This is a genomic window from Anaeromassilibacillus sp. An200, from assembly GCF_002160025.1.
Taxonomy (GTDB): domain Bacteria; phylum Bacillota; class Clostridia; order Oscillospirales; family Acutalibacteraceae; genus Caccousia; species Caccousia stercoris.
In genome coordinates this window covers 1-115,343 of record NZ_NFJU01000001.1, presented here as the reverse complement: position 1 = coordinate 115,343, position 115,343 = coordinate 1, and the positions used below count along the sequence as shown (strand labels likewise).

Below are 115,343 nucleotides of genomic sequence, written 5' to 3'. Positions count from 1 at the left end.
TTCCCTGCATGGGATGAATGAAAAAAGTGACATTTGTGTGATTACCCCGGAGTTTAATCCGAATGGGCAGATTATTTTCCGGGATAATATCCAGCCGATGGTTTGGGAGAAGAGAGTGCTGCTGCTGGTGGCTTCCGCTACCACAGGAAAGACCATAAACCGTTCTCTGGAATGCATTAAGTATTACGGCGGAAATGTTGTTGGAATTGCTGCGCTGTTCAGTGCTATCAGTGAAAAGCAAGGGATTCCGGTGGATGCCATCTTCACGCAGGACGATATTCCGAATTATCGTACCTACGCTTTTGAAGAATGTCCGGACTGCCGTGAAAAACGGAAGATTGACGCGATTGTCAACAGCTACGGTTATTCTAAAATTTAATGCAGCTTCCTGCAGCCTGCCGTCTTTCGACTGTTTTGAAGGGCGGCAGGTTTTATGTATTTTTATAAACTATTTTTAATGTTTTCTGCAAAACCTCTTGTCAAAGATGATGTTTGCATGTAAGATGAAAGAATAAAAGACGATCCGAAGATGACAGGGAGGAAAATAGCATGCAATATTTGGCTGGTATCGATTTGGGAACCTCTGGGGCAAAGCTTTCCCTTACATCGGTGGGTGGATCCGTTACATATGGAGCAACGGTTTCCTACCCGTTTTTCAGCCGCTTCCCTGGTTGGGCGGAGCAAGACCCGGAAGATTGGTGGAATGCAGTATGCAGAGGAATGCACCGTCTTCTGACAGAGCACAACGTATTGGCGACTGATGTGCGGGGTGTTGGCTTTTCAGGACAGATGCATGGGTTGGTTATTCTGGATGCGGAAAAAAATGTAATAGCTCCGGCTATCCTTCACTGTGATGCGAGGGCAGGCGAAGAGAAAAACGTAGTTTCCCGTGAAGAGCTAATCGAATGGGGAATTTTGAATCCAGCTTTTTCGGGTTTTCAGATGACCTCCCTGCTATGGCTCAAAAAACATAAGCCTCAGGAATTTAAACGTATCCGCTATGTTCTTTCTCCCAAGGATTATGTGCGCTATCGTTTGACAGGGGAGCTTGGAACAGAATGGACGGATGCTTCTGCAACGCTTTTATTTGATGTAGAGCATCGCTGCTGGTCGTCTCCTATGTTGGAACGGATTGGTTTGGATCCCGCCGTACTATCTCCGGTGTCGGGGCCATGTGATTTATGCGGAACTGTGACTGTCGCAGCCGCAAAGGAAATCGGTCTTGCCAAAGGGACGCCAGTTTCCTTTGGGGGAGCGGATCAGCCCATGCAGGCTCTGGGAAACGGTGTGTTGGTGCCGGAGGAGATGACTTGCACCGTTGGCAGCGGCGGCCAGCTTTTTTTAAACACCAGAAAACCTTGGATCAATCCCGCCTTGAATACGCATACTTTCTGCAATGTGGAACAGGATAGCTGGTACCAGTTGGGCGCAATGCTGACTGCCGGGACAGCGTTCCAATATTTGGCAGGTTTGTTTTATCCGGGAGAGTCTTGGGAGACGATCAATCACGAGGTGGAAGACGTGCTTGATGAAACGGTACAGCCAGTCTTTCTTCCTTATCTCAATGGGGAGCGTTCTCCGCATATGGACGAGTCCCTGAGAGGGCTTATGTTTGGAATGACGATTAGCTGCACCCGTGCACATTATATGCGGGCTGCTATGGAAGGCATATGCTTTGCCATGCGTGATATGATGGAGATATTGAACCGTCTGGGTGCACCTGAGGAACGGATGGTAGTCTCGGGAGGATATACCCGCAGCCCGGTGTGGATGCAAATGATGGCGACGGTTCTTGGACGCAGTCTTTGTTTGACAGAAAATCGTTCTTATCAGGCGAGTGTAGGAGCAGCGATAACAGCTGGAGTTGGCAGCGGGGTCTATACATCTCTTCGGGAAGGGGTGTCGTGCTGTGTTCACTTTTCCGATAAGAGTGTCAATCCAGATCCAGCGCGCAGTGCGTTTTATGAGGAACGGTACGCCACATTCCGAGCGGTGTTCAATCAGTGCTATGGAGAAAATCAAAGAACAGTTTAAGCGGGAATAGTTTTCCATGTGAAAATCCTCTTTTCATAAATGGCCTATTGTAGCGCCATTTGGAAAAGAGGATTTTTGCGTAAAATAGAAAAAGCGGTCTTTCCACTGAGAAGACCGCTTAAGAATATATTCTGTTATTCCCCCAATGCACGGGTTAACCAAGCGTCGGCAATGTCCATGGCAAGATACAGTCCATTCTTTTCACTCGATTTCACAATCTGTTTGCGGGAGCGGATGTTGGCGTCTGTATACATAAGTTGAATGGTGACACGGTCAGCGACCTCAAGATCCTGCACCTTTTTTTTGCTTTTGATCTCCAGTTTCACCACATATTTATCCTTCATGCTCCCATAGTAAATCACATCGCCGCAGCGAACGAGCGGTTTCCCTTTGTAGGTCGGGAATGGGGATTCCTGTTTCGCATTCATTCTGATTCTCCTCCTTCTTTTTCTCTCCGGCAGCGCAGAAGTTTTCCTGGAAGAAAAGGCGGCCGGCCAGTGGAGAAACTCCAGGGGCCGGCGCCGTACTGCGCGTACCAAGGGATCGGTTCAAATGGGGTTCCATTCGCTGTTGTGAGTTTTTGCAGGAATAGTTGGAACGATACCGCTGTTACAGGGTTCCTGCGGAAAACCGCGTGTTCGTCTTATGGGTTACCCAGATAAGATTTCAAGAGGACCTGAAGCAGCTCATCGCGATCAATTTTGCGGATCAGGCTGCGTGCGCTGTTGTGTGTCGTAATATAAGTGGGATCCTCGGAAAGAATATACCCAACCATCTGATTGATGGGATTATAGCCCTTTTCCCGTAATGCGTCATATACGACCGTAAGGATTTTTTTAATGTTATCCTCCCGATCGTCGCCCAGGGCAAAGGTCATGGTCTTATCAAGCATGGAAACACCTCCGAATACTGCCGCCAACGTCACAACGAAAGGATGGAATAATACTTTAGCTTACATGATACAACATCGATTGTTCAAATTCAAGGAGAAAATTGTGAACGAAGCGGAAAATCAAGCGGAGAGATCAGGAACGCAGGGCCGCTCCGGTCTTTTCCAGCTCTTTCATAATTTTCTTCATGGCGGCATTTGTCTGCTCGTCCGTCAGCGTATTTTCTCTGGAACGCAGCACGATATTGAACGCAACACTCTTTTTGCCTTTTTCAATCTGCTCGCCTTTGTATACGTCGAAGAGTTTGATGCTCTCAACAAGAGCCCCGCCTCCGGTGACGATCGCTTTTTCCAGTGTTCCTACCGAAATGGCATCATCGCAAATCAAAGCCAGATCGCGTGTAACGGCAGGGAATTTCGGCAGAGAAGTGTATGTCTTTTCTGGTTCAGCCAAAGAGAACAGCAGATCAACATCCAGCGTCAGGCAGAATACACGTTCGTTGATGCCGTAATTTTCCGCAGCCTTGGGATGCAGCTCACCAAGCACGCCAATACGGCTGCCATCAACGCTCAGAATAGCACAACGCCCCGGATGATAGCTGGATTCTTCCGAGGAAGCAGCAATATCCCAGTTTTTCACACAGAGGATTTCGAGAAGCTGTTCCGCCATGCCTTTTACTGTGAAGAAATCGCAGCCGCCGCCGTACATGCCAACAATCAGCGTGTTTTTCTCGATGGGCAGCTCGTTTTCTGTGGTTGGAATATATTCACGGCCAAGCTCAAACAGGCAGGCTTCCGCATTGCGATTGTTGTAATTGCGTGCCAATACCTCAAGCATGGACGGCAGAATGGTTGTGCGCATGATGCTGGTATCTTCACCCAGCGGGTTGGAAATCACAATGGACTTGCGCAGAGGGCTGTCCATAGGCATGAGAATTTTGTCATAATATTTGGGGCTGATGAAGGAATAGGTCATGATCTCACTGGCCCCAAGCGCCCGCATCGTCTGCATAATCGTACGATCGAACTTCTGCCGCGCGGTATATTTGCCCTGAGCGCTTCCGCGGATCGAGGTGGACTGAATCTTGTTATAGCCGTAAAAACGGGCAATTTCTTCGGCGATATCGGCCTTGTGCTCCAAATCAGGGCGGAAGGTTGGAACCAATACATCGCTGCCGTCAAAAGTGCAGTCCAGTTTGGCAAGGATAGCTTTCATTTCCTCTTCGGAAAGGGAGATGCCGAGGAAACGGTTAATCCAGTCATGCTCAAGGGGAATGCGGCGGCGATCCGAAGAGAAATGGGAGTCCATCAGCACACCGTCAAGAACATCGCCCGCGTCCAGTAGTTCGACAAGCTCGCAGGCGCGGTCGAGAGCAGGCAGGCAGCTGTTCGGATCCAGTCCCTTTTCATAGCGGGAAGAAGCTTCGGTACGCATACCCTGATCGCGGGCCGTTGTGCGGACGGAAGCGCCGTCAAAGCAGGCGGATTCAAACAGAATGGTGTTCGTATCGTCCATAATGCCGCTGAATTCACCGCCCATGACGCCCGCGATTGCAATCGGCTTTTTCGCGTCGGCAATGACCATCTGCTTTTCTGTCAGCGTGCGCTCCACACCATCCAGCGTGGTGATGGTTTCTCCGGCTTTGGCACGGCGCACGCGGATCTGCCCGCCTTCCACAAAGCGAAGGTCGAAGGCGTGCATTGGCTGTCCGTATTCCAGCATCACATAGTTGGTGATATCGACAATATTGTTGATTGGGCGGACTCCCATCGCGCGCAGACGCTCACGCAGCCAACGGGGAGAGGGTTTGACCCGTACATTTTTGACCACACGGGCCGAGTAGACGGAGCAGAGGTCCGTTGCTTCGATTTTAACGTCCAGCATCCCGTCCGACGAGCCGTGCCCGGCTTTGACAGTGGGAGTGTGCAGAGAGAGGGGCTTGTCAAAGGTCGCGGCGGCCTCACGTGCCAATCCGATAACAGAGAAGCAATCCGGGCGGTTGGAGGTGATCTCAAATTCCACCACGGTGTCGTTCAGGCCGATGGCCTCACAGATCGGCTTACCGAGCGTCAGATCGCATCCATCTTCCTCGGTCAGCACAAAAATGCCATCCTCCACCGCACTGGGAAAATCATGCGTCGTCAGCCCCAGCTCACCGAGCGAGCACAGCATACCATTGCTTTCCACACCGCGAAGCTTGCCCTTTTTGATTTTTTTGCCGCCGGGCAAAAGGGAATTGTGCAGAGCAGCGGGCACCACGTCTCCGGGTTTCAGGTTCTGCGCGCCGGTAACAATCTGGATCGGCTGTCCATCTCCTGTGTCCACCTGACAGATCCAGAGGTGATCGGAGTCGGGGTGGTGTTCCATGGAAACGACTTTCGCCACCACCACATTTTCGATCTCTGTGCCTTCCGTTTCCCAGCCCTCTACCTTTGAGCCGCTCATGGTCATTGCCTCAGTAAAGGTGCGCATGGGCATTTCGCCGGGCTGAGTGAATTCATTTAACCATCTCATGGAAAGGTTCATTTTTCAATACCACGCTTTCATCTCAATACTCAGTTATGTCCAGCTTTCCCGTTTTGCTTAAAACTGTTTGAGGAAGCGGACGTCGTTCTCATAGAAGAGACGCAGATCGTCGATGTTATAACGGCGCATTACCACGCGCTCAAGTCCCATGCCGAGAGCGAATCCGCTGTACTTTTCCGGATCAATGCCGCAGTTTTGCAATACCTTCGGGTGAACCATGCCGCAGCCAAGGATTTCGATCCAGCCTTCTCCCTTGCAGAGACGGCAGCCCTCGCCATGACAGTTGAAGCACTGTACATCGACCTCTGCGCTGGGCTCCGTGAAGGGGAAATGATGGGGACGGAACCGCACAACGCTGTCCTCGCCGTACAGACGCTTGACGAATGTTTCCAGCGTTCCCTTCAGATCGGCAAAGGTGATTCCCTCCGCCACCACAAGGCCCTCGATCTGATGGAACAGAGGGGAGTGCGTTGCGTCCACAGCGTCAGAGCGATATACACGGCCGGGGGAGATGATACGGATCGGCGGCTTCTGCTTTTCCATGACGCGGACCTGAACCGGGGAGGTCTGGGTTCTCAGAAGAATGTTTTCATTAATATAGAAGGTGTCCTGCGTATCGCGGGCAGGATGGTTCTTCGGAATGTTCAGAGCCTCGAAGTTGTAGTAATCCGTTTCCACCTCGGGGCCGTCCACGATGTCAAAGCCCATGCCAACAAAGATCTCTTTGATCTCGTCCAGCACGATGCTCAGCGGATGGCTGGCTCCCAAAGGACGCTGCCGTCCCGGAAGCGTGACGTCCAACGCTTCATTTTTCAGCCGCTCCTGAAGAATGGCCTCTTTGAGCTCTGCCGCGCGCTTTGTGATCTCATCCTCGATCATGGTGCGCACCTCATTGGCGAGCTGTCCGATCACGGGACGCTCCTCAGCGGACAGGCTTCCCATTTTTTTCAGGATTGCGGTGACCTCGCCCTTTTTTCCCAGATACTTTACGCGCAGCGTTTCCAGTTCCTGCTGTCCCTTTGCCGCCTCCAGCTCCGAAATAGCGCGTTGGCGGATGGCTTCAAGCTCCTGCTTCATGGAATCAATCCTTTCCAAATTTCTGCGGCGGTCTGCCAGGGAACAGGCGCGCCAAAATAAAAAAATCTCCGCCCCAAAGGGGCGAAGATACTTCTCCGCGGTACCACCCTGATTTACGCACGTCATCTTGAGAGACATACGCCTTTGCTGCCGGTAACGAGGCAACCCGTCGCGGACTACACAGGGCGATTCCCCTTCCCCCGCACCACTCCAAAGGGAACTTCTCTTTCCTTCGCCGCAGCGCGCTTCCAGCCAAGGCGCGCTTCTCTGTCCGGCAGTAGGGGAAAGGTACTTCCTTCTTCTCCGTGTTTGCATTGATTATATCATGCCTGCGGCGGACTTTTTATGCACACACTCTTCAGCCGACCGGCTGTATGTACTTTTGAGAAGCGTCCGCATGCGGCTTGTTATCGATTATTATACCATGGTCAGACAGTTTTTGCAAGGAGAGTGAGGAAAATATCCGGGTGGATAAGCTCAAGGAATCTCAGGATGTTTTTCTGTTTGTCCGGTATTGCAAAAAAACGGTTTGGGTATTATAATTGTAAAAAAGTATCCGCTCCTGTTGGAGAGCGGCGATTTGGAGGTTTCTGTCAATGGCTGCCATTACGAAAGATACACTGATCGGCGATATCCTTACACTGGACTCCACAACAGCTCCTTATTTCCTGGAGATGGGGATGCACTGCCTGGGGTGTCCGGCTTCCCGCGGGGAAACGCTGGAGCAGGCCTGCATGGTGCATGGCGTCAGTGTAGATGAATTGCTGCAAAAGCTGAACGACCATCTCGCAAAGAAATAAGAAGCGCGGATGGGAAAAGCGGTGTCTGAAACAGATGCCGAAGCGGGAAAGAGCCGTCCGGCAGCGCTGCCGGACGGCTCTTTCCCGCTTATCATTGCCCGGGAGGAAACGATTTGAGAGAGAAAACCTTATTTCAGCTCGGAAGCCGTTTGGGGCTTTGCGCCGCGATGGTGCGTCCCGGCTGCCGGCTGGCCGATATTGGGACCGATCACGGCTATCTTCCGGTTTGGCTGGCGAAAACCGGGGTCATCCGCTCTGCTGTCGCGGCGGATGTGCGGGAAGGTCCTCTGCAAAGCGCACGTCAAAATATTGAGCGGTACAGTGTGGAAGAACAGGTAACAGCCCGTCTCTCGGATGGGTTGGATCTGGTGTCCGCTCAGGAAGCGGATGATATTGTGATTGCAGGAATGGGTGGGGAGCTGATCGCCCGCTTGGTGGATCGCGCCGCTTGGCTGCGCGATCCGCAGAAGCATTTGATTCTTCAGCCCATGAGCTCCGCGGAAGATTTGCGGGCTTTCCTCTTGGAGAAAGGATTCGGTGTGTTCCGGGAGGATGCGGTGCAGGAAGATGGGCATGTATATAGCGTGATGCTGGTCTGGTACGATCCGGAACAGGCTGCCCGCTGCGGGAAGGATCCATCCTTTTTGCAGCGGGGATTGGTGAACGGTTCCACACAGGAGGGAAAAGCCTATCTGGCGGGTCGCGCCTCTTCTTTAAGAAAAAAGGCAAATGGGATGCGCCATACCGGAGCACTCACGCAGGCTGAAGCCTTGGAGATGATTTGCAGCTTTATGGAACAGGAAGCCGGGGAAGGAAGTGCAGCAACATGACAAAAGTAAAAAATATCTATGAATTCCTGGATGGATGGGCGCCGTTTTCCACCGCGATGAGCTTTGATAACGCAGGTCTTTTGGCCGGAAATGGAGAGGAAGAGGTACAAACGGTTCTCCTTGCGCTGGACATTACGCCGGATGTTGTGCGTGAGGCGGCATCCTGCGGTGCACAGCTGATTGTCAGCCACCATCCTGTGATTTTCGATCCCCTAAAACGTTTGACGCCGGATTCCGCTCCGTGGCTGCTGGCCCGTCACGCGATCGCGGCGATCTGTGCGCATACCAATCTGGATCTGGCGCCCGGCGGCGTCAATACCTGCTTGGCGGCACATCTTGGACTTGCCAATGTACGGCCGCTCAGCATCGATTTGCCTTCGGGTCTGCCGGAAGCTTTATACGGTGAGCTGCCTGCCGCGATGGAGCCGCGGGAATTTGCTCTCCATGTCAAGAATGCTCTTGGCTGTGAGCGGGTGGAGTTTACAAAAGGAAGCGCGCCTGTGCGCACCGTTGGATTGTGCAGCGGCGCGGGAGCCTTCTGCATGCCGGATCCTCAAACAAGCGGCGTTCAGGCCTTTGTGACCGGGGAAGCCAAGCACCATGAACTTCTGGCGGCGGTGGAATCCGGTCTTACGCTTGTAGTCGCGGGGCATTTCCATACGGAAGCAGTGGTACTGGAACCTCTGCGCCTGCAGTTGTCCCAGCAGTTTTCACAGGTGCATTTCCAGTTGGCAGAAGCCTCGCAATCGCCGTCATGCTATGTATAAGGGGCGTGGAATGGACAACATCTCAAAATTTTCTGGAAAAGCAGACTCCTATCAAGCCGCTCGTCCCGGTTATCCCCCAGAACTGGCCGCATATCTGGCAGATTTGGGGATAAAAGGCTCGCTGGTAGCAGATGTTGGTGCGGGCACCGGAATTTTTTCCCGCTTTCTGCTGGAAGAGCTTGATTGCACCGTTTGGGCAGTGGAACCGAACGAAGAGATGCGCCGCAAAGCGGAGGAGGAGCTGAGAGATATTCTGCATTTCTTTTCTGTGAAAGGAACTGCGGAGAAAACAGGGCTGGATTCTCAAAGCGTCTCCTTTGTGACGGCGGCTCAGGCTTTTCACTGGTTTTCTCCCAAAGCTTTCCGTCAGGAATGCTTGCGCATTCTGCGTCCAAATGGTATGGCGGTGCTAGTGTGGAATCACCGTGTGGAGGAGACTGAATTCGCAGAGCAAAACAAAGAGATTTTCCAGCGCTTTTGTCCTGCATTTCATGGATTCAGTGCTGGGGACGGGGAGAACAAGCAGACGGCCATGGAGGTCTTTTTTGGTGACCTCCCCACATGTATTTGTCTGCCTCATAACCTGTATTATACAAAGAAAAAATTTATCCAGCGCTGCCTTTCTTCATCCTATAGTCTTGGCCCGGAGGATGTGGAATTTGAGGCGTATCTTGCCGCCTTGGAACGATTGTTTGAACGATATGCACAGAATGAAATTCTTTGCGTCCCGAATGAAACGCGGGCATATTGGGGTAGGCTGGATTCCTGATTGATGAAACGGAGGGATTTCCCATGGCTCTTGACGGAGCGTTTCTGCGTCATATCCGCAGAGAACTGGAGGAAAACGCCCTGGAGGCCAGGGTCGAAAAAATCTATCAGCCAAACAAGGAGGAGATGGTTCTTCTCCTGCGTACCTATACCGATCATTTCAAGCTTTTGATTTCTGCTCGCGCCAACAGCGCACGCATCCACTTTACACGGTTTGTGCCGGAGAATCCGCCGCAGCCGCCGATGCTGTGTATGCTCATGCGCAAACGTTTGCAGGGCGCGCGTCTTACGGCGGTTGAGCAGCCGGGGCTGGAACGTGTTCTGCGTCTTGTGTTTGATGCTGTGAACGAACTGGGCGATCGGATTACGCTGTCTCTTTACGCGGAGATTATGGGACGCTACAGTAATATTGTGTTTGTGGACGAGAAAGGGAAAATCATTGACGCGCTCAAACGGGTGGACGCGGAAATGACCTCGGAGCGGCTTGTGCTTCCCGGCCTTTCCTACGAACTTCCTCCGCCGCAGGATAAACTCTGCGCGCTGGAGATGCCGGCGGAGGAGGCGATCGCACGGATCCGTTCCTCGGCGGAAGGCATGTCTCTCGACAAAGCGATTCTCAATTCTCTGCAAGGCGTTTCTCCCATTGTGGCTCGCGAAATTGCGTACCACACGGGACGCGGTGCGGAACTTCGAATTGGACAGATGGGGGAAGAACATGGGCTGCGTCTTTCGTTTTTCCTGGACCGCTTGTTTACCACTATTCGGGATGCGTCTGGTACGCCGCATATGGCAGTGAAACCGGATGGAAAACCGCTGGATTTTACCTATTTTCCCATTGAGCAGTACGGTATTGCAGCTGTGGTTCGGCGATATGAAAGCTGCTCTGAACTTCTGGATGCGTTTTATGATGAGCGGGACCGCATGGATCGGATGCGCGTTCGGTCACAGGATCTCCTGCGTCTTTTGGCCAATACCTCAGAGCGCTTGACCAATAAAATCAACAAGCAGAAGGCGGAGTTGGAACAGTGTGCCAAGCGGGAGGAGCTGCGTCTGTACGGCGAACTCATCAGTGCTAACCTGTATCGGCTGGAAAAGGGACAGGGTACCGCTGAACTTGAAAATTTCTACGAAGAAGGGATGCCGCTTGTTCGTATTACATTGGATCCACTTCTCACACCGAACCAAAACGCACAGAAATATTTTAAAGAATACCGCAAAGCGCGCACAGCAGAAGAAAAACTGACAGAGCAGATCTCTCAGGCGGAGGAGGAGCTTTTATATCTGGACTCTGTCCTTGAAGAGCTCAGCCACGCGGAGACAGAGCGCGATCTCAGTGAGATCCGGGAGGAGCTGATGGGACAGGGTTATGTTCGTGTTCCTCGTGGGAAAAAGCAAAAGGCTTCCGCGTCGGCGGCTCCCTGGAAATTCTGCTCCTCAGATGGTTTTACCATTCTGGTAGGCAGAAATAACCGCCAAAACGATAAACTCACGATGAAACAGGCGAATAACAACGATGTATGGTTTCACACCAAGAATATCCCTGGATCCCATACCATTCTTGTCACCGAAGGCAGGGAGCCAACTGAAACGGCAATCCGGGAAGCGGCTTGCCTTGCTGCCTGGCACAGCCGGGGGCGTGATTCGTCGCAGGTGCCGGTAGATTATACACAGGTGCGGCATGTGAGCAAGCCAAACGGAGCAAAGCCCGGTATGGTGATTTATGTGAATAACAATACGCTTTATGTGACGCCAAATCAGGAAACAGTGGAGCATTTGAAGGAATCATGATGCGATTTGTGAGGAATATAGGATAAAGCATCCTGTAAAGCTCATTACCTTTTCGGTCTGGTTGTGGTAATTTTATTTTTCTATGCCGGAGCAAGGGAATTTATATGTGACAAGGGAAAAAGCTTTATAAAGTAAAAATCCTTTTCAAAAGAATAAAAAAGAGGGAGAAAGCAGTGGCTTTGTCTGCTTTCTCCCTCTTTTTGAAAATTTACTTGTGATACTTCTCCACAATATCACGAACAGCATCGATCACATACTGCACCTGCTCATCGGTCATGGTCGGGTACAGCGGCAGGGAAATAATGCGGTTAAAATGCTTCTCCGCCATCGGGAAGTCGCCTTCCTTCCAGCCCAACTTTTGATATGCTGTCATAGTGTGCGTCGGAATGAAGTGCACGCTTGTGCCAACATTGCGTTCATTGAGCTCAACAATAAACTGGTCGCGGTCAATGGTGAGAAGCTCCGGAACGATACGGAGGACATAGAGATGCCAGCAATGCGTGGTGAACTCCGGAACAAATGGCGGCTCGACAGCGTCAATTTTTCCGAATTCTTCCTGATAACGGGCGGCAATCGCCAAACGGCGGGTCTGCATTTCTTCCATACGAGAAAGCTGTACAAGACCAAGAGCAGCTTGAATATCGAACATATTATATTTGTAGCCAGGTTCCACAATATCATATTTCCAGCTACCGCCCTTGGCGTAGCGGTTCCAGGCGTTGTGGCTCATCCCCTGGCCCACGAGGATGCGGGCGCGCTCCGCGATATCGTCGCGATCGGTGACGAGCATACCACCGTCGCCGGTGGCCAGATTCTTCGTGGCATAGAAGCTATAGGAGGCGGCGCCGCGCAGCTTGTTGCCGATCAGACGGCCTTTGTAGCGGCTCCACAGCGCGTGAGCGGCATCCTCCGATACATAGAGGTTGTGCTCGTCCGCCAGCTCATAAATACGGTCCAGATCACAGACCTGGCCGCTGTAATGCACAGGTACGATAGCCTTTGTGTGGGGAGTAATCTTTTTCGCGATCTCCTCCGGGTCGATGCAGCCGGTGCGGTAGTCAATATCGGCAAAGACAGGCTTTGCGCCGCAGTGCAGGATGGTGCTTGCCGTTGAGGCAAACGTCATGGGTGTGGTAATTACTTCATCACCGGGTCCAATGTTCTGCGTGAGCAGGGAGACATGCAGGGCGGCGGTGCAGGAATTCACAGCGATCGCATGCTTGGCTCCAAGATATTCGGCAAACTCCTTCTCAAATTTAAGCGTTCTGGGTCCCTTGGCAATCCAGCCAGAGCGCAGCGTGTCGACAACCTCATCGATTTCGGCCTGTGTAATATCGGGCAGATTATACGGAATAAAATTTTCTCTTTTGATAAACTGGCTCATTTCTATTCCTCGATTCTTTATCGATTTTTACAGTTCTCTTCGTTTCATGATACCGCGCGGGGGCAGCAATGTCAACAAGCGGAATCATGATTGTTTTAGAGCCACTGTGTTCAGACGATCTTCAATTTCTCTTATCCAAGTCATTTTTTTCATATTTTTTTGTGTCTCCGTCCGATTTCGCGCGGAATTATTGACTAGAGTTCCCCGTCGGGGTATAATATATCGGTATATGATTCCAGATCTTTTCCGCGAATAAGCGGAAAGGAAAAACCATTCCGAAAGGATTTGACCCGGAAGTGGAAGAGCAGAAAAGCTATTTTGTCCATCCGAGTGCTTGTGTCGACGATGGTGCGAGCATCGGGGCGGGAACGAAAATCTGGCACTTTTCTCACATCAGCGCCGGTGCGTCGATTGGGGAAGGCTGTAATCTGGGGCAGAACGTCTTTGTGGCTCCCGGTGTGACGATCGGCAGTCACTGTAAAATCCAGAACAATGTAAGTGTTTATGACGGCGTGCAGCTCGGTGATTATGTGTTCTGCGGACCCTCCATGGTATTCACCAATGTGCAGCGTCCGCGCTGCAAGTATCCGCAGGCGGGGCATGAGTTCTACAAGCCTACACCGGTGGGAGAGGGTGCGAGCATTGGAGCCAACGCAACGATCGTATGCGGTCACAGAATCGGACGGCATGCTTTTATTGCGGCGGGCAGCGTTGTGACAAAGGATGTCCCGGATCATGCAATCATGATGGGGAATCCGGCACGCCAGCGGGGCTGGGCGTGCGAATGCGGAGAAAGTCTGACACAGGAGCTGGTCTGCCCGAAATGTGGGCGCAGATATGAGCAGGGCCCGGATGGCCTTGTGGAAAAGGAGAAGGCGTGACATATGCAGTTTAATGATCTGGCAGCACAGTACCAACACCTGAAAAAAGAGATTGACGCAGGAATTGCGGCGGTTCTCGAAAGCACGCATTTCATCTCCGGCCCGCAGGTGGAAGAGCTGGAGAAGGAGCTGTGTGCATACACGGGAAGAAAATATTGTATCAGCACCAGCAACGGAACCGATGCGCTGCGCATGCCGCTTATGGCGATGGGCATTGGTCCTGGTGACGCTGTATTTGTTCCGGCGTTTACCTTTTATGCAACGGCAGAGGTCGTGAGCCTTTGCGGCGCGACGCCTGTTTTCGTTGATTCCGCTCCCCGTACCTTCAATATGTCTCCCGTGTCTCTGCGCGAGCAGCTTGACAAAGTGAAGGCGGAAGGGAAACTGACGCCCAAGGGAGTCATCGCGGTCGACCTGTTTGGTCTGCCCGCAGATTTTCCGGCTCTTTCCGCTATCTGCAAAAAGGAAGGGCTTTTCCTGATGGAAGATGCGGCACAGGGCTTTGGCGGTGCGATCGGAGAAGAGAAGGCGTGCTCGTTCGGAGATGTTTCTGCCACCAGCTTTTTCCCGGCGAAGGCTTTGGGATGCTACGGCGATGGCGGCGCTGTCTTTACAGATGATGAGGAAATGGCAAATATCCTGCAATCGCTCCGGGTTCATGGCAAGGGTTCTTTCAAATATGAAAATGTCCGTGTTGGGCTCAATGCCCGTCTGGACACCCTTCAGGCCGCAATCCTGCTGCCGAAGCTGCATGCTTTCGATGAGGAGAATGAGCATCGCCGCCGTGCGGCTGCGCGCTATGCACAGCGGCTGGCCGGCCGCTTTGTGACCCCGTGGGTTCCTGAGGGCTTTTCCTCCGGTTTTGGCTACTATACCATTCTAACCAAGGATGCACAGCATCGGGAGCACCTGCAGGCGGCATTGAAGGAAAAGGGAATTCCGACTATGATTTATTATCCATGCCCCCTGCATCTGCAAAAGGTGTATGCGCCTCTCGGCTATAAGCGCGGCGATCTGCCCGTATGCGAGCATCTGATTGACTGTGTTTTGAGTCTTCCAATGCATGGCTACATCACAGACGAGGAGATCGATCAGGTCTGCGATGCTCTACTTGAGGCATAATCGAAGGATAAGCGACGATACTGAATCTATGAAAGAAAATGAGGGAATCATGCTATGTCGAATGTGAAACAGGAGCTGCTTCGGAAAATCGCGGACAAGTCCGCTGTGGTTGGTATTGTAGGTCTGGGATATGTGGGACTGCCGCTCGCTGTTGAGATGGCGGAAGCCGGGTATAAAACGATCGGTTTCGATGTGCAGGCCAAAAAGGTGGAATTAGTGAACGCCGGCCATAATTATATCGGCGATATTGTAGGCGATAAGCTTAAGAATATGGTGGAAACAGGTTTCCTGCGTGCTACCTCCGATTTCGATTTTATCCGGGATGTTGACGCAGTGGCCATCTGCGTGCCGACACCTCTTGACAAGTACCAGCAGCCCGACATCAGTTATGTGAAGGGCTCCACGGAGAGCGTCGCTGAGCATGTCCATCCCGGTATGCTGGTCGTTCTTGAGTCCACAACCTATCCGGGCACAACTGAGGAACTGCTCAAGCCGATCCTTGAAAAGAGCGGTCTTGTCTGCGGTAAGGACTTTTATCTTGCTTTCTCGCCTGAGCGTGTCGATCCCGGCAATAAGCAGTATAAGACGAAGAATACCCCAAAGGTCGTCGGTGGTATCACAAAGGACTGCACAGAGATTGCAGCGGCTCTGTATCGCAATGTTCTGGAGGGCGGTGTGTATGAGGTTTCTTCACCTGCCGTCGCGGAGATGGAAAAGCTTTTGGAGAATACCTACCGCAACATCAACATTGGTCTTGCCAATGAAATGGCTATCATCTGCAACCGTATGGGGATCAATGTGTGGGAAGTGATTGAAGCCGCCAAAACGAAGCCGTACGGCTTCCAGGCATTCTATCCCGGCCCGGGTCTCGGTGGACACTGCATCCCGCTGGATCCCTTCTATCTGACCTGGAAGGCCCGCGAGTATGATTATCATACCCGTTTGATTGAGACCTCTGGTGAAATCAATACAGGGATGCCTGAGTATGTGGTCGACCGCGTAATGAAGGTGCTTAATAAGAACAAGACCGCCATGAACGGTGCGAAGGTACTGGTTCTCGGCGTGGCCTACAAAAATGATATTGATGACTATCGGGAGAGCCCTGCGCTCAATGTGATCGATCATTTGTTGGAGCAGGGAGCGGAAACCACGTATTACGATCCCTATATCCCGGAGTACAAACACAAGGGTAAGGTGCATACCGGTGCCAAGGAGCTGACGGATGATATGATCCGCGAGGCCGATATCGTGGTGATCTGTACCGCACATGAGTGCTTTGACTATGACCGCATCCAAAAGCTGGCAAAGGAAATCTTCGATACGCGCAATGCGATGAAGAATGTTCAGGATCGTTCGAACATCGAACTGCTGTAAAAAACAACAGGCGGGACCTCTCCCATGGGGAAGTTCCGCCCGTTTTCTGTTGAATTTTACATTTGCGTGCCTGTTGGCGTACCAGAACAGGCGGAAAGGCGGAATTGAAAGATGGAAAAGCTTTGTTTTATGCTGATCGGCTGCGGCCGGATTTCCAAGAATCACATCGCGGCGGCTGCCGCGAACCAGGATTCCTGTGAGTTGGTGGCTGTTTGTGACCCTGTGGTGGAGTTGGCAGAGAAAAAGGCGGATGATATGCAGGCTGCCGCGGGATATCGTCCGCGTGTGTATGCCGATTACCGCAAGGCCCTTGAGGAACTGTCGGTTGACTGCTGCGCCATTGCTACAGAGAGTGGCTATCATGCGGAGATTGCTCTGAATTGTATTGCTCACGGCAAGCATGTTCTGATCGAAAAACCGATGGCTCTCTCCACTGCCGATGCGGAAAAGATTCTTGCTGGGGCGGAGAAAAAGGGTGTTACCGTTGGCGTTTGCCATCAGAATCGTTTTAACGCTCCGATCCAGCAGCTTCATCGTGCTTTGGAGGATGGCCGCTTTGGCAAGCTTGTCAATGGAACGGCCCGCATCCTCTGGAACCGCACTATGCCTTATTATCAGCAGGCCCCGTGGCGCGGCACCTGGGCACAGGATGGCGGCACACTGATGAACCAGTGCATCCATGACATTGATTTGCTGCAATGGAGTCTGGGTGGTGAGCCGGATACCATTATGGCGATGACTGGCAATTATCTGCGCGACATTGAAGCCGAGGACTTCGGTTCCATCCTGATCCGTTTTAAGAATGGCGCGATCGGCATTGTAGAGGGTACCGCCTGCATTTACCCGAAGAATTTGGAAGAGACACTCTCCATTTCGGGCGAGACTGGCACAGCGGTGATCGGCGGACTGGCGGTTAACCGTGTGCAGACATGGAATTTTGCCGAACCTGCTGCACAGGACGCGGAGGTGGAGAAGCTGGCAGGCACAGATCCCAAGGACGTGTACGGCAGCGGTCACAATGCGCTGTATGCCGATTATATTGACGCTGTCCGCACAGGCCGCAAGCCTCTGGTTAGCGGTGAGGAAGGCATGAAGGGCATGAAGATCATCCTTGCGGCCTATAAGAGCCAAAAAACCGGCTTGCCTGTCAAATTTGACGGTCTGTCCTTCTCCACGCTGGACATGGATTCCAGCGATGTCAAGATTGGCTGAGAGGGGAGAACGCGCGTGAAAATTCTCACTATTGTGGGCGCACGTCCTCAGTTTGTCAAAGCGTCTGTCGTCAGCGCCGCGCTGAAGCCGTTGTGTGATGAGGTCATTGTTCACACCGGACAGCACTATGACAAAAACATGTCGGATGTTTTCTTTGAAGAACTTGGAATTCCGAAGCCTGTTTACAATCTTGGCGTTGGTTCCGGCTCCCACGGAAAACAAACGGGCGAGATGCTGATCCGCATTGAAGAAGTCATCGAAAAGGAAAAGCCGGATATCTTGATGGTATACGGCGACACAAACTCCACCCTTGCCGGAGCGTTAGCAGCGAGCAAGCTGCACATTCCTGTGGCGCATGTGGAAGCAGGCCTGCGTTCGTACAATATGCGGATGCCGGAGGAACAGAACCGTGTGCTGACGGATCACATCTCCACCTGGCTGCTCTGCCCGACACAGACGGCAGTGGAAAACCTCGGCAAAGAGGGGCTTGTGCGCGGGGTAACCATGACGGGAGATGTCATGCTGGATTCTGTCCTGCATTTCCTGTCTGTTGCCAGAGAGAATCCGGAAAAGATGAAAATTTACGATCAGCTTGGCCTTACGCCCAAGCAGTATCGTCTGGCGACGCTGCACCGTGCGGAGACGACAGATGGGGGCCTGGAGGCTGTGACAAGAATTTTCCGTGCGTTTGAGCAGCTTCCGCAGCGTGTTGTCATTCCAATTCATCCCCGCACACGCGCGCTTGCTGAGAAAGCGATCGCACAGGAAGGGTTCAGGAATATCCAGCTGATCGATCCGGTGGGATATCTGGAAATGCTGCTTTTGACCAGCGCAGCCTGCCAGGTTCTCACAGATTCCGGCGGATTGCAGAAGGAAGCCTATTTTATGGAGGTTCCCTGTGTGACGCTGCGCACAGAAACAGAGTGGGTGGAAACGCTTCACGGGAATTGGAACATTTTGTCCTCGCTGACAACGGAGGATATTTTGGACAAGGCGCTTCATACGGTGCCAGATTCCGCAGCGCGTGACAGCAAACCGTTTGGAGATGGGCACGCATCGGAACAAATAGCCCGCATCCTTTGTTCCCAAGCAGGATGATTCTCCTTCATGAAGAAATCAGGGGAGTGTTACAATGAATATTCTTTTGATTAACCACTACGCCGGAGGCGCAAAGCACGGTATGGAATTCCGTCCGTATTTCATGGCCAAGCGCTGGGTGGAAATGGGGCATCAGGTGACGATTGCAGCCAGCTCTTTTTCCCATCTGCGCACAAAGAACCCTTCTTTGGACGGAAAAAAGTTTCTGGAGGAGGATGTCGACGGAATCCGTTATTTTTGGATCTATGGCAATTCCTATGAAGGAAACGGCATGGGGCGCATCCGCAACATGCTTTCTTTCCTCAATGGCCTGTACACGCATTCCTCGCAGATTACCGCAACAGGCAGACCGGATGTTGTGATTGCCTCCTCCACCTATCCGCTTGATATTTATCCGGCTCATAAGCTGGCAAAAAAGCATGGTTCCATGCTGATTTATGAAGTGCATGATCTCTGGCCTCTCAGTCCGATTGAGCTGGGAGGAATGAGTCCGTCGCATCCGTATATCCGGGTGATGCAGAAGGCGGAAAATGATTGCTGCCAATACAGCGATTACATTGTTTCCCTGCTCCCATGTTCAAAGGAACATTTTATCGAGCATGGCATGGCCCCGGAAAAGTTTGTATGCATCCCGAATGGAATTGTCAAGGCAGACTGGGATGTACCATTCCATGAGCCCGCTGTTTACAGCGAAAAGCTGGGGGCATACCGCGCGGACGGTTGGTTTTTAATCGGCTATACCGGAGCGCATGGCATTGCCAATGCGCTGGATAGCTTTGTGGAAGCGGGCGAGCTGCTGCGCGGAAAGAAGATCAAGCTTATCGCGGTGGGCCAGGGGCCTGAGCGGGATCGTCTCATGAAAAAGGTGCAGGAGCTGCATGTGGAAGAAAATGTGGAGTTCCTTCCCGCCGTCAAGCGCGATGAGGTGCCGGAGCTGCTGAGCCAGTTTGATGCGCTCTATGTCGGTCTTCAGCGCCAGCCGCTGTTTCGTTTCGGCGTCAGTCCAAACAAGCTGATGGATTATATGATGGCGGGAAAGCCTGTCATCTTTGCGATCGATGCCGGAAATGATATGGTGGCAGAAGCGGGCTGCGGCGTATCTATCCCACCGGAGGACAGCGCTGCGATTGCGAAAGCGGCGGAGCAGCTTGCCGCCCTGCCGCAGGAAAAGCTCCAGGAGATGGGGGAAAAGGGACATCGGTTTATTTTGGAGAATTACGAGTACGATGTGCTTGCTCAGAAATTTATTGATGTTTTTGAATCCCCTTTTCAGGCGAAAAAATAAGACTCGATAAGACAGGAAAGCACGGAGATCTTAAAGGGATCGCCGTGCTCTTTTTTTATTCGCAGAAATTTTTTCGGATTTTGAACTTTTTCAAACAATGCGGGAGAACAGGACAGAAAGATCAGAAGGGGTTTGTGCCGCTCTACAAGACTTGGTGGAAGGGACAAACTCTTTTTGATAGTGCTCACTGATTTCTGCCGGGCTGACCCCTTCCTGCTTGGCCCGGATGGAAATGGGTGTTCCGTGGCAGTCACTGCCGGAGACATAGAACACATGATCTCCTTTTGCTCGGTAATAACGTGCCAGTACATCGCCGGGAAGAAGAGAAGCAATATGCCCGATATGAAGAGAACCATTTGCGTAAGGCCATGCACCGCCAATCACAATATTTTTCATTGTTATCCCTCATTTCATTTGGTTGTCACACGGATGTTGTTTCTGCAAAAGAAAAAGCGCTCTCACCCCCACAAAATAATAGTGTGAGGGACGAGAGCGCAGAACTCACGTGTTACCACCCTGCTTCACTTGCTTCTCACGACAGCAAGCCTTATCAAGTTCGGATAGGAAATGATCTATCGAAACTCTATCGCGGTAACGGGCGTACCCGGCGCAGCCTAACCTATAAAGGCTCGGAGCGCAGCTCAAAGACCATGTTCAGCCAAGTCTGCTTCACCCGCTCACAGCACGTCAAAGACGGCAGGATTCTCTGAAAAGCGTTCCAAACTTACTCTTTCTTATCATAGCTATTATCCCATACTATACCAAAAAAACAGGAGAAATCAAGGAAGCAAATTGAATAAATCCAGCGGGCGTTTTTGTTCTATGTCACGGACAGGGCTCGTCGGGAAAAGTTTCAGGTGCTACTAATCCAAGTTCTTCCATTTTTTCTCTCAATCGAACAAAATCCTCCAGAGCTCCGGGTTTGGCGGCAGGATTTCGTAGGAGTGCGGCGGGGTGGAGGGTTGCCATCATGAGCACACCGTTTTTCTCATAAAATATTCCGTGCTCCTTGGTGATTTTAAAATCGGAACGAATAATTTTCATAGCGGCAATTCGACCCAGACAAACAATGATTTTCGGTTTGATCAGAGCGGTTTGTGCCCTGAGCCAGTCAATACAGGCATCCTGCTCTTCTGGCAGCGGATCACGGTTGTGAGGCGGACGGCACTTGACGATATTCCCGATATACAAATCCTTCTCACGAGTCAGGCCCACAGAAGCCAGCATCTTATCAAGATATTGGCCGCTTCTGCCCACAAAAGGTTTTCCTTGCAAATCTTCCTGTTCTCCTGGTCCTTCTCCAATGAACAATACCTTGGCATTACGGTTTCCGACACCGAATACCACCTGTGTCCGGCCTTCCCGAAGCGGACATTTTTCACAGAGCAGACAGTCTCGCTCCAGTTCTTCCCATGTTTGATACATTTGGTACAATCTCCTTCCTGACAAGGGCGGTTTTCTGTATGAGGTATATCCGCCGTCTCCTTTTCATTATAGCTGATTTTGGCGTTTGAGTCGAGAAGGGTTGAAATTTTTTCTGTTCCGGAGTAAAATAAGAAAAAAGACAAGTTGTTTCCGTAACTTTGCAGATAGGAGATGTGGGTATTTTGAAAATCATGGTGGAAACCTCAGCACGTCATATTCATTTGACACAGGAGCATCTGGATACCCTGTTTGGAAAAGATTATCAGCTCACTCCCAAAAAGGACCTCTCTCAGCCTGGGCAGTTTGCCTGTGCGGAAAAGGTAGAAGTGGTGGGCCCGAAATCCTCTTTGAAGCTGTCCATTCTTGGGCCGGTTCGTCCTGAAACACAGATTGAACTTGCCAAAACAGATGCGCGTACGTTGGGCATTGATGCACCGATTCGGATGTCCGGGTGCCTGGAAGGAACGCCGGGTTGTAAACTGGTTGGCCCCAAGGGTGAAATCACAGTTGACAAAGGCGTAATCGTTGCGAAGCGTCATGCGCATTTTACGCCTGAGCAGGCTGTGGAGTATGGTGTAACAGATGGAGAAACCATCGGAATCAAGCTTGAGTATGGGGAGCGTGCTCTTGTGTTCGGTGATGTTGTGGCCCGTGTCAGCCGCACGGCTGGTCTTGCTGTTCACATCGATACCGACGAGGCCAATGCTGCCGGTCTGCCTGGTACGGTGGATGGTGAGGTTGTAAAACTCTGAACCTCAGATTTTATCAAAACGTTGGACGGATTTCTCATCCGTCCAACGTTTTTTGTTAGAGTGTTTTATTGATATTTTTTGTTTGGCTGGTTGGTAGACGCTTAACGAAACAAATGATTCGGTTTACTTCCGCAAAGCCTGTGGCCAAGTGGAAGCTGTTGCTTTCGGTATTCTCCCATTCACAGTCTGACGCAAACTCCAAACATCCCCGTTCTGCTGCCCACATTTCACAAGCAGCCAGCAGTTTTGCAGCGTGCCCATGATGACGAAAGTTTTCTTTCACAAAAATTCCTTCCAGATAGCCAACAGGGGTCGATGTGGTTCCTTCTACATAATCGTGGCGAAGCTGGCATTGCGCAAAGCCTGCGGCTTCCTCTCCTTCATAGAGCAGAAAAAACTGTGCGTCTTTTCTGGTAATCAGATTGGAAAATTCCATGATAAGCTCTTCGGCCGTATGATGTTCCCACAGCATTGTGGCCAGAAGAGATAATGTCGGAAGATCTTCCCGGTGAGCTTTGCGGACTGTAACGGTTTTCTTTTGAAAGGAGAGAGGGGGAGCAGGAAGTTTTTTAGGACGTCCAAGTTTCTCTAAAACATGATTGATTGCGGCAAGCTTTTCTTCGTCCATCCCCTCCCATTCCAGCATTTCACGCACACTGAAGCGGCATAGGCTGTTGACACAGGGGAGATTCTTTTTGAGAATCGCTTCTCCGACATCTTCTGGAAGGCGATCGGTCAGTGCTGTGATGGGGAGCAGGGAAGCAGGTTGTTTTGGAGGAAAAGAACGATCGAATTCCGATGCTTCTTCAGGGGTGATTTCATAAGCAGAGGATTCGTGAAAACTGCCGGAAATCCCGTCCAATGCTCCGGGAAACAATTCGAAAGCCATTAGGGCGTCAAAGGAAGAACCATCCGGGGTTGTGATACCAAAGTTATGGGCCGGTTGGAACCCGAATCGTGGATAATAGTCAGGATGACCGTAAATCAACACCGCGCGGAATCCCAGATCCGCTGCTTTTTGGAGGGAATAGCGCAGAAGATCACCTCCGATTCCATGCTTTTGCCAGGAGGGAAGGACGCTGAGAGGGCCGAAACCAAGGACTTCCGTTTCCCGTCCATCCGAAGAAAGAATTTTTCCCTTGGAATACAGGATATGAGCTACGATTTTTCCATCTATTTCGGCCACAAGATCAAGCTCCGGCACAAAATCCGGTGATTGCCGAAGCCGATGCACAATGAGCGGTTCTCCGTCGCATGTGGGATTGTCCATACATCCCCAAAATGCTTCCCGTGTCAACTCTTCCACCGTGCGAAAGTCTGCCGAGGTTTCTTGCCGAATGATCCATTGCATCATGATTCCTCCCATCTGCGTTTTCCGGAGCTTTTTTGCCGCCGGTTCCACTTTGCGATATTTTTATACCATTGCTGTTTTTCCCGAAGATACGCTTCTTTGTCATCGGAATATTTTGCTTCGCGCCGAAGAGACTGATAGCTTTCCCAACGCTCCTGGCTCAGTTCACCGTTTTCAATGGCTTCCCGGATAGAGCAGCCGGGTTCCGTATTGTGGGTACAGTCCCGAAAGCGGCAGCGTGTTTGAAGTGCTTCGATATCGGCAAACGATTCCCCCAGGCCGGAAGAAACGTCCCACATTCCCAGCTCTCGCATACCGGGAGTGTCGATGAGAATGGTACCATTAGGCAGCAGAAGCAGCTGGCGGTGTGTCGTGGTGTGGCGGCCTTTGCCGTCATCTTCGCGGATTTCTCCCACGTCCATCAAAGGTTCGCCCGCGAGCGCGTTGACAAGGCTGGATTTTCCCACACCGGAGGATCCGAGAAATACCGATGTCATCCCCGGACAAAGAGTTTTTTTCAGATCATCCAGTCCTTCTCCTGTTTTTGCGCTGACCGTGAGAATGGGGCAACCCAGTGCGATTGTTTGCGCCTGGAGCAGATAGGTGTTCGGATCTGAAGTGAGATCCGATTTTGTCAACACTACAACAGGGGAAGCACCGGACTGCCAGGCCAGCGTCAGATATCGTTCCAAACGCCGGATATTGAAATCCTGATTCAGCGATTGCAGCAGAATGACCAAGTCAAAGTTTGCCGCAATGATTTGCTCCCCGCGTCCGCGGTCGGGATCCCGGCGCGAGAAGAAGCTTTTGCGCGGCAGAGTGCGAATAATTTGGCTGTCCCCGCCGGGAACGGGATGGATCAGCACAAAGTCTCCGACCGTTGGATATTCCTCCCGTCCGGAATCGTATTCCGCTGATTTGAGCTTTCCATAGCCTTCCCCCGCCTCAGAGATCAGAGCAAAGCGTCCACGATGAACAGCTGTAATTCTGGCCGGGAGGCCCTGCGCGTTTTCCGGCAGAAGTTCCGGCGAAAAACCATATTGTGAAAGATTCAATTCTGTTTTCCTCCATTTGATTGATTTGAGTATGTATCTGTTTATTCTTTCTCATAAGACATCTCTCCTTTCCTGCGATCGGAAAAATGGGCGCAAAAAGCCGCGGAAAGCAACCCTTGACAGAGTTTGCTTTCCGCGGCTTTTCTATGCCGGGTCGCTGGGCAAAGATACTCGAAAGGTTACTCAAAACGGCACAGCAAAGCTGGAGCAGTCGCTCCAAAGCTTACCAGCGCCCATGATTCTGTTTTACAAACCGATCGCCTCATAGATAACAGTCATTCCAACAGATCCCCTTTCTGTATCCGTCTGTGCGGAATAATTTCGTTTATTTTATCACGAAATCCGCATCCATGCAATCCCATTCTTTGCTAAAAAGCTTACCCTAACACCTGTTTGGCAATGTCCGCACTTGCTTTTGCGTCCTTCGCGTAGAAATCCGCTCCGATTTCCATGGCATACTCTTCCGTCAAGACAGCGCCGCCCACCATAATTTTGCAGGACAAGCTTTCCGCGCGCAGGAGACGGATGGTTTCCGCCATCGAAGCGACTGTTGTGGTCATCAGGGCAGACAAACCGACCAGCGGCGCGCCGGATTCTTTTGCGGCCAGCACAACACGTTCCGGCGGCACATCCTTGCCGAGATCGATAATATCATAGCCATAGTTTTCGAGAATTACCTTGACGATATTCTTTCCAATATCATGAATATCGCCTTTGACCGTGGCCAGCACGATCGTGCCCTTTGAAACGGTATGCTCAGACTTTTGAGCTGCAAGACTCTTCTTGATCTCTTCAAACCCTGCCTGTGCCGCTGTTGCGGATTGGATCAGCTGGGGCAGGAACAGCTTTCCGCTTTCAAAATCGGCGCCCACGCGGTCCAAAGCAGGGATCAGTACGCTGTTCACAATTTCCATCGGATCGTGTCCTTCGGAGAGCAGACGGCGTGTTGCTTCTCCGGCATCCTCCTTTAAGCCGTTGAGAACACATTCCTCCAGTGGCAAACCGCCTGTTTTAACGGAGACGGGGGAAGAGGACACCGTTACTGCATGACGTTCCAGATATCGAGTGGAACCGGAATCGCGATTATACAGGACATTGAACGCGTCGATCGCGTCCATCATCGCTTTGGCGTTCGGATTCAGGATCGGCAGATCCAGCCCGTGTGCCATTGCCAGAGTCAGGAAGGAGACGTTGAGGATTTCACGCTCTGGCAGACCAAAAGAAATATTGGACACACCAAGTACCGTTTTGACACCCAGTTGTTTTTTGACAAGCTCTACCGCCCGCAGAGTCTCCCGTACCTCTGCTTGCTGCACAGAAGCAGTCAGCGTCAGGCAGTCAATATACACATCCTCACGCGAAATTCCGTATCGTTCTGCTGTCTGTACCATGCGTTCCGCGATGGCGAAGCGATCCTCGGCTTTTCCGGGAATCCCGTTCTCGTCGAGTGTCAGGCCAACCACGGCGGCCCCATACTTCTTAACCAGTGGAAAAATGCGTTCCATCACAGCCTGCTCGCCATTGACGGAATTTACAATCGGTTTGCCGTTATACAGCCGCAGACCACGTTCCAGAACAACAGGATTACTGCTGTCCAGCTGGAGCGGCACATCGACCACACCCTGCAATTCCCGCACAACCTCTTCCATAAGCGCTGCCTCATCGATCCCTGGCAGGCCGACGTTTACATCCAGGATTTCCGCGCCCGCGCGCACCTGCTCGATTCCCTGCCGCAGGATGTAGCCAATATCGCGCTTGCGCAAGGCTTCCTTGAACAGCTTTTTGCCGGTAGGATTGATGCGTTCCCCGATGACCCGCACACCGTCGATTTCCACAACACGGCTGGCGCTGCACAGGGCGGAGCGATGCGGAACGGTGCGGGCTGGAACAGGTTTTCCCTTCAGATGCTCAGAGAGCAGACGAATATAATCCGGCGTGGTACCGCAGCAGCCGCCGAGGTAAGAAACGCCGAGCGACGCATATTTCTCCATAATAGAGCAGAACTGTTCCGGAGAAATGTCGTATTGATTGGAATTGAGATTGGGAAGGCCAGCATTGGGCTTGATGAAAACCGGCAGACGGGTCCAACTGCACAGCTCTCGTGCAAAGGGAAGAATTTCTGCGGGGCCAAGCGAGCAGTTAATTCCCACCGCGTCCGCCCCCAATCCTTCCAGCGTGAGCGCCATGGCGGGAATGGAAACACCAGTGAAGGTGCGGCCGTTTGGCTCAAAGCTCATGGAACAGAATACAGGAAGGGAGGTGTTCTCTTTTGCTGCGAGGAGCGCGGCTTTGACCTCCAGAAGATCAGTCATGGTTTCAAACACCAGGAGATCAGCGCCTGCTTCCGCGCCCGCTGTGACGGATTCACAGAAAATATCATAGGCCTCTTCAAACCGCAGGTTCCCGTTTGGTTCCAGCAACGCGCCGATTGGGCCGCAGGAGAGAGCAACAAGCGCTCCAGTTTCCTTTGCCGCTTCCCGCGCGCAGGCGATACCCGCCTGAATGACTTCCCGCGGCGAAAGGCCGCTTCCTTCCAGTTTGCGGCGGTTTGCCCCAAAGGTATTGGCGTATAGAATTTGTGCTCCTGCCTGCGCATAGGCACGATGAATGGCGGTGATATCTGCCGGATGGGTCAGATTCAACGCTTCGGGGTATTTCCCCAAAGGAAGACCGGCGGCTTGAAGCATGGTGCCCATTGCACCGTCCAGAATCGTGATATGGTCGTGAGGTATCAACATGTTATTCCTCTCTTTCGGAAGGCGCATCGGCCTTGATTGGGACACCGGCTGCACTTGTCGGTTCGTTCTTCCTGTGTCACGGTGGGAAGAGGGGTGACACCCAGAATGGCGGTCACAGATTTTCCCGGCGTCATCAGAAGGCTGTCTGTAACCGTTAATCCAATCCGGCGGGAAGCGTCGCAAACGCGGATAAAGTCTCTCTGCACTGCCAGCGGAAGATCGCCGTAGCCGGGGCTGAACCGCCACGTCAGACCATGTCCTTCCTTTTGGCAAAGCTCCGTAATCTCCTGCTCCGCCAGATCGGCTGTCTGCTCAACGGCCTGGGTAGCGCAAGCGTCCAGGATGACGCCTTCTTCGGGATTGCTCACCATCCGGGTACGAATCAGGCGTTCCGCGGATAATCCAATGGTTGCGCACAGCAGAAATGTTTCCTCACATCCGCTCAGATGGGCAGCAATGTCTTTTCCGGCTAAAAGGAGGGAACTCGGTTCAAGAAGGAGCCCTTCTTCCGTTCGCCGGACAGAAAAGCGCCGGTATAACCACGTTGGCTTTGCAGCTTGGCACATCTCATGAATACAGCGCAGCACCATATCCTCCATATTGGCGGAGAGTTCGTTGCCTCTCCAGCCCAGATAGCGGAGAACCTCCGAACGATCAAGGCTGGACAGTGTCTGCATGATGGTTCTCCCCGGCGTTTTTGGCGGCAATGATATTTTCAATGTTGCGGCTGATGCGGGACGCAACTTCCACATTGTTCATCGTGTACAGATGGATGCCCTGTACGCCGTTTTCGAGCAGATCCATGATCTGTTCCGTTGCATAGAAAATTCCTGCGTCCATCAGGGCAGCAGGGTTGTCCGCATAGCGGCTGATGATGGTAGCCAGTTTGGAAGGTACGCTGGCGCCGCACATCGTCACGGTGCGCTCGATCTGGCTCTTTTTCACAATCGGCATGATACCAGCTTCCACCGGCACGGTAATTCCTTTCTGCCGTGCGAGATTCAGAAAATGATAAAAATTGCCGTTATCAAAGAACAGCTGGGTAATCAGGTGGGAAACGCCATTTTCGATTTTGATCTTTAAATGCTCAATATCCTCTTCCAGACTTTCACTTTCACAGTGCCCTTCCGGATAGCATGCTCCAATCAAATTGAAGGAAGGGTCGGTTTCACGGATGAAACGGACCAAATCGCTTGCATGAAGGAAATCAGTTTTCGGTTCCACACCAGGAGTTTTGTCGCCGCGCAAAGCAAGAATGTTACAGATGCCGTTTTCCTTAAGCTTTTGCAGGATAGAGCGGATCTCCTCGCGGTCAGAGTTTACGCAGGTCAGATGAGAAACCGGTTCGATATGGTAAGTGCTGCGGATCAGCGAAGCGATCTCACAGGTCTTTTCCCGCTGGGCGGGGCTTCCTCCTGCGCCATAGGTGACGCTGATGAAATCAGCGGGAAGGCCGCGCAGGCCCAGAAGGGTATTGTAAATCACATTCACAGAGGTGTCTTTTTTCGGAGGGAAAACCTCGAGGGAAAAAACGACCTTTTTGGCGTTGAAAAGGGTTGCGGTATTCATGGTGCAGTTCTCCTTTGTGCCTTGGGATTTTTTGTATTATAGCACAGTCAGGTGATTTTTGCAAAACAGGGGATGTAAAATTGCAAAAAGCGGGAGGAAGATAGAAGCCAGAAATCCTGCCATTGAAAATCATAGGCTGATGTGATACACTAAAATGACAAAAATCAACTTTTCAGCGGCTTTCTTTCCTGAGACACAGGGAAAAGAGCTGTTATGAATGCAAATGATATGTAGAAAGGGAGACGCTTCATTGAAAAAGAGATTGCTGCCGCTGCTTTTGACTGTTATTCTTTGCTTGACTTCTTGTTCTGGTTCTTCCTCGCAAATGACAGTGAAACCGAGTGAGTTTTCACAGGAAACACAGGAAGTTCTGCAAATCATTGATGATGAGATTGTCTTTTTTGATTATCAGGTTTCTGATCTGATCCGATCGATCTCGGTAGATATCTGGAAATTTGAAAATGGACAATGGGTGAACGCCGGAAAGAGTTACGGCAATCTTGCCGCGAAAGAGGGTCGTCTGGCGGTACGTCTGATTAACGGTTCCTGGGATATCTTTTTCATCAATGAAGATGGAAATTCCAAAGCCAGCTATAAGGGCGCGCCTGATTTGTCATCCGCAGCTGCTCAGGCCGGTTACCGTTTGACGCAGCCTACAGAAATTGAACCTGGCAAGGCGATCACACTCTGGTCGGAGCTTGGGTTTGATGAGAGTGCGGCGGTCAATCAGGCCACTTCGAATTTCCGCGATTCCAACTGTACGATGGGAACGGCGGCAACCGTGACGTTTTCCTCGGATGTGGTGGAGTAATATTCCGGCTGACACACGCAGATAATAAAAACGCAGGCATCCCTGAAAGGGATCTGCCTGCGTTTTTTCTTTACTTTTATTCTTGCGGCGAATCTTCAAGTACCTCTTGGTGTTCCCGATAATACTGTGCCTGTGCTTCCCACAATGCCGCATAGACGCCGTTTTTGTCCTGCAAAAGAGATTCATGCGTTCCCTGTTGGACAATCTGTCCATGATCAAAGACAGCGATTGCATCGCAGAAGCGGCAGGAGGAGAGACGGTGGCTGATATAGACAGCTGTTTTGTCTCCCACCAGATCGTTGAAATGGGTATAAACTTCATATTCCGCCACAGGATCGAGAGCCGCGGTCGGTTCGTCCAGAATGATAAAGGGAGCGTCACGGTACAGGGCACGGGCCAGCGCGATTTTCTGCGCTTCACCGCCGGAAACTGTTACACCCTTTTCGCTAAAATCGCGGGTGAGGAAGGTATCCAGACCGTCCGGCATGGAATCCAGCCGATCTCCAAATCCAGCGACACGCAGACAGTGCTCCGCCCGTTCCCGGTCCACAGTATAGGAAGCGGCCACGTTCTCTCCCAGCGGGAAAGGAAGAAGCTGAAAATCCTGAAATACCACAGAGAAAACCCGTAGATAATCTTGGTAATTGTACTTACGGATATCGATCCCGTTAAGCAGGATTTCTCCTTCGTCGGGATCGTACAGACGGCAAAGCAGCTTGATAAAAGTAGTTTTACCGGAGCCATTGCGCCCCACAATGGCCAAACGCTCTCCAATGCGAAATTTCATTGTCACATGACGCAGGGCATATTCATGCGTTCCGGGATAGCGGAAAGAAACGTCGCGGAACTCCACCTCATACTGGCGGTCAGAGCGTTTTTCCGTTGTCAAGGTTCCCTGATACATCCGATCCGGCAAATCCAGGAATGCGAAAACGGTTTCCATGGGTTTTGCATTGTTGTAAAGCTCGCCCAGCACACGCATCAGGAACGTAATGTTGCTGGAAAGTGCTGTGATAGCGCCCACATACTGCGTCACAGAGCCGACGCCGAACGCACCTGCCCATGCTTTGAGACAGACAAACAGATAGGAAAGACCGATGAACACAGCGGAGATTGCGGAAGCAGATGCCATGAGCAATCCCATCGGGCCAAGCGCGTACCGCACAATTTTAGAGCCGCGGCCAAACATCTCTTGTCCCTGTGTCATCAGGATTTCAGAGCAAATTTCCTGTTGATCGTACAGGCGCATATCAAGGGCACGATCCCGCCCATGAACGGTATAGCCAAAGAAAGAATAAAGGCGGTTCAAAAATTTCTGTTCTTCCGCAGTGGAGATCCAGTAGCTGTCTGATTTCGTGGCACAGATGGAAGAGAGAAAGGAGAAAAGAAGGAGGACAACAAGTGCGGCAACTGGGAAAAGAGGATGATTCAGGAAGGAAAGGGAAGAGGTTCCCGGAACCGGGAGAAGAAACAGTCCCACCGTCAAAGAGACCGCGCTTAAAATGCCGATGATGGCTTCCACCAATTCCTCAAAAATCATGGTGGCACGATACAATCCCCAGCCCATCCAATTGTCATTCTGTTTGATCTGGGAGTGAAGATCGTGTGTGTGGGAATCGTCAAGGACGCAAAAATCCATTCGCAGAAGCTTATCAACATAGATGCGGCCGGTATCTTGCTGGAACGTTCCCATCTTCTGATTTTTCCAGCGGGAAAATACTGCTTTGAACAGTGTCAAAATCATGGTGGAAGCCGCTGCGAGCAGCGCCCACATCCACAGTGATTGTGCACGGCGTTCTCCGGCAAGTTCATTAAGGAGCTGCGCGGAAAAATAGATTCCGACATAGGGGAGGACAGCTCCAACTGCAGAGTGGAAAAAAATGGATGGCAGAAGACCGGGACAATTTTTTTGCAAAATCTGAAACGCTCGGTAATGGAGGGAAAAAGCCTTGGAGAGGGGGATTCTTTTCTCAGTCTTCACAGAGATCCCTCCTTCCCGGGAAAGTGTCTTTATCTGAGACAGGTTTTTCCTTCCCGTAGTATCGGCTTTGGAGAGCATACAGCTCTGCATACCGGCCATTTTGCCGCATCAATTCTTCATGGGTGCCTTCCTCCGCAATCCCCTGGTCTGCCAGCAGCAAAATCCGATCGCAGAAGCGGGTGGAAGCAAGACGGTGTGAAATATAGACAGAGGTATGTCCCGCCGTCAGATCGCTGTATTTCAGGTACAGTTCATTTTCTGCGATGGGATCGAGAGCAGCAGTCGGTTCGTCAAGCACGATGATGGGGGAATTCCGATAGAGCGCGCGGGCCAGCATCAAACGCTGCATTTCGCCGCCGGAAAAATCCACACCGTCCTCAAAGACGGTTTTCCCGACATGAGTGGAAGGTCCATCGGGAAGCTCTCTGATTTTTTCCAGTAGTCCGGCCTGTTCCAAGCAGGCGTCTATACGTTTTGCGTCAAAGCGGGTGGATTGCGCAACGTTTTCCGCAACAGTTGTTTCCAGGACGGAAAACTGCTGGAATACTGCGGAAAACAGATGATAATATTCCCTGCGGTTCAGAGTGCGGACATCTGTCCCATTAAAAAGGACGCTGCCTTCGGTAGGATCGTACAGTCCGCAAATCAGCTTGACAAGCGTTGTTTTTCCCGCGCCGTTCAGGCCAACGATCGCCAGCTTTTCGCCGGGGTGGATCGTCAGATTGACCTTGTGCAGTATGTCTTTTTCCGTGCCGGGATACCGGAAGCTGACCTGATCCAGTTTGATTTCGCATGGTATCCCCTGCCGCATTGGAACCGGTGTACCATTTTCAAAGAGGAAGGGTTCGGGCAGATCGAGATATTCCCGAATGGAGCACAGATCCAGACTTTGTGTGCGCAGGGTGGAGAAGGTGGTGAGAATTCCTGTTACCCACTCCGCAAAGCCGCCCGCCGCGGAGAAATACAGAAGAAATTCTGCGGCGGACAAACCGCCGCCAAGAGCCATTCCGATCAGATATAGATAGGCGACTCCATTACGGAGAAAAGCAAGTGCAGCGTCGATCGCATCCGCCCAGAAATAGATCCGTTCACGCCGGGAAATAAAGCTGTGATAAGCTTTCTGCGCGCGCAGATACACCTCTTCCAGCCATGGGATCATGCCGAAGATGCGTACGTCCTTTCCCAAAACCCTAAGGGAAGATTTTTTCAGAACTTCATTCATCTGCTTCAGATAGGCAGATTCTTCATCCCGGTGTCGGAAACCCCATTCGTGGATTCGCTTGCCGGCAAAATAGGCAACACAGGCCGCCACAAGAGAGACAAGAGCCAGAATAGGCTCAAGAGAGGAGAGAAGCAGGAGATAGAAAAGGAATCCAAGCAGATTTTTCAGCAGATCCGTCAGAGTGTTCCAGATTGCCTCAGAAGCCTGACTGTTGCCTGAAGTGATTTCCTGTGCTTTCTCCAGTTTTTTTAAAACGTTGGGATCTTCCGTATTCGGAAAGGAGGTTACATCTGTTTTCCAGTTGACTTGGTTCAGTATTTTCACGCGCAGATCGACTTTTGGGTACAGAGCGTTTATGGGAAGATACATATTGAGAGCCGAAAATACGATGAGAAGAAGAGAAAACAGAGCGATCACAGTGAGAAGCTCAGGAAGAGGAGCGGATTTTTCCAGCTTTTCCAGAATCCCAGGGGCGATCAGCAGCTTGACCAGATTCAGGACCGTCCCACAGACAGCGGAAACAATACAAAGGAAAATAATACTTTTTCGTTCTTTCCAGGCCCAGTGGATCATCCATCCGACGTTTTGTCCCACATGATAAGGGGGCTTTTCTTTTTTTCGCAGAGATCGTACTTGCATCATGACTCACCTCTCCGTTATCCTACCGCAAAATGGAGGAGACGGATCAATCCGGGGATGAATTGTTGGTTTTGGGGGACGAACTGCACTCCTGCGGGAGAAGAATCTCTGTGGTAAAAGCCCCATCCTCACTGTTTCGGCTCAAATACCCGCCCAGCCGTTCCACCACACTGTCCATCCGCAGAAGGCCGAAGCCGTGCCCCTCGCCCTTGGTGGAGAAAAAACGTCCGCCGTGCTTTGCCAGTTTTTTCTCTGCTGTAAAGTTGGTGAAGGAAATATAAAGCTGTGTTCCCTTCATGTCCATATAGATGCGGATCAAACGTTTCTCCGGTGGCAGACGCAAACTGGCTTCGATAGCATTGTCAAACAGGTTTCCGATGACGACGCACAAGTCCAGTTCGGAGATCCGGAGCGCTACCGGAATCTGAGCATCCGCCCTTACCGGGATTCCGCGTGAGCGGGCTAACGAGATTTTACTGTTTAGAATCGCATCTGTCATCGCATTTCCTGTTTTTATGACGGTATCTACTGTGGTAAGATCCACGTCAAGCTGGTCCAGGTAGTCCCGAATGGCTTTCAGATTTCCTGCTGCCGCATACGCCTTCATAACCTGAATGTGGTTGCGGTAATCGTGCCGCCATCCACGGATTTGCCGGTACATATTTTCCACCTCGGCAAAATGTGTCTCGATCAGCTCGCGCTGGTAAGCAGCGAGCTGCCGGTCTGCCCGTTTGGAAAGCCACTTCATGGAAGGTTCCTCCTCATAGCTTTGAGATGAGAGCACGATTCAGCGGTTCGTACTGGCCGCGCGGCAGGGGAAGGGAAGAACCGTCCGTCAGTGTGACTTCGGATCGCGTTACCCGCCGCACAAAGGTTAGGTTTAAGATACAGGAACGACCCGCACGGAAAAAACGGTCATCGAGCAGCGGCTCAAATTCAGCCAGTGTTTTCTTTACGGTATACTCCTGTGCGGCGTGTATGGTCGTATAATTTTGGTGTACATCCAGATATCGAATCTCGTAAAGTGGAATCCGTATGGTTTCGCCGGGGAGGGAAAGAGTCAGAGTCCGTTCGCTTTTTTCAAGTTTCTGCACCGCTCGATCCAGTACGGCGAACAGCTGTTCCCTTTTTACCGGCTTCATGAGGTAATGAAGAGCGGAGACTTCATAGCCATCCGCAATATAGTCGGAAAATCCTGTCACAAAAACAATCTGTATCATTTCATTTTCGGCGCGGATCTGCTTTGCCAGTGAAACGCCATCCATTGTCCCCATCTCAATGTCCAGAAGAAGAATGTCATAATCTTTGTGTTCGATATAATCAAAGAGAAACGCCTCCGCGCTGGGAAAGGAATGTGCTTTGATGAGGTAATTCCTTTCTTTTCCCCATTCGCAGACGAGACGTTTCAAAGTGTCAATTTGTACTTCTTCGTCGTCGCAAACAGCGCATTTCAGCTCCATGGCGTTTCCCTCCCAGGACAAAATAAAAAATCCGAACCCTTTGCCATTCGGCAGAAGGTTCGGATTTGGTGGAGCATAGCGGGATCGAACCGCTGACCTCCACACTGCCAGTGTGGCGCTCTCCCAGCTGAGCTAATACCCCAAATTGCTGTTTAGAAGGAAGAAGTGGTGGAGCATAGCGGGATCGAACCGCTGACCTCCACACTGCCAGTGTGGCGCTCTCCCAGCTGAGCTAATACCCCGAATTGCTTCCTGTCGAAACAGCTTCATTATCATAGCACGCGGATGCAGGAAAATCAAGTCTTTTTTGAAAAAAATTTTGAATTTGAAAAAGAAAGGTGAGAAAAAGAGTTTGAGAAAAGCGCTCAAACGCCGGTTTTACCAGAAAAAAGCGTTTATGGGTCCATTTTTTCGGGCTGACGGCTTTGTCAGACCGTGGAACGCGTTCGGGCCACATCGTTCGAAATCGGAAGAACGTTGCATTGCTTCCTGTCTTTTGCTACAATAGAAAAGACAGTTCCGCGCAGAGAGCGGGGCTTCCGGACATGACTGGCGCATGTGGCGCACATGCCGAACAGGGAGCAATCCCGGGAAAGAAAAAGGAGTTTGATTTATGGGCGACCTATCGATCGTCGGCTATCTAATTGGTATTTTAATTTGCGTTGTGTTTTCCGGCTACTTTTCCGCTTCTGAAACCGCTTTTACCACTATCAACTGGATTCGATTGAAAACGTTGGCTGAGGATGGGGACGCAGGGGCCAAATTGGTACTCAAAGTGTCGGAGAATTACGACAAAATGCTGACGACCATCTTGATTGGAAATAACATCGTAAATATTGCTTCCGCTTCCATGGCAACTTTGATGTTTGCCGCTCTTTTGGCGGATCAGGATTTGGGCGCGTCTGTTTCCACCGCCGTTATGACTATAGTGGTTCTGATTTTCGGTGAGGTTTCGCCCAAATGCTTGGCAAAAGAAAATCCGGAAAGCTTTGCCCGCTTTTCGGCTCCTATTCTGAAATTTTTGATGTTTATTCTGACGCCCATCAATTTCGTCTTTATGCAGTGGCGTAAGCTCCTTAGTTTAGTCTTTAAGAAAAAGCCGGAGAATCGCATGACGCAGGAAGAATTGATCACCATCGTGGACGAAGCCCAAAGCGAGGGCGGGATCGATGAGGAAAACGGCGAATTGATTCGCTCTGCGATTGAATTTGACGATGTGGATGCGCGCGAAATCCTGACTCCCCGTGTGGATCTTGTCGGTGTGGACAAAGAAACGCCGTTTGAAGAAATTGCGAAAGTGTTTGAACAAAATCCATTTTCGCGTCTTCCGGTCTATGAGGAGTCCATTGACAATATTATTGGTGTGGTGCATGAGAAGGATTATTTCTGCGCCCTGCAGCAGGGAAACTGCTCTTTGGAATCGATTCAGACAAAACCGCTTTATATCAGCGGGACGGTTAAGGTATCCGATTTGCTTAGAATGCTGCAGCATTATAAGGTGCACATGGCTGTGGTTGTCGACGAATTCGGCGGCACAGAGGGCGTTGTGACCATGGAAGATATTATCGAGGAGCTTGTAGGCGATATCTGGGATGAACATGACGTTGTGGTGAATTATTTTCAGAAAATCAACGATACTACTTATAAAATCGACTGCCGTGCGGCGTTGGATGAAATGTTTGATTTTCTTGATGTTAAGGCGTCGGATGATGATTACGACTGTGTAACGGTAAATGGCTGGGTCATGGAAAAGCTGGAGAAGATTCCTGCTGTGGGAGACAGCTTTGATTTTGAGGATCTGCACATTACTGTTACAAAAGGAACAGCGCACCATGCAACGGAGCTGACGGTCAAACGTGCAGCGCCCAAAATGGAGAAGGCGTAAACACATAGCCCAGGGTTCTGCCGGAAAGGAGCAATAGAACGGCAATGGATTCGTGTACTCTTTCTGTACTCTTTCCAGTCAGAAATATCGAGCAGGAAATAGGGGCCATTCTGCGTCTGACGGCAGAGCAGACACAGGGTATCAATACAGAATTTATTGTGGCTGATATGGGATCAACGGATAAAACCGTGTGGGAAGCTTTACGGGCTATCAAGGAGCTTCGTTTGTCCGGATCGGTGCTTCAAAGTGGAGAGGGAACTGTTGCCCGTGCACTGAATACAGCGATGGTTCGGGCGGCCGGAGAATATGTTTCTTTTGTGTTTGCCCGCCGGTTGTACTCTGCATTCCTGGCTCCGTACTGTGAAATGGCTCATATGCTCCATTCAGATATTGTGTTTGGTACGGCAGGGGAACCCTTTGGAAAAGAAGGAACCATCATGCCGGGATCTGTTTGCCTGCAGGGACTGCTGGAGGAAAAGCTGCCAGTAGATATTGCTGCTGTTTTGCTGCGGCGCGCTTTTTTGGAAGAGCGGCGCCTAATCTTTGCGGAAAATTGTGAGTTTGGTTATTCTGAAGAATTCTTGTTGCGCTGCTTTTGTACAGCGGAAACAGCGGTGCGCAGTCCGGTAGCTTTGAGGAGAGACTCTGCTTACGAACTGCGTCGTGGGCCGCAGAAAACGGTGGGAGCAGCTTCGTTTCAGCGTGTAGAGGCTTTGCTGCGTGTAACGGAGTATGTGGAAAGCCGCTTGCCCGGCGACAAAAAGGTGAGCGCTTTGCTGTGGGAAAGAAGAATCCCGCAAGCAGTTATGTGGTGCGTGGATTTGCTTTTACGGGAAGGGAACGGATATGGCGCGGTGCAGGGAATGCTCAAGGTGGGGGGATACCGAAAATACCTTAAATGCGGATCTGCTACACCTTTCGAATTGAAGAAAAGAATCCGCCTTTGGAAAAGCTTGCCCTGGATGTACAAGCCGAGAAGACCTGTGCCTTAAAAACGGGGGAGAATTGCTGAAAACAAATCTTTTTTGAAAAAATATGTTTTTATACTTGCTTTTTTACAAACGGTATGATAAAATCCAAATGTTAAGTCGCAGTATATCGTGAAAGAGGTGACAACAATGAAGGAAAACATTCATCCCCAGTATGAGGAGACGACAATTACCTGCGCATGCGGGAATGTGATTAAGACCAGATCCACGAAGAAGGATATTCACGTGGAAATTTGCTCCAAATGCCATCCGTTTTTCACGGGTAAGCAGAAGCTCGTCGATACCAGCGGGCGCGTCGATATGTTTAAGAAGCGCTACGGCATGGATAAGTAATGTCTTCTCTTTCAGGATTTGCATAGGCGGCGCAGATTGCGCCGCCTATGTTTTTTAAGGGGGGACCCCGTATGCAAGAATATAAAACGATTTTGAAGCCTGTCAGTGTGGAATTTGTGGAACGCCGTTCTCGCTTCATCGGACACGTTTGCCCGATTGATTCAGAGGAAGCGGCGTTAGCTTTTCTGGCAGATCTGCGCACCCGTTACTGGGACGCAACGCATAATGTGTACGCATATTCTCTGCGGCAAAGCGGTATTCAGCGCTATTCCGATGATGGAGAGCCGCAGGGAACAGCAGGTATCCCAACGCTTGATGTTCTGCGTAAATCTGGTGTAACCGATGTGATTGCCGTTGTGACACGATATTTTGGGGGGGTTCTTCTCGGCGCGGGAGGATTGGTGCGCGCATATTCCCATGCGGTTTCTCTTGCGCTGGAGAAATCTGGGGTTATTGTGATGCGTATGTGCGCTTTGGCAGAACTGACATGTTCTTACAGCCAGTATGGACGTGTTGCGGCACTGATTCCTGAGTGCGGTGGTATTCTGGACGATTCACAGTTTGGAGAATCGGTAACCCTTTCTTTTCATATTGCTCCTGATTCTCTTCCCTCCTTTGAACGTGAACTTGCAGACGCAACGTGTGGCGAATGCCACGTTTCTGTGTCAGGAGAGCGCTTTTTTGCGTGTCCTTGACATTTTTTTGCGCAAAACATAGGAACAAAAAAGGAAAAAGAAAAAAATCTGCGTATAACTATAATGTAAACCTTTTTCATGCCGGTAAATGCCGGCCTTTCCCTGAAGGAGGGGATGGCTATGACGGTGATGGAACGTATTCAGGAGGCGGAAAAAAGAAATCTTTCTCCTTGTGCAGCCTTGTCCGCAAAAACAAGGGGAAGGGATTATCCCGAGGAGGAAAGCGAGCTTCGCACGCCTTATCAGAGAGATCGGGACAGAATAATTCATTGCAAATCCTTTCGCCGTCTGAAGCACAAAACGCAGGTTTTTCTTTCTCCGGAAGGAGACCACTATCGTACACGGCTGACACATACACTGGAGGTTGCCCAGATTGCAAGGACGATTGCCCGTGCGCTGATGCTGAATGAAGATTTAACTGAGGCGATCGCACTTGGTCATGATTTGGGTCATACTCCCTTTGGACATGCAGGGGAACGATCGCTCAATGAGTTATATCCGGGCGGTTTCCGCCATTTTGAACAAAGTGTCCGTGTGGTGGAGAGACTGGAGAAGGGAGGAAAAGGACTCAATCTTACTTGGGAAGTGAGAAATGGGATCCTTTGCCATACCAGAGGCATACAGGCGGAAACACTGGAAGGCCGCGTTGTGCGGTTGGCCGATCGGATTGCCTATCTCAATCATGATATTGAGGATGCGGAAAGGGCTGGAGTACTTCATGAGGGTGATATTCCTTCTGATGTGCTCCGCGTATTAGGATCGACTAAATCGAAACGGATAGATACACTGGTGCTTTCGGCGGTAAACCATAGTACGCAGCAGGAGATCCTTCTTGATCCGCAGGTGCAGCAGGCATTTGATTGTCTCAATGAGTTTATGTATGAATCAGTATATCTGAATCCCCGCGCAAAAAAGGAAGAAAAGAAGGTGCCGGGGCTGATAGAAATACTTTACCGGTATCTGTGCCAGCCGGATCACCTGCCGGAGGATATGCGGTTAATTGCAGCAGAAGAAGGATATGAGCGCGCAGCCTGCGATTATATCGCGGGTATGACGGATCACTTTGCTGTGCAGCTGTTCAGCACCATCTTCATTCCTAGGTCGTGGAACATGAATTATATGGTTTAAATTTTTTGCTGTCAGCAAAATGAAGGAAAGAAAAGGAGGGACCACATTGCCGTTTCCGGATTCCTTTATTCAGGAACTGAAATTCCGCAACAATATTGGGGATGTGGTGTCCTCCTATGTCAATTTGCGGCGCTCTGGCCGGAATATGGTGGGGCTTTGTCCCTTTCACGGAGAAAAAACTCCATCATTTCATGTCTATCCAGATAACGGTTCCTTTTATTGCTTTGGCTGTCATGCGGGCGGAGATGTTATCACTTTTGTGCGAAAAATTGAGCATCTGGATTATGTGGAAGCTGTTCGTTTTCTCGCTGACCGTGCAGGAATGCAGGTGCCGGAAAGGCAGGTGGACGACGGCATGGCCCGGCTTCGCATGCGGATTTTGGAAATCAATCGGGAAGCGGCACGTTTCTTCTACTCTGTCCTCAATTCGCAGGAGGGCCAGCCGGGAATGGATTATCTGCGGGGACGTGCGCTTACACAGAGAACGATTCGCCACTTCGGCTTGGGCTATGCGCCGCCGGATCGATTTGCACTGGTTAACCATCTTCGCCGGAAAGGTTTTTCCGGGGAGGAAGTGATTCAGGCCAATGTGGCGTTCCGAGGAAGAAATGGCGGCGCTGTGGATCGTTTTTCCAACCGTGTGATGTTCCCCATCATTGACTTGCGCGGCAATGTCATCGCGTTTGGCGGACGTGTGTTGGGGGATGCAAAGCCTAAGTATCTCAATACCTCTGATACACCAGCTTTCCACAAGAGCAGCGCTCTGTTTGCATTGAACTTCGCCAAGGATGCTGGGGGAGATCAGCTGATTCTTGCGGAAGGCTATATGGATGTGATTTCGCTCCATCAGGCAGGCTTTCCCACAGCCGTGGCTACTTTGGGAACGGCGCTGACAGCAGAACAAGCGCGCTTGATGGCTCGCTATGCGAAAGAAATTGTACTTTGTTATGATGCGGATACGGCCGGACAGAATGCAACAGCGCGGGCGATTCCTATGCTGCGGGAAGCGGGGCTTTTGGTAAAAGTTCTCACAGTCCCAAACGGAAAGGATCCGGATGAATATATTCGTTCCTATGGGGATCAGGGGTATGCCCGCTTTAAGAATCTCCTCGATACAACAGGGAATGATGTGGAGTACAGGCTGCAAAAGCTACAGCAAGCTAATCCGATTGAAGAGCCCGCAGGGCGTGTTGCATATCTGACAGGAGCAGCGGAGATTCTTGCGGGATTGACAAACCGTATTGAACAGGAAGTATATGCCGGGCGTCTGGCAGAGGAAATGAGCGTGGATCGGTCTGCAATTCTGCGTCAGGTGGATAGTCTGATGAAAAAAAGACGCCGTGAGGAAAAGAAAAAAGAGTTTCGAGAATATCAGCAGGAAACGGCGGGACTTCGCGATCGTGTGAACCCTGATAAAGCGTCCAATCTTCGTGCGGCAGCAGCGGAGGAGGCTTTGCTTTCCGCCATGCTGCGATATCCGGAAACAGCGGAAGGGATTGCGGGTGCACTTTCAGCGGATATTTTTATTACTGCCTTTAACCGGCGCGTTTATGCTGCTTTGAAGGCAAAGCTGGACGCGGGGACAGAACTTTCTCTTTCCGCCATATCCGGGGAGTTTTCCGAGGAAGAGATTTCCTCTATTGCGCGTATGATGGCCAGATATCATGATGTTCCGGTTTCGGAACGTGGTGTTCAGGAATATATTCAGGTACTGAAAACAGAAAAAGCGGCCCTCAGAGCCCGGCAGGCTGCGGAAGCAGAACAGCCGCAGGAGCTGCTGGGGTATCTTGAGGCGCTGCGGAAGCAGAAAAAATAGAAGCAGGGGGAATTTCGCTATGGGAGCGCCAGACAAAAAGACAGTGATTCGGGAATTGATTGAGCAGGGAAAAGCAAAAGGCCAGCTTTCCACCAACGAGATTCTGGATGCGATCGGTGAGCTCGATTTTGAACCGGAACAACTTGAAAAATTTTATGATACGCTGGAAGCGCAGGGCGTGGAGATTGTCGAGAACAGTTTGGACGACACGCCACTTGACGATATTGAGTTTCTGACACAGGATGAAGATGGAGAAGATCTCGAAAATGCCCTGAACACGGATGGAATTGCGATTGATGATCCTGTGAAGGTTTACCTGAAGGAAATCGGCCGCGTTCCCCTTCTGACTCCAGAAGAGGAAATCGATCTGGCTATCCGTATTTCCAGTGGGGATGAGGCGGCTAAAAAGCGGCTTTCAGAAGCAAATCTCCGTCTGGTGGTCAGCATTGCAAAACGATACCTGGGTCGCGGGATGCAGTTTCTGGACTTGATTCAGGAAGGAAATCTGGGTCTTATCAAAGCGGTGGAGAAGTTTGATTATACGAAAGGCTTCAAATTTTCCACTTATGCCACTTGGTGGATTCGGCAGGCCATCACCCGTGCTATTGCGGATCAGGCCAGAACTATCCGTATCCCGGTGCATATGGTGGAAACCATCAATAAGGTGAAAAAGGTTTCCAGCCAGCTTCTGCACACCAACGGCCATGAGCCGACGGCGGACGAGATTTCCGATGAACTGGACATGCCTGTCGATAAGGTGCGGGAGATCATGCGCGTTGCACAGGAGCCCGTTTCTCTGGAGACACCGATTGGTGAGGAAGAGGATAGCCATCTTGGAGACTTCATCCCGGATGACGATGCGCCTGCTCCGCAGGATGCGGCTTCACACACACTGCTTAAGGAGCAGCTTTCCGACGTGCTTGATACGCTGACCCCGCGAGAGGAAAAGGTCCTTCGCCTGCGGTTTGGTTTGGAAGACGGACGTTCCAGAACATTGGAAGAGGTGGGCAAGGAGTTCAATGTGACGCGGGAAAGAATCCGTCAGATTGAGGCCAAAGCCCTTCGAAAGCTTCGCCATCCCAGCAGAAGCAAAAAATTGAAAGATTTTCTTGATTAAGCTCCATGGGAAAGGGGGAGATGCTGTGCACATGACGCTGGAGGCCGACTACGCCGTGCGGATTGTCGGATGCTTGACGCAGGCGGCCAGGCGCTGTGACGCCGCATATCTGGCGGAACAGACGCAGGTGCCGCTTCGCTTTTCTCTCAAAATTCTTCGTAAACTGGTGCAGGATGGCGTGGTGGTTTCCTATAAAGGGGCCCGAGGGGGGTATTGTCTGGCACGTCCCGCGTCAGAAATTACTCTGAGGCAGGTTCTTGAGGCGGTGGAAGGACCGTATGTTCTCAGTCGCTGCCAGAGAGACGAAGGCTGCTGCCCACAGATGCATTCCTGCCGGTTTTCCGCAATTTACGCAGAGATTTCCGAGCTTGTCCGTGAGAAACTGGATGCACATACTTTTGCTGAGCTCTGTTCCTGCAGTGCAAATCAGCAGAAGTGTGACAGCACTACATAAATGAAGATTAAAAAAGGGAACCGTCTGTACGGTTCCCTTTTTCATGCCTGTGTTTTAATTTAAGAAACAACTCCCCGCTTGAAAAATTGTCAAAAACTTCAAAAGAGTGATGACAATTCAAGGGATTTCCTGTCAAAATTCAGAGGGAGATTTCCTTGACAAATTTGGAATATTGTTATACAATTATATACTGCATCATCATGGACAGATATACGCTAAATTCTCTTATCCATCATATCACAACTCCAGAGAAAAGGCAAGAGCTTCTGTAATCTGCTCGGAAAGCCATGAAGATGCGAGGGAAATTTTGTGCTTTTTTCATGCCGCAGCGGTAAATATATGAATGGAGTGATTGAGCCAATGGTGAATGTCAAACCGGTGCAGGTCGGCAGGAACACCCGCATGAGCTTTGCCAGAATTGACGAAGTCCTGGGAATGCCGAATCTGATCGAGGTGCAGAAGAATTCCTATGCCTGGTTTCTTGACAAGGGCCTCAAGGAAGTCTTCAAGGATGTCTCCGGTATCACAGACTACACAGGCAATCTCGTGCTCGATTTTGTCGACTATAAGCTTGATGTCGACAAGCCGAACTATAGTGTAGAGGAATGCAAGGAACGCGACGCCACCTATGCCGCCGCCCTTCGCGTGACAGCCAGACTGCTCAATAAGGAAAGCGGTGAGATCAAGGAATCTGAAGTGTTCATGGGCGATTTCCCGCTTATGACGGAAAGCGGTACCTTTGTGATCAACGGCGCGGAGCGCGTGATTGTTTCCCAGCTCGTTCGTTCCCCCGGCGTGTACTATAAAATGGATTACGACAAGACAGGCAAGGAGTTGTTCAGCTCCACCGTGATTCCGAACCGCGGCGCTTGGCTTGAATATGAAAACGATGCGAATGATGTCTTTTATGTTCGTATTGACAAGAACCGTAAAATCCCTGTAACGGTGTTTATCCGTGCTTTGGGGCTTGGCTCGGATTCCGAGATCTATGAGTATTTCGGAGAGGACGATCGTATTCGTGCCACTATTGAAAAGGATCCCTGCAAGACGACAGAGGAAGCTCTTTTTGAGGTGTACCGTAAGCTGCGTCCGAGTGAGCCCCCAACCATCGAGAGCGCACAGGCGCATATCAATGGTCTGTTCTTTGATGCCCGCCGGTACGATCTTTCCCGTGTGGGACGTTACAAGTACAACAAAAAGCTGAATCTGGCGGGCCGCATCGTCGGTCAGCGTCTTGCCCAGCCGATTGTCAACCCGCTGACCGGCGAGCTGATGGCGGAGGCGGGGGAGATGGTATCCCATGCGAAGGCCGAGGCCATTGATAACGCGGGTGTTACCGTTGCGTTTGTCACGGTGGGTGAGCGTGAGGTAAAGGTGATTTCCAACGGCATGGTGGAAATCAATAACTTCCTGTCCTTTGATGCGCACAAGGAGTGCGGCGTGAACGAGCGTGTGCGGTTCAGCGTCCTCGCGGAGATTTTGGAATCCTGCTCCAGCGACAGCGAGCTCAAGGAAGCCATTGTTTCCCGTATGGACGAGCTTGTTCCGAAGCATATTATCATTGACGATATTTTCTCTTCGATTAACTACATGAATTGCCTTGCGGTCGGTCTTGGCAATCTGGATGATATCGACCATCTGGGCAACCGCCGCATTCGTTCCGTGGGTGAGCTGCTGCAGAACCAGTTCCGCATCGGTTTCTCCCGTCTGGAGCGCGTGATCCGTGAGCGTATGACTCTCCAGGCGCAGGATCTGGACGTTTTGACTCCGCATTCTCTGATTAATATTCGTCCTGTTGTCGCGGCAATCAAGGAGTTTTTCGGTTCCTCTCCGCTGTCTCAGTTCATGGACCAGACCAACCCGCTTGCCGAGCTGACGCATAAGCGCCGTCTGTCCGCGCTGGGGCCCGGCGGTCTGTCCCGTGACCGTGCCGGATTTGAGGTGCGTGACGTTCATTACAGCCATTACGGCCGTATGTGCCCGATTGAAACCCCGGAAGGTCCGAACATCGGTCTGATTTCCTATCTGGCTACCTTCGCGCGCATCAACGAATATGGCTTTGTGGAGGCGCCATTCCGCCGTGTGGATCACGAGACGGGAATTGTGACCCGTGAGGTCGTTTATATGACGGCTGACATGGAGGACGAATACATCGTTGCACAGGCGAACGAACCGCTTGACGAGCAAGGCCGCTTTATGCATGCAAAGGTCAATGCCCGTCATCGTGACGGCTTCGTTGAGGTGGAGCGTGAAAAGGCCGATTTCATGGATGTTTCTCCGCGAATGGTCGTTTCCGTCGCAACGGCAATGATTCCCTTCCTTGAGAATGATGACGCCAACCGTGCGCTGATGGGTTCGAACATGCAGCGCCAGGCTGTGCCGCTCCTTCGCACGGAGTCCCCGATTGTCGGTACCGGTATGGAGTACAAAGCCGGTGTTGACTCCGGCGTCTGCGTTATCGCAAAGCATGCTGGTGTGGTTCGCAGTGTCAGCGCAGACGAGGTTCGTGTAACCCGCGAAAATGGCGAAACAGATGTGTACCACATTACAAAGTTTATGCGTTCCAACCAGGGAACCTGTATCAATCAGATCCCTGTTGTGGATGTAAACCAGAAAATTCAGGCCGGTGATGTGATCGCCGACGGTCCCGCCACGAAGGATGGCGAGATCAGCTTGGGTAAAAATGCTCTGATCGGCTTCATGACCTGGGAAGGCTACAACTACGAGGACGCCGTTCTTATCAGTGAGAAGATTGTCCGCGATGATGTGTATACCTCCATTCATATCGAGGAATATGAGCTCGAAGCCAGAGATACCAAGCTTGGGCCGGAGGAAATTACCCGCGATATCCCAAATGTCAACGAGGATCTGCTGCGCGATCTTGACGAAGAGGGTATCATCCGCGTTGGCGCGGAGGTTCGCACCGGTGATATTTTGGTCGGTAAGGTAACGCCGAAGGGAGAAACGGAGCTGACAGCGGAAGAGCGTCTGCTGCGTGCTATTTTCGGTGAGAAAGCCCGTGAAGTGCGCGATACTTCCCTCCGTGTTCCGCATGGTGAATATGGTATCGTCGTGGATGTTAAGGTGTTCACCCGCGAAAACAGCAACAATGAGCTGAGCCCTGGCGTAAACAAGGTGGTTCGCTGCTATATTGCCCAGAAGAGAAAGATCTCCGTGGGCGACAAGATGGCGGGCCGTCACGGCAACAAGGGTGTTGTGTCCCGTATTCTTCCTGTGGAGGATATGCCGTTCCTGCCAGATGGCACTCCTCTTGATATCGTGCTCAATCCTTTGGGCGTGCCGTCTCGTATGAACATTGGACAGGTGCTGGAGGTTCATCTTGGCATGGCGGCCAAGGCGCTTGGCTGGAAAGTTATGACGCCTGTTTTCGATGGTGCGCATGAGGAAGATATCCGAGAATGCTTCCGTATGGCGGGAATGTCCGAGGATGGCAAGATCACGCTGAAGGATGGCCGTACTGGCGAGTATTTTGATAATCCCGTTACGGTTGGCTACATGTATTACCTCAAACTTCACCATCTGGTTGACGATAAGATTCACGCTCGTTCCACTGGTCCTTACAGTCTTGTCACGCAGCAGCCGCTCGGTGGTAAAGCCCAGTTCGGCGGCCAGCGCTTCGGTGAGATGGAGGTTTGGGCTCTGGAGGCATATGGCGCGGCCTATACGCTCCAGGAAATTCTGACCGTCAAGTCGGACGATGTGGTTGGACGTGTTAAGACGTATGAGGCGATCGTCAAGGGTCAGAACATTCCGAAGCCTGGCGTGCCGGAGTCCTTCAAGGTTCTGATTAAGGAACTGCAGTCTCTTGGTCTCGATGTAAAGGTCTTGGACAAGAACAACGAAGAAATCGATCTCAAGCAGAATTTCGACGACGACGATGATATCGGATTTACTCCCTCCGATGATCTGTTCAATGAGCAGAACGTTGCGGACGATATGGATGGCTACACCGTCGACGAGGGCGAAGAGGATGACTATACCAGCGACAACGATGACGACATGTTCGGCGAGGGCGCTCTCGACGAAGAGGATCCCTTTGATTTGGGCGACGATGGCGACGAATTTTAAGAGGGAGGAACAAGGATGGAATTTAACGTTTTTGAATCGATCAAGATAGGGCTGGCTTCTCCGGAAAAGATCCGTGAATGGTCGCACGGTGAGGTGAAGAAGCCGGAAACCATCAATTACCGTACCCTCAAGCCGGAGCGCGACGGCCTGTTCTGTGAGCGTATTTTCGGGCCTCAGAAGGACTGGGAGTGCCATTGCGGCAAGTATAAGCGGATCCGCTATAAGGGGAAAATCTGTGACCGCTGCGGTGTTGAGGTAACCCGCGCGAAGGTTCGCCGTGAGCGTATGGGCCACATTGAGCTGGCTGCGCCGGTTTCCCACATCTGGTATTTTAAAGGAATTCCGTCTCGTATCGGCCTGATGCTGGACATTTCTCCCCGCATGCTGGAAAAGGTTCTGTATTTTGCGATGTATATCGTAACCGATCCCGGTACGACTCGTGAACTGCAGAAAAAGCAGATTCTCACGGAGAAAGAGTATCGCGATCTGCGCGAGAAATATGAGGACGATTTTGACGCCGCGATGGGCGCGGAGGCGATCAAGAAGCTTTTGGAGGAAATCGATCTGGAGCAGCTTTCCGCTGACTTGAAAGCGGAACTGCACAATTCTTCCGGTCAGAAGCGAGTTCGTATTCTTAAGCGCCTGGAAGTCGTCGAATCCTTCCGTCTTTCCGGCAACCGTCCGGAGTGGATGATTCTCGATGTAGTGCCGGTGATTCCGCCGGATATCCGTCCGATGGTACAGTTGGACGGCGGCCGTTTTGCTACCTCCGACCTCAACGATCTGTACCGCCGTGTGATCAACCGCAATAACCGTCTGAAAAGATTGCTGGAACTTGGCGCACCGGATATCATTGTGCGCAATGAGAAGCGCATGCTCCAAGAGGCGGTTGATGCTCTGATCGACAATGGCCGCCGCGGCCGTCCTGTCACGGGGCCAAACAACCGTCCGCTCAAATCTCTCTCTGATATGCTTAAAGGCAAGCAGGGACGTTTCCGCCAGAACCTGCTTGGAAAGCGCGTGGACTACTCGGGCCGTTCCGTTATCGTGGTTGGGCCTGAGCTCCAGATGTATCAGTGCGGTCTGCCGAAAGAAATGGCTCTTGAGCTGTTTAAGCCGTTTGTCATGAAGCGCTTGGTGGAAACCGGTGTGGCCGGCAACATCAAGGCCGCCAGAAAGGCTGTGGAGCGCACAAAGCCTGAGGTTTGGGACGCGCTGGAAATTGTGATCAAGAACCATCCTGTTCTGCTGAACCGTGCGCCGACGCTGCACCGCTTGGGTATTCAGGCATTCGAGCCTGTTCTGGTGGAGGGACGCGCTTTGAAGCTCCATCCGCTGGCTTGTACGGCGTATAACGCCGACTTTGACGGCGACCAGATGGCAGTTCATGTGCCGCTTTCCGCGGAGGCTCAGGCGGAAGCCCGCTTCCTGATGCTTGCGGCTGGAAACCTGCTCAAGCCCTCTGACGGACGCCCGGTGACGGTTCCGACGCAGGACATGGTGCTTGGTTCCTACTATCTGACGCTTGACAAGGACGGTGAGCCCGGTGAGGGCAAGGTGTTCCGCAACTTTGACGAGGCTATCATGGCATATGACGCCAAGGTGATTGGCCTGCATGCAAAGATCAAAGTGCGCCGCAAGGCGATTGTTGACGGTCAGGAGGTATATGGCCTGATCGATACCACTGTGGGCCGAATGATCTTTAACCGTCCGATTCCGCAGGATCTCGGTTTTGTGGATCGTTCTCTGCCGGAGAACCGTTTCAAGCTGGAAATTGATTTCCTGGTTGGAAAGAAGCAGCTTGGTAAGATCATTGATAAGTGCATCAAGATTCATGGAACGGCAGAAACGGCTGATGTTCTCGATGCTGTAAAGGCGCAGGGCTACAAGTATTCGACCCGAAGCGCCATTACGGTTGCGGTTTGCGACGCGACGATTCCGCAGGAGAAGAAGGAACTTATTGCGAAGGCGGAAAAGAAGATCGATCAGATTACCGATCTCTTTAAAAATGGTCTGCTTTCTGAGGGCGAGCGCAAGGATGCCGTGCTCAAGACGTGGGAAAAGACCACGAACGATGTAACTGACGCTTTGCAGAAGGGCCTCGATCGCTACAACCCGATCTTCATGATGGCGGATTCCGGCGCTCGTGGATCGATGAGCCAGATTCGTCAGCTCGCCGGTATGCGCGGTCTGATTGCTAACACCTCCGGTACGGTTATTGAAATTCCGATTCGTGCCAACTACCGTGAAGGCCTGAACATTTTGGAATACTTTATTTCCTCCCGTGGCGCCAGAAAGGGCTTGGCAGATACAGCTCTGCGTACCGCAGACTCCGGTTATCTGACCCGCCGTCTGGTAGACGTTTCTCAGGATGTTATCATTCGTGAGGATGACTGCGGTGCTGAGGACGGTCTGGAGATTTTCGATATCTGCGAGGGCAAGGAAGCCATCGAGACCATGCATGAGCGTTTGATTGGCCGTTATCTCGTGGAGGATTTCGTGGATGAAGCCACCGGAGAAATTCTGGTGTCCAAGGATAAGATGATGGACGACAACGACGCAGATATCATTGTTGGACGTGGTGTCAAACGCATCAAGATCCGTTCCATTCTGAATTGCCGTGCCCGTCATGGCGTCTGCAAGAAGTGCTACGGCGCGAACCTTGCGAACGGTCATCCGGTTACAGTCGGTGAAGCAGTTGGTATTATTGCTGCTCAGTCTATCGGTGAGCCTGGTACGCAGCTGACGATGAGAACTTTCCATACTGGTGGTGTTGCCAGTGCGGAGGATATCACGCAGGGTCTGCCCCGCGTGGAAGAGCTGTTTGAAGGCCGTAAGCCGAAGCATCTCGCCATTATCAGTGAGATTTCTGGTCGCGTGACCTTCGAGGAGATCAAGAAAAACCGCCATGTGGTGGTTACGGATGCCGAGACGGGGGACAGCCGTTCGTATCTGATCCCATTCGGTTCCCGTCTGATTGTTTCCGAGGGCGACGATATCAAAGCTGGTACCCGAATTACGGAAGGCTCTGTGAATCCGCACGATGTTTTGGCGATCAGCGGAACACAGGCGGTTCAGGATTATCTGATTCAGGAAGTGCAGAAGGTTTACCGGATGCAGGGCGTTGATATCAATGATAAGCATATCGAGGTCATCGTTCGCCAGATGATGAAGAAGGTACGTGTGGATGAAGGCGGCGACACGCCGCTGCTTCCGAGCAGTCTGGTGGAGAAGAGCGAGCTGGAAGCGGAGAATCAGAAGATTCGTGAGCGGATTGCGGCTGGCGAGATCGATCTGAAGGAAGCTACCTTTACGCCTGTCCTGTTGGGTATCACAAAAGCCTCTCTTGCTACGGACTCCTTCCTGTCGGCTGCTTCCTTCCAGGAGACAACCCGTGTGCTGACGGATGCAGCTATTAAGGGTAAGGTTGATCCGCTGCTGGGACTGAAAGAGAACGTCATTATTGGTAAACTTGTACCAGCCGGAACCGGAATGAAGTGCTATAGTGACGTAGATATAGAACCTACAGAGAAAGACTTGACAAACGAGGCTGTCTGACAGTATAATTAGAAACCGTGGTGCGCACACTGTCCTTATGTGGGGCAGTGTGTTGCGCTGTGTCAAAATGGTGTCATGCGCGTGAGCGCATCACATAAATTTTATTACTCGATGTGAGGAGGTGTCGTATGCCAACATTCAACCAGTTAGTCCATACTGGCCGTGAGGTCGTCGAGAAGAAGGCAAAGGCTCCCGCTCTGCTCAAGGGATGGAACTCCAAAAAGCGCGTTGCGATCGATCAGGATTCCCCCCAAAAGCGCGGCGTCTGCACCGCAGTGAAGACCGCTACCCCGAAGAAGCCGAACTCTGCTCTGAGAAAGATCGCAAGAGTCCGTCTGTCCAATGGGCAGGAGGTTACCGCTTATATTCCCGGCGTGGGCCACAACCTGCAGGAGCACAGTGTCGTCATGATTCGTGGCGGCCGTGTTAAGGACCTCCCTGGCGTTCGCTATCACATTATTCGTGGTACGCTGGATGCTCAGGGTGTTGCCAAGCGTATGCAGGCTCGTTCCAAGTATGGCGCGAAGCGCCCGAAGGCCGGTGCAGCCAAGAAGTAATTCTTGCACCAACCAGAATTTGACAGAAACCTACGGCTGAAACACAAATGTGTGGATCAGTGGCGTTTGATATAGAATCACGCCTCTGAGGCCAACGGGAGTTTGTCGCTTTCGAGTACCTGTGATATCATTCTTGTGAAGGAGGGAAGTAAAGTGCCAAGAAGAGGCAATGTTGCAAAACGTGATGTTTTGCCCGATCCGCTTTATAATTCCAAGCGCGTGACCCGTCTGATCAACAACATCATGTACGACGGCAAGAAGGGCGTCGCCCAGAAGATCGTATACGGTGCTTTTGATATTATCAGTGAAAAGACGGGAAAGAATCCCCTCGAGGTTTTTGAACAGGCGATGGAGAACGTCATGCCTTCTCTGGAGGTTAAGGCCCGCCGTGTTGGCGGCGCCACCTATCAGGTCCCGATGGAGGTTCGCCCGGAACGCCGGGAGACGCTGGGCCTGCGCTGGATCACCACGTATTCCAGAGTCCGTTCTGAAAAGACCATGAAGGAGAGACTTGCCGGTGAAATCCTGGATGCTGTAAACGGTGCCGGTGGAGCTGCCAAGAAGCGTGACGATACACACAAGATGGCAGAGGCCAACAAGGCTTTCGCACATTACCGCTGGTAATGTTCATCTAGAACCGTTTCAGACAGAAGGAGGAAACTATGCCAAGGCAGGTATCACTTGAAATGACCCGCAATATCGGCATCATGGCGCATATTGATGCCGGAAAGACTACGACCACAGAGCGTATTCTTTATTATACGGGCGTCAATCATAAGATCGGCGAGACGCACGATGGCGCTGCTACGATGGACTGGATGGCGCAGGAGCAGGAGAGAGGTATTACCATTACTTCCGCTGCTACGACCTGCTTCTGGAAAGAGCATCGTATCAACATCATTGACACTCCCGGCCACGTTGACTTTACGGTAGAGGTGGAGCGCTCCCTGCGTGTGCTCGACGGCTCCGTGACAGTTTTCTGCGCCAAGGGTGGCGTTGAGCCTCAGTCCGAGACCGTGTGGCGTCAGGCAGAGGAATATGGCGTACCGCGTATGGCGTACATCAACAAGATGGACATCATGGGCGCCGACTTCTACCACGTTGTGCAGATGATGAAGGATCGCCTGCACTGCAACGCTGTTCCGATTCAGCTCCCCATTGGAAGTGAGGATACTTTCCGTGGTATCATCGATCTGGTGGAAATGAACGCGGATGTCTACTATGACGACATGGGCAAGGACATGCGTGTGGAGGAGATCCCGGAGGACATGAAGGAGAAGGCGGAGGAATATCATACCGCACTTCTCGAGGCCGTTGCCGAGCAGGATGATGCTCTGATGGAGAAATACCTGGGCGGCGAAGAGATCACCAAGGAGGAGATTATCTCCACCATCCGTAAGGCAACCATCGGGAACAAGATGGTTCCGGTTGTCTGCGGCACCTCTTATCGCAATAAGGGCGTGCAGAAGCTTCTCGACGCTATCATTGCTTTCATGCCCGCTCCGACCGATATTCCCGCCATCAAGGGTACCAATCCCGAGACAGGGGAGGAAGAGGATCGCCATGCTTCCGATTCCGAGCCGTTCTCCGCTTTGGCATTCAAGATTGCGGCGGATCCCTTTGTCGGAAAGCTTTGCTATTTCCGTGTGTATTCCGGCACGCTGAGCGCCGGTGCTACGGTTTATAACTCCACGAAGGATACAAACGAACGTATTGGCCGCATTCTGCAGATGCATGCAAACCATCGCCAGGATCTGGAGATTGTGTATGCGGGCGATATTGCCGCTGCGATCGGTGTGAAGAACACCACCACCGGCGATACCTTCTGTGATGAAAAGCATCCAATCATTCTCGAGTCCATGGAGTTCCCGGAGCCTGTTATCCGTGTTGCTATCGAGCCGAAAACAAAGGCTGGCCAGGAGAAGATGGGTATTGCTCTTGCCAAACTGGCTGAGGAAGATCCGACCTTCAAGGCCTATACGGACCAGGAAACCGGACAGACTATTATCGCCGGTATGGGCGAGCTGCATCTGGAAATTATCGTCGACCGTTTGCTGCGTGAATTCAAGGTGGAGGCGAATGTCGGTAAGCCCCAGGTTGCTTACAAGGAAACCATCCGCAAGATGGCTGACGTCGACACCAAGTACGCCAGACAGTCCGGTGGTAAAGGCCAGTACGGTCACGTTAAGATTAAGATCGAGCCCAACCCCGAGAAGGGCTACGAGTTTGTTAACGCTGTTGTCGGCGGTGCGATCCCGAAGGAGTATATTCCTGCGGTTGATCAGGGTATTCAGGGAGCTATGCTCTCCGGTGTCCTGGCTGGCTACAACGTAGTGGACGTAAAGGTTACGCTGTACGACGGTTCCTATCATGAGGTTGACTCCTCTGAAATGGCGTTTAAGATTGCTGGTTCCATGGCCTTCAAGGAGGCTGCCCGCAAAGCGGATCCGGTTATCCTCGAGCCCATTATGAAGGTTGTCGTTACAGTTCCGGAGGAGTATATGGGCGACGTTATCGGCGACCTGAACTCCCGCCGCGGCCTTATCTCCGGTATGGAGGCTGTTTCCGGTGCTCAGCAGATCAATGCTATGGTTCCGCTGTCCGAGATGTTTGGTTATGCGACCGACATGCGTTCCAAAACGCAGGGCCGTGGCCAGTACACGATGGAGCCCGACCACTATGCTGAGGTTCCGAAGTTCGTGTCTGACAACATTATTTCCGAGCGCGGAAAGAAGAGCGAATAACTTCCAAAATAATGCGCAAAACTGCTTGATTTTTACGCATCTTTTTGCTAGAATGAAAAGACAGTTCAAGCTGCATTTCATTAAGGTTGTACCATAAAAAGGAGGAAAATCCAATGGCTAAGGAAAAGTTTGACAGATCCCTTCCCCACGTAAACATTGGTACCATTGGTCACGTTGACCATGGCAAGACCACTTTGACCGCTGCTATCACGAAGGTGCTGGCTCTGGAGGGCGAGGCCGAGTTCACGGACTATGCCAACATTGATAAGGCTCCTGAGGAGAGAGAGCGCGGCATTACCATCAACACCGCTCACGTTGAGTATCACACCAAGACCCGCCACTATGCCCACGTTGACTGCCCCGGCCACGCTGACTATGTTAAGAACATGATCACCGGTGCTGCTCAGATGGACGGCGCTATCCTGGTTGTTTCCGCAGCTGACGGCCCGATGCCCCAGACCCGTGAGCACATTCTGCTTGCCCGTCAGGTTGGCGTGCCGTACATTGTTGTGTTCATGAACAAGGTCGATCAGGTTGACGATCCCGAGCTGCTCGATCTCGTCGAGATGGAGATCCGTGACCTGCTGACCGAGTATGAGTTCCCGGGCGATGATACCCCGATCATTCGTGGTTCCGGCCTGAAGGTTCTGGAGTCCACCTCCACGGATCCGAATGCTCCCGAGTATGCTTGCATCCATGAGCTCATGGATGCTGTTGACAGCTATATTCCGACTCCGGAGCGCAAGTCTGACCTGCCCTTCCTGATGCCTGTTGAGGACGTCTTCACGATCACGGGCCGCGGCACGGTTGCTACCGGCCGTGTGGAGCGTGGTATGGCTAAGGTTGGTGAGGAAGTTGAGATCATTGGTCTCACCGACGAGCGCAAGAAGTCCGTTATCACTGGTCTGGAGATGTTCCGCAAGACGCTGGACTTCGCCGAGGCTGGCGACAACGTGGGTGTTCTGCTCCGTGGCGTTCAGAGAAACGAGATCGAGCGTGGTCAGGTTCTCTGCAAGCCCGGCACCATTCATCCGCACACCAAGTTCCGTGGCCAGGTTTACGTTCTGACCAAGGAAGAAGGCGGCCGTCATACGCCGTTTTTCAACAACTATCGTCCCCAGTTCTATTTCAGAACGACCGACGTGACCGGTGTTATCTCCCTGCCCGAGGGCACTGAGATGTGCATGCCTGGCGATAACGTCGAGATGGACGTCGAGCTGATTACCCCCATCGCTATCGAGGAAGGCCTGCGTTTCGCTATCCGTGAGGGCGGCCGTACTGTCGGTTCCGGTGTTGTTATCGGCATCAACGAGTAATTTCGTTTTTCTAGGCCTCGTCCGAAAGGGCGAGGCCTTTTCTTTTTTGCTTCTTGCTCCTAATTTTATGAACGCAATGGAGGCGTGCATATAATGAACAAGTTGATCAAGCGCACAAAACTTTTGCCTATTTTAGCTTTGACAGCTGGGACTCTTGCTGTTTACCCACGTCTTCTATGCCGTCGGTACCGCATTTTATCGAGACGAGTTCATACATCCTTTCGTTTAGCAGTTTTATCGGATTTGCATGCTTCTTGGTATGGTGCAGGGCAAACTGGATTGCTTCGTGAATTGATAAAAGAGCAACCGGATGCAATCCTATTGGTGGGTGATATGGGACCGGACTGGAAGCCTGCTGATAATTTACGGGAACTACTGGTATCCCTGTCGAACCGGTATCCTCTTTATTATGTCAGTGGAAATCATGAAATACGTTCTGGCCGTAGCCATCTTATCAAAAACTTGATGGCTGATTTTGGTGTTTCTGTCCTGAATGGTGATGTCAGAGTTTTGAGAAAAGGAACAGAACGGATTCAGATTTGCGGCATTGATGATCCTGAGGTGGATTTCTTTTTTTCTGATTCCTCTTGGTTGAGGCAGCTTTATAAATGTTCTGGTGATCGGGAAGAAGAGATTTTTAGTGTTTTGTTGAGTCACAGGCCGGAATTTTTATCATTTTATGCGGAGGAAAATTTTGATCTGGTCGTTTGTGGTCATGCACATGGAGGACAGGTTAGAATTCCTGGTTTAGTCAATGGTCTTTATGCACCGAATCAAGGTCTTTTCCCCAAATATGCAGGAGGATTGTATCGCAAAGGTAGCACGGTTATGATAGTGAGCAGAGGTTTGGCTAAAAACTGTCTGCCGCGTATCTGCAACCCGCCTGAGTTTGTTGTGATCGATATCCTTCCTGCTTCAGATGCCACTGTTTATAAATAAAAGATGGAAGAAAGAAGCGACAGCCTGCTGCAATGAAAAAATTCTTTTTCTTTACAGTAATCAGGAGAATAGAGAATTGACAATCTGGCGGTTGACAATGGGCGGGGAAAACTGTTATTATAAATAATAATGCTCATTGCAGGTTTACAATAAGAAACAACCTCCTTGAGCTGGGTCAAATTCAAAACGGAATTGAGAGGAACCCGCCCATGATACGCAGTATGACTGGCTTTGGAAGATGTGAAAAAGTGACCTCTTCTCATGCCATTATTGTAGAAATCAAATCCGTGAATCATCGGTACTTCGAGTTTACTTCGCGCGTACCGCGTGGATATGGCTTTCTGGAGGAAAAACTGAAGTCCTATCTGCAAACAAAGGTGTCACGCGGGAAGATGGATGTCTACGTTTCCTATGAGACTTTGGAAACCGGCGATGTACAGGTTCAGGTGAATCACGATTTGGCAGCAGGCTATGCGGCAGCCCTCCATGAACTTTCCCGACGTTATGGTGTGAAAGAGGATCTTTCAGCCACATCTTTATCCCGCTATCCAGATGTGCTGACTGTTCGCCGTTCACCTGAGGATGAAGGCAGAGTTTGGGAAGCAGTGCGCATTGTTTTGGATGAGGCGCTTGTCTCCTTTCTTGCGATGCGTGAAGCGGAAGGTGCTAGACTCAGGGAAGATGTCTTACAACGCGCACAAACAATCCTAAAACTGGTTTCAGATATTGAGCAGCGCTCCCCTCAAACGGTGGAGGAATACCGAAAGAAGCTTGAGGCTCGTCTGCGTGAAATGCTTGCTGATGTTAAGATTGACGAACAGAGAATTTTGACGGAAGCAGCGGTGTTTGCCGACAAGGTAGCAGTGGCGGAGGAGACTGTGCGCCTGCGCAGTCATTTTGCTCAGCTTTCTGCTATGCTGGACAGCGGCGAGGCGATTGGCAGAAAGTTGGATTTCCTTGTGCAGGAAATGAACCGTGAAGCCAATACGATTGGTTCTAAAGCTTCTGATTCTTCCATCGCTTATATGGTGGTAGATATCAAAGCGGAGATAGAAAAGATCCGGGAACAGATCCAAAATATCGAATGATCCGGGAAACCGGTTACGGAGATTTCCTGACAGGAAGAAAGGTATGAAGTGTAATGAAGCTGATCAACATCGGGTTTGGAAACATGGTTTCGGCAAACCGGCTGGTGGCGATTGTCAGCCCGGAATCTGCTCCAATTAAAAGAATTATTCAGGATGCTAAAGAGAGGGGAACGCTGATTGACGCAACCTATGGCCGGCGTACCCGAGCAGTAATTGTAACTGACAGCGATCATGTAATTTTATCTGCGGTTCAACCGGAAACTGTAGCAAACCGTTTGAATGATCGGGATGATGATTTGACCGAAGAGGAGTTGGAAGAAGATGAGCGCTGAGGGATTGCTGGTTGTATTTTCCGGTCCTTCGGGGGCAGGAAAAGATACTGTTTTAAAACGATTGATGGAGAAAGAGCCGGGGATTCGTCTTTCCGTTTCCGCTACCACTCGTTCCCCGCGAGAGGGAGAAAAAGATGGAACGGATTACCACTTTATTTCAAGGGAACGTTTTGATGCTTTGGTGGCAGAGGACAAAATGCTGGAGTATGCCGAATACTGTGGGAATTGTTATGGTACTCCCAGCGAGCCGATTGAAAAGTGGCAGGCTGAGGGCTGTGACGTGATCCTCGAAATTGAAGTGCAGGGAGGAGCACAGATCAAAAAGAAGTGTCCGGATTGTATTTCGATTTTTGTGCTGCCTCCATCCTTGGAGGTTTTGGAAAACCGTTTGCGCCGCAGAGGGACGGAAAGTGAAGATGTGATCTGCAAGCGTCTGGCTGCAGCTAAAGAGGAGATTGCACAGGCATTGCATTACGACTATATTTTGGTGAATGACGATTTGGAACCTGCTGTGGATCAGATGGCAGGGATCCTTCGTGCTGAGAAGCAAAGAGCTGTGAGAAATAAAGAATTTATTGAGAGGATGCTGTGAGACTATGCTGAAACCTTCTGCTGATTTGATTATCGATCCGAAGCAAAGCAGATATTCTTTGGTGGTTGGTGTTGCGAAACGCGCCCGCCAAATTGTAGAGGAATCAGAGAAAAACGGACAAATTTTGATTGAAAAACCGGTTGATCTGGCTGTCCATGATTTTATGGACGATAAGTATCGTCTTGTGGAATGTCCTATTGAAAATGACGATGAACCGGAAGAGGAAAATAATAACCCGGTAGAGGAAGCGGCAGAGGCAGAAGCTCAGGAGCTTCCGGTGGAAAACGAGCAGGGATAAAAGGGCGTTTATGAGAAAGGCCGCCAGAGTGGCCGTCGAAAAAACGGCCTACCATTTTGATCGGGAATTTGATTACTGCGTCCCCAATGGGCTGCTGGAAGCTGCGGTTCCCGGTTGCCGTGTCCTCGTTCCTTTTGGAAATGCAAATGCAAGACGTCTTGGGATCATTTTGGAACTGGTGGATGTAGAGGAAAACAAAGAGCTCAAAGCAATTGCAGCGGTGCTTGATCAGGCACCGCTGCTTTCAGATGAAGGAATCCGTCTCCTGTTTTGGCTCAAACAGCGCTATTTCTGTACACTTTTCGATGCAGTTCGTTTGCTTTTGCCGGCTGGTATGCATCTTCGCTTGCACACTGGTTACCGCTGTCATCCGCAGAAGGAGTTCTCCCCTGTTGAAGAGGAGGAGCAGGTGATGAAAATCCTTCGCAGCGCAGAGATGCCGCTTCGTCCGGAACAGCTTTCTCGAAAACTTCCTTGGCTTTCCAAAGCCCCTCACTTTTTGGAAGAAATGGAGCAAAAGGGTCTGATTGTACGCACAGAAATTCCGCTTCGCCAAATTGGGGATGCAACACAAAAAATGGTTCGTTTGACCGACCGTGAGCTTCCCCAAAAGCTGACACTGAAGCAACAGGCGGTGCTCAGTCTTTTGGAGGAGGGAAAACAGGTTTCTCTGAAAGAACTTTGCTATTTTACCGGAGTAACGCCTGCCGTTGTTCAAACATTGGTACGCAGAGGAGCCGTAGAGCTGTTTGATCAGGAAATATTCCGAAATCCCTATGCGGACGGCTGTTCTGCTCCAACCTCTGGTTGTTTTACTTTATCCGAAGATCAGGAGCATGCATTTCAGGAACTTTTGTCCAAATACCGACAGGGAAAGCCCTTTGCTTCTTTGCTTTACGGTGTGACCGGAAGCGGAAAAACGTCCGTTTTTCTGCGTCTCGCCGATGAAGTTCGACGGGATGGACGAGATGTGATTGTGATGGTTCCGGAAATCTCTCTAACTCCGCAGACAGTCGCTCATTTTCATAATCGGTATGGGAAGGATGTGGCCGTATTTCATAGTGGCCTGACGCTTGCGGAACGGATGGATGAATGGAAGCGGGTGAAAAATGGGGAAGCGCATATTGCGGTTGGGACACGCTCCGCAGTGTTTGCTCCACTTTCCCGTATTGGACTCATTATTCTGGACGAGGAACAGGAGTACACCTATAAATCTGAATCCTCCCCACGATATCATGCAAGAGACGTAGCGAAATTCCGGAGCGTACAGCACCAGGCTTTGCTGCTGTTGTGCTCTGCAACTCCATCAGTGGAGAGTTATTATGCAGCTGAAAAGGGGCAGTATTCGCTGGTAACTCTTCCGTCTCGCTATGGAACAGCTTCGCTTCCCGAAGTGCAGATTGTTGATATGAATCAGGAGATGGAAGAAGGAAACACCACTGTTCTCAGCCGTTCCCTGTGTGAAGCACTGCGGGAAAATTTAGAGCGAAAACAGCAAGCGATCCTTTTGCTGAATCGCCGTGGGTATCATACCTTTGTCAGCTGCCGTGCCTGTGGAGAACCGCTTTTGTGTCCCAATTGCAGTATCTCTCTGACGTATCATGCAGATAATGAGCGGTTGGTCTGTCACTATTGTGGGTATTCCTCTCCTATGCCACAGGAATGCCCACACTGCCATGAGCAGAGGTTATATAGCTCCGGCTCAGGAACACAGCGTGCGGAAGAACAGCTTTCCGCTCTGTTCCCGCAGGCAAGGGTGCTGCGTTTGGACGCAGACGCAGCAATGTCGCGTTTCTCGTATGAGGAAAAACTTTCCCGTTTCGCTGCGGGAGAGTATGATCTGATTGTTGGAACGCAAATGGTAGCCAAAGGGCTTGACTTTGAAAATGTTACATTAGCTGCTGTGCTTTCTGCAGATCAGACACTCTACAGCGATGATTTTCGCAGCTATGAACGTGCGTTCAGCCTTCTGACGCAGGTGGTTGGCCGTTCAGGGCGCGGCCGGTATACGGGAAAAGCCATGATTCAAACCTATACACCGGAAAATCCCATTTTTCAGATGGCAGCATCTCAGGATTACCTTTCTTTTTATAGAGAGGAAATTGCTTTGCGTCAGGCGATGCTTTATCCGCCGTTTGTGGATATTTGTATGGTGGGATTTTCCGGTCAGCAGCAAGAAAAGGTACACCAAGCAAGCCTCTTTTTTTTGCAGCTTTTGCAGAAACTGGCCGCACAGGAATATGCATCTTTGCCAATGCGTGTCCTTAAACCAACGCCTGCTGCGGTTGTGAAGGTCAATGGGAAATATCGATATAAAATTTTGATCAAATGCAGGAACAGCAAAATGTTTCGTGATTTTCTGTCACGACTTCTTATTTGCTTCCCAAAAGAGCGCCGTTTTGCCGGCGTTTCGGTTTTTGCGGATATCAATCCGGATTCTGTCCTATAATATAACATGAAAGAAAGCAGGGATTATGGATGGCAATACGAAACATTGTAAAAGATGGGGATGAAATTCTGACCAAGGTTTGCCGCCCCGTAGAAAAATTTGACGAAAAACTGGGGATTCTTCTCGATGATATGACAGAGACCATGCATGATGCAGACGGTGTCGGACTGGCTGCTCCTCAGGTTGGCATTTTGCGCCGTATCGCGGTGGTGGATGTGGGAGACGGTGTGATTGAATTTGTAAATCCTGTTTTTGTGGAACAAAGCGGAGAACAGGAGTGCATGGAGGGATGCCTTTCGTTCCCAGGAGAATACGGTGTGACAAAGCGACCGTATCATGTTGTAGTACGCGCACAAGATCGCAACGGAAAGTTTTTTGAGCTGGAGAGCGAAGGATTTCGTGCAGATGCCTGCTGTCATGAGATCGATCACCTGGATGGAATTAATTTCAAAACCCGTGCTGTCCGCATGCTGACAGAAGAAGAATTGGAGAAGTTGAAATAATGCGTATTGTATTTATGGGAACCCCTGACTTTGCTGTTCCCAGCCTTCAGGCGCTGTTGGAAGAGGGGAAGGATCAGGTCTGTGCTGTTTTTACACAGCCAGATAAACCGAAGGGTCGGGGATATGTGCTGACACCGCCCCCTGTAAAAGAGCTTGCTGTGCAGCATGATATTCCGGTGCTGCAGCCAAACACACTTCGCACCGAGGAAGCTTTTTCCTCCCTGAAAGCATATGAGCCGGATCTCATTGTAGTGGTAGCTTATGGAAAGCTGCTTCCTAAAAATGTGCTCGATCTGCCGAAGTATGGGTGCGTAAATGTGCATGGTTCATTACTTCCCCATTATCGGGGAGCAGCACCTATTCAATGGGCAGTTCTTAATGGTGATGCCGTTTCCGGTGTAACAACCATGTATATGGCAGAAGGACTGGACACCGGCGATATGATTTTTAAGGAAGAAACTCCGATAGGGCCGGAAGAGACAGCGGGAGAATTGTTTGATCGCTTGGCTGCGATGGGAGCAAAGCTTTTGATTCGAACCGTGGATGCGATCAAGGAAGGGAACGCTCCCCGTATTCCTCAGCCTGAGGATGGGGGACCATATGCGTCTCAGCTTTCCCGGGAAATGGCTCAGATTGATTGGGGACGTTCCGCAAAGGAAATACACAATCTGGTGCGGGGAATGAGCCCATGGCCAGTTGCGCAGACGGTATTTCGCGGCAAGCAAATGAAGGTGTTCCGGGTGTCTTGCCGCGAACGATCGGAAGGAGCGCCTGGAACCGCCCGTGTATGTCAGGGGGAATTTTTGGTATCTTGCGGGGCAGGATCTGTCTGCTTGGAAGAAATTCAATATCAGGGAGGAAAGCGCATGAAAGGATGCGATTTTCTTCGGGGGCACCCTTTGAGGGAAGGAGAACTTCTGGGGTAACAGGATATTTGAGATAGCTGGGAAAGGAAGTGTACGAAAATGGGTTTTTATTACTTTGATTATACCTATTTTATCTATATGCTGCCGGCTCTTTTGCTCTCCATGTTTGCACAGTATAAAGTGAAATCTACATTTCAAAAATATTCGCGTGTGATGCCTGCCCGGCCTTTGACCGGTCGGGACGCGGCGGAAGCTGTTCTGCGGTTCGGTTCTGTGCGCGGCGTCAGCGTCCGGGCAATCTCCGGCAGTTTAACGGATCATTTTGATCCACGCACACAGGTGATCAGCCTTTCCTCTCCTGTGTATGGTGTTTCATCGATTTCGGCAGTTGGCGTTGCAGCTCATGAAGCAGGCCATGCGATTCAGCATTCGGTGGGATATCTGCCGAATAAGATTCGAAGCTTTCTGGTTCCCATTACAAATTTGGGTTCCAGCTTGTCTATGCCCTTAATTTTTATTGGCTTGTTGCTCCCAGTACAGTATGATTTTGTTGTTTTGATCGGAATCGGTCTGTACAGTCTGATGGTGCTGTTTCAGCTGGTGACTCTTCCAGTGGAATTTAATGCCAGTGCCCGTGCGCTGCATGCATTGGATCAGGCAGGTGTCTTGTACCCGAATGAATTGCAGGGGGCGGAAAAGGTCTTGAAGGCTGCTGCGATGACATATGTAGCGGCCACCTTTACCTCACTGATGACATTGCTTCGTCTTTTGGCAATAGCAGGAAACCGCAGGGGGCGCGACTGATCATGGACCGTGCGAGAACTGCAGCACTGCAAGCTTTGCTTCAAGTAGATATCAATGCAGGATACTCCAACCTGGTGATGGATAAAACCATTCGAAAATATGAGTTAAAAGGGCGGGATGCAGCTTTTGCTTCCACACTTTTTTATGGGGTGCTGGAGCGGCGTATCACATTGGACTTTGCGATTGCCCGCTTTTCAAAGCTTCCGCTTGCTTCTCTGGCTCCCAAGGTGCTTGAAATCCTTCGTCTTGGGGCATATCAGATTCTGTTTTTGGATCGTGTTCCGGATTCCGCTGCAGTCAGTGAAAGTGTGGAACTTGCCAAGCAGCAAGGTGCAGGAAAAGCAGCCGGATTTGTGAATGGTGTTCTAAGAAGTCTGATCCGTGGCAAAGAAACCCTCTCCTGGCCGGATGACAGTATCCGTTATTCCTGCCCGGCTTGGCTGTTGGAGCTTTGGACCGTTTCTTATGGGAAAGAGGTCACATCCGCTCTTATGGAATGTCTGTCAAAATCCGTTCCAATTTTTATACGAGTCAATACAATCCGAACAAATCGGGAGGAATTGATTCACAGGTTGGCGGAAGAGGGAGTGATGGCGCACTGTGTTCCGCAATCTGCGGCGACACTGGTACTGGAAAAGCCGGGAGCTATCGCTTCTCTGGAAACGTTCCGTGAAGGCTTGTTTCATGTGCAGGATCTCTCCTCTCAGCTGGCAGCGTGTGCGCTGGGTGCTAAGCCAGGAGAACGTGTGATTGATGTCTGCTCCGCTCCTGGGGGAAAGGCTTTCACATTGGCAGAGGAAATGAATAATCAAGGAGAGCTGCTCGCTTTTGATAAATATAAGGGAAAAGTTCGCTTGATTTCTTCCGGTGCAGAGCGTTTGGGTCTTGCCATCATCCAGGCGTCGATGCGTGATGCAGAGGCTCCGAAAGAACCGTTGATACCTGCCGATCGAGTTCTTTGTGATGCTCCCTGCTCCGGACTTGGTATTCTGAGGAGGAAACCGGAAATCCGATACAAAGAGAAATCCACACTTGACAGCCTGCCGGATTTGCAGTACCGTATTCTTTGTGAAGCGGCCCGGTTGGTGAAACCCGGCGGAACTTTGCTGTATTCAACCTGCACGCTGAATCCGGCAGAAAACAATGGGGTGGCGGATCGCTTTTTGAAGGAACATCCGGAATTTTCTGCCCTTCCCATCCGTTTTTCGAAAGAGATACCGCGTGCCGTGCCGGAGCCTGAAAATCAGTTTACCCTTTTTCCTTCTGTGCATGGGACAGATGGATTCTTTGTTTCTTTGTTTACTCGGCTGGAGACAGTCTGAGTGCACTGTCTATGCGAGCTTCTCCAGAGTGCTTGTTCCAGTATGTGTGAAAAAGGAAGATGAATTTGCTCGAAGATATTAAGTCGAAAACCTATGAGGAACTGAAAGAAACCTTGAAGGAATGGGAGATTCCTTCCTTTCGCAGCGGTCAGATTTTTCGCTGGCTTCAACAGGGAGTTTCTTCCTTTGAGGAAATGACTAATTTGCCAAAAGATTTGCGTGAGCGCTTAGCCAAGTGCTTTTACATAGCAGGGGCAAGCGTTGCCAGAAAACAAGTCTCCAAAATAGATGGCACGGTGAAGTACCTGCTTCGTTTGAATGATGAGGAACATGTAGAATGTGTTCTGATGGAATATCATCATGGTTTGTCGATTTGTATTTCCACTCAGGTGGGATGCCGGATGGGATGTACCTTTTGTGCAACTGGGAAAAGCGGTTACGCACGTAATCTGACAGCTTCTGAAATTCTTTCAGAGATTCAAACGGTACAGAAGGATGCTGGGCGCAGGATTTCCAATATTGTATTAATGGGTATGGGAGAGCCGCTGGATAATTATGATAACGTTCTGCGGTTTCTTCAATTGGTCTCCTGTGAGGAGGGGCTGAATATTGGTATGCGCCATATTTCCCTCTCTACTTGCGGGCTTGTAGATCGGATTTACGATCTGGAAAAAGAGAATCTGCAGCTTACACTTTCCGTGTCGCTTCATGCACCGAACGATGAGATCCGCAATCAAACAATGCCAGTAAATCGTAAATGGAATGTAGAAGCTCTTCTGAAAGCCTGCCGTTCCTATGCGAAAACAACAGGGAGACGGATCTCTTTTGAATACGCGATGATCAGTGGTGTGAATGACAGTGACGCCTGTGCACGGGAATTGGCATCCCGTTTGGAAGGGATGCTGTGCCATGTGAACCTGATTCCTGTTAATGATGTGACGGGAAACCATTACAAGAAGAGCTCTGCCGAACGGCAAAAGCGGTTTATTTCCATTTTGGAAAAGAAGGGAATCCCCGCAACCGTACGGCGCACTCTTGGATCCGACATAGATGCATCCTGCGGTCAGCTTCGCCGTCGGATAGAGGAGGAGGAGTCTGCTCATGCAGCTTTACGGGAAAAGTGATGTCGGCTTGGTCCGCAAATCCAATCAGGATCGCTTCGCATACGGAGAATTGCCTGGGGAAAGTGCCTGGCTGGTGGTGTGCGACGGGATGGGCGGAGCCAACGGCGGCAATGTAGCCAGTAAAATTGCGGTCGATCGGATCTCCTGGCAATTCAAGTCAACGTATTGGAAGAATATTTCTTCGGAAGGTATCAAAAATATCATTATCACCGCCATTTATAACGCAAACAGGGCTATTTATCAGCAAGCTCAGTCGGATCCAACCCTTCGGGGAATGGGAACAACCGTGGTGACTGCCATTGTGCGCGATGGTCGGGCTTATCTGGCACATGCGGGTGACAGCCGGGCTTATCTGGCATCTGATTCCAAGCTGACTCGTATTACTACGGATCATTCCATTGTACAGGAACTGGTGAGCAATGGGGATATTACTGAGGAGGAAGCTCGCATTCATCCGCAAAAAAATATCATCACCCGAGTTCTTGGCGTAGAGCCTACAGTGGAAATTGATTATCAGGAACTGGAGCTTCTGGCCGGAGATCGGCTGCTCCTGTGTACGGACGGCCTGACAAACTATGTAGAGGAAAAGGATATTTTGAGGTTGTCTGTGCGAGAATTGGAAGAATGCTGTGATCTGCTGATTTCCATGGCAAAGGACAGCGGAGGCGGCGACAACATTACAGTGGCCGCCTTAAAATACTGACTTTTGATGGGAGTGACTGAGAATGGATAAATACACGGGAAAGCGGCTGGATGGCCGGTATGAGATTCACGAATTGATTGGCGTGGGAGGAATGGCTTATGTGTACCGCGCCTTTGATACCATTGACGATCGCACGGTTGCCATCAAAATTCTCAAGGATGAATTTTTGGGAAATGAAGAATTTATCCGCCGGTTTAAAAATGAATCCAAAGCAATTGCTGTTTTGTCACATCCGAACATTGTCAAGGTGTATGACGTCAGCTTTGGCGATCGCATTCAATATATTGTGGAAGAATATATTGATGGGATTACGCTCAAGGATTACCTCAGCCAGCAGCGTGAAATCAAGTGGAAGGAAGCTATTCATTTTACCATTCAGATTCTTCGTGCCCTTCAGCATGCGCACGAAAAAGGAATTGTCCATCGCGATATTAAACCACAGAATATCATGCTGCTGCAGGATGGAACCATTAAGGTTACAGATTTCGGCATTGCCCGTTTTTCGCGCAGTGAAACCCGTACTATGACGGGAAAAACCATCGGTTCTGTTCATTATATTGCGCCTGAGCAGGCGCGTGGTGATCTGACGGATGAGAAAGCGGATATCTATTCGGTTGGCGTGATGCTGTATGAAATGCTGACAGGACGCCTTCCGTTTGAAGCGGATAACGCTGTTTCTGTGGCAATTATGCAGCTTCAGGCGGATCCGAAGCCTCCGCGCGAAATCAATCCGGCCATCCCTGAGGGACTGGAAGAGATCACGATGAAAGCGATGCAGAAGGAACCCTCTCACCGGTATCAATCTGCTTCCGAAATGCTTCGGGATATTGAGGAATTTCGCCGTAATCCCAGCATTAAATTTGAATACAAATATTTTGTGGATGAGAAACCCACCAAATATATTGATGCCATCAATACAGTGAAAAGCTCAGAGCCTCCTGTATACAATGACAATTACGAATACGAAGAGGTTGTGGAAAGAGGTGGTAAGAAAAAGAGTGTTGCTCCGCTGATTGTAACGGGAATTTTGGCGGCTTTCCTGATTGTGGCTTTGGCGTTGGGAATCTCAACGGTGCTTCGCGGATGCGAGTCCGAGGAGGAGACAGAAATCTATCTGGAAGATTTCGTTGGGAAAATGTACAACGATGTGGTAAACGATGAGAAGTATACCGGTAAGATTATTTTTGAAAAGGAAGAGGTTCAGAGCGACGGCGATGAAGCTATTGGGCAGATCCTGGATCAGAAGCCTTCCGGTAACATGAATGTTCGTACAGGGACAACCGTAACACTTTATGTGAACGCAGGAGGAGAGATGGTTGAAGTCCCGGATGTCACGAATTATTCGCGCTCCGATGCAGAATCTACTCTCATTAGCCGCGAATTTGTCCCCGAGTTTGTGGATATTTCAGATGAAACAGTGGAAGAGGGAAAAGTTGTTCGGACAGAGCCGCCGGCAAAGTCATCCATTGCAAAGGGGGCCAGCGTAACGGTATATATCAGCAGCGGCCCTGCTGATACCTCTGTTTCTGTTCCTTCCAATTTGATTGGCCTTGATTTGGATACAGCCCGCCAGGTACTGTCGGAGGTTGGTCTGTCTGTTGGAAATACTACTCCGCGTGACGATACCGGGAAAGAAGAGGGCGTGATTGTGGATTGCTGGCCGCTTCCTGGAACCAAGGTGGAGAAAGGGAGCAGCGTGGATCTGACGTACAGTTCTGGTGAAACAAGTGAAAAACAGTTGGAGGTTTCGGTTGATCTGCCAGCTGATATTTCTTACGATCTTTCCCTGAAGGCGTATATTGATGGTACGCTGGTGAAAGAAGAGGTTGTCAATCCGACCTATGGCAGCGGCACATACACGCTGACATTCAGCGGTAAAGGACAGCAGGAGCTCACGATAGAGCTCAATGGCACCAAATATCGTGTGTATGCTCTCAACTTTGACGCAGGTGAAATCACATTACAGGAATCTTACCTGTATGTTGATGATACACCTTCACAACCAGAATCTTCTGCTCCGGTATCCGAGGATCCCTTTATCAGTGAGCCGGATCCGCTTCTGCCGATTACCCCCTCCGATGAGTAACCGTGAGAACAGGCTGACAGGCCTGATCCTGAAAGGGATTGGCGGTTTCTATTATGTCAAAGCCGATACGGAAACAGGTGATTCCACTCTTCCTGGTATGGTTTATGAGTGTAAAGCCAGAGGAGTGTTTCGTAAAAATTCTGTCACTCCTTTGGTGGGAGATCGTGTCAGGCTGTTGATAGAAGAAAACCAGTCTCCTGTAATAGAGGAGATTCTGCCGCGCAGAAATTCTTTGGTTCGGCCTCCCGTTGCCAATTTGGATCAGCTGGTTCTGGTAGCGGCTTCCTGTGATCCAGCTCCAAGCACGCTTGTGATTGACAAAATTATCGCAGCTGCTGAGGATAAAGGAATTGCTCCAGTACTGGTGATTTCCAAAGTGGATCTGGAACAGGCACAGTGGCTTCGGGAGATTTACGAGCCGATTGGTTTTCCCGTCATTCAGGTTTCGTCCTCCACCGGCGAAGGGGTGGCGGAGGTTCGGGAGCTGCTGCGAGGGAAAATCACAGCTTTCACCGGAAATTCCGGTGTGGGAAAATCAACTCTTCTCAACCAGATTGACAGCCGTTTTTGTCTGGAAACAGGGGAAATCAGTAAAAAGCTTGGACGTGGCCGCCACACAACCCGTCAAGTGGAATTGCTTGAGCTGGAGGGTGGGGGCTATGTGGCCGATACTCCTGGTTTTTCAGCCATTCAGATGGAGCGTTACGACGTTGTGAAAAAGGAACAGCTTCCTTATTGCTTCCGTGAGTTTGAACCATATCTTGGTGAATGTCGTTTTCCTTCCTGCTCCCATACCTGCGAAAAGGGATGTGCAGTGCTGGAAGCGGTTCGGGAAGGAAAAATCAGCCGTTCCCGCCATGAAAGCTACTGCGCTTTATATCAGGAGGTTAAAGATTGGAAGGAATGGAAGAAGTAAAAACGTGCCTCATTATCGGAGCGGCTCCCTTGCAAAATCCCCACAGCTTGCTTTCCGTTTATCATCTGAACGATTTTGTGATCTGTGCGGATGGAGGGCTTCAGGCGGCACAGGAATGCGGCATTTGTCCGGATTTGGCGGTAGGTGATTTTGATTCCTTCCAGGGAGTGGTGCCGAAGGAACTTCCAGTCATTCCACTGAATCCCCGCAAGGATGACACCGATATGCTTGCGGCTGTCAACGCCGGTCTGGAGCGTGGTTTCCGTCGGTTTGTGCTGGCAGGAAGTTTGGGTGGAAGGTTGGATCATTCCTATGGAAATCTTTGTGTGCTGCATCATTTACATGAACTTGGCTGTGATGCGGTATTGGTGGGGGAGAAAGAGGAAGCTTACCTGATCGGAGCAGGAGAGGTGAGACAGCTGGATTGTGCCGTTGGCACTACAGTTTCCGTTTTTCCCTATGCTTGTAACATATGCAATGTGAGTTATGCCGGGATGCGTTATCCGCTGGATCATCATGATTTGTTTTCCGATCTTCATCAGCTTCCTATGGGAGTCAGCAATGTGGTGGAAGAAAGCCCTTGTTCCATTGCAGTTCACAGTGGGATGGCTCTTGTTTTGATTGTCAAAGAGCTGTAACCTCTTACAGAAAGATAAAAAGACGTCCGGAGCGCGGCGCAATCCCGCTCCGGACGTCTTTTTATCAGAAAAGGGAGAAACAAGCTTTATAAAATAATACAGATTAGGCCGCTGCATCCCTCGTTGATGATTCGTTCGATGGTTTCCCGAAGTTTATCCCGGGCATCAGAGGGCATACGATACAGTTTGTTATGCAATCCTTCATTGACCAGCTCATGCAGGCTTTTCCCGAAAATATTGGATTCCCAGATTTTGGCTGGATTTTCCTCGAATTCCCGCAGAAGGTACTCCACAAGTTCCTGCGACTGCTGCTCCGAACCCACAATGGGAGTAACTTCTGTTGTGATTTGTGTCTTCATCATGTGAACGGAGGGAGCGGAGGCTTTCAGGCGAATTCCATATTTGCCTCCCTGTCGAATAATCTCCGGCTCTTCAAGGCTCAGCTCTTCCAGCCCCGGCATGACAATGCCATAGCCTGTGTTCTGCACCTCCTCGTATGCGTCTTTGATTTTATCGTATTGCTTTTTCATCTGGGCAAAGCCCATCATGCAGCTTAACAGCTCGCCCTCGTCGTTGATACTTAAGCCGGTGCGCTCTCCCAGGACACGGTAGAACAAATTGGGCTGAAGGGAAACATTCAGTTTTGTGCGTCCGCTGCCCAGCTCGATCTTTTCAATAGCAGCGTCTGTTACATACTCACATCTTTCAATCTGATTGATGGCGTCACTCAGCTCCCGGATGCGCTGGAGTTTTCCGGCGGCCTGCTGAATGGCGCTGTAAACGGAGGAACGAAGCCAATGATCCGTTTCCAGGCTGGAAATCCATTTGGGCATCTCGATGCTGATTTCCCGCACAGGAAATTCATATAGGATTTGTGACAGTATCTGCCGAATTTGACTTTCCTCGGCTTCCAGACAGTTAATGGGGAGCACGGGCACACCGTATTTCGCGGAAAGAGCGGCAGCAGCATTTTGAGAAGCCTCAGCGTCTGGTTCCACACAGTTATAAATGACGATAAAAGGCTTGTTGATTTCCTTAAGCTCATTGATCACACGTTCCTCGGCTTCCTCGTATTCTTCACGGGGAATATCGCTGATCGATCCGTCCGTTGTGATGACAAGGCCGATAGTGGAGTGTTCGGTAATGACTTTTTTTGTTCCGATCTCAGCTGCCATATTAAAGGGGATCGGCTCCTCATACCATGGAGTCATCACCATGCGGGGTTGATCATTTTCAATGTATCCAAGAGCGCTTGGTACAATGTACCCCACACAGTCGATCAGCCGAACAGAAAAAGCCGCACAGTCATCGATCCGCACGTTTACCGCCTGTTCCGGAATAAATTTGGGTTCTGTTGTCATGATGGTGCGTCCTGCGGCAGATTGCGGCATCTCATCTACCGCTCGCCCGCGCCGGTGCTCCTCCTCCATGTTTGGCAGGACGATGGTATCCATAAATTTTTTGATAAACGTGGATTTTCCGGTTCTGACAGGGCCTACTACGCCAATATAGATATCGCCGTTGGTACGTTCCGCAATATCACGGTAAATGCTGCGATCTTCCATTTTCCTTCCCCCCTCAATTTGCCTGCATGGGAATCAGAAGCATTCCCTTAGAATCCATCTTTTCACATTCCAGCCCATTTTCCCGCTGGATGGCCTCCATAGAGGTGCAGTACAGTCTGGCGATATCCCATAATGCTTCCCCAGCCTCCGCATAATACAAAATCAGTGCTGCGGAACGATCACGTTCCCTGGGCTTTGTTTCATCGGCATGTGCAGCTTCCACCATCCGGCAGGAGCGGCGGGAAAATACAGAACCAGACACAGAGATCTCCGCTTTGATTTCCAGCTCGTTCCCTGTGATACGGTAGCTTAGGCCTGCAATGGAAGCGTCCACATCACAGCGGAGTTCACCGTCTCCGGCGAAGGGACGTTTGTACTGAAAATCTGCGAGACGTTCAAAATAAAAGGGCTTTCCATCAGAGCAAAATGCCAACATGCAGATGCTGAATTTTCCCTCCAAAATCAAACCGTTTTCTTCTTTGGAGGGAGAAACGGAACACAGCTCGCTCCACACATCGATCACTTTGCTGACTTCCTGTTCCATGGGGAAGGAAACCTTTTTCATCATACTGTCTCCGAAAATTTCTGTGAGTTCTTCCGCGTTTTTCTGCTGATATTCCAATGCCATTTCATAGCTGCGGGAATAGGCATCAGATACAATGGTGGTCTGCTTGTTCTGATAGGCAGTGATGTCAGCGCATAAGCGGATCTGAGCGTCGAAAAATACTTTCCCACCGGAATAATCGTTTTTAATTTGTACATCGGTTCCGATCACAGACAGCCGAACGTCGCTCCGATCCTCCTCCGAGATTCCATCACAGTCAAGCATTTGGGTAAAGGGAATGGCGTACTCCATCGTTTCCAGAGAATATTCCTCTGAGGGGGAGGCATAGAGAAGATGGAGTGTGACATCTCCTTTGACCATAAGTTTGTTTTGAATGACCTTATAGTCCTGCATGTTAACGACTGCACTGCTGTGTAAAAGCGTTTCGGCTTCCGGCTTTGTTCCAGGCAGTTCCAGGACTTCCTCCACATGAAAGTTCTGCACACAGAAAGCAGACATGCGGCTGAAGGGGATCTCCAGCGTGCGCTGCTCAATATCGTCTCCCACAATCGAGCAGACGGCCTCACAGTCCGCGCTTCCATATACCTTGACACAGATGGAAAAGGAGCCGTGCACATCCAGCCTGCGGGAGCTGGCCGCACGGCAGTTGATGTATTCTACGCGGGCAAAGGCTTTGATTTTGCCGCGCTCAATATTTTTTTTCATGGGGATAACACAGGAAAATGGTGAACCGCTTTCACAGCAGCGGATTGTTCCATTTACAGCATCCAGATATAATATTTTGACGGTATAGGTTCCGCTGACTTCGATATGATCGCCCGCAAGAGTGCGATCAAGAATCCGGGGATAGACCTGACACTTCAAGATTTTCTGGATATCCGGGCAGTAATCGGGCAGTGAGATATCCAGGTCGACTGATTGCTCCTGGCATCCGTCATAGAGCAGTTCAATGATGCTCAGTGGGTTTCTTTGCGCCGTATAGTCCATAAAAGGCATCCTCCCTTTTCTGTTTCTACCCCAATTTATTCGCCGGATCCTGCAGATATGCAGAAAACGCCCCGCCGTTCCTGAAATTTGAACGGCGGGGCGCTTGCTCAAAACTCATTTCTGCGGATATGAAACATTTTGCGAAGGAAGAAACCAATGAATTTTGAGCTTCTAACGACGACAACCTTCATAATAAGTACCTGCCTTTCGCATAACTCGAGAGTTTAGGGTCTGTTTTAAACACGCCCTAACGGCGGATTAGGCAGAATCCTAACCAGATCAGGATAGCCGAGATCAGGAAAAACAGAAGGCCGCTGGGACAGAAGCAAGAAATCATCAGCCCAATCCCAAACGCAATGACACACGGAGCCTTGCAGCACCGTCTCCCTCTCATCCTTTCACCGCCTCTCTTTTTTCTGCTTTCATACTATACGGCAGGAGCGGGTTTGGTGACAAAAAGCAGAGAAGCCTTTATTTTGAAGGAAAAAGAAGATTGTCCTTCAATTATTTGAAAACATTCTGTTTTCAAGCCTGAAAAATCGTTGTATTTTACGGAAAAAAGGTTTTTTTCAGATAGATCTTGCAAAACAGATGGTTTCCCCGTATAATAAACAAGATGGTATCTATCAGAATACGATCGGGATAACGGGGGAATTGACAGATGTTTCAGATTGTTCAGAAAAAGCGTTTGAATGACAGTATGACGCAGATGCGCGTGCAGGCACCCTATGTTGCTAAAAAGGCACAGGCGGGTCAGTTTATTATTCTGCGTGTCAATGAATATGGAGAGCGGATTCCGCTGACGATTGCAGATTACGACAGAGAAGCCGGTACCGTGGATATCATTTTCCAGAAGGTGGGCAAAACCACACTTTTGCTGGATACCCTGGAAGAGGGAGATTCTATCCTTGACTTTATCGGCCCTCTTGGGAAAGCTTCCGAGCTGGAAGGCTACCACTATGCAGCTGTAATTGGAGGCGGGGCAGGCTGCGCGATTGCGTATCCCCAGGCCAAAGCGCTGCATGCTTTGGGAGCAAAGGTGGACATGATCGCCGGCTTCCGCAGCCAGGATATCATTATTCTTGAAGATGAGATGAAAGCGGCAAGCGATCAGCTTTATCTGATGACAGATGACGGTTCCAATGGTCATAAGGGCTTCGTTACAGACGCTTTGAAGCAGAATATAGAAGCCGGAGCCAAATATGATCTTGTTGTGGCGATTGGGCCGCTGCCGATGATGAAGGCAGTTTGCAATCTGACGAAAGAGTACGGGATCAAGACCATCATCAGTATGAACAGTATTATGATCGATGGTACGGGAATGTGCGGCGGCTGCCGTGTAACGGTTGGCGGAGAGACCAAGTTTGCTTGTGTGGACGGCCCCGATTTCGATGGGCATTTGGTTGATTTTGATGAAGTGATGAAACGCGCCAAAACCTATGCGGAGCTGGAACGGGAATCTACCCGTGAATTCAACTGCCGACTGATGCAGCAGGCAGAGCAGTAAGCGGAGGGAACAGAAATGCCGAATATGACGATGACAAAGACGCCGATGCCGGAGCAGAAGCCGGACGTGCGCAATCATAATTTCGAAGAAGTGGCTCTTGGTTACACAGAGGAAATGGCAGTGGGAGAGGCTCAGCGCTGTCTGAATTGCAAAAATAAACCTTGTGTAACTGGGTGTCCTGTCATGGTTCCGATCCCGGAGTTTATTGCTCATGTTGCAAATCGTGAGTTTGAAGAAGCTTATCAGGTTCTGACGAAGGCAACTTCTCTGCCGGCTGTGTGCGGCCGCGTTTGCCCGCAGGAAACACAGTGCGAGAGCAAATGTGTGCGCGGAATCAAAGGGGAGCCGGTGGGAATTGGCCGGTTGGAGCGCTTTGTTGCGGACTGGCATATGGCCAACAGCAAGGAAGCCCCCAAAAAGCCTCAGCAGAATGGCCACAAGGTGGCTGTGATTGGAGCAGGACCGGCCAGCTTGACCTGCGCGGGCGATCTCGCCAATATGGGATATGAGGTCACGGTTTACGAAGCGCTTCACACAGCAGGCGGCGTTCTGATGTATGGAATTCCGCAGTTTCGTCTGCCGAAAGAAATTGTACAAAAAGAAATTGACGGCCTGCGCGCCAAGGGTGTTACCATTCTGACCGACATGGTGATCGGCAAGGTGCTTACCCTTGACGAACTGTTTGCCGATGGTTTTGAAGCGATCTTTATTGGAAGCGGCGCGGGTTTGCCGAATTTCATGCATATTCCCGGAGAAGGATTGGTGGGGACCTATTCCGCCAATGAGTTCCTGACGCGTGTGAACCTGATGAAGGCGTATCGCCCGGAATACGATACCCCGATTCTGCGCCCGAAGAATGCTGCGATTGTCGGCGGCGGCAACGTTGCCATGGACGCGGCCCGTACGGCGAAGCGTCTCGGTTCGGAACATGTTTACATTGTCTACCGCCGCAGTGAAGCGGAAATGCCTGCCCGTGCGGAGGAGATTCATCATGCCAAGGAGGAGGGAATCGAGTTCCGTCTGCTGACGAACCCGGTCGCCATCCATGGAGACGAATCCGGCAAGGTATGCTCGATTGAATGTGTGGAAATGGAGCTGGGAGAGCCGGACGCTTCGGGCCGCCGCCGTCCGATCGAGAAGCAGGGATCCAATTTTGAGCTTCCCGTGGATTGTGCGATCATCGCCATCGGCAACAGCCCGAATCCGCTGATTCCCGCCAACACCTCCGGCCTTGAGGTGAACCGCCGCGGCTGCATTGTGGCTGATGAAGAAACTATGGCCACCAGCCTGCCGGGCGTTTATGCGGCCGGAGATGCCGTGAGCGGTGCTGCGACAGTTATTCTCGCGATGGGCGGCGGCAAAAAGGCAGCCAAGTCCATTGATGAATACATCAAGTCCAAGAACGCGTAATTTCAGTTTTTCAAAGAAAAGACAGGTACGGTTTTCCGTGCCTGTCTTTTTTCGTTTCAACAAGACTTTTTTCCGTTTTTCCGCATATCCATATGACAGGGCATGAAAAAACAATGCTTTGAAAATACAGGATGGAGGGAATCACATGGTTCAAGAGATGCAGCACGAACAGGAAATGGAGTGGGATGAAAAATATCACGAAATGCGGCGGATTCCAAAGAAAAAGCGCCCACCTCATCAAACAGGTTCGCTTCTTTTGCTGGTGCAGCTTACCGCCTGCGGGATTGTTTTGGCGGCTGTATTGATTTTGCGTTTGGTGGGAGGGCAAGTGCTGGATACGGTCAAAAGCTGGTATTGGGAGCATCTGAACAGCAGCATTGTGGCACAGGAGGATTGGGAAGAGGTGGAAACACGTTTTTTGGATTTACTTCCCGAAAAACAAGAAAGCGTCGGAAACGTTTCTTCTGATGCACCTGCCTCATCCTCTCAAGCAGAATGAGATTTTCTCTTTTTGGACGCCATGTTACAGTAGATTTTCTATTTACCGCATTGCTGGCGTTTTTACTGTTTTGCGATGAAAAAGGGGCTGCTTTTGCTGGACTTGCGGCTGCATTCTGTCATGAGATGGGGCATCTCGTATCCATGCATTTCCTGGGGATTCCTGTGAAGGAATTCCGTTTTACTCCATTTGGTGTTGCAATGGTTCGAAAGGAGAACAGACAGGTCGGTTATATGCAGGATGCGCTGGTTTCTGTATCTGGACCTCTGACTAACCTGTTTCTTTGCGTACTGTGTTGGATGGGCGGTGCAGGACATACTCTCTTTTTTCAGGGAAATCTTTTGTTAGCGTTGATGAATCTGCTTCCAGTAGAATCTTTTGACGGAGGTCAGCTGTTGTTTTCTCTTCTTAGTTCTCGCTTTGGTGTGGAGCGTGCGGGACGCTTTGTGCAATGGGTTTCTTTTTTTATCTTGATTCCTTTGGCGGCATGTTCGTTTTTGATCCTGTTTCGCTCCCGCTACAATATCTCTCTGCTGCTTGTTACCTTCTATTTGGCAGGGCTGTTGCTGAAACAGGGACGTTTTTTCTGACTGCTTTTCGCAAGTTTAACAAAGAAAGGGGATTGTCTGATGGACGACATATGGAACCAACTGAAACAAGTGGCGGAACAGGGAGGGCGCAAAGCGGCGTGTCAGGTGAAAAAATGGGGAGATCAGGCATCCGCGCAGGGAAGGCTGTGGCAAATCCGTCGTGAGATTCGCGAACTATATGTGAAAATAGGGCGGTGCTGCTGGGAAAAATACCGTCGGGAGTCAGAGCCGCTCTTTTCCGAATTGTTTTCCCGGATTCGTCTTCTGGAGCAGGAGCAGCAGTCTTTGGAAATGCGGATACATCAGCGGAAAGACAGCAAAGAGCAGTGAAACGCATTGCAATCCAGGTGAGATTCCGTTATAATAAAAAGCATCGCAAATTTTGCGGCTTAGATCCGCTCGAATGAACGAAGATTTCTGTAGAATAGGAGAAATGGAATGGTTCCCGGTCTTGAAAAAATACTTTTAAAAGTTCAAAAACCAGGACGATATGTAGGTGGAGAGCTTAACAGCGTTATCAAGGACAAAGATGCAGTTGACATTCGTTTTGCGTTTTGTTTTCCCGATATTTATGAAGTCGGTATGTCGCACCTTGGCATGAAGATCCTGTATAGCTGTCTGAACCGGATGGAGGGCGTGTGGTGTGAGCGTGTCTTTGCGCCCTGGACGGATATGGAAGCACTGATGCGTGAAAGAGATATTCCTCTTTATGCACTGGAAAGCGGTGATCCTGTCAAGGATTTCGATATCATTGGATTTACGCTGCAATATGAGTTAAGCTATTCCAATGTATTGAATATGTTGGATTTAGCTGGGGTGCCTCTTCTTGCCTCGGAACGGCGCGGATTGTCCCAACTGGTGGTTGCAGGCGGGCCATGTGCCTGCAACCCGGAACCGCTTGCGGATTTTGTCGACCTCTTCTTTCTTGGAGAGGGTGAAGAGATGGACTGCGAACTGGTGGAGCTGTACCGTGCGCATAAAAAGAAGGGCTCCTCTCGCGAAGAGTTTCTGCGGGAGGCAGCACATATCCCCGGCGTGTATGTTCCTTCTCTGTATGAGGTCAAGTATGGTGAGGATGGGACAATCGCATCTGTCACACCGCACAGTGGAGCACCGAAGAAAGTGACTAAGCGTTTGATGCTTCAGATGGATCAGTCTTTTTTCCCGAAAAGCTTTGTGGTTCCCTATCTTGAAATCGTACACGATCGCGCGGTAGCGGAAGTGTTTCGCGGCTGCATTCGCGGCTGCCGTTTTTGTCAGGCAGGTTTCCTGTACCGCCCCTTGCGCGAGAAATCGGTGGAAACTGTCAACCGGCAATGCCGTTCACTCTGTGAGACAACGGGGTATGATGAGATTTCTCTTTCCTCGCTCAGCACCAGCGATTATTCTAAACTCAATTCACTGCTGGACGAGCTTCTGACCTGGACAAAAGAAGAAAAAACAGGTATTTCTCTTCCTTCTCTGCGTGTAGATAATTTTTCCACAGAGGTGATGGACAAGATCAGTTCTGTGCGGCGCAGCGGTCTGACCTTCGCACCGGAGGCCGGTACACAGCGCTTGCGTGATGTGATTAATAAAAACGTCACAGAGGAAGAGCTGATGAAAACCGTAACCACTGCTTTTTCCGGTGGATGGAGCTCGGTTAAGCTGTATTTTATGATCGGGCTTCCGACTGAGACATTGGATGATGTGGCGGGGATTGCCGCTCTGGGACAGAAAGTGGTTGACGCTTTCTATGCAAATCCCAACAAAAAGAAGGGGAAGGGTGTTTCTGTGACATTGAGCGCGTCCGGTTTTGTGCCCAAAGCGTTCACACCCTTCCAATGGGAGCCACAAGATACTATTGAAATGCTTCATGAAAAACAGCGGCATCTGGTAAGCTCTGTGACAACACGCAAAATCATCTGCAATTATCACGATGCAGACACCAGCTTTATGGAGGCTGTGTTTGCCAGAGGAGATCGCAGGCTTGGTCCCGTGTTGCTGGAAGCGCACCGGTTGGGCTGTAAGTTTGACGGGTGGAACGATTATTTTTCACTTGCTCGCTGGCGGCAGGCTTTTGAGGCTTGCGGAGTGTCTCCTGAATTCTATGCAAACCGGCGCCGCAGCTTTGATGAAATTCTGCCATGGGACCACCTGGATTATGGTGTTTCCAAAGAATTTTTCCGCAGGGAATGTGAAAAAGCGTATGCGGCGTCTACTACACCGAATTGCCGGGAAAAATGCTCCGCCTGTGGGGCAGCCTGCTTCCAGGGAGGGATTTGCTATGAAAACCGTTAGAGTCTGGTTTCGTAAGACGGGGGCGGCTTGCTACATTTCCCATTTGGATTTGACGCATTGCATGGCCCGTGCACTGCATCGTTCCCGAATTCCCCTGTGGTATACACAGGGATTCAATCCCCGGGCGCATATGGTGTTTGCCCTTCCGCTTCCGCTTGGCATGGAGGGCGCGAGGGAATCGGTCGATATTAAAATTGAGGAAGAACAGATTACCATGGAAGAGGTGCAGGAGCGCTTGATCCGCTCTTTGCCCGCAACTTTGCCTGTGATTGCGGTCACAGAGCCGAAAATGAAACCAGGGAAAATCGCCTGGGCTTCCTATCGTCTGCGTTTGGAACCGGAGCAGGGGAGTGTGGAGGAGCTTGCGGAAAAGCTGAATGCTTTATTGGCACAACCGGAAATCCCTGTGGACAAGCATACCAAAAGCGGAATGGCTCATTTTGATCTCAAACCGTATCTGGAAGAGTTGTCAGCTTCTCAGGAAAAGGAGACTCTCAAGCTGAGTCTCTTTCTGCCAGCAGGGAGTGAAAAGAACATTTCTCCGTTTCTTTTGACGGAGGCGCTTACCGCCCAGCAGGAGGCAATGTTTTTCTGTCGCTCCGTAAGAACCAATTTATATGACGCGGATCGAAAAATATTCGAATAAACCGGCAATTTGCTACTTGCGAAAACATGTGTCATGTGGTATCATATATAAGCATTTCGGATGCCGCCGGTTTTCCGGTGGGGTTCATGCCCGGAATATTCCGTGACATTGAAGCGGACAGTCCTCTGCGGCCGTGTGATCGTGCGCATGAATGTCTGAAAACTAGGAGGAAATGAAATGGACGCATTGAAATTGATTGCTCAGGATTCCGTCAAGGCTGAGATTCCTCAGTTTGACATTGGCGACACGATTCGTATCGACGTGAACATCCGTGAGGGTGAGCGCGAGAGAATTCAGGTGTTTGAGGGTACTGTGATTGCCCGCAAAGGCAGCGGTATTTCCGAAACCTTCACTGTTCGCCGCGTTTCCTATGGCGTTGGCGTGGAGAGAGTATTCCCCCTCCATTCTCCCAACGTGAAGGCCGTCTCCATTGTCCGTAAGGGCCGTGTCCGCAGAGCGAAGCTGTACTTCCTGCGTGACAGAGTCGGTAAGGCCGCGAAGGTCAAAGAGCAGATTAAATAATCATGCGGGAAAAGGGACATGGTCATGTCCCTTTTTTTCTTTATAGCGTTATTGTCTTTTGAGGCTTTTGCCTTTGGAGCCCACAGAAACCGGAGGTTTGATTTTATGACACAACAATCTCAGGATCACCCCACTGTTCATTCTAAAGGAGTTCTTGCCATTTATGAATGGTTTGAAGCGCTGTGTTCAGCGGTCATTATTGCAATGATTCTCTTTACCTTTATTCTTCGTGTTAATGAAGTAAAGGGAGATTCCATGCTTCCCAATTATACGGAAGGTACGCGCGTGATTGTACAGGCGATTGGCTACCAGCCCTCTGTGGGCGATGTGGTTGTGATTGATGCGACTAACACCAACTTGAATGAATTTGTTATCAAACGTGTGATTGCCACAGAAGGACAAACGGTGGATTTTGATGCGTTCGGCGCTGTTTGTGTGGATGGACAACCCATTGATGAAAGTGCGTATCTGGATCCTTCTGTTGGAACATACAGCTATGATATTCAATTCCCTCAAACCGTTCCTGAGGGCTGTGTGTTCGTATTGGGTGACAATCGTGCCTATTCCACCGACAGCCGTTCTTCTGATTTGGGGATGGTGGATGAGCGGTATGTCATTGGAAAAGTGCAGTTTGCTTTCGGCGGAAACTGAGAAAACGGGAACGGGGGAGTCGCCTTGCAGGAGTATGCCAACGCGGCAAAAAACCGCAAAATCAAGCCCAGCTTTGGTCCACTTGTCCAAAATTGTTATGAATGGATTGAAGCCCTGATTTCAGCTATCATTATTCTGGTTGTTATTTTTACCTTTTTCTTCCGTGTGGTAAATGTGAGCGGCCCATCCATGCTTCCCACATTGGAATCTAACGATCGGGTTCTGATTTCCATGCTACTGCACAAGCCGCAGGCTGGGGATATTGTGGTCATTACCCGTACACAGGGGTTGACACAGCCAATTATTAAACGGATTATCGCCACCGAGGGGGAGACAGTGGATATTGACTTTGAACAGGGGATTGTTTATGTGGATGGGAAAGCGCTTGATGAAAGCGCATATTTGAAAAATGGAACGACCACCCAGAGTTCAGACTACACATATCCGCTTACAGTTCCGGAGGGTCATGTGTTTGTACTGGGGGATAACCGCGCAGTCTCCAATGACAGCCGCAGCAAGGATGTTGGCATGGTGGATGAGCGTTATATCATGGGGAAAGCGGAATGGATCGTGTTTCCCTTCCAGCGATTTGGAAAAATTACATGAGACTTGAGTATTAGAAAGGCTGAATATCGAGTATGATCAAAAAAGAAACCGCCGCCCGTGAAACGGAAGCCGTTTCAATCCAGTGGTTTCCAGGGCATATGACGCGCACAAAGCGGCAAATGGAAAAATGCATTCGTCTTGTGGATGCTGTTGCGGAAATTGTGGACGCCAGAGTACCGGTTTCCAGCCGGAATCCTGTTCTGCACAAGCTGATTCAGGGAAAGCCCCGCGTGATTCTTATGAATAAGAGCGATATGGCGGATCCGGAAGAGACAAAGCGATGGCTGCAGCGGTATCGTGATCAGGGAACCCCTGCGATTGCGGTAGACTGCCGATCTGGAAAAGGGCTGAACAGCTTTGTTCCGCTGGTGCGCGAGGTACTCCGTGATAGAATTGCGGTATGGGAAAGTAAAGGAATGGTCGGCAGAACCATTCGCGTGATGGTGGTGGGGATTCCTAATGTGGGGAAATCCTCTTTGATCAACAAGCTTTGCCGCGGCGGCAAGGCCGCTGTTGCGGATCGTCCCGGTGTAACGCGCGAAAACAGATGGTTTTCTATCGGGAAAGGCTTTGAGCTTCTGGATACACCGGGAGTTCTCTGGCCAAAATTTGAAGATAAGCTGGTTGGAGAACACCTTGCCTTTACCGGTGCGGTGAAGGATGAAGTGGTGGATACGGAAACACTGGCGTCGCGTCTTTTGGAAACGCTGGTGGAGGTAGCGCCCCATGCTCTCTGTGAGCGGTATCGTCTGGAGGAATCTTCCCTTTCTGAAAAACCCGGTTATGAACTTCTTGAGACGATCGGGAAAAACCGCGGAATGCTGATGGCGGGAGGTGTGGTCAATACAGAACGTGCTGCGGCAGCTGTTCTGGATGAATTTCGCAGCGCTAAGCTGGGACGGATAACCTTGGAGCAGGTGGAGGAATAAAGTTATATGGATCAGCAGGATTGGTTCCTTTATGAGCATAAAGCTGTGGAAAAAGGATTTTCTCCCGTGTGTGGAATTGATGAAGCGGGACGGGGGCCCCTGGCAGCTCCTGTTTATGCTGCCGCTGTGATTCTGCCGGAACATGCCGACCTTCCAGGATTGAACGATTCCAAGAAGCTTTCTGCTAAAAAGCGGGAAGCCCTTTATGATGCTATCTGTGAGCAGGCGGTAGCTTGGTGCGTTGCCAGCGCCAGTGAAAAAGAGATTGATACGATCAATATTTTGCAGGCAACCTTTCTCGCTATGCGCCGTGCTTGTGAGGGACTCTCAGTTGCGGCTTCCTATGCTTTGATTGATGGCAATCGGATGCCATCGCTGGCGATTCCCGGAGAAACCATTGTGAAAGGAGATTCTCTCTCGGCCAGTATCGCGGCAGCATCCATTCTCGCAAAAGTCAGCCGTGACCGGTATATGGAGAAAATGGATGCTTTGTATCCGCAGTATCAATTTGCCAAGCACAAAGGATATGGAACAAAGCTGCATGTGGAGCTTTTGAAGCAGTATGGCCCCAGTCCGATCCATCGCAGAAGTTTTCTGAAAAAGATATTGACGCCGGAGGAGATCGCACGTGCGTCAAAGCAATGAAGCAGGGAAAAAGGGAGAAAAGATCGCTGCGGATTACCTTGTGAAAAAAGGATATCGGATTGTTTCCAAAAATTTCAGAAGCCAAAGAGGGGAAATTGACCTGATTGCGACAACCGGGAATTACTTGGTTTTTGTGGAGGTAAAGGAGAGGGAGGCAAACGCGCTGGTTTCCCCGCTGGAAGCGGTAACGCTTGTCAAACGGGCCAGAGTCATCCGCGCGGCGCAATATTATCTGATGCGCTATCCCTCCCAATTGCAACCCCGTTTTGATGTGATTGCGATCGTGCGCCGTCTGGATGGTGGTTATGCTGTGACACATCTTGAAAATGCATTTGAAGGGGGAGCGTGGTAAATGGAGCTTTTCGACCTACATTGTGATACACTTGGAGAATGTCTGAAGGCTGGAAAAAGTCTGTTTCAAAATGATATGCAGCTTGATGTCCGACGCGGTCTTTTCCTTTCTCCCTGGGTTCAGTGTTTTGCTGTCTGGATCCCGGATGAGATGAGGGGCAGTGAGGCGCTCCAATTTTTCGATCGTGCTGTACAGCTGCTGGATCAGGAATCAGTTTCTCATCCTGAACTGCATCGGATTTTTAGCGGAAATGATCTGGATGCCCTCAAACCCGGAGAGTGCGGTGTTCTGCTGACAGTGGAAAGCGGAGCAGTGCTTGCTGGAAGTTTGGAACAGCTTCAGCATTTATATCAGTGCGGTGTGCGTATGATGACATTGACATGGAATGGCTCCAATGAACTGGGAGGGGGAGTTCGTTCCTCTTCCTCCTTAACTCCGTTTGGCGTAAAGGTAGTACGGGAAATGGAACGTTTGCACATGGCGATCGATCTCTCGCATGCCAGTGAACGGCTTTTTTATTCTGTTGTGGAGCACACCGAGGGACCGTTAGTGGCCAGCCATTCCAATTCTCGCTCCATCTGCCCGCATCTCCGGAATCTTACAGATGAACAATTCTGTCTGATTCGTGATAGAGGCGGAGTGGTAGGACTGAATTTTGCCCCTCCGTTTCTTTGTCAGAAAGGCGGGGCATGTGCGGAAGATATTTACCGCCATGCGGAACATTTTCTGGAACTGGACGGAGAGAAAACACTGGCTATCGGCAGTGATTTTGATGGAACGTCTCTTCCGGAGGACATTTACGGCATTGCTTCCATGGAGAGTGTTTATGAGATTTTCCTGCGGCATGGATGTTCAGAAGCCTTGATTCATCGGATTTTCTTTAAAAATGCCTATGATTTTTTTCATTCTCTTTGACAGAAGAAGAAGAATCGGATAAAATAAGGAAGGAAAATGCGGGGGATTTCTCCGCCGCAAAACAAAGGAGGTCGTTCCTTTTGAAATATTGTTGCACACGGAACAGCAGCGAGCGTGTCACCGCAGCTCAGGCGATTGCGCAGGGGATCAGTGCGGACGGCGGTTTGTTTGTGCCGGAATCTCTTCCAGTCTATACGTATGATGACCTGACGGCACTCTCACTCTCCTCCTATACGGAGCGTGCGGCGAAGATTCTGTCCGATTTTCTGCCGGAGTTTACGGCGGAAGAACTTTTTGAGTGTGCGCAAGCTGCGTATGCGTCTGAAAAGTTTTCCGGCGATTCTCCGGCTCCGCTGACTCTGCAGCAGAACGGGAATCGGAATATGTATGTGCTGGAACTGTGGCATGGCCCAACCTGTGCCTTTAAAGATATGGCGCTTCAGATGCTGCCCCATTTGCTGACCCGTTCCCTCCAAAAGACCGGGGATAACAGAACGGCTGTGATTCTGGTTGCGACCTCCGGTGATACCGGTAAGGCTGCGCTGGAAGGATTCCGCGATGTGCCGGGAACCAAAATTCTTGTGTTTTATCCCGAAAACGGTGTCAGCGAAATGCAGAAGCGTCAAATGCAGGTGAAAGAGGGACAGAACGTTTCTGTATGCGCCATTCAGGGCAATTTTGACGACGCTCAGACCGGTGTCAAGCGTATTTTCACCGATCCGACTGTCAAAGCTGAACTGCAAAAGCGTGGGATGATGTTCTCCAGCGCCAACTCCATCAATTGGGGACGTTTGCTGCCGCAGATTGTCTATTATTTCTCCGCCTACTGCGATCTTATGAGAACCGGTGAAATGGATCACCCCGGAGAAAAGATCAATATTGTGGTTCCTACTGGAAACTTCGGCAATATTCTGGCTGCTTTCTATGCGAAGCAGATGGGTTTGCCGGTGAATCGTTTGATCTGTGCCTCCAATGAAAACAATGTATTGACGGATTTTCTGCGGACAGGTGTGTACGATCGCAATCGCCCGTTCCACACCACGATTTCTCCTTCCATGGATATTCTGGTTTCCAGCAATTTGGAGCGCCTGCTGTTCCATCTGACGGATGGAGACAGCGCCCGTGTGGCCGGATGGATGAAATCCTTAAACGACACTGGCCGCTATGAGGTGGACGGGGAGACGCTGGCGAAGCTGCGTGACCTTTTCTGGGCTGGCTGCTGCAACGATCAAGCAACAAAGAAGACGATCCGTGAAATGTTCCAGGTAGAGAATTATCTGTGCGATCCGCATACAGCTGTGGCGGTTCATGTTTATCAGCAGTATACAGAGACAACTGGCGACCTCTCCACCCCCACGGTTGTGGTTTCCACAGCGAGCCCTTACAAGTTTGCTCCTAGTGTGCTGGAAGCGGTATCCGGTCAGGTAAGCGCCTGCGACGATTTTGCCCGTGTGGAGGAGCTTTCTGCTCTGACGGGAGCGCCTGTTCCGCAGCCAATTCTTTCCCTTCGCGGTAAACCGGTTCGTTTTACGCAAAGCTGTGCGAAGGAGCAGATGGCGCAGACTGTGCTGTCTCTTCTGGTGTAAGCTGTGGCGGTGTTTGTTATCGCAGATCTGCATTTGTCGCTGGACGGAAAAAAACCAATGAATGTTTTTCCCGGCTGGGATGACTATGTGGAGCGCCTGACAAAAAACTGGAATGCCATCGTTTCTTCCAATGATACGGTCGTTATTGCCGGCGACATTTCCTGGGCGATGAAGCTGGAAGAAGCGGAGCGTGATTTTGCATATCTTCATTCTCTTCCCGGCAAAAAGCTTCTACTGAAAGGCAATCATGATTATTGGTGGAGTACACGCCGAAAGATCGAAACCTTTTTTGAGGAACATGGGTTTACATCTCTGTCTCTGGTTCATAACAGTGCTGTAGCAGTGGAAGGGATCGCGGTGTGTGGCACACGCGGTTGGATTTATAACGCGGAAACGCCGGAAGATCAGAAAATTGTCAATCGGGAGGTTGGCAGGCTTACTGCGTCGCTCAATGAGGCGGAAGCGTTTGGCCTGCGCCCTGTTGTGTTCCTGCATTATCCGCCTATTTATGATGATCAGCGGTGTGATGAAATCCTTACGGTTCTAGAGGAACGGAAAATTACGGACTGTTATTTTGGTCATATCCATGGTACACAAGCAGCAAAAAGAGCCGCAATTGGAGAATATAAAGGAATCAAAATGCATTTGATTTCGTGTGATTACGTTAAATTTGCACCTGTCTTGGTGCGCTGACGTGCACAATGAATAAATTTTAAATATTTCATTCTCACTATGGAATATTTCGGTAATGTATGCTATAATTATCAAGATAATTTGCAATTTTGCAGGAGGAAACAAAAATGAGTCTGAAGTCAAGCAATCAGGTTGCGACAAATCGTTATCAATTAGAGATTGAACTGCCCGGCGACGTGTTTGAAAAGGCTGTTGAGCAGGTTTACCGTAAGGAAAATAAAAAGATTACCATCCCCGGCTTCCGTAAGGGCAAGGCTCCTCGTTCCTATGTGGAGAAGGTTTACGGCAGTCAGGTGTTTTATGAGGAGGCCATCAACTCTCTGTATCCCGCCGCACTTGAGGAGGCCGTAAAGGAGGCCGGTGTGGAGTTTGTGGAAGATAAGGTTGATTTTGATCTTGTTTCTGCCGGTAAGGATGGACTCTGCTTCAAGGTTACCATCACCACAAAGCCGGAGGTTTCCATCGAGAACTATAAGGGTGTTGCCATCGAGAAGAAGCCTGTCAAGGTGACGGATGAGGATGTGGACGCTGAGATCAAGAAGGTACAGGATCGCAATTCCAGAATGGTAACGGTTGAGGATCGTGAAGCTCAGAACGGCGATATCACGGTCATTGATTATGAGGGATTTGTGGATGGTACTGCCTTTGAGGGCGGCAAGGCGGAAAATGCTACGCTGAATCTCGGTTCCAACACTTTCATTCCGGGCTTTGAGGATCAGATTATCGGCCATAAGACCGGTGAGGAGTTTGACATTAATGTCAAGTTCCCAGAGGATTATCATGCCACAGAGCTGGCTAGCAAGGATGCTGTATTCAAGATCAAGCTTCATGAGATCAAGATCAAGGAGCTCCCCGAGGTGGATGATGATTTTGTGAAGGATGTCAGCGATTTTGATACGGTTGACACTTATAAGGCGGACATCCGCACCAAGCTGACCGAGGCTGCTGAGAATCGTTCCAAGAACGAGGTGGAAAACGCCCTGATCGACAAGCTGGTGGAGCTGGTTCAGGCTGAGATCCCCGAGGCAATGTTTGAGAACCGCATTAATGAGGATATTCGTGATTTTGCCTATCGTTTGCAGTCTCAGGGATTGAATCTGGACACTTATATGAAGTATACAGGACTGAATAATGAGGGGCTGCGTGGCCAGTTCCGCGCACAGGCGGAGCGTCAGGTGAAGGTGCGCCTGGCTCTGGAGAAGATCGCGCAGCTTGAGAATATCCAGCCCACCGACGAGGATCTCAACGCTGAGTACGAGAAGATCGCGCAGAACTACGGGATGGAAGCGGATAAGGTCAAGAGCTTCATTCCCAAGGAGGATCTGGCGAAGGACGTTGCTGTGGAAAAAGCAATGGAGATTGTGCGCAGCAATGCCGCTATCACCGAAGCAGCCGAATAAAATTTCCCATTCTTGTATAAATTGTATTCTGCCGGCCAAAGATGAAAATGCGGCTTTTTGACTTGGAAGGCAAGAAAGCGCCGGGCCGTTTCTTCCCTGGGAAGAAGCGGCCCGCGCGTAGGTTTCACAGATATTATTGCGCCTGTGTGTGCAGGTGCGGAAAGGCAGAATGAGTATGAGCAGCTTGGTCCCTTATGTCATTGAACAGACCAACAGGGGAGAACGTTCCTATGATATTTATTCCCGTCTGCTGAATGACAGAATTGTTATGCTGACGGACGAGGTTAACGATGTTACCTCTAGTCTGGTTGTGTCTCAGCTCCTTTATCTGGAGGGGCAGGATCCGACAAAGGATATCAGCCTTTACATTAACAGCCCTGGAGGCTCCGTGACGGCTGGCATGGCGATTTATGATACAATGCAGTACATCAAGTGCGATGTATCCACAATCTGCATGGGAATGGCAGCCAGCATGGGAGCTTTCCTGCTTGCTGCCGGTGCAAAGGGAAAACGCCTTTCCCTGCCGAACAGTGATATTATGATCCATCAGCCGAGCGGCGGCGCGAAGGGGCAGGCTACCGATATTATGATCCATGCCAACTATATCACGAAGAAGAAAAAGCTTTTGAATGAGATTCTTGCGGAACGGACGGGGCAATCTCTTGAAACCATTGCGAGAGATACAGAGCGGGATAATTTTATGACAGCACAGGAAGCTTTGGAGTATGGTTTGATTGATAAAATTATTGACAAGCGCTGAATTTTGAAGAATTCGATCCATTTGAAATAGGTTGGTGATTTTGAATGTCAGGTAACGACGAAATCCGGGGACGGGAACGCTGCTGTTCGTTCTGTAAAAAGCCCCAAAGCGAAGTAGAACGCCTGATTGCCGGCCCTGGAGTCTATATTTGCGACCAATGCGTGGAGCTCTGTGTATCTCTTTTGAAGGATGGGGAAAACTTTTCCGACAAAGGGGTTCAGAAAAACCGTGAAGGTCAGGTGAAGGTGCTTCCAAAGCCGCAGGAGATCAAAGAACAGCTGGATGAGTATGTGATTGGGCAGGATAGGGCGAAGGTCGCCTTGTCCGTTGCCGTATACAATCATTATAAGCGCATCTATTTTGGCAAGTCCGATGATGTAGAACTTTCCAAAAGCAATGTGCTGCTGCTGGGCCCGACTGGTGTGGGTAAAACCATGCTGGCACAGACTTTGGCTAAAATTTTGGATGTTCCGTTTGCGATTGCGGACGCAACCACATTGACCGAAGCTGGCTATGTAGGTGAGGATGTGGAAAATATTCTCCTTCGTCTGATTCAGGCAGCGGATTTCAATATCGAGGCAGCAGAGCGCGGGATCATTTATATTGATGAAATTGATAAAATTGCCCGCAAATCGGAGAATCCTTCCATTACCCGTGATGTCAGCGGAGAAGGAGTACAGCAGGCTCTGCTGAAAATTTTGGAGGGGACTGTTTCCAATGTTCCGCCGCAAGGGGGGCGCAAGCATCCTCAGCAGGAATTTTTGCAGATTGATACTTCCAACATTCTCTTTATCTGTGGTGGTGCCTTTGACGGTCTGAACAAGGTGATAGAGCGCCGTACAGCGGCTTCCTCCCTTGGCTTTGGCGGTGAAGTGCACAGCCGTGCGGAACTGGATACGCTGGATTGGATGAAAGATGTTGTTCCGCATGATCTGGTGAAGTTTGGATTGATCCCCGAGCTGGTTGGGCGTCTGCCGGTAGTGGCTTCTCTGGAGGGGCTCAGTGAGGATATGCTGGTACGCATTCTGAAAGAGCCTAAAAATTCACTGGTGAGCCAGTACACCAAGCTGCTGGATCTTGATGAAGTGGAGCTTGAGTTTACCGATGGTGCTTTGCATGCGATTGCCAGAAAGGCTATTGAACGCAAAACGGGCGCAAGAGGTCTGCGCTCTATCATGGAAGAGCTTTTGACTCCGCTGATGTTCCGTGTGCCGACCGATTATACCATTGAAAAAATCGTTATTACCGAGGAAACGGTAGAAAAGGGAGAAGATCCCCAATTTATTATTGACAACGAGCGTAAACCGGTGAAAATAAAAATCAGTTTACAGAAAAAGCGCGGACGCAGAGACCCTGCATAAAGCGTGGCATGGCTGCTGTGAGGGGGCGGAGTGTCGCCGCCCGCAGCAGCCATTTTCTCAACAGGAGGAACATCCATGAGCAACACTTCTCAAATTACGATCCCGGTTCTCGCTTTGCGAGGATTGGTGATTTTCCCCGATATGATGATTCAGTTCGATATCGGCAGGAAAAAGTCGGTTCTTGCGCTAGCTGGAGCCATGGAAAAAGAACAGCTGATCTTTTTGGTGGCGCAAAGTGATTTGGAGGATGGAGAACCAACAAAGGAACAGCTTTACCAGATGGGCGTGGTAGCAAAAATCAAGCAGGTTGTGCGTCACTCTGAAGAGGGTGTGCGGTTGTTCGCGGAAGGTTTGTACCGTGCGCGGCTGGATACTGTCCTTCAGGAAGAGCCTTTTCTTCTTGCGGAAGTGAGTGAAGCCGAAATTCCGGCCTATAAGTCTACAAACACTACAACGGCTTTGGTTCGTCATACTCGTACACTGTTTGAGGATTATGCCAAGAATTATGCCAAGATCGCTCCGGATATCCTTTTTGGCGTCATGCAGCAAAAGGATTGCGGAAAGCTGGCGGATTATATTGCAGCTAATATTATGCTGGATTTTGACCGCAAGCAAATGGTTTTGGATGAAGTCCACCCCGTGAAACGCCTGCGGAAACTGATTTCCATTTTGGAAGAGGAGATTAAAATTATCTCTATTGAAAATGAAATTCAGGAAAAAACGCGTGAGCAGGTGGATGAAAATCAACGTGAATATTATCTGCGTGAGCAGATGAAAACAATTGCCTATGAGCTGGGGGATGACGATAATCCGCAGGAGGAGGCGGACGAGCTTCGGGATCGCATTGCAAAGTTGAAGCTTCCTGAAGAACAGAATGAAAAGCTTTTGAAGGAATGCGATCGCTTGGCAAAAATGCCGATCGGTTCCCATGAAGCAAGCGTCATCCTCACATATCTGGAAACCTGCCTGGATCTTCCCTGGAACGAACGCACCAAGGAAAATATCGACCTGAGCCGTGCGGAAAAGGTTTTGAATGCCGATCATTATGGGCTCAAAAAGGTGAAAGAACGAATTTTGGAGGCGCTGGCCGTGAAGAAGCTGGCCCCGGAAAACAATGGACAGATCATCTGTTTGGTCGGCCCGCCCGGCGTCGGTAAAACTTCGATTGCGCGTTCGATTGCAAAAGCCATTGGGCGTAAGTATGTGCGTGTATCGTTGGGAGGCGTGCGGGATGAGTCTGATATTATGGGCCATCGGCGCACCTATATTGGCTCTATGCCAGGACGGATTATTGCAGCACTTCGACAGGCAAAGGTGAAAAATCCTCTGATTCTGCTTGACGAGGTGGATAAGCTGGGAAGCAGCTATCGTGGAGATCCTTCTTCTGCGCTGCTGGAGGTCCTTGATTCGGAGCAAAATTCTGCTTTTTATGATCATTATATTGATATGCCATTTGATCTCAGCGAGGTTTTGTTCCTGACAACGGCAAATGATTACAGTTCCATCCCTGCTCCTCTGCTTGATCGGATGGATGTCATCACTTTGGGAAGTTATACTCATGAGGAAAAATATCAGATTGCTTCACGCCATTTGATTCCGAAGCAGCTGAAGAAAAACGGGATTTCTCCTAAAAATTTGAAAATAACGCCTAATGCGCTGCATACTCTGATCGACGGATATACCCGTGAAGCTGGTGTGAGAACACTGGAACGGCAGATTGCTTCTGTGTGCCGGAAATGTGCCAAACGCATTGTGGAGGATCCTGAGATTAAAATTTCCGTTACATCCCGTATGCTGGAAGATCTTCTCGGCCCACAGCGCTTTAAAAAGGAGAAACTGCAGCAGAAGGACGAGATTGGTCTTGTCAACGGTTTGGCATGGACAAGTGTGGGTGGTGAGCTTTTGCCCATCGAAGCGGCTGTTCTGCAGGGAACCGGAAAGATAGAACTGACCGGTTCTTTAGGAGATGTGATGAAGGAATCCGCCCAGACGGCTATTAGCTGCATCCGTGCACGAGCGGAAAAGCTGGGGATTTCGCCCGATTTTTATAAAAAGTATGACATTCACATTCATGCTCCGGAAGGTGCTGTTCCCAAGGACGGCCCTTCGGCTGGAACGGCAATGGCAACGGCTATCACTTCGGCCTTGTGTGAAATTCCGATTCGCCGGGATGTAGCTATGACAGGAGAAATTACGCTTTTAGGGCGAGTGCTTCCGATCGGCGGCCTCAAGGAGAAAACAATGGCTGCATATCGCAGTGGGATCAAAACAGTGTTGATTCCAAAAGAGAATATGCCAGATTTGTATGAGGTGGAGGATGTCGTCAAAGAGCATGTGGAATTTGTTCCGGTAGAGCGGATTGAGCAGGTTTTGAATGCTGCGCTTGTGAAGATGCCATCTCCTTCTCTCCCTGTTTCCAAAGAGGAAAAGCACCCGGATCAAGCTTCTGCCGCTGTGCCGAATGCTCTTCCATTAGCGGATGGAAAACCGGACTCAACCGGTGCAGCACAGTCTGGTATTTGCCAGTGATCCAGCGGAGAAACGAGAATGAAATATCAAAATGCTGCTTTTGAGCTTGCGGCGGGCAGAGTCGATCAACTGCCCGCCTCCATTCTTCCGGAAATTGTATTTTCTGGGAAATCCAATGTTGGGAAAAGTACCCTCATCAATAAGCTGTTGAATCGTAAAGCGCTTGCCCGTGTCAGTTCCACTCCCGGCAAGACGGGAACGATTAATTTTTACTCTTTGCAGGAATGCCGGCTTGTGGATCTTCCCGGATATGGTTACGCAAAAGTGTCCGAAAGCGAGAAAATGCGGTGGGCCAAGCTTGTGGAAGGTTACCTTGGAGCAGGGCGGCGGATTGCTTGTGTGTTTCAGCTGATTGATATGCGTCATCCTCCCACACAGGATGATTTACACATGATCCAGTTCCTTTTGGATCAGGAGCTTCCCTTTGCTTTGGTTGCGACAAAAAGTGATAAGCTGAATCAAACGCAGCGCGCCGCTCAATTAAGCCTTTTTGCGGAATATTTTCAGGAAATTCCCGATATCCCGTTTATCCCGTTTTCTGCGCAAAACGGGGAAGGTGTGGAGGAACTTCGCCGGTTGATTGACGACGCTTGTGCAAAAAGTTGAAGCTAGAAGGATTGGTTCTTTACTTTTCTGCTTTTATGTGCTAAAATTGTGTCGTGATGAACGGAGAGGAGGGAAATTTTGAACTCAAAGATTAAAGATGAAAGCGTAGACTTCCTGTTCCAGGCTGTCCTCTCTCTCAAAACAGTAGAGGAGTGCTATAATTTTTTTGAAGATCTCTGTACTGTGCCGGAAATCAAAGCAATGTCACAGCGTCTTTTGGTGGCCCATATGCTGAGCACAAAGAAAGTGTACAGTGATATTGTTGCAAAGACGGGGGCATCTACTGCAACAATCAGCCGGGTCAATCGTTCTTTGAATTATGGCTGCGATGGCTATGAGCTGGTATTTAGCCGCTTGGATAAAAAGGAAGATCAACAGCAATGAGTTACGATGTCTTTGCGCAATATTATGACGCGCTGACCCAAAATGTGAATTATGAAGAGATGGCCGACTACTTATGTGCTCTCCTGAATAAGGAGGGCCATAAAGCCGGCCTTACTCTTGATTTGGCCTGTGGGACAGGGAGTCTCACATTGGCTCTTGCCCGCCGTGGATTGGATATTTACGGTGTGGATGCTTCCATGGAAATGTTATCCGTAGCACAGGAAAAAGCTGCGGAAGAAGGGGTATCCATTCTGTTCCTCTGCCAGAAGATGCAGACACTTGATCTCTATGGCACAATTAACACGGTTTTTTGTACGTTGGACAGTTTAAATCATCTTACCGGGGAAGAGGATGTACGCAAAACATTCTCCCGTGTTGCGCTTTTCCTAGAGCCGGGAGGGTATTTTATTTTTGATATGAATACCCTCTACAAGCATCAGTATGTTCTGGCCAATCAAGCCTATTTGTATGAGACAGAGGATGTTTTTTGTGCCTGGCAGAATCATTTTGAGCAAAAGACAGGACGCGTCTCCATTACGTTGGATTTTTTTGAAAAAAGAGGAAAGCTGTATGAGAGAAGCTCCGAACGCTTTTTTGAGCGTGCTTATCCGCTGGAAGCAATAGTGAAGTGGCTGAAGGAAGCAGGGCTGGAGCCCCGGCTTGTGCTGGAAAGTGGGACTTTTGAGTCTCCGTCGGAAAAGACGGAGCGTGTAACGATTGCAGCACGCAGGACTTGAAATGGAGGAGAATAAAAAATGGATCGAATGATTCGTTGTATTACCAATGATGGCGGTATTATGACTGCCGCTGTGGATTCTACTTATTTGGTTGCCGCCGCCCAACAGATTCACGGAACAAGCCCTGTGGCTACGGCTGCTCTTGGACGTCTCCTATCTGCTTCTTCGCTTATGGGTTCCATGCTGAAAAAGGATGGAGCAACGGTGACATTGAAAGTCAATGGGGGCGGCCCGCTGGGAACTGTTACAGCGATAGCAGATGCGAACGGAAACTGCCGTGGGTTTGTGGAGCATCCGGAAATTACTTTACCACTGCGTCAAGATGGCAAACTTGATGTAGGAGGTGCGGTAGGCCATAACGGCTTGTTGGGTGTCATTCGGGATTATGGAGAAGGGCAGCCCTACATTGGTCAGGTGGAGCTGCAATCTGGTGAGATTGCAGAGGATTTGACATATTATTATGGTGTTAGCGAGCAGATTCCTACCATTTGCGCACTGGGGGTTTTGGTGGATAAAACAGACGCTTCCCATGTACTGGCAGGAGGTATGCTGATTCAGGTGCTTCCAGGTGCTTCGGAGGAAGAGATTACCCGTTTGGAGCAAAATGCTGCTTCTTTGCCTCCGGTGACAACCATGCTTGCGCAAGGGCTTACTATTGAGGAAATGTGCCAAAAGGCTCTGAAAGGCTTTGAAATGGAGATTCTGGATGAATTTCAGGTACACTATGCTTGCCCTTGCAGCCGTGAACGTGTACAGAGGGCATTTCTTACGCTTCCCAAAGATGAACTGCTCTCTCTTCCTGATGAAACGACAGGTCTTGCAGAGGCCAAATGCCAGTATTGTGGCCGCACCTATACCTTTACAAAAGAGGAGTTGGAATTGCTGGCAAAAAAATATAAAAATTTTTCATTTACCTGTTGACAACCAAAGAGTTTTATAGTATGATATAACACGTCGCTGAGAGAGACGGCGGCGACAACGGGAGCATAGCTCAGCTGGTTAGAGCACCTGCCTTACAAGCAGGGGGTCATAGGTTCGAGTCCTATTGTTCCCACCAAAAAGTGGCCCGGTAGTTCAGTTGGTTAGAACGCTAGCCTGTCACGCTAGAGGTCGACGGTTCGAGCCCGTTCCGGGTCGCCACTTTTGCCTCTGTAGCTCAGTTGGTAGAGCAGGGGACTGAAAATCCCCGTGTCGGTGGTTCGATTCCGCCCGGAGGCACCAACAATGCGAACGTAGCTCATCTGGTAGAGCGCCACCTTGCCAAGGTGGAGGTAGCGAGTTCGAGCCTCGTCGTTCGCTCCATATGGCGACATAGCCAAGTGGTAAGGCATGGGTCTGCAAAACCCTGATTCCCCAGTTCAAATCTGGGTGTCGCCTCCAAAAAAAGAAAGACACGCTTTTTGGCGTGTCTTTCTTTTTTGGTTTAAAAATCTTTATTGCACTTTGAAAAATCCAGCCATATTGAAGTTGGCTGGATTTTTATTTAGAAAAAAGAGATTCTTGAAAAAAAGATTTCTTTCTGTATAATGGATTTAGAATCCTGTGCAATTTCACTGTTTCGAGAGAATCTATCTAAACGGGAAAAACAAAAGCTGATTTACATAATGAATAAGGATATTTCTTTTTATCTTATAATTAATAAAAATATGTCGTTCTGAAAGGAGACAAATCCATGAAAGCTAACGTGCCAAAAGCGAAAGAGTTGGTTTTGCTATATGGTTTCGATCCAGACAGTCAAAGAACAAATACCCTTTATCACATTCTGGAAGAGTTAAAGCTTCCTGTTCGCTTAATTACAGACGATATGCTTTGTCAAACGGTTGGATGGTGTGCACAGATTCCTGGCTTTCCTGCCAAAGAAGATGGAGAGCAGGAAAGTGGTTCAGATCAACTTACAGAAGCGAAAGATGAGGCCATGGTCTTATGTGGCTTGGATAAGAAAAGATTGGATATGCTGCTGCTTTCCATGCAAAAGGAGAATCTAAACATTCCTCTCAAGGCTATTATGACAGCGTACAACATGACGTGGGAGTTTCGTGCACTTTTGGAAGAATTAAAGAAAGAGCGGGAAGCAATTCGTTCCCAAATTCAGGCCTCAAAACCATAAAAACGGGGGAATATTTGTAAAGGTATTTTACTTTATGCATGTTGCTTTGTGTAAAGTAAAAATACATTACATATAAAAAACGGCTTTGTTTCGCCGTTTTTTAAATCTGTAATGCAGTATGGCTTTACAGATAGAATTGTTTCACAGAAAAGAGGTCCCTTCTTGAAATTGACAAAGGATCGAAGCTTTTACCTCTGGTTTTTTCGATTGACTCTTACCATTGCCCTTCAAAATTTAGTGGTATTCAGTGTAAATCTAGCAGATAATATTATGTTGGGAGCCTACCAAGAGACATCTCTTTCTGGGGTTGCCCTTGTGAACCAAATTCAATTCCTTCTGCAAATGCTCACCATGGGTGTGGGGGAAGGAATTGTGGTTCTGTCTTCTCAGTACTGGGGAAAACGGGATATTACAAGCATCAAACGAATACTAAGTGGAGGGTTACGAGTAGGTCTGGTGATTGCAGCTTTGCTGTGGGCGGTTGTGTTCTTTTTTCCTCATGAGGTACTGTCGCTTTTTACTCCCGATCAAGCAGTGGTTGAGGAGGGGGTACGCTATCTTCGCATTATTTGTTTCTCTTATTTTTTCTTCTCCTACACCAATATTTTGCTCTGTGCCTTCCGCAGCGTGGAAATCGTCCGTGTAGGAATTGTCGTTTCGCTTTCTACTTTATGCATCAATGTTTGTCTGAATTCTTTGCTGATTTTTGGAAATCTCGGCGCACCGCGTTTAGGGGCAGCAGGGGCTGCGGTTGCAACGTTGACAGCCCGCATTGTAGAATCTGTGATTGTGACGGTTTATCTTTTTCGCGTGGATCGAAAGCTGCAATTCCATCCAACTGATTTTTTGAAGTTTGACGTTCTGCTTTTTCGTGACGCGGTTCGTACTGGTGCTCCTGTCCTTGCCTCCAACGCAATATGGGGACTTGCGATGGGAACTCAAACAGCCATTCTTGGCCATCTTGGAGCACAGGCCATTGCAGCGAACAGTATCGCCGCCACAGTGTTCCAAATTCTTAGTGTTGCGGCGTATGGTTCAGCCAGCGCATCCTGTGTGATTATTGGAAAAACCATAGGTGAAGGCCGTACAGAGCTGGTAAAGCAGTATGCAGCAACCATGCAGATTCTTTTTCTTGGAATCGGTTTGCTGACCGGATTGGCGCTATTCTCTGTCAAAGAAGCAATTCTTTCTGTATATGCTATCTCGGAAGACAGCAAAGTTCTTGCAGAACAATTTTTAACGATTTTGAGTGTTACCAGTATTGGAACTGCGTATCAAATGCCAGTTTTGACAGGAATTGTGCGTGGTGGAGGGGATACTTCCTTTGTCTTTCTAAACGACACCATTTTTATGTGGTGTATTGTTCTGCCCGCTTCAACTGCTGCCGCGTTTCTGTTTCAACTGCCACCGGTTATCGTGTTCCTCTGCTTAAAGTCTGATCAGATTTTGAAATGCTTTGTCGCTGTTGTAAAAGTAAACAGGTATCGATGGATCCGCAGTTTGGCAAGGTAATTGTGCTGGTTTCCGCATAAAGCCTGTTTCGTCCCTCGTATATATTGGACGGGGTGATGATTCTTGAAGCGTCGATATGCGGCTCCCATTGCCGTTCTGGTTCTGAGCTGTTTGATTTTTCTGCTGCTTTCTTATTTGTCCTGTGAAACACTTGGCCAAATGGCTCTTTCTTTGGCGGAAAACTCTTCTCCGGTGATCTATCTGGATCCAGGACACGGAGGAGAGGACGGGGGAACACAGTCGAAAAACGGCCTTCTGGAAAAAGATGTAAATCTTGCGATTGCCCTTAAACTCCGGGATCTTCTGGAGGCTTCCGGATACCGCGTCAAAATGACTCGGGAAGAAGATTGCTCCATTGGGGACAATACTTTACCTACCGTAAGAGAAAGAAAAGTCAGCGATATCCATAGCCGGCTTGCGCAAATCGAAGAGGAGCCAAATTGCATTCTCATCAGCATCCATCAAAACTATTTTGAACAAAGCCGTTATCATGGTGCACAGATGTTTTATTCTCCCAACCATGAGGAAAGCGCCGTGATTGCAGAGGCGATACGGCAAAGCGTGGTTACCATGCTTCAGCCTGAAAATACAAGAGAGAATAAGGAAGCAACAGACTCTATCTATCTGCTTTGGCATGCGGAAACACCGGCTGTTCTTGTGGAATGCGGTTTTTTGTCCAATGAAGAGGAAGCCTCCAAGTTGGGAGAAACCTCTTATCAAGAGCAAATGGCATTCTGTATTTACGATGGATTGACCCGCTATCTTGCGGAAGAAGAAACAGGATAACAAACTCGGATGATATAAAATAAGAGAATCGAAAGCAGGAGAAAAGAATGGCTGCAAAAATAAAAAGTATTTATGTTTGTTCGGAATGTGGATTTGAGAGCGCAAAATGGGCAGGAAAATGTCCAGGATGCGGGCAGTGGAATACCATGCAGGAGGAAATTCGGGATACCTCGGTGGGAAAAGGGGCGGTTTCTACTATTTCGCATACACCAACTGCCCAACCGATGCGGATTCGTGAAATTGATACGGAGGAGGAAGCCCGTTATCACACTGGTTTAACAGAGCTTGACCGGGTTTTGGGGGGAGGAATTGTAAAGGGTTCGCTCATACTTGTCAGTGGAGAGCCTGGAATAGGGAAATCGACAATACTCCTCCAGATTTGTGATTTTTTAGGTCAGTCTCTGCAAATTCTGTATGTATCAGGGGAAGAGTCCGCACGTCAGATTAAACTTAGAGCAGCTCGGCTTGGTGTCAATAGTGAAAATCTCTATATTTTGACGGAGACAGACGTACAGGCTGTAGTAGAGCAGATGCGTCAAACCAAACCAGATTTGGTCATGATCGATTCCATTCAGACTATGAATATGACAGAGCTTTCATCTTCTCCGGGCAGCGTGACACAGGTACGAGAATGTACCAATGCAATTATGCGGGCAGCTAAGCTTTTGGAAATACCGGCGATTGTAGTGGGGCATGTAAACAAAGATGGAGCTATTGCTGGTCCCAAGGTGCTCGAGCATATTGTGGATGCTGTTCTGTACTTTGAAGGAGACCGCCAGATGTCATATCGAATTCTCAGAGCAGTGAAAAATCGCTATGGTTCGACCAATGAGATCGGCGTTTTTGATATGGGGGACAAAGGCCTTCGTCAAGTGGAAAACCCCTCGCAGGCGATGCTGGAGGGACGTCCCAAGCATGTATCAGGTACTTGTGTCACCTGTGTTATGGAGGGATCGCGTCCCATTCTTGCAGAGATACAGGGCCTTGCAACTGCCACAGGCTTTGGAAACCCCAGACGCATGGCTACCGGTTTTGATTACAACCGGATGGCACTTTTGCTGGCGGTATTGGAGAAAAGAGCAGGGTATTATTTTTCTAATCTGGATGCCTATTTGAATGTGGTGGGAGGTCTCAGGCTGGATGAACCTGCCGTCGATCTTGCCGTGGCGATGTCCCTGGTTTCAAGTTTGAAGGATACTCCTGTGCGCGATGATGCCATTGTTTTTGGAGAAATTGGCCTGGCCGGTGAGCTACGCTCCGTCACACATGCGGAAGCGCGTGTGACGGAGGCTGCCCGGCTTGGATTTCAGCGTTGTGTCCTTCCTGCCCATTGTTTGCGGCAAATATCGGCACCTTCCGATATCAAATTGTATGGTGTTCATAATGTGCGGGAGGCATTTGAGGCTCTGATGGAGTGAAAACTGCTGTTCCTTTCTCATATTCCTTGCGGGGCAGAACATGAATACAGTGTACACATCCGTTTCCTGTGTAATTCGTAACGGCAGAAGGCATATCCAAAATACAATATCCGTCCTCCTGATATACACAATCCTCATCACATTGTATAATGCTCATTTTGATCACCTCGTAAGCTAGTTTGTTCCGTACCCTCTATGCTTTATTCATAGCATCTCACAATTTCCCCTTGATTTTTCCCTTTTTTCAGCTCATATTTTTGGGATTGGATCAAAGAATAAGTCGGAGAAATCGAATGGGGGAATGACATTGAATAAATATGTGGTTCTGTCCAGCCTTTCATTGGCTGCGGCGATTTCTGTCTTTTCGGCAGGAAAATGGTATCAGGCATCCATTCCGCATGTTGCTTATTTACAGGTTGCAGCAGTGCCGGCAGAGGACTTTCTTTCTTGTATGGGGAGAGTGGAACGAACCGGCGCCAGCAGCGTAACAGTGGAGCAAACAGGGATTGCTGCAAGCGTTTCTGTGGAGCCGGGAGATAAAGTGGAAAAGGGGGAGACTCTTGCCGAAATTCAAATGGCACCGCAGGGAATTTCGGAACAAGATGCAGTCAAGACATATTCCGCTTTTCTGAATGGCCAGAATGCGGATGAACTGCTTGAAACACAGAAGCTTACGTCACCTATTGATGGTACAGTTACTTCGGTATCCATTGAGCCGGAGAGCTATGTCCGTACAGGGCAAACCGCTGTAGTGATTTCCAGTGGAGACGGGTTGCAGCTTCGGCTTACTGTGGGAGAATCGCAGATAGCAGCCTTGAAAACAGGACAAAAAGCGGAAATTACTGGTACTGGGTTTCGGGATTCTGTGTATTACGGCACGGTGACAGAGATTGCGGAGGAAGCAACGCAAACCCTTTCAGGAACTTCTCAGGAAACGGTTGTGGAAGTTGTTGTATCGGTTGAGGATCCGGGACAGGATATCAAGCCCGGTTTTTCTGCTACAGCGCGCATTATTACCGAGGAAAAGGAAAATGTCCTGATTGCACCCTATGAAACAGTGGGCGCTGATGAAAATGGGACGGAATACGTGTTTTTGTACCGGGGAGGAAAGGCTGTTCGTGCCGATGTTGCAACAGGCGAAGAATATGAGAATGGCTTCGAGATTTTGTCTGGCATACAGGAAGGAGATATTTTGCTGTACCATCCGGATCAGTTGACAGATGGTTCCCGTGTGATTCTGGATGAGAAAGCGGGGGAGGCCTGATGGGATATCTGCTTCACTCTGCTTTACGAAACCTTAAGCGAAAACGGAGCCGCACCGCGCTGACCATTTTAGGAATCATGATCGGCGTGGCTTCCGTGACACTGATCAGCAGCATTGGACAATATGGAGCATCTGCCGTTGGAAATGAGCTGGAAAGTCTTGGGTTGAGCGGTCTAACAATTTCTACGGCGAACGGTTCATCATCTATGCTCAAAGAGGACGAGCTTTCTGTCATTGAAACGTGTAGCGGTGTGGAGGCGGTAACGCCTGTTCTGGTTGAAACCGCTGATCTTTCCTCCAAACGATATGAAACACAGGCTCTTGTTTGGGGCATCGACACCAATGCGGATGAAATTATTTCTTTAGAGGTCATTTACGGTCGCATGTTCGATCGTTCCGATATCAAAGGGAGGGAATCCGTTTGTTTGGTGGACGAAGCGTTTGCTAACCAAGCATATGCTCGCTCCAACATTATCGGAAAAACAGTTTCTGTTCTATGTGCAGGGACAGAACAGGAGTTTGAAGTGATCGGAATTGTTAAGACGGGAAGTGGTTTGCTGCAAAATATGATGGGAAATTATATCCCTACTTTTGTATATCTTCCTTATACAACTTTTCAGCAAAGCACAGGTAAGACGGGTTTTGATCAAATTGCTGTAAAAGTTCAAAATTCCGATGAGGTCAGCGAAACAGGACAAGGAATCTTATCGAATCTGGAGCGTTTCAGCGGACAGGTGGGAGGATATCTTGCAAACAATATTGCCAAACAACGGGAAACGCTGGATTCCATGCTGAGCATTGTCACACTGGTGCTTTCCGCAGTTGGCGCGATCTCTCTTTTGGTGGCCAGTCTCAGTATCATGACGGTGATGCTGGTATCTGTTAGTGAACGAACAAGAGAAATTGGAGTAAAAAAGTCCCTGGGAGCAACACGTGGAACTATCATGCTGGAATTTATGTTCGAAGCATTGTTTTTGTCTCTGTTTGGCTGTCTTTGTGGGCTGACAGTAGGGTGTGTGCTGTCTTTTCTGGGAGCCTCCATTCTGCACACAACGTTTGTGGTACGAGGGGACGTTGTGTTGTTGAGCCTGATTTTTTCGATGTTGTCTGGAGTCATTTTTGGTGTATATCCCGCAGCTCAGGCAGCGCGTTTAAATCCTGTAGATGCATTGCGGCAAAATGGATAGAATTTTTATAGGTTGAGGGTGGAGGATGGATGAAGAAAAACAAATATTCGATTTCTCCTAATTTACCCAAGGGGAAAGTGGTGCAAGCCGCTATCTCTTCACAAGCACCAATAACAATAACAGCATTGAAGGCCTGCGGAATTTCCTGTCTGAAAATTCCGCCTTGGCCTGCACTTGCTGCGCCGGTACAGTCCCATGCAGATATGCTTTGTCATCCCTTAGGTGGAAAAAAAGTGTTGGTAGCAAGGGAAAACAAACATTTGTTTTCTTCTTTTCAAAAGAACGGATTCCAACCATTTTTCACCCAAAATTTTTTACAAAAAGAATATCCGGGTGATATTCTCTTAAATGCAGTGCAGATGGGAGCACTCTGCTTTGCTTCACCGTTTTGTGATGGGACTTTGAAAGAAGCCCTGAAAAGAGAAAACATTCGTTTGGTTTGTGTAAAGCAGGGATACGCGAAATGTTCCACTGTAGTGGTTTCTCAGGAGGCGTGCATCACAGCCGACCCGTCTATTGCAAATTCGGCTAAAAAAGAAGGACTTGAGGTTCTGCAAATCAGATCTGGTTTTGTAGAGCTTCCTGGATATCCGTATGGTTTTCTTGGTGGAGCCTGCGGAAAGCTGGCGAATGATACGTTGGCTTTTTCGGGAGATCTTCGTACACATCCAGACGCAGATGCTATCTGTTCCTTTTTGGCTAATCATCATGTGATACCTTTCTCCTTGCATGGAGGTCCTCTTCTGGACATCGGAGGAATACTTCCGTTGAGGGAGGAGGAAGAGGAGGAAAATTAGGGCTTGCAGGAAGCAGCTTTTTTTGCTATAATAATTATACAAAATGAATATTTTGTATAATTAAGGGAGGAGCCTTTTCCGAGTTTACTTTTTCGGATTTCGTGCTCTGGATTGGATTGGTGTGATTGCTTATGAAGCCTCAAGCAAAATTACAGGAAGAACTTAGCGGTGCCCCTGAAATTCTCCGGCAATACCTTGGCTATCTGCAAACAATTAAAGGAAAATCTGTTTTGACTGTTTTGGAGTATTACACAGACCTGCGAACATTTTTCCGATACCTCAAGCAGAAAAACCATTTAGTATCTGCTGATGTTCCCTTTGATGAGATTGACATTCAGGATGTAGATCTTACTCTAATCAAAAGTGTTACTTTGACACAGGTGTATGAATATATGAACTATCTTGCAGTGGAACGCGGCAACAGTGCTGCTACACGTTCCCGAAAGGTTTCCAGCTTGCGTACCTTTTTCAAGTATTTGACCAATAAAGTCAATAAGCTGGAAATCAACCCTATTGAGGAACTGGAAACACCAAAGCTAAAAAAAGCTCTGCCTAAATATCTGACGCTGGAACAGTCTCTGGAATTGCTCTCAAAAGTGGACGGTCCTTATGCGGAACGGGATTATTGCATTTTGACCCTTTTTTTGAATTGTGGAATGCGCCTTTCCGAGTTGGTTGGAATCAATCTGTCGGATGTGAACAGCGGTTCCGAAACGCTTCGCATCGTCGGTAAGGGAAATAAAGAACGAGTTGTCTATTTGAACGATGCTTGTCGTGATGCGATCTCCCGTTATTTGAAAGTACGACCCCATGATGGTTTGAGGGCTGAGGATCGAAATGCCTTTTTTATCAGCAAGCAAAATAAAAGAATCAGTCCCAAAACAGTGCAGTATCTTGTAAAAAAGTATTTGGGAGAGATTGATTTGGCCCAAGTAGGATTTTCTGTGCACAAGCTGCGCCATACAGCGGCAACCCTGATGTATCAGCAAGGACATGTGGATATCCGTGTACTGAAGGATATATTAGGGCATGAGAATTTAGGAACGACTGAAATTTATACACATCTCTCCAATCAGCAAATCTCAGAAGCGATGGAAGCAAACCCACTGGCAAATGTAAAAGCAAGAAAAAAGAAAATTTCTGAAAAAGAAGAATAAAGTTGCTGAAAAAATCCCCGGTTCCTGAAAGGATATCTTTCCAGGAACCGGGGATTTTTAGTTTTGATATTAATTTTTAATACAAAGAATCCTGAAAATCGGGCTCATCTTCTTCCTCTTCTTCTGTGTTTTCTCCTGCTTCTGCTTTCTTTTTCTCCTGCTGAGCTTTTTCATAAGGTGTAATGATGAATTTTACAATCATAGGATAAACGGCAAAATTAATCAAGAAACCAAAGAACCCAAACATCCAAAATACAGCAAGAGCAAACAAGACTAAAACGGCCAGCGCAGGAATCATCAGGAAAAAGATGATAGCAGCAACAATAAAAACGGCCAAAATGGCAATCAGCATTAAATTGCGCCACAAACCAACAATCGCAAAAATTAAGGCGTTTTTGTAAATCTGCTTCAGCCCCAGATCAAATGTGATGATCATCACAGGAATATAGAACTGCGCACAGATAAAGAGAAAAGAAATGATGCAGCATACTACAAAAGGAATGTACAGCAGAGAGTTAGAGCTCAGTTGAGCAGAATAGAACGGAATGGAAATGGACATCAAAACATAAAAAATATAGCAGATGATACCATTTGCTAAAAATTGTTTCCAGTTGTTTTTTACAGCATCCCAAAAATCTGAAAGAATAAAAGCGTGTTCTTCCCTAGCGTAGTTACGGCATACAAATGTCAAACCAGCTACAAAGGGAGAGAGAAAAATCATAGGAAGCCAACCTAAAAAGGATAGATTGGGATTTACAGAAGAAATGAAAATTCCGAACATGAAAGAAAGGACTACAATAACAGCTGTAGGAATCGCAAAAAGAAGATTAACTTTAATTAAGTCAAAAAATTTACGGAAATAAACCTCCCAAAAACGGAAAAACGGTTTCTTTACCGGAGCATCCTTAGAAACTCCAGGACCCGGTTTGTTGTAGTTGATAGAAAAGAGGCCCAAAAAAATCACTCCTAAATAAAATTACCACAAAGCAGTCCGCTATGGGCTATCCAAGCTTAGCTCGTGGATGACAACTATTATATACCTCTTTGAAGTGATCGTTCAATAGGTGGACGTAAATTTGTGTCGAAGAAATATCTGCATGTCCCAACATCAATTGAATGTCCTTCAATTCGGCTCCGTTTTCCAGCAGATGAAGTGCGAAAGAATGCCGCAAAGTGTGCGGAGTGATTTCTTTTACAATTCCAGCCTGTTCTGCATAACCTTTTACAATTTTCCAAAATCCTTGCCGAGTTAACCGGCGGCCATTTAAATTTGTAAACAGAGCTTGTCCACCATCGGGGGCCAGGATCAGAGACCGCACCCGGCTAATGTATTCTGATACAGCGGAAATAGCAGTAGCATGCACAGGAATACGACGCTCCCCATTTTTTCCACGGCTGCATATCAGAATAGATTCCCGAAGATCGATATCCCCTATGTTCAATTCAACCAGTTCAGAGGAGCGGATTCCTGTTGCATAGAGCAATTCCAGCATAGCTTTATCACGGCAGCCTTTCGGTTCCTTTGCGTTTGGCTGATTGAGCAAAAGCTCAATCTCTTTACCTGTAAGGATTTGCGGAAGCTTTTTCGCTGGCTTTTCCAGCTTCACGGCTTTTGCTGGATTCTCCGCAGCTTCTCCTTTCAGGATCAGATATTGATAAAACCCGCGAATGGAAGCGATGCTGCGTGTTATAGTAGCACTGCTTTTATCCAGAGAAGTAAGATAGGAAATGTATGCTTCCACATCGGAAACAGCAGCAAGTGAAGGAGTTTCAATTCCACGTTCCTCCCGAAGGTAAACAAGAAAATGCTCCACATCCCTTCGATAAGAATCCAGTGTGTTGTTGGATACATGTTTCTCTTGCTCCAGATATTTTGAGAAGCTTTTACTATAGTCCATCATTTGATTCAACCCTATCCTCTTTCTGCAGCTTTTTCTGTCATCTGCCGATCCCTCATGGAAATGAAAAAAGTCCCGCAAAACAAACAGAGGTAACAACGTCGAGAATGGCTGCGCCAAATGCCAGGGAAAGCGAAAAACCAAAACGCATCAGATAATTCCTGAACTCCATATGTCCTGTGCGAGCTAACCCTTTGGATGCGCGAAATGCTTCTCGACCGGCAAATAAAAGAGCCAAGCAAATGAAGAAAATGCCTGGCAGTAATACCAACAAATGAAACAGTGCACCTTTCCACTGGTAGGAAAAACATAAAAATCCCGCCGTGAGCCCCACACCATAGCCGCGAAAAAATAGAACGATAGGAACAAACAAAAATCCCCAAATAGAAAGGCCGCACAAAAAACAAATCAGAAGAAAGAGAAAGGATGAGGCAAACGATGCGGAAAAGACCATGTAAACAGGTTCAGTAAGCCGCATGGAAGCGCTTGTTTGAAAAAATAAATCAAATCGCTGCAAAATTTGAGCACCTGAGTATACAGATGCTGTAGTACCGCACACAGTTCCGGCCAATAAGCACACAGCCAGTAAATATAGCGCGAGATGCGAACGAGTCAAAATTCCACCGGAAGAACCTCTGCGATTAGGTACGCAGGAGCGTTTCGGAAAAATGTTTGTCCTCATAAGTCTCATTACACATGCCTCCTACAGAGAAAATTGCTCTGTTGGAAAACAATATGCATGCGGTTTGTAAAAAAGAACTCAATATCTTTACTATAATACATATTTCTCCTAAAAGCAATAAGAATTATACTGCCTATGCATAAATGCTCAATGCTTAAAATTATGTAAACTTACTGATTTGCATTATGTAAACTTTAGTATAATATGCAATAGTTATTCATTTTTTACGAATACCCGCATACCCTCCTAAGGCACCGCTTAAAACCATAACTGCCATTCTGGTAAAAAATACAGCGAAAGACAAGATGGAACCTGCCGAAAAGCCAGCTGCAGCAAAAAGCAAAAACAAGAGGAGGCCGGAAGCAGATCCCAATGGGAGCCCCCTCTTCCCCGCCGTTCGTGCCGTCACAAAACCACTGCAAAGAGAGCCAATACCGGAAAGGAACAAGATAATAACATTTACAGCCTGTTGGGGAAAGTGATTCATACAGGAGATCAGATATGCAGACAAAACCATAAAAAGGAACAGGATGAAAGCTCCGCTAAACGAACCAATCAAAACAGCACGAATTGCTGTTACCCACTCTTTTTTTTCAGCTCCCCTGTTTTTCTTCATAAAAAAATCCTCCTCAAATATCATTTATCAAAATGATATTCAAGGAGGATTTGATTTATGTTTCTCTTATGAGAATTCGATTTACAGATTATTCAGCGTCATCATGAATAGTATCCACACTGCCAATTGCCCATCTCTTAATCCGAATCTTGCTGCGATCCGTGCCAGTCTCAATCACAAGGGTTTCATTTTCATCCTTAATGCTGACAATACGGCCCACTACACCACCAATGGTTGTAATTTCATCGCCAATCTGAGCGCCTTTGCGCATAGCGTCTTCTTTTTTTCTCTTTTTGGATTGAGGGCGAATCATGATAAAGTAAAGAGCAACAATGATCAGTGCATAAGGAACCAACATGAGCAAAAGGCTTCCTGCCCCCATCCCCTCTGCCGCGTCGGTTGCTGTTCCAGCAGCATCAAGCAAAAAGAAACGTTCCATTGTAAAGCATACCCCTTATATCTTTAGTATAGTATCATATAGTATAGCAAGAACTTCTCGGGCTTGCAAGCCCTTTTTGAAATGATTCTGTAAACAAAATGGGAAAATTACACAGAGCAAAATTTTTACAGATTGCTTTTAAATGCGAATTCCCAAAATCGGTGTATATTTTTGATAGAAAGCTTCAAACTGATCGTTGTCCATTGCTTGACGGATTCGTTCGAGCAATGTGTTATAGAAATAGATGTTATGCATGACACAAAGCCGCATACCAAGCATTTCACCGCTTTTGAACAGATGATGCACATAAGCACGTGTAAAAGAGCGGCAGACTGGACAATCACATTCCGAATCCAAGGGGGATTCGTCCAGTGTATATTTAGCGTTCATCATATTACGGATTCCCTGCCAGGTGAATGCATGGCCATGCCGGGCATTTCTGGTAGGCATCACGCAGTCAAACAGATCCACACCACGCCGCACAGCTTCCAGTATGTTGACGGGGGTTCCCACTCCCATCAAATATCGGGGTTTATCCTGCGGCATCTCTGGTTCTACCGCTTCAATGATGCGGTACATTTCTTCCGCACTCTCCCCCACCGCTAAACCGCCGATGGCATATCCATCTAAATCCAACTCACGGATCCGGCGCATATGCTCAATCCGAAGATCGGCATAGGTGCTTCCCTGATTAATGCCAAACAGCATTTGTTGAGGATTCAGGGTATCCGGCAGCGAATTCAAGCGATCCATCTCTGCTTTGCAGCGATACAGCCAGCGTGCGGTTCGATCGCAGGAAGCTTTGACATAATTGTATTCTGCGGGATTTTCAATACATTCATCAAAGGCCATGGCAACGGTGGAACCCAGATGAGACTGAATTTGCATGCTTTCCTCGGGTCCCATAAAAATTTTGTGACCATCTATATGGGAAGCAAAGGTTACCCCCTCTTCCCTGATGTTGCGCAGTTTGGCAAGGGAAAAAACCTGAAATCCTCCACTGTCTGTCAGGATGGGGCCATTCCAACGGGTAAAACGGTGCAGTCCTCCCAGCTGTTTGACAATCTCATCTCCCGGGCGAAGATGCAGATGGTAGGTATTGCAAAGCTGTACCTGACATTTCAGTTCTCTGAGATCCAAAGCAGATACCGCACCTTTGATTGCTCCGGCTGTTGCCACATTCATAAAGGCCGGCATCTGGATCACACCATGCGGTGTATGGAATTCTCCTCTGCGGGCTGTGCCGCATTTTTTTTTCAGTTGATACAATCTCAATCACACCTCAGCTTTATAAAAACAGAAGCTCGTCACCTCTGCTGTTCCTGTAAATATTCTGCGTATTCCTCCAAACACATGGAAAGCTGCCGCATTTTTTCTGCATTTTGTGTGCCCACATAACGGTATAGTGTGGGATCATAGTCCCTTCCTGTCACATCCTCGCTTCCCTGAGGAAAACGGAGGACAAAACCATAAAGAATAGAGTTTTTTGTCAACCAGCGGGATGCTTCACTGGATGCAAAATTTTCTTTTTCTGTAGAAAAACCCACCGTCATTCCCGTTTGACTTTCATTACAGCCGCCCCGTCCGAAGCTGTTTTGCACAGATGCTTCCGCACGAACACGGGTGTAGCCGTTCGCAATTAAGTCTTCCACACGGCGCTCAAACTCTGCATCCTGATCCTCAGAGCTCCGATAACCGCTTTCCACCGTCAATGTAATTCCATCTTTCGCTGCGGCATCCAGCATTTTTTCCAACGCGGGAACAATTCGTTTGTCTACTGAAACCCCATGAAAGTCTGTTATTTGCACCAGAAAGCTGTCCGGTAAAGGATCAGAAGAGTTTGCCAGAACAAGGTTAAAACTGTTATCATAAACAGGAAGTTCTTCGTCCTGCTTAGAAGACACAGTGGATGGAGCGGAAGAAGAAACCTCCGGTTCAGAAAAAGGATCGTAAATTTGAATTAGGGCAAGTCCAACACCGGCAGCGGCTGAAATGCAAATGGCAATCATTAAAAATATCATGACCAAATGCAAACGGTTGACCTGGCTTCGTTTTTTCCAGTTTACTTTGCTTTTCACAACACGTTCCGGTTTTCGTGACCGAGCCAAAGCTCCTCCTCCCTTCTTTTCATTGTTTCCAATATACTGCCGTATCTTTCTTATTGTATCGCCTTACCTGTATAATTTCAATGAAAAAACCGTAAATTTCGATTGAGACTTGCCTTTTGTATTGCTTGGTGCTATCATACATCATGGAATAGTTTTGGAAATTTGTTTCTGAAAGAACATGAAGAAGGGATGAAAAAAATGAGAAGAACAAAAATCATTTGTACCCTTGGCCCCTCCACGGATAAAGGAGATGTTCTGCGGCAGCTGATGATTGCAGGTATGGACGTAGCCCGTTTGAATTTCTCCCATCAAACTCATAAAGAACAAAAGGTCCGTGTGGAGCAGGTGAAAAAGCTTCGGGAAGAACTGCACCTGCCGATAGCCTTGCTGCTTGATACAAAAGGTCCTGAGATTCGTCTGAAGGAATTCAGTGAGCCTAAGGTTTTTTTGGAGGCTGGCGCACATTTCACCCTCACTTCAAGAGATGTAGTGGGAGATAACACCATCGCTGCCATTACGTTTTCCAAGCTTCCGATGGAAGTGGTAACCGGTTCTAAAATCCTGATCGATGACGGTTTGATTGAATTGCGGGTTGATTCTGCTACAGATACGGATATTCTCTGCACTGTTATCAATGGTGGTCCGATCTCCGCTCGCAAAAGCATCAATGTCCCGGGTATCAAGCTCTCCCTCCCCTTTCTCAGCGAAAAGGACAAAGAAGATATAGCCTTTGCTGTTCAGGAGGATTTTGATTTTATTGCGGCCTCCTTTACCAGAAGTGCACAGGATATTCTGGATATGAGAGCGGAGCTTGAGCGCCACAATTGCCACAGTATCCGTATCATTGCAAAGATCGAAAATTCTGATGGCGTGGAAAATATCGACGATATCATTCGTGTATCTGATGGTATTATGGTTGCCCGCGGAGATCTGGGTGTGGAAATTGCTTTGGAGGAAATTCCTATTATTCAGAAGGAATTGATTCAAAAAGCTTACAATGCTGGGTTGCAGGTGATTACCGCTACCCAAATGCTCGATTCCATGATGAAAAATCCCCGCCCGACGCGTGCCGAATCGACGGATGTGGCAAACGCAATCTATGACGGAACAAGTGCGATTATGCTGAGCGGCGAAACAGCTGCGGGAGATTACCCGGTGCAGTCACTTAAAACGATGTCTCGTATTGCCGAGAGAACTGAGCAGGATATTGACTATAAAAAGCGGTTCAGCCGCAGAGAAATCACAGAGCAGCCGAATGTAACTTCCGCAATTTCCCACGCAACCTGTACCACCGCTCACGATCTGGGCGCTGCGGCTATTATTACAGTTACAAAATCCGGTAAGACAGCACGTATGATTTCCAAATACCGTCCGGTCTGCCCCATTATCAGCGGAACCACTGATCCCAAAGTGCAGCGCCAAATGAACCTCTCCTGGGGTGTTGTGCCAATTATGGTGGAAGAAAAGAAAAATACGGATGATTTGTTTGATCATGTGGTGAATGTTGCACGTGAGGAGAATCTTGTGAAAGATGGCGATCTGTGTGTCATTACCGCTGGTGTGCCGTTGGGAATTTCAGGTACAACCAATCTGTTGAAAGTACAGCTCGTAGGAGATGTGCTTGTTTCTGGTGAAGGAATTGGGACCGGCTGCGTTTCAGCGAATCTCTGTGTCTGTTCCTGTGCAGAGGAAGCTATTCATAATTACAAGCCTGGAGATATTCTGGTTATTCCTCAGACAGATAATTCCCTTGTGCCTTTGATCAAATCCTGTGCCGGACTGGTTACAGAACAGGGCGGCGAGAATTCCCACGCAGCTGTTGTTGGGCTTGCGTTGGAAAAGCCTGTCATTGTCAATGCGGAATCTGCTACGCATCTTCTCAAGAGCGGTACTACTGTGACAGTTGACGCTACACGGGGTATTGTATTTAATGGCGCAAATCACAGATGTTTTGGCGGTTAATAGGTAAGCGTCAAACGTAACGGCGCATAGACAATCCCAGCTCAGAGATGATTCTCAGAGCTGGGATTGTCTCGTCATTTTACTTTACACGTCTCCGGAGCCTTCCAGGGGAGGAGACTCTGGAATATGTCCGGTCTGGTCAGATCTGCACCGTTGGCTGTTTTCAGCAGCCAGGTCAAGTAGCGGTAGGGATCCAGTTGGTTTTCCAGAGCTGTCTGGATCATAGAAAAGATTACAGCACTGCCAGCAGCCCCCTTGGGCGTATTGGCAAACAGAAAGTTCTTCTGGTCAATCACAAAGGGCTTTATGCTTCGCTCAGCACGGTTGTTGGAGATTTCCAGCCTGCCGTCCCGCAAATAATTGACCAGATACGGCCATTGCTCCTTTAGATAGATAAACGCCTTGCCCAGGGCCGACTTTGGTGCTGCTGTTCTGGTATTTGCCCATGCCAACAAAGCGTCCAGAACAGGTTTTGCCTGCTCCAGCCGCTGGACGTATCGTTCCTCCGAAGAAAGGTCGCTGAACGTATCCTCCAATTCAAACAGCTTATTGCAATAAGCCAGACCCTGCGTGGCAGAACCACCTTTTGCCTTCCCTTTGGGCAGAGATTTGACTGCTTCATCAAACTTCCGCCTGGCATGGGCCCAGCAGCCGACCACGGTGATTTCATCCGAAAGATTGTGGTATCCGGCATAACCGTCCGTGTGGAGGTAGCCCCGGAAGCCTGTCAGAAACGCTTTTGGATGCCTGGCGCCCCGGCCCGGCTGGTACTCGTACAGGACAATGGGCTTGTCCGTATCTCCACTGGTCCGGTACAGCCACATATAGCTCTCACTCTGAGGCTTTTTGTCCGGTTCATGGAGCACCTGCAGCGTTGTCTCATCCGCATGGAGCACCGCTCTGCCAAGCAGCTCTTTATGCAGCTGCTCATACACTGGGGTCAGATAATCCTCCGCTGCCCGCAGGATCCAGTTGGACATGGTCTGCCGGCTCAAGGAGACACCCTGGCGATGCAGTTCCTGCTCCTGTCGGTACAGCGGACTGCCCATCACAAATTTCTGCGTCATAATGTGGGCAATGGCTTCCGGTGTGGCAAAGCTGCCGGGGATGATGTTCTTCTCCCGTGGCGCTTTAACAACCGGCGTCGCAATGTCCTCCTGGTCGCAGGTCCGGCAGGCATAGGTGTGATAACGGTGTTCCTCCACAACCAAACGGATGGGCTCGATCTTGAGCCGTTTTACCACTTCCACACCAATTTCCTCCATGGTATTTCCGCATTGGGAACACACCAGTTCCTCACCCTCCAGACGGTGCTCTACCACCTCTATGGGCATGCCTTCCGGAACGTTGTCCAGGGTGTATTCATGCTTTTTGTGGCGCGTATGAGCAGCCACAGCGGTAACTTCTTCCTTTTTGGGCTGGTCAAATACCTCCACTTCATTGAACAGGAAACGGATCTGCTCTGTAAGCATCTCGTCGCTCTTTTCCGAGGATGCGCCAAATTGCTTATGCCGTGCAAGGCGCAGTGCCTCCAAAAGTATGTCCACATGCTTTTCAAGCGCAGAGACACGCTGACTCTGCGCTTGAAGTTCTTCATATTCCGCACGCGAAATGGTGACCAGTTCCGTGTTGCTTGTTCCGTAAAGTTCTGTATTTTTCATGGGTCTATTATACCATATTGGTGAAAAAATGCAAAAACTTTAGAGGATCTCCAGACCAGAAACAGGCTTATGGGCCTTGGGCTGGTCAACACTTAATCCCTCCATAAGCCAGCGGTATTGTTGGGGAGTTAAAGCTCTGGCCTCACTCTCGTTTCTGGGCCATTGGAAGCTGCCGGACTCCAGGCGCTTGTAGAGCAGCACAAAGCCATTGCCTTCCCAGTACAGCGCCTTGATCCGATCCCGGCGCCTGCCGCAGAACAGGAACAGCGTGTTGGTGAATGGATCCAGCGAAAATTCCTGCTGAACCAATGCAGCCAGGCCGTCGATCCCACGGCGCAGATCTGTATAGCCGCAGGCGATATACACCTTGTCAGCACCGGTGAAGTCGCTCAGCATGATTGCAGAACCCGGAGGACTGTTTCTACAGTGGCAGCATCCGCACCGCTGTGAATATCTGCTTCCATACCATTGATCCGAATCGTCACGGCCACACGGTCAGTACATACTGCCTGTACTGGCGTCACCTCTGCAAATTGAACTTCTTGCTGTGCCTGGACCATGGCATACACTTTTCTCTGCCATTTATAATAGTAGGACGAAATATTGATGCCATGCTCCTGGCACCACTGCCGTACACTCATGCCACTCTCCCGGCACTCGGATACGATCTGTACCCACTGTGCCAGTTTATTCTGCCCGTTGTACGCTCGTAGTCCTCTGTTCATAATAATACCTCCGCTTCGCTGGCAGTGTACGACACTACCATGCACTGTCTGACACTACACGGAGGTATTGTTTCATATTACACATATTGGAACAAGGTGTGATTAGATTTTACGCTTAC

105 protein-coding genes, 7 tRNA genes and 1 other annotated feature (1 of these 113 running past the window's edge) are annotated in these 115,343 nt (G+C 49.5%); of the genes, 82 read left to right on the top strand and 30 right to left on the bottom strand.

Features of this window, described 5'->3' with window-relative positions; all coding sequences use genetic code 11:
* A protein-coding gene (locus tag B5F35_RS00570) for a type I phosphoribosyltransferase (RefSeq protein WP_087237019.1) crosses the window boundary here: on the top strand, positions 1–379 show its 3' portion. Its footprint begins 263 nt before the window's first position; the window shows 379 of its 642 coding nt (coding positions 264–642); its start codon lies off the left edge, out of view; it ends in the stop codon at positions 377–379.
* A 179-nt stretch (positions 380–558) separates the two neighbouring features.
* Positions 559–2,034 (top strand): xylulokinase, encoded by a 1,476-nt coding sequence (xylB, locus tag B5F35_RS00565; protein WP_162611278.1) that lies wholly within the window; start codon positions 559–561, stop codon positions 2,032–2,034.
* 134 nt (positions 2,035–2,168) lie between these two features.
* Here the strand turns inward: xylB and B5F35_RS00560 are convergent, their stop codons facing one another.
* The 4 genes from B5F35_RS00560 to pheS all read right to left on the bottom strand — a co-directional run bounded on the left by B5F35_RS00560 (position 2,169) and on the right by pheS (position 6,527).
* Complete coding sequence (locus tag B5F35_RS00560; protein WP_087237016.1) at positions 2,169–2,462, bottom strand: hypothetical protein; 294 nt, start codon at positions 2,460–2,462, stop codon at positions 2,169–2,171.
* A 215-nt stretch (positions 2,463–2,677) separates the two neighbouring features.
* Positions 2,678–2,926 (bottom strand): IreB family regulatory phosphoprotein, encoded by a 249-nt coding sequence (locus B5F35_RS00555; RefSeq protein ID WP_087237014.1) that lies wholly within the window; start codon positions 2,924–2,926, stop codon positions 2,678–2,680.
* A gap of 133 nt (positions 2,927–3,059) precedes the next feature.
* Positions 3,060–5,450 carry a phenylalanine--tRNA ligase subunit beta gene (gene pheT, locus B5F35_RS00550; RefSeq protein WP_087237012.1) on the bottom strand — a complete coding sequence of 797 codons (2,391 nt, stop codon included), beginning with the start codon at positions 5,448–5,450 and terminating at the stop codon, positions 3,060–3,062.
* 57 nt (positions 5,451–5,507) lie between these two features.
* Positions 5,508–6,527 carry a phenylalanine--tRNA ligase subunit alpha gene (gene pheS / locus B5F35_RS00545; protein WP_087237242.1) on the bottom strand — a complete coding sequence of 340 codons (1,020 nt, stop codon included), beginning with the start codon at positions 6,525–6,527 and terminating at the stop codon, positions 5,508–5,510.
* 74 nt (positions 6,528–6,601) lie between these two features.
* Positions 6,602–6,840, bottom strand: a binding site (T-box leader).
* A 283-nt stretch (positions 6,841–7,123) separates the two neighbouring features.
* Between pheS and B5F35_RS00540 the strand changes: the two genes are divergently transcribed.
* The 5 genes from B5F35_RS00540 (at position 7,124) to B5F35_RS00520 (ending at position 11,480) form a co-directional block, all read left to right on the top strand.
* Entirely contained in the window at positions 7,124–7,327 is a 204-nt protein-coding gene (locus tag B5F35_RS00540) for a DUF1858 domain-containing protein (RefSeq protein ID WP_087237010.1), read from the top strand.
* 113 nt (positions 7,328–7,440) lie between these two features.
* A complete protein-coding gene (locus tag B5F35_RS00535) occupies positions 7,441–8,157 on the top strand; it encodes a class I SAM-dependent methyltransferase (protein WP_087237008.1) in 717 nt (238 codons plus the stop codon).
* The gene (locus tag B5F35_RS00530; protein ID WP_087237006.1) at positions 8,154–8,924 is read left to right on the top strand and encodes a Nif3-like dinuclear metal center hexameric protein; all 771 of its coding nucleotides are present in this window, start codon (positions 8,154–8,156) and stop codon (positions 8,922–8,924) included. Before B5F35_RS00535 ends, B5F35_RS00530 begins: the two co-directional genes overlap by 4 nt.
* A 10-nt stretch (positions 8,925–8,934) precedes the next feature.
* A complete protein-coding gene (locus tag B5F35_RS00525; RefSeq protein WP_162611277.1) occupies positions 8,935–9,693 on the top strand; it encodes a class I SAM-dependent methyltransferase in 759 nt (252 codons plus the stop codon).
* A 23-nt stretch (positions 9,694–9,716) separates the two neighbouring features.
* Entirely contained in the window at positions 9,717–11,480 is a 1,764-nt protein-coding gene (locus tag B5F35_RS00520; RefSeq protein WP_087237002.1) for an Rqc2 family fibronectin-binding protein, read from the top strand.
* Between the two features lie 208 nt (positions 11,481–11,688).
* Here B5F35_RS00520 and B5F35_RS00515 read toward each other — a convergent pair whose 3' ends face one another.
* The gene (locus B5F35_RS00515) at positions 11,689–12,864 is read right to left on the bottom strand and encodes a DegT/DnrJ/EryC1/StrS family aminotransferase (RefSeq protein ID WP_087237001.1); all 1,176 of its coding nucleotides are present in this window, start codon (positions 12,862–12,864) and stop codon (positions 11,689–11,691) included.
* 296 nt (positions 12,865–13,160) lie between these two features.
* Here B5F35_RS00515 and B5F35_RS00510 point away from each other — a divergent pair, with 296 nt between their 5' ends.
* The 6 genes from B5F35_RS00510 (at position 13,161) to B5F35_RS00485 (ending at position 19,836) form a co-directional block, all read left to right on the top strand.
* Entirely contained in the window at positions 13,161–13,745 is a 585-nt protein-coding gene (locus tag B5F35_RS00510) for an acyltransferase (protein ID WP_087236999.1), read from the top strand.
* A 3-nt stretch (positions 13,746–13,748) separates the two neighbouring features.
* Entirely contained in the window at positions 13,749–14,867 is a 1,119-nt protein-coding gene (locus B5F35_RS00505; protein ID WP_087236997.1) for a DegT/DnrJ/EryC1/StrS family aminotransferase, read from the top strand.
* A gap of 54 nt (positions 14,868–14,921) precedes the next feature.
* Entirely contained in the window at positions 14,922–16,241 is a 1,320-nt protein-coding gene (locus tag B5F35_RS00500; RefSeq protein ID WP_087236995.1) for a nucleotide sugar dehydrogenase, read from the top strand.
* A gap of 111 nt (positions 16,242–16,352) precedes the next feature.
* Positions 16,353–17,453 (top strand): Gfo/Idh/MocA family protein, encoded by a 1,101-nt coding sequence (locus tag B5F35_RS00495; protein ID WP_087236993.1) that lies wholly within the window; start codon positions 16,353–16,355, stop codon positions 17,451–17,453.
* A gap of 15 nt (positions 17,454–17,468) precedes the next feature.
* Positions 17,469–18,551, top strand: coding sequence for a non-hydrolyzing UDP-N-acetylglucosamine 2-epimerase (wecB, locus tag B5F35_RS00490; protein WP_087236991.1), 1,083 nt, complete (start codon positions 17,469–17,471; stop codon positions 18,549–18,551).
* 34 nt (positions 18,552–18,585) lie between these two features.
* Positions 18,586–19,836: a glycosyltransferase family 4 protein gene (locus B5F35_RS00485; RefSeq protein WP_087236989.1), complete on the top strand. Its 1,251-nt coding sequence runs from the start codon at positions 18,586–18,588 to the stop codon at positions 19,834–19,836.
* 90 nt (positions 19,837–19,926) lie between these two features.
* On the opposite strand, the gene B5F35_RS00480 is transcribed toward B5F35_RS00485, so the two are convergent.
* Together B5F35_RS00480 and B5F35_RS00475 are read right to left on the bottom strand one after the other, a co-directional pair.
* The gene (locus tag B5F35_RS00480) at positions 19,927–20,232 is read right to left on the bottom strand and encodes a class I tRNA ligase family protein (protein ID WP_275532243.1); all 306 of its coding nucleotides are present in this window, start codon (positions 20,230–20,232) and stop codon (positions 19,927–19,929) included.
* A gap of 429 nt (positions 20,233–20,661) precedes the next feature.
* The gene (locus B5F35_RS00475) at positions 20,662–21,261 is read right to left on the bottom strand and encodes a uracil-DNA glycosylase (RefSeq protein WP_087236987.1); all 600 of its coding nucleotides are present in this window, start codon (positions 21,259–21,261) and stop codon (positions 20,662–20,664) included.
* A 191-nt stretch (positions 21,262–21,452) separates the two neighbouring features.
* Between B5F35_RS00475 and pduL the strand changes: the two genes are divergently transcribed.
* Positions 21,453–22,013, top strand: coding sequence for a phosphate propanoyltransferase (gene pduL, locus B5F35_RS00470; RefSeq protein WP_442856405.1), 561 nt, complete (start codon positions 21,453–21,455; stop codon positions 22,011–22,013).
* A gap of 55 nt (positions 22,014–22,068) precedes the next feature.
* Here the strand turns inward: pduL and aac(6') are convergent, their stop codons facing one another.
* The 5 genes from aac(6') to metF form a co-directional block, all read right to left on the bottom strand.
* Positions 22,069–23,364 (bottom strand): aminoglycoside 6'-N-acetyltransferase, encoded by a 1,296-nt coding sequence (gene aac(6') / locus B5F35_RS19495; RefSeq protein WP_206423986.1) that lies wholly within the window; start codon positions 23,362–23,364, stop codon positions 22,069–22,071.
* The gene (gene rsgA / locus B5F35_RS00455; protein ID WP_087236983.1) at positions 23,364–24,419 is read right to left on the bottom strand and encodes a ribosome small subunit-dependent GTPase A; all 1,056 of its coding nucleotides are present in this window, start codon (positions 24,417–24,419) and stop codon (positions 23,364–23,366) included. Before rsgA (B5F35_RS00455) ends, aac(6') begins: the two co-directional genes overlap by 1 nt.
* A gap of 377 nt (positions 24,420–24,796) precedes the next feature.
* Positions 24,797–27,157, bottom strand: coding sequence for a homocysteine S-methyltransferase family protein (locus B5F35_RS00450; protein WP_206423985.1), 2,361 nt, complete (start codon positions 27,155–27,157; stop codon positions 24,797–24,799).
* On the bottom strand, positions 27,151–27,834 hold the full coding sequence (locus tag B5F35_RS00445; RefSeq protein ID WP_087236981.1) for a vitamin B12 dependent-methionine synthase activation domain-containing protein: 684 nt from the start codon (positions 27,832–27,834) through the stop codon (positions 27,151–27,153). The genes B5F35_RS00450 and B5F35_RS00445 overlap by 7 nt, the downstream gene beginning before the upstream one ends.
* A complete protein-coding gene (gene metF, locus B5F35_RS00440; protein ID WP_087236980.1) occupies positions 27,812–28,726 on the bottom strand; it encodes a methylenetetrahydrofolate reductase [NAD(P)H] in 915 nt (304 codons plus the stop codon). Before metF ends, B5F35_RS00445 begins: the two co-directional genes overlap by 23 nt.
* Positions 28,727–28,976: 250 nt before the next feature.
* On the opposite strand from metF, the gene B5F35_RS00435 reads away from it, so the two are divergent.
* Complete coding sequence (locus tag B5F35_RS00435; RefSeq protein ID WP_087236978.1) at positions 28,977–29,537, top strand: hypothetical protein; 561 nt, start codon at positions 28,977–28,979, stop codon at positions 29,535–29,537.
* 76 nt (positions 29,538–29,613) lie between these two features.
* Here B5F35_RS00435 and B5F35_RS00430 read toward each other — a convergent pair whose 3' ends face one another.
* The 6 genes from B5F35_RS00430 to B5F35_RS00405 form a co-directional block, all read right to left on the bottom strand.
* The gene (locus B5F35_RS00430; RefSeq protein WP_242969335.1) at positions 29,614–31,518 is read right to left on the bottom strand and encodes an ABC transporter ATP-binding protein; all 1,905 of its coding nucleotides are present in this window, start codon (positions 31,516–31,518) and stop codon (positions 29,614–29,616) included.
* Positions 31,508–33,382 (bottom strand): ABC transporter ATP-binding protein, encoded by a 1,875-nt coding sequence (locus B5F35_RS00425; protein WP_242969334.1) that lies wholly within the window; start codon positions 33,380–33,382, stop codon positions 31,508–31,510. Before B5F35_RS00425 ends, B5F35_RS00430 begins: the two co-directional genes overlap by 11 nt.
* Before the next feature lie 43 nt (positions 33,383–33,425).
* A complete protein-coding gene (locus B5F35_RS00420) occupies positions 33,426–34,127 on the bottom strand; it encodes a sensor histidine kinase (RefSeq protein ID WP_087236975.1) in 702 nt (233 codons plus the stop codon).
* Positions 34,128–34,140: 13 nt separating this feature from the next.
* Positions 34,141–34,839 carry a LytR/AlgR family response regulator transcription factor gene (locus B5F35_RS00415; protein ID WP_087236973.1) on the bottom strand — a complete coding sequence of 233 codons (699 nt, stop codon included), beginning with the start codon at positions 34,837–34,839 and terminating at the stop codon, positions 34,141–34,143.
* Between the two features lie 66 nt (positions 34,840–34,905).
* A tRNA-Ala gene (locus B5F35_RS00410) sits at positions 34,906–34,981 on the bottom strand.
* 24 nt (positions 34,982–35,005) lie between these two features.
* Positions 35,006–35,081: transfer RNA gene (locus B5F35_RS00405), tRNA-Ala, on the bottom strand.
* 371 nt (positions 35,082–35,452) lie between these two features.
* On the opposite strand from B5F35_RS00405, the gene B5F35_RS00395 reads away from it, so the two are divergent.
* The 29 genes from B5F35_RS00395 to B5F35_RS00255 all read left to right on the top strand — a co-directional run bounded on the left by B5F35_RS00395 (position 35,453) and on the right by B5F35_RS00255 (position 70,180).
* Positions 35,453–36,724: an HlyC/CorC family transporter gene (locus B5F35_RS00395; RefSeq protein ID WP_087236969.1), complete on the top strand. Its 1,272-nt coding sequence runs from the start codon at positions 35,453–35,455 to the stop codon at positions 36,722–36,724.
* A 44-nt stretch (positions 36,725–36,768) separates the two neighbouring features.
* Positions 36,769–37,716: a glycosyltransferase gene (locus B5F35_RS00390; protein ID WP_087236968.1), complete on the top strand. Its 948-nt coding sequence runs from the start codon at positions 36,769–36,771 to the stop codon at positions 37,714–37,716.
* 126 nt (positions 37,717–37,842) lie between these two features.
* Positions 37,843–38,046 (top strand): 50S ribosomal protein L31, encoded by a 204-nt coding sequence (rpmE, locus tag B5F35_RS00385; protein ID WP_087236966.1) that lies wholly within the window; start codon positions 37,843–37,845, stop codon positions 38,044–38,046.
* 71 nt (positions 38,047–38,117) lie between these two features.
* Entirely contained in the window at positions 38,118–38,741 is a 624-nt protein-coding gene (locus B5F35_RS00380) for an IMPACT family protein (protein WP_087236964.1), read from the top strand.
* 120 nt (positions 38,742–38,861) lie between these two features.
* Positions 38,862–39,869 (top strand): deoxyguanosinetriphosphate triphosphohydrolase, encoded by a 1,008-nt coding sequence (locus B5F35_RS00375; RefSeq protein ID WP_087236962.1) that lies wholly within the window; start codon positions 38,862–38,864, stop codon positions 39,867–39,869.
* Between the two features lie 46 nt (positions 39,870–39,915).
* Positions 39,916–41,685 carry a DNA primase gene (dnaG, locus tag B5F35_RS00370; protein WP_087236960.1) on the top strand — a complete coding sequence of 590 codons (1,770 nt, stop codon included), beginning with the start codon at positions 39,916–39,918 and terminating at the stop codon, positions 41,683–41,685.
* 19 nt (positions 41,686–41,704) lie between these two features.
* Positions 41,705–42,802 carry an RNA polymerase sigma factor RpoD gene (rpoD, locus tag B5F35_RS00365; RefSeq protein WP_087236958.1) on the top strand — a complete coding sequence of 366 codons (1,098 nt, stop codon included), beginning with the start codon at positions 41,705–41,707 and terminating at the stop codon, positions 42,800–42,802.
* 31 nt (positions 42,803–42,833) lie between these two features.
* Positions 42,834–43,256, top strand: coding sequence for an RrF2 family transcriptional regulator (locus B5F35_RS00360; RefSeq protein ID WP_242969333.1), 423 nt, complete (start codon positions 42,834–42,836; stop codon positions 43,254–43,256).
* A 360-nt stretch (positions 43,257–43,616) separates the two neighbouring features.
* Positions 43,617–47,345 (top strand): DNA-directed RNA polymerase subunit beta, encoded by a 3,729-nt coding sequence (rpoB, locus tag B5F35_RS00355; protein WP_087236954.1) that lies wholly within the window; start codon positions 43,617–43,619, stop codon positions 47,343–47,345.
* 15 nt (positions 47,346–47,360) lie between these two features.
* Positions 47,361–50,903 carry a DNA-directed RNA polymerase subunit beta' gene (gene rpoC, locus B5F35_RS00350; RefSeq protein WP_087236952.1) on the top strand — a complete coding sequence of 1,181 codons (3,543 nt, stop codon included), beginning with the start codon at positions 47,361–47,363 and terminating at the stop codon, positions 50,901–50,903.
* 128 nt (positions 50,904–51,031) lie between these two features.
* Positions 51,032–51,460, top strand: coding sequence for a 30S ribosomal protein S12 (gene rpsL / locus B5F35_RS00345; RefSeq protein WP_087236950.1), 429 nt, complete (start codon positions 51,032–51,034; stop codon positions 51,458–51,460).
* A 153-nt stretch (positions 51,461–51,613) separates the two neighbouring features.
* Positions 51,614–52,084, top strand: a complete 471-nt coding sequence (rpsG, locus tag B5F35_RS00340; RefSeq protein WP_206423984.1) for a 30S ribosomal protein S7 — start codon at positions 51,614–51,616, stop codon at positions 52,082–52,084.
* A gap of 38 nt (positions 52,085–52,122) precedes the next feature.
* A complete protein-coding gene (gene fusA / locus B5F35_RS00335; protein WP_087236948.1) occupies positions 52,123–54,204 on the top strand; it encodes an elongation factor G in 2,082 nt (693 codons plus the stop codon).
* 113 nt (positions 54,205–54,317) lie between these two features.
* Complete coding sequence (gene tuf / locus B5F35_RS00330) at positions 54,318–55,520, top strand: elongation factor Tu (protein ID WP_087236946.1); 1,203 nt, start codon at positions 54,318–54,320, stop codon at positions 55,518–55,520.
* 93 nt (positions 55,521–55,613) lie between these two features.
* Complete coding sequence (locus B5F35_RS00325; RefSeq protein WP_087236944.1) at positions 55,614–56,459, top strand: metallophosphoesterase; 846 nt, start codon at positions 55,614–55,616, stop codon at positions 56,457–56,459.
* A 209-nt stretch (positions 56,460–56,668) separates the two neighbouring features.
* Positions 56,669–57,547 carry a YicC/YloC family endoribonuclease gene (locus tag B5F35_RS00320; RefSeq protein WP_087236942.1) on the top strand — a complete coding sequence of 293 codons (879 nt, stop codon included), beginning with the start codon at positions 56,669–56,671 and terminating at the stop codon, positions 57,545–57,547.
* A gap of 53 nt (positions 57,548–57,600) precedes the next feature.
* Positions 57,601–57,879, top strand: a complete 279-nt coding sequence (gene remA, locus B5F35_RS00315; protein WP_087236941.1) for an extracellular matrix/biofilm regulator RemA — start codon at positions 57,601–57,603, stop codon at positions 57,877–57,879.
* Positions 57,869–58,471, top strand: coding sequence for a guanylate kinase (gene gmk / locus B5F35_RS00310; protein WP_087236939.1), 603 nt, complete (start codon positions 57,869–57,871; stop codon positions 58,469–58,471). Before remA ends, gmk begins: the two co-directional genes overlap by 11 nt.
* Positions 58,472–58,475: 4 nt before the next feature.
* Complete coding sequence (locus B5F35_RS00305; RefSeq protein ID WP_087236937.1) at positions 58,476–58,769, top strand: DNA-directed RNA polymerase subunit omega; 294 nt, start codon at positions 58,476–58,478, stop codon at positions 58,767–58,769.
* 10 nt (positions 58,770–58,779) lie between these two features.
* Positions 58,780–61,218, top strand: coding sequence for a replication restart helicase PriA (priA, locus tag B5F35_RS00300; protein ID WP_087236935.1), 2,439 nt, complete (start codon positions 58,780–58,782; stop codon positions 61,216–61,218).
* A 29-nt stretch (positions 61,219–61,247) separates the two neighbouring features.
* The gene (gene def, locus B5F35_RS00295; protein ID WP_087236933.1) at positions 61,248–61,721 is read left to right on the top strand and encodes a peptide deformylase; all 474 of its coding nucleotides are present in this window, start codon (positions 61,248–61,250) and stop codon (positions 61,719–61,721) included.
* Positions 61,721–62,647, top strand: coding sequence for a methionyl-tRNA formyltransferase (gene fmt / locus B5F35_RS00290; RefSeq protein ID WP_087236932.1), 927 nt, complete (start codon positions 61,721–61,723; stop codon positions 62,645–62,647). The genes def and fmt overlap by 1 nt, the downstream gene beginning before the upstream one ends.
* 39 nt (positions 62,648–62,686) lie before the next feature.
* Positions 62,687–63,391 carry a zinc metallopeptidase gene (locus B5F35_RS00285; protein ID WP_087236930.1) on the top strand — a complete coding sequence of 235 codons (705 nt, stop codon included), beginning with the start codon at positions 62,687–62,689 and terminating at the stop codon, positions 63,389–63,391.
* A gap of 2 nt (positions 63,392–63,393) precedes the next feature.
* Positions 63,394–64,713 carry a 16S rRNA (cytosine(967)-C(5))-methyltransferase RsmB gene (gene rsmB, locus B5F35_RS00280; protein ID WP_242969332.1) on the top strand — a complete coding sequence of 440 codons (1,320 nt, stop codon included), beginning with the start codon at positions 63,394–63,396 and terminating at the stop codon, positions 64,711–64,713.
* A gap of 59 nt (positions 64,714–64,772) precedes the next feature.
* Positions 64,773–65,837 carry a dual-specificity RNA methyltransferase RlmN gene (rlmN, locus tag B5F35_RS00275; protein ID WP_087236926.1) on the top strand — a complete coding sequence of 355 codons (1,065 nt, stop codon included), beginning with the start codon at positions 64,773–64,775 and terminating at the stop codon, positions 65,835–65,837.
* On the top strand, positions 65,815–66,540 hold the full coding sequence (locus B5F35_RS00270; RefSeq protein WP_087236924.1) for a Stp1/IreP family PP2C-type Ser/Thr phosphatase: 726 nt from the start codon (positions 65,815–65,817) through the stop codon (positions 66,538–66,540). Before rlmN ends, B5F35_RS00270 begins: the two co-directional genes overlap by 23 nt.
* 22 nt (positions 66,541–66,562) lie before the next feature.
* Complete coding sequence (gene pknB / locus B5F35_RS00265) at positions 66,563–68,626, top strand: Stk1 family PASTA domain-containing Ser/Thr kinase (RefSeq protein WP_087236922.1); 2,064 nt, start codon at positions 66,563–66,565, stop codon at positions 68,624–68,626.
* The gene (gene rsgA, locus B5F35_RS00260; RefSeq protein ID WP_206423983.1) at positions 68,619–69,542 is read left to right on the top strand and encodes a ribosome small subunit-dependent GTPase A; all 924 of its coding nucleotides are present in this window, start codon (positions 68,619–68,621) and stop codon (positions 69,540–69,542) included. Before pknB ends, rsgA (B5F35_RS00260) begins: the two co-directional genes overlap by 8 nt.
* Positions 69,530–70,180 carry a thiamine diphosphokinase gene (locus tag B5F35_RS00255; protein ID WP_242969346.1) on the top strand — a complete coding sequence of 217 codons (651 nt, stop codon included), beginning with the start codon at positions 69,530–69,532 and terminating at the stop codon, positions 70,178–70,180. Before rsgA (B5F35_RS00260) ends, B5F35_RS00255 begins: the two co-directional genes overlap by 13 nt.
* A gap of 86 nt (positions 70,181–70,266) precedes the next feature.
* On the opposite strand, the gene spoIVA is transcribed toward B5F35_RS00255, so the two are convergent.
* Both spoIVA and B5F35_RS00245 read right to left on the bottom strand, forming a co-directional pair.
* Complete coding sequence (gene spoIVA, locus B5F35_RS00250; protein ID WP_087236918.1) at positions 70,267–71,745, bottom strand: stage IV sporulation protein A; 1,479 nt, start codon at positions 71,743–71,745, stop codon at positions 70,267–70,269.
* 13 nt (positions 71,746–71,758) lie between these two features.
* A complete protein-coding gene (locus B5F35_RS00245) occupies positions 71,759–73,297 on the bottom strand; it encodes a DUF3794 domain-containing protein (RefSeq protein WP_162611276.1) in 1,539 nt (512 codons plus the stop codon).
* 661 nt (positions 73,298–73,958) lie between these two features.
* On the opposite strand from B5F35_RS00245, the gene B5F35_RS00240 reads away from it, so the two are divergent.
* From B5F35_RS00240 to B5F35_RS00060, 37 genes are all read left to right on the top strand, one after another.
* Positions 73,959–74,804, top strand: a complete 846-nt coding sequence (locus tag B5F35_RS00240; RefSeq protein WP_087236914.1) for a sulfide/dihydroorotate dehydrogenase-like FAD/NAD-binding protein — start codon at positions 73,959–73,961, stop codon at positions 74,802–74,804.
* Between the two features lie 15 nt (positions 74,805–74,819).
* Entirely contained in the window at positions 74,820–76,214 is a 1,395-nt protein-coding gene (gltA, locus tag B5F35_RS00235; protein ID WP_087236912.1) for an NADPH-dependent glutamate synthase, read from the top strand.
* 145 nt (positions 76,215–76,359) lie between these two features.
* Entirely contained in the window at positions 76,360–76,713 is a 354-nt protein-coding gene (locus B5F35_RS00230; protein ID WP_087236910.1) for a hypothetical protein, read from the top strand.
* Entirely contained in the window at positions 76,710–77,303 is a 594-nt protein-coding gene (locus tag B5F35_RS18350) for a site-2 protease family protein (protein WP_140401109.1), read from the top strand. The genes B5F35_RS00230 and B5F35_RS18350 overlap by 4 nt, the downstream gene beginning before the upstream one ends.
* A 39-nt stretch (positions 77,304–77,342) precedes the next feature.
* Positions 77,343–77,633 carry a hypothetical protein gene (locus B5F35_RS00220; protein ID WP_087236906.1) on the top strand — a complete coding sequence of 97 codons (291 nt, stop codon included), beginning with the start codon at positions 77,343–77,345 and terminating at the stop codon, positions 77,631–77,633.
* A gap of 108 nt (positions 77,634–77,741) precedes the next feature.
* Entirely contained in the window at positions 77,742–79,583 is a 1,842-nt protein-coding gene (locus tag B5F35_RS00215; protein ID WP_087236905.1) for a TIGR03960 family B12-binding radical SAM protein, read from the top strand.
* Positions 79,570–80,229: a TIGR03936 family radical SAM-associated protein gene (locus B5F35_RS00210; RefSeq protein WP_162611275.1), complete on the top strand. Its 660-nt coding sequence runs from the start codon at positions 79,570–79,572 to the stop codon at positions 80,227–80,229. Before B5F35_RS00215 ends, B5F35_RS00210 begins: the two co-directional genes overlap by 14 nt.
* A 177-nt stretch (positions 80,230–80,406) precedes the next feature.
* Positions 80,407–80,751, top strand: a complete 345-nt coding sequence (gene rplS / locus B5F35_RS00205; protein ID WP_087236902.1) for a 50S ribosomal protein L19 — start codon at positions 80,407–80,409, stop codon at positions 80,749–80,751.
* Positions 80,752–80,856: 105 nt separating this feature from the next.
* Complete coding sequence (gene lepB, locus B5F35_RS00200) at positions 80,857–81,402, top strand: signal peptidase I (protein ID WP_162611274.1); 546 nt, start codon at positions 80,857–80,859, stop codon at positions 81,400–81,402.
* Between the two features lie 24 nt (positions 81,403–81,426).
* Complete coding sequence (lepB, locus tag B5F35_RS00195; protein WP_242969331.1) at positions 81,427–82,008, top strand: signal peptidase I; 582 nt, start codon at positions 81,427–81,429, stop codon at positions 82,006–82,008.
* 32 nt (positions 82,009–82,040) lie between these two features.
* Positions 82,041–82,937, top strand: coding sequence for a ribosome biogenesis GTPase YlqF (gene ylqF / locus B5F35_RS00190; protein ID WP_087236899.1), 897 nt, complete (start codon positions 82,041–82,043; stop codon positions 82,935–82,937).
* 6 nt (positions 82,938–82,943) lie between these two features.
* Positions 82,944–83,582, top strand: coding sequence for a ribonuclease HII (gene rnhB / locus B5F35_RS00185; RefSeq protein WP_087236897.1), 639 nt, complete (start codon positions 82,944–82,946; stop codon positions 83,580–83,582).
* On the top strand, positions 83,566–83,934 hold the full coding sequence (locus tag B5F35_RS00180; RefSeq protein WP_087236895.1) for a YraN family protein: 369 nt from the start codon (positions 83,566–83,568) through the stop codon (positions 83,932–83,934). The genes rnhB and B5F35_RS00180 overlap by 17 nt, the downstream gene beginning before the upstream one ends.
* The gene (locus tag B5F35_RS00175; RefSeq protein WP_087236893.1) at positions 83,935–84,849 is read left to right on the top strand and encodes a dipeptidase; all 915 of its coding nucleotides are present in this window, start codon (positions 83,935–83,937) and stop codon (positions 84,847–84,849) included. It begins immediately after the preceding gene.
* A gap of 80 nt (positions 84,850–84,929) precedes the next feature.
* Complete coding sequence (thrC, locus tag B5F35_RS00170; protein ID WP_087236892.1) at positions 84,930–86,435, top strand: threonine synthase; 1,506 nt, start codon at positions 84,930–84,932, stop codon at positions 86,433–86,435.
* 3 nt (positions 86,436–86,438) lie between these two features.
* Entirely contained in the window at positions 86,439–87,128 is a 690-nt protein-coding gene (locus B5F35_RS00165) for a metallophosphoesterase (protein ID WP_087236890.1), read from the top strand.
* Between the two features lie 107 nt (positions 87,129–87,235).
* Positions 87,236–88,528 (top strand): trigger factor, encoded by a 1,293-nt coding sequence (gene tig / locus B5F35_RS00160; RefSeq protein ID WP_087236888.1) that lies wholly within the window; start codon positions 87,236–87,238, stop codon positions 88,526–88,528.
* 175 nt (positions 88,529–88,703) lie between these two features.
* Positions 88,704–89,288 (top strand): ATP-dependent Clp endopeptidase proteolytic subunit ClpP, encoded by a 585-nt coding sequence (gene clpP, locus B5F35_RS00155; protein ID WP_087236886.1) that lies wholly within the window; start codon positions 88,704–88,706, stop codon positions 89,286–89,288.
* Positions 89,289–89,332: 44 nt separating this feature from the next.
* The gene (gene clpX, locus B5F35_RS00150) at positions 89,333–90,649 is read left to right on the top strand and encodes an ATP-dependent Clp protease ATP-binding subunit ClpX (RefSeq protein WP_087236884.1); all 1,317 of its coding nucleotides are present in this window, start codon (positions 89,333–89,335) and stop codon (positions 90,647–90,649) included.
* A 75-nt stretch (positions 90,650–90,724) separates the two neighbouring features.
* Positions 90,725–93,178: an endopeptidase La gene (gene lon / locus B5F35_RS00145; protein WP_087236883.1), complete on the top strand. Its 2,454-nt coding sequence runs from the start codon at positions 90,725–90,727 to the stop codon at positions 93,176–93,178.
* 18 nt (positions 93,179–93,196) lie between these two features.
* Positions 93,197–93,784 (top strand): ribosome biogenesis GTP-binding protein YihA/YsxC, encoded by a 588-nt coding sequence (gene yihA, locus B5F35_RS00140; protein ID WP_087236881.1) that lies wholly within the window; start codon positions 93,197–93,199, stop codon positions 93,782–93,784.
* Positions 93,785–93,862: 78 nt separating this feature from the next.
* A complete protein-coding gene (locus B5F35_RS00135; RefSeq protein WP_087236879.1) occupies positions 93,863–94,168 on the top strand; it encodes a YerC/YecD family TrpR-related protein in 306 nt (101 codons plus the stop codon).
* Complete coding sequence (locus B5F35_RS00130; RefSeq protein ID WP_087236877.1) at positions 94,165–94,905, top strand: class I SAM-dependent DNA methyltransferase; 741 nt, start codon at positions 94,165–94,167, stop codon at positions 94,903–94,905. The genes B5F35_RS00135 and B5F35_RS00130 overlap by 4 nt, the downstream gene beginning before the upstream one ends.
* Positions 94,906–94,923: 18 nt before the next feature.
* Complete coding sequence (gene hslO / locus B5F35_RS00125; RefSeq protein ID WP_087236875.1) at positions 94,924–95,826, top strand: Hsp33 family molecular chaperone HslO; 903 nt, start codon at positions 94,924–94,926, stop codon at positions 95,824–95,826.
* 59 nt (positions 95,827–95,885) lie between these two features.
* Positions 95,886–95,962, top strand: a tRNA-Val gene (locus tag B5F35_RS00120).
* 6 nt (positions 95,963–95,968) lie between these two features.
* Positions 95,969–96,045: transfer RNA gene (locus tag B5F35_RS00115), tRNA-Asp, on the top strand.
* Between the two features lie 5 nt (positions 96,046–96,050).
* A tRNA-Phe gene (locus B5F35_RS00110) sits at positions 96,051–96,126 on the top strand.
* Between the two features lie 5 nt (positions 96,127–96,131).
* Positions 96,132–96,207, top strand: a tRNA-Gly gene (locus B5F35_RS00105).
* Positions 96,208–96,210: 3 nt separating this feature from the next.
* Positions 96,211–96,285, top strand: a tRNA-Cys gene (locus B5F35_RS00100).
* 292 nt (positions 96,286–96,577) lie between these two features.
* Positions 96,578–97,012: a DUF3783 domain-containing protein gene (locus B5F35_RS00095; protein WP_087236873.1), complete on the top strand. Its 435-nt coding sequence runs from the start codon at positions 96,578–96,580 to the stop codon at positions 97,010–97,012.
* Between the two features lie 162 nt (positions 97,013–97,174).
* A complete protein-coding gene (locus tag B5F35_RS00090; RefSeq protein WP_242969330.1) occupies positions 97,175–98,524 on the top strand; it encodes an MATE family efflux transporter in 1,350 nt (449 codons plus the stop codon).
* Positions 98,525–98,716: 192 nt separating this feature from the next.
* A complete protein-coding gene (locus B5F35_RS00085; protein ID WP_242969329.1) occupies positions 98,717–99,310 on the top strand; it encodes an N-acetylmuramoyl-L-alanine amidase in 594 nt (197 codons plus the stop codon).
* Between the two features lie 47 nt (positions 99,311–99,357).
* Positions 99,358–100,728, top strand: coding sequence for a DNA repair protein RadA (radA, locus tag B5F35_RS00080; RefSeq protein ID WP_087236870.1), 1,371 nt, complete (start codon positions 99,358–99,360; stop codon positions 100,726–100,728).
* A gap of 301 nt (positions 100,729–101,029) precedes the next feature.
* A complete protein-coding gene (locus B5F35_RS00075) occupies positions 101,030–101,992 on the top strand; it encodes an efflux RND transporter periplasmic adaptor subunit (protein ID WP_087236868.1) in 963 nt (320 codons plus the stop codon).
* Positions 101,992–103,179: an ABC transporter permease gene (locus tag B5F35_RS00070; RefSeq protein WP_087236866.1), complete on the top strand. Its 1,188-nt coding sequence runs from the start codon at positions 101,992–101,994 to the stop codon at positions 103,177–103,179. Before B5F35_RS00075 ends, B5F35_RS00070 begins: the two co-directional genes overlap by 1 nt.
* A gap of 29 nt (positions 103,180–103,208) precedes the next feature.
* Positions 103,209–103,976, top strand: coding sequence for a DUF6873 family GME fold protein (locus tag B5F35_RS00065; RefSeq protein WP_087236865.1), 768 nt, complete (start codon positions 103,209–103,211; stop codon positions 103,974–103,976).
* 131 nt (positions 103,977–104,107) lie between these two features.
* A complete protein-coding gene (locus B5F35_RS00060; RefSeq protein WP_087236863.1) occupies positions 104,108–105,133 on the top strand; it encodes a tyrosine recombinase XerC in 1,026 nt (341 codons plus the stop codon).
* Between the two features lie 76 nt (positions 105,134–105,209).
* Here the strand turns inward: B5F35_RS00060 and B5F35_RS00055 are convergent, their stop codons facing one another.
* The 7 genes from B5F35_RS00055 to B5F35_RS00025 form a co-directional block, all read right to left on the bottom strand.
* Positions 105,210–106,088, bottom strand: a complete 879-nt coding sequence (locus tag B5F35_RS00055) for a DUF624 domain-containing protein (RefSeq protein ID WP_162611273.1) — start codon at positions 106,086–106,088, stop codon at positions 105,210–105,212.
* Between the two features lie 46 nt (positions 106,089–106,134).
* Positions 106,135–107,034 carry a site-specific tyrosine recombinase gene (locus B5F35_RS00050; RefSeq protein WP_242969345.1) on the bottom strand — a complete coding sequence of 300 codons (900 nt, stop codon included), beginning with the start codon at positions 107,032–107,034 and terminating at the stop codon, positions 106,135–106,137.
* 52 nt (positions 107,035–107,086) lie between these two features.
* A complete protein-coding gene (locus B5F35_RS00045) occupies positions 107,087–107,722 on the bottom strand; it encodes a stage II sporulation protein M (protein ID WP_087236860.1) in 636 nt (211 codons plus the stop codon).
* A gap of 208 nt (positions 107,723–107,930) precedes the next feature.
* Positions 107,931–108,329, bottom strand: a complete 399-nt coding sequence (locus B5F35_RS00040; RefSeq protein ID WP_162611272.1) for a TIGR04086 family membrane protein — start codon at positions 108,327–108,329, stop codon at positions 107,931–107,933.
* Between the two features lie 88 nt (positions 108,330–108,417).
* Positions 108,418–108,768, bottom strand: coding sequence for a preprotein translocase subunit YajC (gene yajC / locus B5F35_RS00035; protein WP_242969328.1), 351 nt, complete (start codon positions 108,766–108,768; stop codon positions 108,418–108,420).
* Between the two features lie 138 nt (positions 108,769–108,906).
* Entirely contained in the window at positions 108,907–110,037 is a 1,131-nt protein-coding gene (gene tgt / locus B5F35_RS00030; RefSeq protein WP_087236857.1) for a tRNA guanosine(34) transglycosylase Tgt, read from the bottom strand.
* A gap of 38 nt (positions 110,038–110,075) precedes the next feature.
* Positions 110,076–110,876, bottom strand: a complete 801-nt coding sequence (locus tag B5F35_RS00025) for a M15 family metallopeptidase (RefSeq protein WP_140401108.1) — start codon at positions 110,874–110,876, stop codon at positions 110,076–110,078.
* A 198-nt stretch (positions 110,877–111,074) separates the two neighbouring features.
* Here B5F35_RS00025 and pyk point away from each other — a divergent pair, with 198 nt between their 5' ends.
* Positions 111,075–112,838, top strand: a complete 1,764-nt coding sequence (gene pyk / locus B5F35_RS00020) for a pyruvate kinase (protein WP_087237223.1) — start codon at positions 111,075–111,077, stop codon at positions 112,836–112,838.
* Positions 112,839–112,912: 74 nt separating this feature from the next.
* Here pyk and tnpC read toward each other — a convergent pair whose 3' ends face one another.
* From tnpC to tnpA, 3 genes are read right to left on the bottom strand one after another with little or no spacing between them, the layout of a single operon-like run.
* Positions 112,913–114,499, bottom strand: a complete 1,587-nt coding sequence (gene tnpC / locus B5F35_RS00015; RefSeq protein ID WP_242969327.1) for an IS66 family transposase — start codon at positions 114,497–114,499, stop codon at positions 112,913–112,915.
* A 39-nt stretch (positions 114,500–114,538) separates the two neighbouring features.
* Positions 114,539–114,895, bottom strand: a complete 357-nt coding sequence (tnpB, locus tag B5F35_RS00010) for an IS66 family insertion sequence element accessory protein TnpB (RefSeq protein WP_087236853.1) — start codon at positions 114,893–114,895, stop codon at positions 114,539–114,541.
* Positions 114,889–115,224 (bottom strand): IS66 family insertion sequence element accessory protein TnpA, encoded by a 336-nt coding sequence (tnpA, locus tag B5F35_RS00005; RefSeq protein WP_087236852.1) that lies wholly within the window; start codon positions 115,222–115,224, stop codon positions 114,889–114,891. Before tnpA ends, tnpB begins: the two co-directional genes overlap by 7 nt.
* Positions 115,225–115,343 lie beyond the last annotated feature (119 nt).

What these genes read in the sequence shown, in the direction of transcription:
- B5F35_RS00560 (WP_087237016.1), bottom strand. Translation starts at nt 2,462, where the DNA reads ATGAATGCGAAACAGGAATCCCCATTCCCGACCTACAAAGGGAAACCG.
- B5F35_RS00555 (WP_087237014.1), bottom strand. Translation starts at nt 2,926, where the DNA reads ATGCTTGATAAGACCATGACCTTTGCCCTGGGCGACGATCGGGAGGAT.
- pheT (WP_087237012.1), bottom strand. Translation starts at nt 5,450, where the DNA reads ATGAACCTTTCCATGAGATGGTTAAATGAATTCACTCAGCCCGGCGAA.
- pheS (WP_087237242.1), bottom strand. Translation starts at nt 6,527, where the DNA reads ATGAAGCAGGAGCTTGAAGCCATCCGCCAACGCGCTATTTCGGAGCTG.
- B5F35_RS00540 (WP_087237010.1), top strand. Translation starts at nt 7,124, where the DNA reads ATGGCTGCCATTACGAAAGATACACTGATCGGCGATATCCTTACACTG.
- B5F35_RS00530 (WP_087237006.1), top strand. Translation starts at nt 8,154, where the DNA reads ATGACAAAAGTAAAAAATATCTATGAATTCCTGGATGGATGGGCGCCG.
- B5F35_RS00525 (WP_162611277.1), top strand. Translation starts at nt 8,935, where the DNA reads ATGGACAACATCTCAAAATTTTCTGGAAAAGCAGACTCCTATCAAGCC.
- B5F35_RS00520 (WP_087237002.1), top strand. Translation starts at nt 9,717, where the DNA reads ATGGCTCTTGACGGAGCGTTTCTGCGTCATATCCGCAGAGAACTGGAG.
- B5F35_RS00515 (WP_087237001.1), bottom strand. Translation starts at nt 12,864, where the DNA reads ATGAGCCAGTTTATCAAAAGAGAAAATTTTATTCCGTATAATCTGCCC.
- B5F35_RS00505 (WP_087236997.1), top strand. Translation starts at nt 13,749, where the DNA reads ATGCAGTTTAATGATCTGGCAGCACAGTACCAACACCTGAAAAAAGAG.
- B5F35_RS00500 (WP_087236995.1), top strand. Translation starts at nt 14,922, where the DNA reads ATGTCGAATGTGAAACAGGAGCTGCTTCGGAAAATCGCGGACAAGTCC.
- B5F35_RS00495 (WP_087236993.1), top strand. Translation starts at nt 16,353, where the DNA reads ATGGAAAAGCTTTGTTTTATGCTGATCGGCTGCGGCCGGATTTCCAAG.
- B5F35_RS00485 (WP_087236989.1), top strand. Translation starts at nt 18,586, where the DNA reads ATGAATATTCTTTTGATTAACCACTACGCCGGAGGCGCAAAGCACGGT.
- B5F35_RS00480 (WP_275532243.1), bottom strand. Translation starts at nt 20,232, where the DNA reads ATGAAAAATATTGTGATTGGCGGTGCATGGCCTTACGCAAATGGTTCT.
- B5F35_RS00475 (WP_087236987.1), bottom strand. Translation starts at nt 21,261, where the DNA reads ATGTATCAAACATGGGAAGAACTGGAGCGAGACTGTCTGCTCTGTGAA.
- pduL (WP_442856405.1), top strand. Translation starts at nt 21,453, where the DNA reads ATGGTGGAAACCTCAGCACGTCATATTCATTTGACACAGGAGCATCTG.
- B5F35_RS00450 (WP_206423985.1), bottom strand. Translation starts at nt 27,157, where the DNA reads ATGTTGATACCTCACGACCATATCACGATTCTGGACGGTGCAATGGGC.
- B5F35_RS00445 (WP_087236981.1), bottom strand. Translation starts at nt 27,834, where the DNA reads ATGCAGACACTGTCCAGCCTTGATCGTTCGGAGGTTCTCCGCTATCTG.
- metF (WP_087236980.1), bottom strand. Translation starts at nt 28,726, where the DNA reads ATGAATACCGCAACCCTTTTCAACGCCAAAAAGGTCGTTTTTTCCCTC.
- B5F35_RS00425 (WP_242969334.1), bottom strand. Translation starts at nt 33,382, where the DNA reads ATGATGCAAGTACGATCTCTGCGAAAAAAAGAAAAGCCCCCTTATCAT.
- B5F35_RS00420 (WP_087236975.1), bottom strand. Translation starts at nt 34,127, where the DNA reads ATGAAGTGGCTTTCCAAACGGGCAGACCGGCAGCTCGCTGCTTACCAG.
- B5F35_RS00415 (WP_087236973.1), bottom strand. Translation starts at nt 34,839, where the DNA reads ATGGAGCTGAAATGCGCTGTTTGCGACGACGAAGAAGTACAAATTGAC.
- B5F35_RS00395 (WP_087236969.1), top strand. Translation starts at nt 35,453, where the DNA reads ATGGGCGACCTATCGATCGTCGGCTATCTAATTGGTATTTTAATTTGC.
- B5F35_RS00390 (WP_087236968.1), top strand. Translation starts at nt 36,769, where the DNA reads ATGGATTCGTGTACTCTTTCTGTACTCTTTCCAGTCAGAAATATCGAG.
- rpmE (WP_087236966.1), top strand. Translation starts at nt 37,843, where the DNA reads ATGAAGGAAAACATTCATCCCCAGTATGAGGAGACGACAATTACCTGC.
- B5F35_RS00380 (WP_087236964.1), top strand. Translation starts at nt 38,118, where the DNA reads ATGCAAGAATATAAAACGATTTTGAAGCCTGTCAGTGTGGAATTTGTG.
- B5F35_RS00375 (WP_087236962.1), top strand. Translation starts at nt 38,862, where the DNA reads ATGACGGTGATGGAACGTATTCAGGAGGCGGAAAAAAGAAATCTTTCT.
- rpoD (WP_087236958.1), top strand. Translation starts at nt 41,705, where the DNA reads ATGGGAGCGCCAGACAAAAAGACAGTGATTCGGGAATTGATTGAGCAG.
- B5F35_RS00360 (WP_242969333.1), top strand. Translation starts at nt 42,834, where the DNA reads ATGACGCTGGAGGCCGACTACGCCGTGCGGATTGTCGGATGCTTGACG.
- rpoB (WP_087236954.1), top strand. Translation starts at nt 43,617, where the DNA reads ATGGTGAATGTCAAACCGGTGCAGGTCGGCAGGAACACCCGCATGAGC.
- rpoC (WP_087236952.1), top strand. Translation starts at nt 47,361, where the DNA reads ATGGAATTTAACGTTTTTGAATCGATCAAGATAGGGCTGGCTTCTCCG.
- rpsL (WP_087236950.1), top strand. Translation starts at nt 51,032, where the DNA reads ATGCCAACATTCAACCAGTTAGTCCATACTGGCCGTGAGGTCGTCGAG.
- fusA (WP_087236948.1), top strand. Translation starts at nt 52,123, where the DNA reads ATGCCAAGGCAGGTATCACTTGAAATGACCCGCAATATCGGCATCATG.
- tuf (WP_087236946.1), top strand. Translation starts at nt 54,318, where the DNA reads ATGGCTAAGGAAAAGTTTGACAGATCCCTTCCCCACGTAAACATTGGT.
- B5F35_RS00325 (WP_087236944.1), top strand. Translation starts at nt 55,614, where the DNA reads ATGAACAAGTTGATCAAGCGCACAAAACTTTTGCCTATTTTAGCTTTG.
- B5F35_RS00320 (WP_087236942.1), top strand. Translation starts at nt 56,669, where the DNA reads ATGATACGCAGTATGACTGGCTTTGGAAGATGTGAAAAAGTGACCTCT.
- remA (WP_087236941.1), top strand. Translation starts at nt 57,601, where the DNA reads ATGAAGCTGATCAACATCGGGTTTGGAAACATGGTTTCGGCAAACCGG.
- gmk (WP_087236939.1), top strand. Translation starts at nt 57,869, where the DNA reads ATGAGCGCTGAGGGATTGCTGGTTGTATTTTCCGGTCCTTCGGGGGCA.
- B5F35_RS00305 (WP_087236937.1), top strand. Translation starts at nt 58,476, where the DNA reads ATGCTGAAACCTTCTGCTGATTTGATTATCGATCCGAAGCAAAGCAGA.
- priA (WP_087236935.1), top strand. Translation starts at nt 58,780, where the DNA reads ATGAGAAAGGCCGCCAGAGTGGCCGTCGAAAAAACGGCCTACCATTTT.
- def (WP_087236933.1), top strand. Translation starts at nt 61,248, where the DNA reads ATGGCAATACGAAACATTGTAAAAGATGGGGATGAAATTCTGACCAAG.
- fmt (WP_087236932.1), top strand. Translation starts at nt 61,721, where the DNA reads ATGCGTATTGTATTTATGGGAACCCCTGACTTTGCTGTTCCCAGCCTT.
- B5F35_RS00285 (WP_087236930.1), top strand. Translation starts at nt 62,687, where the DNA reads ATGGGTTTTTATTACTTTGATTATACCTATTTTATCTATATGCTGCCG.
- rsmB (WP_242969332.1), top strand. Translation starts at nt 63,394, where the DNA reads ATGGACCGTGCGAGAACTGCAGCACTGCAAGCTTTGCTTCAAGTAGAT.
- rlmN (WP_087236926.1), top strand. Translation starts at nt 64,773, where the DNA reads ATGAATTTGCTCGAAGATATTAAGTCGAAAACCTATGAGGAACTGAAA.
- B5F35_RS00270 (WP_087236924.1), top strand. Translation starts at nt 65,815, where the DNA reads ATGCAGCTTTACGGGAAAAGTGATGTCGGCTTGGTCCGCAAATCCAAT.
- pknB (WP_087236922.1), top strand. Translation starts at nt 66,563, where the DNA reads ATGGATAAATACACGGGAAAGCGGCTGGATGGCCGGTATGAGATTCAC.
- rsgA (WP_206423983.1), top strand. Translation starts at nt 68,619, where the DNA reads ATGAGTAACCGTGAGAACAGGCTGACAGGCCTGATCCTGAAAGGGATT.
- B5F35_RS00255 (WP_242969346.1), top strand. Translation starts at nt 69,530, where the DNA reads ATGGAAGAAGTAAAAACGTGCCTCATTATCGGAGCGGCTCCCTTGCAA.
- spoIVA (WP_087236918.1), bottom strand. Translation starts at nt 71,745, where the DNA reads ATGGAAGATCGCAGCATTTACCGTGATATTGCGGAACGTACCAACGGC.
- B5F35_RS00245 (WP_162611276.1), bottom strand. Translation starts at nt 73,297, where the DNA reads ATGGACTATACGGCGCAAAGAAACCCACTGAGCATCATTGAACTGCTC.
- B5F35_RS00240 (WP_087236914.1), top strand. Translation starts at nt 73,959, where the DNA reads ATGTTTCAGATTGTTCAGAAAAAGCGTTTGAATGACAGTATGACGCAG.
- gltA (WP_087236912.1), top strand. Translation starts at nt 74,820, where the DNA reads ATGCCGAATATGACGATGACAAAGACGCCGATGCCGGAGCAGAAGCCG.
- B5F35_RS00230 (WP_087236910.1), top strand. Translation starts at nt 76,360, where the DNA reads ATGGTTCAAGAGATGCAGCACGAACAGGAAATGGAGTGGGATGAAAAA.
- B5F35_RS18350 (WP_140401109.1), top strand. Translation starts at nt 76,710, where the DNA reads ATGAGATTTTCTCTTTTTGGACGCCATGTTACAGTAGATTTTCTATTT.
- B5F35_RS00220 (WP_087236906.1), top strand. Translation starts at nt 77,343, where the DNA reads ATGGACGACATATGGAACCAACTGAAACAAGTGGCGGAACAGGGAGGG.
- B5F35_RS00215 (WP_087236905.1), top strand. Translation starts at nt 77,742, where the DNA reads ATGGTTCCCGGTCTTGAAAAAATACTTTTAAAAGTTCAAAAACCAGGA.
- B5F35_RS00210 (WP_162611275.1), top strand. Translation starts at nt 79,570, where the DNA reads ATGAAAACCGTTAGAGTCTGGTTTCGTAAGACGGGGGCGGCTTGCTAC.
- rplS (WP_087236902.1), top strand. Translation starts at nt 80,407, where the DNA reads ATGGACGCATTGAAATTGATTGCTCAGGATTCCGTCAAGGCTGAGATT.
- lepB (WP_162611274.1), top strand. Translation starts at nt 80,857, where the DNA reads ATGACACAACAATCTCAGGATCACCCCACTGTTCATTCTAAAGGAGTT.
- ylqF (WP_087236899.1), top strand. Translation starts at nt 82,041, where the DNA reads ATGATCAAAAAAGAAACCGCCGCCCGTGAAACGGAAGCCGTTTCAATC.
- rnhB (WP_087236897.1), top strand. Translation starts at nt 82,944, where the DNA reads ATGGATCAGCAGGATTGGTTCCTTTATGAGCATAAAGCTGTGGAAAAA.
- B5F35_RS00175 (WP_087236893.1), top strand. Translation starts at nt 83,935, where the DNA reads ATGGAGCTTTTCGACCTACATTGTGATACACTTGGAGAATGTCTGAAG.
- tig (WP_087236888.1), top strand. Translation starts at nt 87,236, where the DNA reads ATGAGTCTGAAGTCAAGCAATCAGGTTGCGACAAATCGTTATCAATTA.
- clpP (WP_087236886.1), top strand. Translation starts at nt 88,704, where the DNA reads ATGAGCAGCTTGGTCCCTTATGTCATTGAACAGACCAACAGGGGAGAA.
- clpX (WP_087236884.1), top strand. Translation starts at nt 89,333, where the DNA reads ATGTCAGGTAACGACGAAATCCGGGGACGGGAACGCTGCTGTTCGTTC.
- lon (WP_087236883.1), top strand. Translation starts at nt 90,725, where the DNA reads ATGAGCAACACTTCTCAAATTACGATCCCGGTTCTCGCTTTGCGAGGA.
- yihA (WP_087236881.1), top strand. Translation starts at nt 93,197, where the DNA reads ATGAAATATCAAAATGCTGCTTTTGAGCTTGCGGCGGGCAGAGTCGAT.
- B5F35_RS00130 (WP_087236877.1), top strand. Translation starts at nt 94,165, where the DNA reads ATGAGTTACGATGTCTTTGCGCAATATTATGACGCGCTGACCCAAAAT.
- hslO (WP_087236875.1), top strand. Translation starts at nt 94,924, where the DNA reads ATGGATCGAATGATTCGTTGTATTACCAATGATGGCGGTATTATGACT.
- B5F35_RS00095 (WP_087236873.1), top strand. Translation starts at nt 96,578, where the DNA reads ATGAAAGCTAACGTGCCAAAAGCGAAAGAGTTGGTTTTGCTATATGGT.
- radA (WP_087236870.1), top strand. Translation starts at nt 99,358, where the DNA reads ATGGCTGCAAAAATAAAAAGTATTTATGTTTGTTCGGAATGTGGATTT.
- B5F35_RS00075 (WP_087236868.1), top strand. Translation starts at nt 101,030, where the DNA reads ATGACATTGAATAAATATGTGGTTCTGTCCAGCCTTTCATTGGCTGCG.
- B5F35_RS00070 (WP_087236866.1), top strand. Translation starts at nt 101,992, where the DNA reads ATGGGATATCTGCTTCACTCTGCTTTACGAAACCTTAAGCGAAAACGG.
- B5F35_RS00065 (WP_087236865.1), top strand. Translation starts at nt 103,209, where the DNA reads ATGAAGAAAAACAAATATTCGATTTCTCCTAATTTACCCAAGGGGAAA.
- B5F35_RS00060 (WP_087236863.1), top strand. Translation starts at nt 104,108, where the DNA reads ATGAAGCCTCAAGCAAAATTACAGGAAGAACTTAGCGGTGCCCCTGAA.
- B5F35_RS00050 (WP_242969345.1), bottom strand. Translation starts at nt 107,034, where the DNA reads ATGATGGACTATAGTAAAAGCTTCTCAAAATATCTGGAGCAAGAGAAA.
- B5F35_RS00045 (WP_087236860.1), bottom strand. Translation starts at nt 107,722, where the DNA reads ATGAGACTTATGAGGACAAACATTTTTCCGAAACGCTCCTGCGTACCT.
- B5F35_RS00040 (WP_162611272.1), bottom strand. Translation starts at nt 108,329, where the DNA reads ATGAAGAAAAACAGGGGAGCTGAAAAAAAAGAGTGGGTAACAGCAATT.
- yajC (WP_242969328.1), bottom strand. Translation starts at nt 108,768, where the DNA reads ATGGAACGTTTCTTTTTGCTTGATGCTGCTGGAACAGCAACCGACGCG.
- pyk (WP_087237223.1), top strand. Translation starts at nt 111,075, where the DNA reads ATGAGAAGAACAAAAATCATTTGTACCCTTGGCCCCTCCACGGATAAA.
- tnpC (WP_242969327.1), bottom strand. Translation starts at nt 114,499, where the DNA reads ATGAAAAATACAGAACTTTACGGAACAAGCAACACGGAACTGGTCACC.
- tnpB (WP_087236853.1), bottom strand. Translation starts at nt 114,895, where the DNA reads ATGCTGAGCGACTTCACCGGTGCTGACAAGGTGTATATCGCCTGCGGC.
- tnpA (WP_087236852.1), bottom strand. Translation starts at nt 115,224, where the DNA reads ATGAACAGAGGACTACGAGCGTACAACGGGCAGAATAAACTGGCACAG.